The sequence below is a fragment of the Listeria grandensis FSL F6-0971 genome (assembly GCF_000525835.1).
Classification (GTDB): Bacteria; Bacillota; Bacilli; order Lactobacillales; family Listeriaceae; genus Listeria_A; species Listeria_A grandensis.
The window spans coordinates 1-111,478 of sequence record NZ_AODD01000001.1 but is presented as its reverse complement, the minus strand read 5'-3'; the positions used below and the strand labels follow the sequence as shown (position 1 = coordinate 111,478).

The window sequence follows — 111,478 nt, the reverse complement described above, 5'->3', positions numbered from 1 at the left end:
CTCTAACAAGCAATTCCACGACGATAACGGGAACAGGGGAACCGAACGCAACGATCGTTATTAAAAACGGCGACACGCAAATCGCTTCTGGTAGTGTAGCGGGCGATGGCAAATTCTTGTTCAACATCACGAAACAAGCGGGTGGTTCTACCATTACGGCAACCGTGACGAAAGCAAGCAATGGCAAAACATCCACGGCAACACAAACGATACCAATCGCTACTACGACGATCGGTGCCTTAACCACTGATTCGATCCTAGTATCTGGAACAGGCGAACGGAACGGGACGATCGTCATCAAGAATGGCGCGACACAAATCGCTTCTGGTAGCGTATCAAGCACTGGTACCTACTCGCTGAGTATCGCCAAACAAGCCGCAGGCGCTACCATCACAGCAACCGTGACAGCCAATGGCAAAACATCGAGTGCGAGCACCAACGTCGTCGATAACAGCATCAAGGCAACGACGCTTAACGCGCTGAACACGAATTCCACGAGTGTATCTGGAACAGGCGAACCAAACAGCGCCGTCGTTATCACAAAGGGCGCAACAATCCTTGCTTCTGGCACGACGGACGGGAATGGTAAATACCAAATAGCCATCGCGAAACAACTAGCCAATACGACGATAACTGCAACGGTGACCAAAGCAAGCAATAGCAAAACGTCGAGTGCGAGCAAGACCGTCACAGCAGTCGTTCTCGATTATAGTTTGACAGGGCCAGAAACGTATGACCTTGGTAGCAAAGCGAATATCACCGGCACTTACGGCGCCAATGTAACCTATGTTCGTTTACGTGTGACAGGGGCGAGCGGTGATGTGACGATCAAGAAACAAGTGAGCACAACGACGTCAAGCAACGCCTACAATCTGGGTGATATCTCGACGTACGTCGACGCCACGACACAAAAACTTGAAATCATTGCCGTCGATGCGAAATACAACGTAGTCAACACGGTCGTTGTAGCCATCAATAAAGACACGCTCGATAACAAGCTAACAGGTCCAGCAACCTACACGATTGGGGATAAAACAGCGGTCAAGGGTGAATACGGTACAAATATAGCGTATGTCCGCCTCCGCGTCACACCTGCCGGTCAAACAACAGGAACGATTGTCCGTCAAGCAACCCGCTCCGCCGGTAATTATGACCTCGGTGATATTTCCACACTGGTCACAGATGCAACAAGCACCGTCGAAATTTTAGGCGTAGACGCGAAGTATAATATCGTGAAAACCCTCAAAGTCACGGTGAAAGCACCAACCGTCGACAATAAACTCACCGGTCCTGCATCGTACACTGTTGGCGATAAGACAGCGGTCACTGGTACTACGGGTACAGGCGTAGCCTTTGTTCGTTTGCGTACAGGAAGCGATGTGAACAACATGGCGGTTGTGCGCCAAGCAACGCCAAGTGCTGGCACCTATAACCTAGGTGATATCTCTGGTTTAGTCAAAGATACATCCGGCGTCGTACAAATCGTAGCGCTCGACAAAGGCTATAATATCATCAACACGCTCACGGTAACCGTGAAAGCAGCCGCAGCATTGGATAACACGTTAACCGGGCCTGCCTCGTACACGTTTGGCGATACCACCGCGATTACAGGTACAGTTGGTACGAACGTTTCCCATGTGCGTCTACGTGTCACACCAGAAGGTGGCACCGCAGCGATCAAGAAAAATATCAACCTTCTGCCTGGCGCAACTGATTATGACCTCGGCAACATTGCAGGATTAGTCGCCAATGCCACAGATAAAGTCGAAATTCTAGCATTAGACGCTAGTTACCAAGTAGTCAACACGATGGACTTGATGAACTAAGAAAACAGCTAGCAGCTTAACTACAACAGGCTAGCGAACACAAAACAAGACTAGGTTTCCGAACAACTCTTCTGGTTGTATCTCGGAACTAGTCTTGTTTTCTTATTGATGCTCATTTGTCGGTGCTTTTCTCACATTGTTACAATCTCTTTCTTCGTTCGTACATACATTTCCTCCAACTTCTGCTCATGAAAAGCGACCACTTCATCTAACACTGTCGTCGGATGGTGATATAACACTTCCATATTTTGCAACATTTGCTCTAAATCATGTATCAACAAAAGCATCGGCTCCGCATCCCCGATTTTCGGGACAAAACTGCTATCATTGACAATATTCATCCGCTCCTGTTTAAGGCCTTGCAATGCCTTCCATGCAGCAAGCAGGTCCTCGTGAATCTCCTCTTTGTTCTGATACTTCGCCCGAACTTCCTCCATTTGAGCCAAACAAACCTTCGCGTGATCATAAAAAACACGATTCATTTCTGATTTCTTTTTTGGATAAAGCGAATAGACAAGGAAAGCTATAGCAAGACCAATCAGCGTATCGAACATCCGATTGTTCACGTAAACAACTGGCTCTCCCTCCCCTTTTCCGACTAAAATCATGATGGTGATAACCGCGATAACTGGCGTGAATTTCCCAACAAAAAGGTAACCCCAAAGCACAGCAATCACCGCCGCAATCGGTATCATCAAGAAATGATTATCCGGCATAATGAAATAGAATAAAACCCCAGTCGCACCACCAAGAATTGTCCCGAAAATCCGCTCCATGCTCGATTTATACGTCGCGCCTTTCGTTAACTGCGCCGTGATATAAATCGCATTAAATACATACGTAGGATAAATAATATACTTACCAAAAAACGGATACAAACATAAACAAATCAGCAAACTAAGCAGCACCTTAGCGACACGAGGATCTAATGTTAAACGTTCTTTCAAAGTTGTCTTCATGCACGCTCTCCCCCTTCTAGTTCCAGAATGCTGCCCCGAATCGCCTGCATCCCCATCACAAATTCACCAATATGAAAATTCAAAATCGCGTCATGATCCGAACTGGCAACAATGTCATCGATTCCAATGGTCACAAGTGCCTCCTGTGACGCCTGACCCACTGCATAATGGCCCAATCCCGAAATAGTGACTAAACTAAAATACACTCGCACATAAGATGCCAACGTCTCCTTATAAATCTCCGCATGTTTCGGGTCCTTCTTTTTCCCCGATGTATATTCATGAATCAACATCTGCGACTGCACGAAAATACCGTATAGCGGTTTGGGATGACCCGCCTCTTTTTTCGTTAAAATGGTATGCAGTTCCTTCTGGAAAAGCCCCATCGTTTGCTTCATCATCATTTGAATCGTCTTCTCCACTGGAATATGGATAAACCGCACAACGAGCCGAACCACTACAAAAAAGAGCGCAACGTCTACCATCGCGATAATTAACACAACCCAATAAGGAACACTCATACCTGTTGTATCTAAGAAAAAGAGCGCCGTCCCAATCGCCATTGTCATAACCATATATTTTTGAGGCATCACGAAATTTATCACGAGAAGCGCAATGATCATCACTACAAAATAAACATAAACACTATTATCAAAAAAAGCCGAAGATAATCCCACAATAATACATGCAAAAGCAAACATTAAACCTATTTTCGACATTGCTTTTTTTGTGAATCCGCTTGTTGGTTGAATCGAAATAATCCCGACCAGAAGCGCAATTGGCATTAAACCAATGAATTTTGGTATGACCAAGGTATGAAATGCAACGCAAATGATTGCAAATACAAAAACCTGCAACATATGTATTAATCCTTTAACTCCCACTTTTGCCAAAATGACTTTTTTCATTCTATGCTGTCCCCTCTTCTATCCGAATTTCGTATTACTTAGAAAGTTTATCACATAATGATCTATTCTGAAAGCTGTATTTCCTTTACCCTCATTTTCTCAGATTCAGACATCGAGACAAAATAAAAAGGCTAGCATATCAACATACTCCGCCTTCTCATTCCTATTGTATTTGCTCTTGAAGCCGCTCAATATCGTCATCGCTACCAATCACGATCAAAACATCGCTCGACTGCAAGACATCCGTTGCTTCGGGCGTAATAATCATCTGCTTATCGCGCTTAATCCCGACAATATTCACGCCAAACGTATTCCTGAAATCCAGTTCGTGGAGGCTTTTGCCAAGGAAACGACGATTGGAAACAGAAATCTCGACCAAGCTGTACTCATCTGAGAGCTCCAGATAATCCAGCATGTTTTTAGAAACAATGTAATGCGCGATTCTGCGTCCCATATCCCGCTCCGGATGAACCACCCGATCAGCGCCTATTTTGTCGAGCAGCTTCGCATGTTTATCATTCGTCGCCTTCGCCGTTACGTATTTCACGCCCATCTCTTTTAAAATCAGCGTCGTCAAAATGCTAGACTGAATATCCTCACCAATCGAAACAATCACATGTTCAAAATTCCGAATGCCCAGTTGGCGCAAAGCATTCTCATCTGTGGAATTACAAATGACCGCATGCGTCGCAATCGACATGAACTCATTCACACGCTCCTCGCTCGAATCGATCGCCAGCACTTCCATTCCTTGCTCCACAAGCGATTTACAAATGCTACCGCCAAAGCGTCCTAATCCAATAACTGCAAATCCTTCTTTCATCGCAAAAATCCGCCCCTTTACTCTTTCTCCACAAGGTCATGTTTGAACGCATAAATCGCCGCTTGCGTCCGGTCTTGCACGTCTAGTTTCGACAAAATATTACTCACATGTGTCTTCACCGTTTTGAGCGTGATAAATAGTTCGTCCGCGATTTCCTGATTCGACTTACCTTCTGCAATCAATAGCAAAATCTCATTTTCCCGATTCGTCAAATCATCGTGCAGGTTCTTCTCCGGTTTAGCCGTCAGACGCTGCATCATTTTTCCAGTCACTTCTGGCTCCAGCACAGAGTCCCCGCCGTATGTAGCACGAATGGCATCCGCAATCTCGCTTGCCGTCGACGTTTTTAACATATAACTCGACGCACCCGCCTCAAGCGCAGGATACACCTTCTCGTCATCAATAAAGCTCGTCACAATAATAATCTTCGCGGTTTTCCACTGACGCATAATTTCCTGCGTCGCCTCAATACCGTCCATTTCGTCCATCACTAAATCCATCAAAATAATATCCGGGCGCAACTCCATCGCAAGCTTCACGCCTTCGAGGCCGTTCTCCGCTTCCCCAACGACTTCCATGTCATCCTGCACCGAAAGATACGCAGAAACACCGATTCGCACCATCTCATGATCATCAACTAGTAACACTTTTATCATTCGTCGTCCACATCCTTTTTCTTCACCAGTGGTATTTTAATCTCCACACTCGTTCCCTTTTTAGGAAAACTAATGATTTTAATCGAGCCGCCAAATTCAGCTACTCGCTCACGCATATTTTGTAAACCGTATGAACCGGCTCGCATTTTATTCATGTCAAAGCCAATACCATCATCGACCACTTTTAAAACGACCAAATTATCAATCACGATCATCCGAACTTCCAGCAAATTCGCCTTTGAATGGCGCAACGTATTGGAAAGCAGCTCTTGCACGATGCGGAACAAGTGATCCTCGATTCCCTTTTGGAATGAAATATCCTCGATTTGCCATTCGACTTGGATCGGAAGCTTCGTCGTCAATTCTTTCAACAACAGCTCGATTCCCGTTTTAAGCGACTTGCCTTCCAGCTGAATCGGGCGTAAATGAAGTAACAGCGCACGCATTTCGGACTGCGATTCATTGACAATCGACTCGACCATTTTCAGCTGTTTCTGCATCGTTGGCGTCGCGTTCTTCGCGCTTTGTTCATTGAGCGCCGAAAGCAACATCATCGCCGCAAAAAGTTGCTGACTCACCGAATCATGCAACTCGCGCGCAATCCGATGCCGTTCCTCTGCTAAAATCGCTTCTTTTGATTGCCCCGTCGTCTCAGCACGTTCATTCGCGATCTCCTGCGTCATCATCGTCTGCGCCTTCATTTTATCACGTAATCGCTCAATTTGCTTGTAAACCTGCTGAATCTCGGCGTAAATTTCCTCCTCATCCGCAGGCTTTTTCTCAAGCTCACCCTGTTCCAAAAGCCGCAGCGAAAAATCAATCGCTTCGAATTTCCGTTTAATAATATAACCAATCACTGCTCCGACGATAAGTCCGACCGAAATCGCCATCAACACGATAAAAACGATAAATGGCAAGTAAAAAATCTTCTTCCCAATCAAAAGGTCATACCATGAAATATTATCACCAGACTGATAGATCACCGTTGTTCCAAGCGAAGCAAGCAGTAACAGACCAGTTGTTGTCGCCATCGAGGCGCGTGTAAACGTCATAGTCTGATCACCTCTAAATCACCAAGCACAACCGAAGTAATAATTTTCACTTTGCGCGGCGCCTTCTCATAATTATCCGAATAAAGCTTAATCGTATCATTTTGTACGACCGTACTCTCCTTATCATACTGCAAATGCCCAAAAATAGCAGAGTGCTCCAGACAAATCCCCAAATCAAATGGTACTAATAAGCGAATCTTCCCAGAAAAACTCCGGATCAAAACAACGCTCTCACCCGTCGGTAAAACTGTGTTCCCAAGGTCAATAATCGTGTCACCAATGCCCGTCTGAATGTTGATATTATCCCATTCATATACCACATCTAGCACCCGTTGATTACCGAACCACTGATTGCGAATAAACGTATTGCGCGGATTCGTATTTTCCGCCGTTTCCTTCGTCTTCACCATCAATAATTGCGGCGCACGCTTGCGACTCACATAATAATACACCGCAAAAATCCCAGCAATAACTAAACCAATTTTAAAAGTTGCTGTCAAAAGAACCGAGATTAAAATAAACACCGCGGCAATAAAAAGTCTTGTCCGTGCTTTCTTTTTCGGAATCCCATCTTTGCGAGACGTAAATAAAAAACAAATTCCGATCGCGAATAATACGAGCAGTTCCCACCTGAAAAGCATCTCAAATGCGATACCAACCGCGACAAGAATTAGAAATAAGAAAATAAACGAACCTTCTAATTTTTTCATCTGAATACACCCCCTTTGTTGTTAAAATTTTGAGCTCGAAAACTCAAGTAACGGGTAAAAAGAATAGTAACTTCTGTCCCCATTATAAATAGTTTGGCGTAGTGATAACAGCCGCTGTAGCTGGAACTATCTCTCCATCTTAAGACTTAGTTTTTCATGCTTACTCCGCTACGTCCTCGATCAAATAGGTGAATCCATCTTCTTGTTTTATACGGCGTTCCTTCATGAGCGTTCCTAAAGCACGCTTAAATTGCGCTTTACTGACTCCAAATTTCGCACGAATCGCATCTGGATCAGATTTATCAGAAAAGGCCATCTTGCCACCAACACTTCGTAAATAGGTCAAAATCATTTCTGCATCGTCGCCTAGCACTTCATGTACACGTCCACGCAGCGATAAATTCAGCGTGCCATCTGGCTTCACAGCGATCACCCGCGCATCTAATTTTTGACCTAGACGCGGCTCCGATGTCCGTTCTGTCTCGTGGATAAATCCGATATGCCCGTCCTCTGTAATCACGAACGTCCCAACTTTCAATAATCGGTAAACCGTCCCTGTCACATTTTGATTAAACATATCTTGGGTCGCTTTTGTCGAGATTGCTTTGAAATCATGCTCCTCGCCTAGCACGCCCCAAATCCGCTCCTTCTCATCGACGCGCAACATGATCATTAGCCGGTCGTTCTTTTTCGGCCACAGATGATTTAGCGCCGGCATGTCATCCATCGAAACAACGACATCTTTTGGAATTCCAATATCCACAAAGACACCCAGATCTTTGCGTACATCCGTCACCGTTCCCCAAGCAAACTTCCCAACTTGCGCTTTCGGGATAATTGTCGTCGCAACAACCTCATGATCATAATCGCGGTAAATAAACACGATTTCCGTATCCCCGACCGCTAAATTCAAGTTGGACGCATTCGTAAGTGGCAATTTCACTTCCACGCCACGCTTTTCTAACATGTAGTATTCTTCCTCTTTTGCAATAACGGCCATCGTTTGCGCCGTTCCAATCATATTTATCAACATTTCCACCTCATTAGTTATTCTGTTCCTATTATAGCTTAAATCAAGAAGCCGGTACAGCCCAATCCACGAAAAAAGCCGAACCAGCACAAGTCCGACTTCCTAACCTTATTGTATCGCTTGCTGCAATGCTCGAACCTTCGCAATGTCCAGCCCCTTACTAAAATCGCCATCCACGCGCGCGCCACCGCCAACATGATATTGCGAGTTGTGCAGCGTCTCCTGTAACATCCCGATATTATCCACCGTCACACCACTCCCCACCAAAATTTCAAAGGAAGTCGCGTCTGCTTGGCTATCCGCCACCCATTTTTTCAAGCGATCGATCGAATCTGTCGCCTTCGCACCACCACCCGATGTCAAAATTTGCGTAATATTATTGCCGTATTCGCGAAGTACATTGTAGGCACGATCGATGTCCTGCGCGCTCTCGATGGCCCGATGGAACGTCAAATCCATGTCACCCTTCCAATCAATCACATTTTCTAGTAAGTCGCGATCGATTTCACCAGACTTCGTCAAAGCACCAAAAACAATGCCATGCGCTCCCAACTCATTCGCCATCAAAATATCTTCCTGCATAATCGCAATATCATAATCATCATAATGAAACGAATGGCTATGCGGGCGAATCATAATCATCGCTGGAACCTTAATATCTTCTGTAATTTGCTTTATCACACCATAACTCGGCGTCAAACCGCCCTCACTAATAGCCGAAACAACCTCTAAACGGTCCACACCAAAATGTTCCGCCTCCGATGCCTCCCGAATGTTCTCAACAATAACCTCAAGTACCAAGATTCCCAACTCCTTTTCTACTATAGTATGTAGCTATGTATTTTATTTTAGCCTAAATCCCCTCGAAAAGAAACGAAAAGCATTGTCCCATATAAATAAATATACGCAACAATGCTTCGCTTACAAGTCCTTATTTTGTTTTAGCTTCAAATACTACCGTTTCACCAGCAACAACATCCGTTACTGCTTTCCAATCAAAATCAAATTTATTCTCCATGCTGTTTGTAACAACCATTGGAATCACTGTGCTACTCGCGTTCTTCTCGATAAAATCAAGATCTGCTTCCACAATTGGTTGTCCCACCGTTACTTTATCGCCAAGAGATACGAGCACATGAAAGCCCTCACCTTTTAACGCTACTGTCTCCAAACCGATATGGACAAGGATTTCCTGACCAAGTTCTGTACGGATTCCAAAAGCATGCTTCGTATCGGCGACCTGAATAATTTCTCCATTAGCAGGCGCTACAACTGTGCCATTTGTTGGTTTCACCGCAATACCTTCACCCATCATTTTTTGGTTGAAAACCGGATCCGGAACATCTTCTAATTGGACTAATTGCCCGGTTACTGGCGCTACTATCGCCTCTTCCTTGTCTTTTTTTAAACATTTTTTTGAACATCTTGTTTCCTCCTTCAATAACTTCCATCCCTTCCATTGTACCCTAATCACACATAAAAGGCATAGAGAAGCGTTCATTACATAACATTACCATCTTCTTACCTGATACGAGAATGAAAATAATGTTGTAGGTTTGGGCAAAGCAACATTTATTTACTGCCTTTTCTCGACACGCTTTCCTTTTATTTGTTAGAATAGATAAGGAACTTTAATTTTACGAAGGACGTGACATATATTGGCGCATATTACGCAATGGTTTTCAAATATAGACTGGAATCTTTTTTGGGCAAAAACAATCTCTGAGGTAGTAAAGATTATCATTTTATTGGCCCTCTATTTTATCTTGAAATGGCTGGGTCGGAAATTGATACGTAGCTTTTTCCTAAGATATCGAACACAACAATTAGTATCCGAAGGGCGAGCGAAAACGTTAGAAAGTCTGATTTTAAATGTCTTTGGTTATTTAATGTTCTTCACATTTGCTATTCTTATCTTACAAAATTTTATCGACATCACAGCTATTGTTGCAAGCGCTGGTATTGCCGGTTTAGCCATTGCATTCGGAGCGCAAGGATTAGTAAGCGATGTCGTGACAGGATTTTTTATCTTGCTGGAGCGGCAACTAGATGTTGGAGATAGCATCACGCTCGATCAAGTGAACGGGAATGTGGAGGCACTGGGGCTCCGAACAACGCAGGTTCGCGATTTCGATGGTACACTACATTTTATTCCTAATCGCCAAATTATCGTTGTTAGTAACCATTCTCGTGGGAACATGAGGATTTTAGTAGATGTTAGAATCGCGCCAACTGCCGATGCCGAGCAAGCTATAGCCATCATTAAACGTGTCTGTGAGCTAGAAAAAGCAAACAACAAAAACATTGTGGATGGCCCGGTAGTTCTTGGTGTTCAAGAGGTTAGCGCCGTAGCTACCGTCATTCGAGTCATCGGGAAAGCAGTAAATGGCGAGCAGTTTGAAGTACAGCGAAACCTTTTAAAAGATATTCGCGAAGAGTTGGTGATTCATCAAATTGAACTACCGATGTCCTACCTAGCACCGTTAGAACCCGGCAAATAAAAGAGGCAGCCTCATCTCATGTGAGCAGGATTCACGTCTTACCCATAAAAGTGGGAATCGTGATATCCTGCTTATTTTATGTCTCCTCTCAAATTTCCGATAGACTTTCTAAATAGCCTGTTAAAACGTCGATGGCAAAAGGGATGGCAGCCTCATTTGGATTTAATTTAGCGTGATGCAGGCTATATTCAGAATCCACACCTAGCCAGAACATAAAACCAGGAATCTTTTCGAGAAAGTAGCCGAAATCTTCGCCAGTCATCGCTTCTTTACAGGCAACATAACTTTCAGGATGCTGTTTTTGCAGGTAGTTGATGAACTTGGAAGTCTCCTTCTCATCGTTGTCGACCTCTATGTAATCAGATCCAGCGTGAAAATTCACTTCACATTGATAAGCTTCCTCCCAGCCTTTTGCTAGTTGCTTCAAGCGTGTCCAAACCGTATTCATCGTTTCTTTGGAAAGCGTACGAATAGTGCCGTCTAAATACGCTTCTTCCGCAATAACATTCTGCGCCTCTCCGCCACGGATCTGACCAATCGTAATAACTGCGGAATCAAGCGGGTCAATATTACGGCTGATGATTGTTTGCATCTGCCCGACAAAAGCACTCGCAGCAACAACCATGTCATTTGCCAAATGAGGATATGCCGCATGCCCTCCTTTTCCTTTGAATGAAATAAATAACTCCGATGTATTCGCAAAAAGGAGTCCCGGTTTAACAGCAATCTGGCCGACTTTATATTCCGGTGCAATATGCAAACCGAGCATCAAGTCTGGCCACCACTCCTTAAACTCTGCACTCTCCATGATTGGCTTAGCACCACCCGGACCTTCTTCAGCGGGCTGAAACACAAACAATAGATTATCTGATAACGGCTTTGCAGCAAAGTTTGTTAATAGACCCAGCGCAATACTCATATGGCAATCGTGGCCACATGCATGCATCTTGCCTTTGTGTAAACTAGTAAAGGGCAATTCCGTTTCTTCTGTAATCGGCAAAGCGTCTATATCCGTTCGATATCCAATTGTTTTTTTCGGCGCCAAGCCTGTTACTCGAACTAAAATACCAGTACGCCATGTTTTCACTTCTAGATTTGCTTGTGGCAATGTTGCTATGTAATCCAATAAAAACTGCTGTGTCTGCGTTTCTTCATAACCCAATTCAGGAATTAAATGTAGTTCCCTACGCAATTTTATAAACGTGTTTAATTCTGTCATCCTCATTTCTCCTCCTAAAAAGGCGCTTATCCCTAGCACAAGCTCTCACTTAAACTAAGAATAACCGCCGATAATTTTTATAACTCGCGAAGTTCTTGCATAATTTCTGTTTTTGATTTTGTTTTTGCATCAATTTTTTTGATTTCTTTTGCCGGAATTCCTGCGACTACGGTGTAAGCTTCGACGTCTTTCGTTACGATTGCACCAGCGGCAACAACAGCCCCTTTTCCAACGCGTACGCCTTCTAAGACAACAACGTTTGCGCCAATCACAACGTCATCTTCTATAATAACTGGTTGCGCGGAAGGTGGCTCTACAACGCCTGCAAGAACAGAGCCTGCACCAACATGGCAGTTCTTCCCTACAGTTGCACGCCCGCCAAGCACAACGTTCATATCGATCATAGTACCTTCACCAATGACAGCGCCAATATTAATACTCGCGCCCATCATGATAACCGCATTATCCCCAATCTCTACTTGATCGCGAATCACAGTTCCTGGCTCAATCCGTGCGTTAATATTTTTCATATCTAGCAATGGAATGGCCGAGTTGCGACGATCGTTTTCCACGACAAAATCTACTAATTTAGCTTTGTTTGCCTCCAAAAGTTCACTAATGACAGCCCACTCGCCGAAAATCGTTCCTGCTTCACCAGTGATAAATGTTTTCACATCTTCTGGAAATGCGATATTAGCAAGGTCTCCTTTTAGATAAACCTTCACGGGCGTTGCTTTTTTGCTATTTTGAATGAATGAAATAATTTGATGCGCGTCCATTTGTTTCATGAATTAATAACCCCTCTCAAATATGTGCTCACCACTAATGATGCCACAGCTAGTAATGAGTTTCAAGATATTGATCTACAATTTCTAAAAACGCCTTCACCTGTGGGAGCGCGAGCGACTGCTCATAGCCAATCAACGACGTATCTCGACTTAATATTTCACCTGACTTATCGACGAGCGGAATTTTATGAATATCCTCGCTAGCACCGATCAGCGTCACTTCTGGCAAAATGGCAAAACCGATACCATTGAAAGCCATTTGACGACATGTCTCAATCTGATCCATCACCATTGCTTGACGCGGCATCTTACCAAAATTGCGTTGCCAGTAGTCTTGAATAACCTGATAATAATTCGAATCACTTTGGAACTGAATAAATGGTCGTTCCGATTCTAATACCTCATCAAGTCGCGTTATTTCTTTGTCTACAAGAAAAAGTTTATCTTGAAAAAGTGGTTTTTGGATACTTTTCCAAGCGACGTTTCCCCTGACAATGCCAACATGTGCAGAACCATCGACGAGCGCTTGATGAATCTCGCTACTCCAGCCAGTTACAACCGAGATATGCACATCTGGATAGGCTTGGATAAGCTGCTTTAGCACGCGTGGAAGCCACATTTGAGCAACAATACTCGCACAAGCAATTTTTAGCGTTCCGCGAACGATGCCGTCTTGCGCTTCTAAACGCTCTTGAATCTGGCGTTCTCGCTCAATCACACGCTCCGCATGTTGCACAATCGCTTCCCCTTCTGGCGTCAGCAGTAGTCCTTTTTGTGTCCGTAAAAAAATCTTGGTCTCCCATCTGCTTTCAATGGTTTGAAGTCGTTGTGAGAGCGCTGGTTGCGATAGGAACAGTTTCTCTGCACTTTTGCGCATATTTAATTCTGCAGCTAGGCATACTAGCAATTCATATTCTGTGACGATCAATCTGGCTCTCTCCTATCTATTCGTGAATATAGCGTTGCACTTGCTTTAAAATGACATGACGAGTGACGATACCTTCAAAAACTCCCTCCCCATCCACGATACAAATAAATGGATTGTCCACAAGTAATTTCACAATTTTTTCGATATCATGCGAATTGGTCAAGACCGGAATTTTGGTTTGCATAACGTCCTCTACTTTAAGTTGTTCTAGACGCTCATACTCAATGCGTTCCATACCCAGAATCGAATCAGTTATCATCGCTGAGCTGATCAGTCCGTGCAATTTGAATTCAAAATCCAGTACCGGAATAACGGAATAGCCGCACTTCGTCAGTACCAGTAATGCATGTTCTAAATTATTTCCCATTTGGACATGCGCTACTTTTTCGGCGGATATAATATAATTTTCTAATTTGTCGTTTAAAAAATTTCCTAATTTACTAGAGATCATACAATCTCCCTCATCTCTGTTCTTTATTGGCCTGTTTGAAATTAGCTCCGAACCATTAGTTATAAGTCCCTGCTACTCTAAGTCCTTAGTATATTTAACCCGAATGAGACAAGTTCAAACCTGCTCACGTCTATTTTACCATAAAGAAAGCCGTTTCAAAAGGATTGGAGGCTGCAAAAAGGATATATGGGTGATTTTGTTGGCGCATTCACTTGCTGGATTAGAGCCCGAATATACATAAGAACAAAGTGAGCATGTCATCCATCAGTGGCTCTTACGATATCCAACGATGAATTAATGCCAAAACAAACAAGAAACAGTAAATTCAGAAGAGCCTAATATGCAATGAAGCAAAGCGAGACTAACAGGCATCTTGGGAATTTCGGGGCCTTCGCTAAATCAAAAATGAGTTGTTTCCTCTCCTAGCATTGCTGTAAATCATATGTAGGCGATTTTGTGACTAATACTTTGTCTGCGCTTGTTCGTGCGCAGTAATCTTGCATGCGGGAATGGTTTGCTTCATTACTTATCCGTGTTATCCGTGCTTCGCGATCTAGCTACAACAGCCTGCCTCTCGAAAATTTCGGGGCCTCCGCAAAAACCAAATGAGGGTTTTCACTGCGTCCCCTAACAATTTCTGTCGAGGCTAAACGGGCTGTTTTCGCTTTTCTTCCACAAAAAGATTACCAAAAGCAACAGAGTTTGTCGTCTTTGGTAATCTTTCCGTTACTATGCTTTTTTTGGAGATTGTTTTACCCTCACAGCTTATTGCAGGATATCGTAGATTTCTAGTGTTGTCATGTCAATATCATCAAACTGATATTTATTGTTGTCTCCATAAATTTCGATTTCATACGAATTTGAAGCGTGGAAATACCTTACTTCACACAACGGTTCACCATCTCTTTCGAACCTTCTTGATTGCGTATCCGCTGATTCGTCCTCTTGCATTGCTTGTAAACGTTGAATAATTCCCAATAACTGAGACATTGTACATTCTCCTCTCTATTCAACCATTGTTTGTCATTTGTTTAAACCATACTAACAGATTTTATCGCACCTTACACCTATTTAGCAAGCGTTCTGTTAAATTTATAATAAACAAATTATTTAAATCTCACTATTACTCGTTTCCTCCTATCCCATCATTTCAAACCTACTTCTCATCCAAAACGCAAAAAAACCACAAAACCAAGTCCAAAACCCGATTTCGCAGCCCCAAATCTATATATCCAAAAAACATGCCCGGCTACAAACGCACTTCATTCCTTTGCATATGGAGGCTCTAATTCGCACTGCTTCAAAGAGCCACAACAAAATGAGCATTTGCCGCCCGCGCTGACCCTAGCCTTGTTTTTTGTTGGTGGTAGAATCTAGCATCATCTTCACAGAACGCATGATTGTTTTGTGGCGGTGAAATCCCTTCACACACACCGTTTGTTCGTTCAAGGTTGTGTATACCTCGCCCCATGAACCTACTGGATTAAAGCCATATACGTGCAATTTCAACATCCCGTCTTTTGTCGGGAAATAAAATGATTCAACTTTACCTGTTTTATTCAATTTCCATCAATCCCTTCCAAAACGCTATCATTAAACTCTAATTGAAAATGATTATCATTATTGATAGTATACTTGAAATTTTTCTAGAACACAAGTCTTCTTGTAAAAAAATTGTCCGATAATTCAAGAAATGTTGCATAATTGCACAAAATCACCAAAATCACCGACACATTTAGGATTTATTTCATTTTTTTCTGTAATTTCCCTTTTTTCTCCACTGATTTTCCGTTATAATTACTATAGCTAAGAAAGGAGGGATACAATGTCTGATGCAAGCAAAAAAATTGCCGAAGCGATCTTTATTGTGAATCGCCATAGCAAGGCCGCAATCGATCCACGCTATCTTTATCAATTAAAGAAAGCTGCGATTGAGAAATTAATCCAAGAAGGCTTTGCGAAAAAGCTAGGTCTACAATTTTCAAATAATCCAAAAAAGTCTTACCAACATTCCAATCTCCTTATTGATTGCCACGGTTTCCTGTTTCATCTTCCACCGCAAAAACAAGATATGAAAAATCTACCACACCTTGGCATGATGCGACCGATTAAAACAACGAACCAAGTTAGGATGTCTTTGTCACATGCAAAGGCAACACTCGAGAATTACACCGGCGTAAAGCCTGATCCTCTCAAAAAATCCGCGTTTTATGAGAATGCCTCCCCCTATTTCCGCTAAAAAGTGCTATGATAGAACTAACTTTAAGAATTGGAAGGGAAGTTTGTCCATGCAAAAAAATTTAAGAACAGCTGTTCAGGAAATTGAGATTAGTGGTATTCGCACATTTAATAATCGTGTTGCGGGTATTCCGGATATGATTCGATTGACGCTTGGTGAACCTGATTTCCCAACGCCTGATCATGTCAAAGTGGCTGCTATCGATGCTATCAATGACGATTTTACAAACTACACGCCAAATGCCGGCACTCCAGAGCTCCTGCAAGCAGCCTCTCATTATTTCTACGATAAATACGACCTTTCGTATAGCACGAAGGAGATCATTGTGACAGTTGGTGCCACAGAAGCGATCAGCACTGCGTTACAAACAATTTTGGAAGCAGGCGACGAGGTTTTGCTACCCGACCCTATCTATCCAGCTACGAGCCGCTCATCCATTTAATGGGCGCAGCGCCTATCAAAATAGACACCACTGAAACAGCCTTCAAATTGACTGCTGAACAGTTACGGGCGGCGATTACACCAAAGACTAAAGCGCTGATTTTACCTTATCCATCGAATCCTACCGGCGTGACGTTGACTGCAGCAGAATTAGGGGAAATCGCGGATGTAGTTCGTGAAACTGATATCTTTGTGATTGCGGATGAAATTTACAGTGAATTAACTTTTTTCGGAGCGCACACTTCTATTGCAACCATGATTCGCGACCAAACAATCGTGATTAATGGCTTATCTAAATCACATGCAATGATTGGCTGGCGTATTGGCTTTTTAATGGCTCCTGAAGCGATTACAAGTCAAATGCTGAAAGTCCACCAATACTCGGTTACTTGTGCATCCTCGATCTCTCAGAAAGCCGCAGAAGAGGCCTTAATTAACGGTAAGGATGACGCGGTTCAAATGCGTACGGAATACAACACACGCGCTGGTTTTGTCCAAGAGCGCCTGAGTAAAATGGGTTTTTCGATCATCGAACCTGATGGTGCCTTTTATTTCTTCGCCAAACTACCAGATCAAATTACCCAGAATTCTTTTGATTGGGCAATCGAGCTAGCGGAAAATGCTAAAGTCGCCGTCGTACCGGGATCTGCTTTTTCAGAAAAAGGAGACCGCTACTTCCGACTATCGTTTGCGGCTTCGTTCAGTCAACTCGCTGAAGCGATGGACCGAATGGCTACATTCATGGAAAAATACGCATAAAAAACGCTGTGCATGGCACCTTTTGGTATCATACGCAGCGCTTTTTTTCATTATTTTTCGTAATACTTAATCAGTGTTTGTGTTCCATTATCAGCATATCCCGCTTCGGCTAGTTGCTGATACATCTGTTCCGCCATCGCGAGCCTGGTAAATCAAGTCCCATTTGCTTCGCCTCATCCAGCGCAATTCGCATATCTTTAATGAAATGCTTTATAAAGAATCCTGGTGAAAAATCCTCTTGCAATACGCGTGGAATCAAGTTTGAGAGCGACCAACTTCCCGCCGCACCTCCCGATATCGACGCCAATACTTTTTCAGGATCCAGTCCTGCTTTTTTCGCATAGCAAATCGCCTCGGTGACGCCAATCATGTTGGAAGCAATCGCGATTTGGTTGACCATCTTCGTATGCTGCCCAGCCCCGCCGAACCTTGCAAAATAACACTTTGTCCCATTGCTTTTAAAATCGGTTCCACAGTAAGAAACGCGCGCTCTTCACCGCCAACCATAATCGTTAGCGTGCCATTTTTAGCACCGATATCCCCACCAGAAACAGGCGCATCAATTACCGCAATCCCCGCTTCCTTCGCATCTTCTGCGATCTGCTTCGCAAGGTTTGGAGAAGATGTCGTCATATCTATCGCAAAACTCCCTGAGCGAAGCGTGGTTAAAAGCCCGTCTTCAGCCAAGTAAAGCTGCTCCACATCTGTTGGATATCCAACCATCGTAATTAGTGCGTCCACATGCGGCGCTAGCTCTTGCGGCGTATCATGCCAGATTGCACCAGCTTCGATAACAGCACCCGCCTTCGATTTCGTCCGCGTATAAATATGTACTTCGAAACCCGCCTTCATCAAATTCTGCACCATACTCGCACCCATCACACCAACACCGATAAATCCAATTTTATTCATTCCAAAACTCCTCCTTCGACTGGTCACTTGTCTATAGAACAAAGTTTACCCGTGGTTACAAGAAAATGCAAATTGGAGTAGTTGTGGATTTTGAAGGCGCATTTATTTTCTGGATTCATTGGATGAAAATTCTATATATTCCAGATAATTATTTGAAGCATCCTCTTACATTTCACATTACTTAGATAAAACAGGTTCAACAGTAGTTTACAAAGGTCAAGTAATTTAATTTACATTACACAATACTTAGATAAAACTGTATCCGCCATCTGAGCAGTAGAACCAAGTCGGATTTACATTACACAATACTTAGATAAAACTTATTAGGGATGCGCGAGGGCGCAGGTGCCCGCCTGATTTACATTACACAATACTTAGATAAAACACAATAAAGTTTAAGTTGTCTCATCGTATTTGGAGGCAATTTACATTACACAATACTTAGATAAAACAGGCGCGGGCGTGAAATTGATGGATAAAAGTCCAGTATTTACATTACACAATACTTAGATAAAACGCAAAAACATTGAGGTGGAAAAAATCAAGCTCATATATTTACATTACACAATACTTAGATAAAACTGCCGCATTATCATCATGCCCCTTGATAGTTCCTAAATTTACATTACACAATACTTAGATAAAACAAGAGGATTAATGGCCCGTGTTCCTGGCACTGCCGCATTTACATTACACAATACTTAGATAAAACCCGTACCCATTTCAGCCCCACTCCCATCATACCTCAAAGGGGCTAATCTGTCGACCGATGACAAAATCGGGATTTCTAGCGCTTGATTTTACAAAAATATTTTATGAAAAGAGCCTAATCGCTGTTGTACCAGTCATTAACAAAAATCTGTCGATCTCCTGTAATTTTTACGCTACTGGAGGTCGACAGATTTTCTCAACAGGTCTTATACTAAAAAGAAAAACCTGAGGAATCTCCCAGGTTTTTCTTCACTCATTCTATTACTCTGATTACTCAGCAGTATATTTGTTAACTAGCGCTACAACTTCTTCTTCTGTTGCTTGTTGTAATGCTTCGTCTGCTAATTTCGCCATCTCTGTACGATCTAAGCGTTTGATTAGAGAACGTGATTTCAGGATGCTTGACGCGCTCATAGAGAACTCATCTAAGCCCATTCCAAGCAACAACGGTACAGCTGTTTGATCGCCAGCCATCTCGCCACACATACCAGCCCATTTACCTTCTTTATGCGCTGCGTCGATAACCATCTTCACAAGGCGTAAAATAGAAGGATTGTACGGTTGATACAAGTAGGATACCTGTTCGTTCATACGGTCTGCTGCCATTGTATATTGGATTAAATCATTTGTTCCGATACTGAAGAAATCAACTTCCTTTGCAAACTGATCCGCTAGAATCGCTGCTGCTGGAATTTCAATCATAATACCAAGTTCGATCTTGTCAGATACGGCTATGCCTTCTGCTGCTAACTCTTTCTTCGCGCCTTCCAAAAGTGCTTTGGCTTGGCGGAATTCATTAACAGTTGCAATCATTGGAAACATGATTTTTAGATTGCCGTGAACACTTGCGCGCAATAAAGCACGTAATTGCGTACGGAATAACTCTTCATTTGCAAAACATAAACGAATCGCACGGAAACCAAGGAATGGATTCATCTCATGTGGTAAATCAAGGTACGGTAACGTTTTATCGCCACCGATGTCTAGCGTACGAACCACTACAGGTTTCCCGTCCATGCCGGAAAGTACTGCTTTATATGCTTCGTATTGCTCTTCTTCGGTTGGGAAGTTATCGCGACCCATGTACAAGAATTCTGTACGGTAAAGTCCGACTGCTTCTCCACCATTCGCGATTACACCTGTCAAATCTTCTGGCGTACCAATGTTGGCGCCAAGTTCCACGTGATGACCGTCTTTTGAAACCGTTGCTTCGTTTTTAAGTTTATTCCATTCTGCTTGTTGTGCCGCAAAATCAGATTTCACTTTTTCATAATGAGCGATTTGGTCAGCTGTTGGGTCAATGATAACATTTCCTTCCAAGCCATCCACGATAATCATTTGGTCCTCTTTCGTATCATGCGTAATTTCGCCAGTTCCTACAACCGCAGGGATTTCTAGCGAGCGCGCCATGATTGCCGAGTGAGATGTACGTCCACCGATATCTGTTACGAAACCTTTAACGAAATTACGATTCAATTGTGCTGTATCAGAAGGCGTCAAATCTTTAGCGACGACAACAACTTCCTCATCAATAAGCGCAGGATTTGGAATTGTCACATTCAAAAGGTGCGATAACACACGCTTACGAACATCACGAATATCCGCCGCACGCTCACGCATGTACTCGTTATCCATTGATTCAAACATGCCAATAAACATGTCTGTCGTTTCTTGTAAAGCAGATTCTGCGTTCACTTTGTTGTTTGTAATATTTTCAGAGATTGGTGTAATAAGTTCTGGATCATTCAAAACTAAAAGATGCGCATCAAAAATTTGAGCTTTATCTTCGCCTAAGCTTTCCTTCGCGATGTCGCGAATCTTTCCAAGCTCCGAACCAGAAACTGCAACTGCATCTTGAAAACGTTTAACCTCGGCTTCTGTATCAGCAACTTCCGTTTTATCAAAAGATAAGTCTGGTTCCACTAATAAATAAGCTTTTGCGATAGCGATACCATCGGATGCTGCGATACCTTTTAATTCCTTAACCATTACTCAGCCAAGCCTTCTTTTTTAAGCACTTCTGTTAGGCCAACGATTGCATCTTTCTCGTCGCTACCTTCAGCGTAAATTGTGATGTCAGCGCCTTTACCAATACCTAAAGACATAACGCCCATGATTGATTTCAGGTTAACTTTTTTGCCAGTGTACTCAATTTGTACGTCTGAGCTGTATTTGCTTGCCGCTTGAACTAATAAAGTAGCCGGGCGGGCGTGAATACCTGTTTCATCGATTACTACAAAGCTTGCTTGTTCCATAATTTACATTCTCCTTCGTATAAGAAATTTTATTGTGACTTTCCTCACTAAAAAAAAATTCAGCAAAAAAAGACTATCCCTCAATTAAAAAGATTACCATGTTTTCGCACCCGACACAACTATTTGGTGCAAATTTCTCGTGAATTTCATGATTTTTTTTTTTAAATCATCGTTTTATGGTAAACCTGTCCATTTACAGACATTTTCACCCGTCCTTTCAAGGGCTTTCATTTGCATTCCCACTGACTTTCAGGCAAAATGGAGTCAAAGTTCTATCTTCAGCGAATTGCTTTATTAACGTTTCTATGAATTGGGAGTGATAAACATGGCAAAAGCACAAGTAGGAGACATTATCGAGTTCAAAGACGGCCTGACAGGAGTCGTTGAAAAAATAAATGAAAACTCTGTCATTGTAGATTTAACACTAATGGAAAATTTCAAAAACCTAGCCATTGAAGAAAAAACAGTGGTGAATCATAAAAATTATAAGATCATACATTCCGAAGAGAAAAGCTGAATGGGCTTAAGTGAGAGCCGAAACAATCCGTTCAAAATGGAGGCTCTAACCTAGCAAAGCACGCTTTCACAAAAACCTCAACCAAAGGGGAGTTTTCAAAAATGGAAAAGAAAAAAATCGTTATCATCGGTGCTGGGCCGGGCGGTTTAGCCGTTGCTATGCAGCTCTCCCAGCAAGGTCATGACGTACATATTTATGAAAAAGCTGCCCAAATAGGCGGTAGGACAGCCATGCTCAAACAGGATGGTTTTTCTTTTGACCTCGGTCCTACTGCGCTGAACATGCCGAATGTCATTACGGGCTTATTTGCCGACTGTGGGCGCAACATTCAAGACTATATTAAACTCGTCTCGCTCGATCCTTTGTACAGTTTATACATGGGAGATGTCGTATTTAGCCCCTCTTCTGATCCAGTCAAAACAAAGGCAGAAATTGCTCGCCTCTTCCCAGGTGAAGAAGAACACTACGATCGTTTTATGCGCGATAATGCTAAAAAAATGGTCTACCTTCTCCCCTTGTGGCAAGAGCCGTTTCCTTCGCTCTGGTCTTTATTTCGTCTGCGAACATTGCGCGCACTCCCAAGTCTAACATTAGGTAATCATCTTGTGGATGAACTTGCCAAATATTTCGAAGATCGCAGATTACGACTTGCTTTTTCTTTTGAAACGAAATTTTTAGGGATGTCTCCGTGGGAAACGCCTGGTGCCTTCTCGGTCATTCCATTCGCTGAACATTATTTTGGCATTTTTCATATTATTGGTGGTATTAACCGCCTCACCTTTGCGATGAGCGAAATCGTCCAAGAAAACGGCGGTCAAATTCATTTAAATCAGCATGTGCAGCAAATAAGCACGGCGAACAAAAAAATTACATCGATTACGCTGGATGATGGCGCGGTTATTACAGGCGATTATTTTTTCCTGAATGCCGATTATGCGTACACGATGAGCCATCTTTTTACAGAATCAAAAGCACCGATCAGTCTGAAAAAATTAGCGAAAAAGAAATACTCATGTTCTGCTTTTGTTATATACCTTGGTCTAAATACAAAATTACCATTAAATGTGCATACGGTCCTATTTCCTGATGATTTCCGGATTCATATGGATGAAATTATGCACCAACTGGCGATTCCCGACGACTTATCGATTCATCTCACATATCCTGACGCTGTCGATAAAACCATGGCGCCACAGGGCATGTCCACCTTACGAATTCTCATCCCGGTTCCAAATAATGAAAGTAAGATTGATTGGGAGAAAGAGTCCCACGCCTTACGCAACAAGGTTTTTAAAATAATCGAGCGAAAACTAGCTATCACTGATTTAGAATCCCATATCGTCACCGAAAAAATGATTACACCATACGATTGGGAACATGATTATCATATTTTCAAAGGCGCCATCTTTAGTTTAACGCATCAATGGTCCCAGTTAGGTCCATTTCGTCCAAGCGAAACGCCTGCCATTAAAAATATGAAAATCGTTGGTGGCGCGACGCATCCTGCTAACAGCCTCCCTTTTATATTGGAAAGCGCTAATATCGCCGTTCAAAAATTTAACAAAGAGCACACTTAAAAAAACCTGTCGCAGACCAATCATGCAACAGGTTTTTTCTTTGTATCGTTTTCTAGACTTAAATAATAGCAAATAGTGAACAGTATATTCCCCGTGAGTGTAATCGCAATAATATTCCACAACCCCATATAGTAGCCTAACACTAGAAAGAAGGAAAGCACTATCCAATATACGAGAACTAGTTCTGACTTTAATGTTGGAAAATGGAGTTTGCCCCACTGATCCGTCAGGCTGAGCATGAAATAAATCATAAGATGCAGAATCAACCCTAACATCCACCAGTTTGCCGCATCAGTCATTTGAATAATCGTGATCGTTGGGCTTTCTGTCGCCAACTGTTTCACTTGCATTGCTACCGGTTCAATCAGCATTTCAAAAACCATGACCATCGTGGCTCCAATAACCGCATAAATACCGCCGCGTAGCCAATCAATTTTTATTTTCAGCGTTATTTCCCGAGCAATAACATGCGTCCCCACAATCAGTACCAGCCAAATGAAACCGAATGCCACCGGGATCCCGTTGATCACCAGTCCAAAATCCGTGGTCACACCGCTTCCATCCCCGCCACTTGTTAAGCTCGTTTGCATCCATTCGATACACGTACTTACCATAAATATTAAGATCGTAATCGCAGACCCTAGCCCTTTTCCGTACTGTAAAATTAAAAATATAACTGCAAAAATACCAGAGACGATAAAAAATAGTGCATGCACTGCCGTCAAACGTACTGGCAATATGTTTAAAACAATGAGTAGTACGGCTATAAAAAACATCGCCATATATAGCCACACAAAAAATCGAAATCTCTTTTCTACCATGAAGGCAATCAACTCCTATCCTCTAATTATATCGGATTTTAGTAAAACTACAATCAATTACAAAAAAATCTGTAATAAAAGAGGTTCCTTGTTGCTAAATATGTGCTTTTCTATTAAAGTATTCATAGATGGTAATGGAGTAAAGAGGTGTAAAACATTGAAAAGCAACAAGATTGATTACCGCCTGTTCATAGGAATTTTACTGGCAGCGGGGTTGATGTATGTCACATTTGAGTATGCATCGGTTTTTTGGTACTTATACGGGGCATCCATGTTATTTCTTATTAGTTGGGTTATTTTAAATGATGAATTAAAGAAACGATATTCTGTCCTAAAAAACATAATTCCAGGTATTTTTAGCGGTATTATCCTTTATATCTTATTTTACATAGGTGCACTTCTATTGAAATTCATTCCTGGAAATTTCGATGCACTCGTTGCAAAAGGATATAACAAATATGAGCCTGAATCACTGCTCATCTGGTTACTACTCGTTGTCGCGATCGTCCCGGGGGAAGAAATTTTCTGGCGCGGCTTCGTTTTAAAACGTCTAGAAAACGATTTAGTCCCCTGGGTGGCAGTCCTCATTATGGCTGCTTTAAACGGGGCATTGATGTTGTTTAGCGGTAATTTTGTTATCGCGTTGGCGGCAGCTCTCGCATCCGTTTTCTGGGGCTTTATGTATGTGCGGCGTCCAAGTTTGTCTCTCGTGATTATTTCACACTGGACATTTAATTTACTATTACTACTAATTTTACCAATCTACTAAATACGAAGAAGAACTAGCAAATCATCACGTTGGTTCTTTTTTTTTGAGCAAAACAGTTGAAAGTCAGTAAAGGTCAGAGTATACTATAATCATAAGGTCAAATAAAGTCAAAGTCAGACCTAATCTCAAATTTTTCAGGAGGTTATGATATGAAATGTCAAAATTGTAATCAAAATGAAGCTACGATTCAACTATATATGAACATGAACGGTCAAAAAATGGAGATGCCGCTTTGTGCGGATTGTTATGCCCAACTTCGCGCATCCAGTGGAGCACGAGGTCAAAACGGTTTTTACTCCCCAATGGACGACTTTTTCGCGAATATCGCTGGACAACAACAACGAAACGCACAGCCTGAACAGAAAACTGCTGTAAAAACACAAGTAGCTGGCGGCGGACGTGGCGGTTTCCTTGGAGAATATGGGACGAACTTAACAGCTCTGGCGCGAGATCGGAAACTAGATCCTGTAATTGGCCGAGACGATGAGATTCGTCGTGTTATCGAAATTTTAAACCGGCGCAATAAAAATAATCCTGTCTTGATCGGTGAACCTGGTGTTGGTAAAACCGCTGTCGTGGAAGGGTTGGCAAACGCCATTATCGCTGGCACAGTCCCTTCTAAACTACAAAATAAAGAAGTGATTCTACTCGATGTAGCCTCCCTTGTTTCGAACACAGGTATTCGCGGTCAATTTGAGGAACGGATGAAACAGTTGATCACGGAACTACAAGCCGATGAAAACACGATTTTATTTATCGATGAAGTTCACACGATTGTCGGAGCGGGATCTGCCGAAGGTTCGATGGACGCAGGGAACATCCTGAAGCCAGCACTTGCTCGCGGGGATCTGCAAATGATTGGGGCAACCACGCTAAAAGAATATCGCAAAATTGAAAAAGACGCCGCGTTAGAACGTCGTTTCCAACCAGTTATCGTGGATGAGCCTACGACGGATGAAGCACTGACGATTTTGCAAGGCTTACAAAGCAAATATGAAGCATTCCATCACGTTCATTTTGCAGAAGATGCGATTGAGGCTGCGGTGACGTTGAGTGATCGCTATATTCAAGATCGTCATTTGCCAGATAAAGCGATCGACTTGATGGATGAGATTGGTTCCAAATACAATTTAACATTGACACATATTGATCCAAATACAATCAATGAGCGGATTATTAAGCTAGAGGAGCAAAAAGATGCCGCCCTGCGCAATGAGAATTACGAAGAAGCAGCTTCCGTTCGCGATGAAATTACGAAATTAAAAGAAGTGAAGTCAGAAGGTTCCACAAGCGATATACCCACGATTCATGCCGCTGATATCCAAGCGCTAATCAGAGGAAAAAACAGGAATTCCAGTTGGACGCTTACAAGCTGATGAGCAGTCTAAAATGAAAAATTTAGAAAGCAATCTACAAGCGAAAGTCATCGGTCAAGAAGAAGCCGTGACGAAAGTTGCCAAAGCGATTCGTCGCAGCCGTGTTGGTTTGAAACAAAAGGACCGCCCTATTGGTTCATTCTTGTTTGTTGGGCCGACCGGGGTTGGTAAAACCGAACTTGGCCGCACACTTGCTTCCGAAATGTTTGGTTCTGAGGATGCGATGATTCGTCTAGATATGAGTGAGTACATGGAAAAACACAGCGTCTCGAAGCTGATTGGCTCCCCTCCTGGCTATGTTGGTCATGAAGAAGCCGGTCAACTAACTGAGAAAGTACGCCGCAACCCATACAGCATTATTTTACTAGACGAAATGGAAAAAGCACATCCTGACGTGCAGCATATGTTCTTGCAAATTTTAGAGGACGGTCGGCTTACTGATAGTCAAGGACGGACAGTGAGCTTTAAGGATACCGTGATTATTATGACAAGTAACGCTGGCGCTGGCATTTCTGAAGCCTCCGTCGGTTTCGCGACCACCGCTAGGGAAGCCATGAAAAAAGAATCACAAATTCTGGACAAACTTGGCGATTACTTCAAGCCTGAGTTTCTCAACCGTCTAGATGCGATTGTTACATTCCAAAGCTTAGCCCAAGAACATCTACTTGTTATCGTCGACTTGATGCTAGCAGATTTGAATAACATGTTGGCAGCGCAAGAAATCGAATTAACTGTCGACGACGATGTAAAAGTAAAACTTGCTGAGATTGGTTATGATCCTAATTTTGGAGCAAGGCCGTTACGTCGAACCATTCAATCACATTTAGAAGATGCGATTGCTGATTTTATGATTGAACAACCTGATACAAATGCACTTGTTGCTGTTTTGGATAGGGACAAAATTACCGTTCAAGCGGCAGAATAACAAAATAAAAGCATGTCGTGACGCTCCTTTACAAGAGCAGCACGACATGCTTTTTTGTTGAATCGTTTAGAACCCAATAATATGATAACCGCTGTCTACGTGAATCATTTCGCCAGTCACGCCGCGAGATAAACCACTGAATAAGAACAAGGCTGTGTCTCCCACTTCTTCGGCTTGCGTGGCCCGTTTTAAAGGAGCCTTCTCTTCTACTAAAGCTAGAGATTCACTGAAACTTCCAACACCGCGCGCGGAAACCGTACGGATTGGCCCAGCCGAAATCGCATTAACACGAACGCCATCTTTTCCTAAATCCATTGCCAAGTACTTCACGCTAGCATCAAGTGCTGCTTTTGCTACGCCCATGATATTGTAATTTTTCACGACGCGTTCGCCACCGAGATATGTCAATGTTACTAGGCTTGCATCGTCTGTTAACATCTCTAAATGCTTAGCTGTACGTGCAATGGCTGTGAAGGAGTAAGCACTAACTTCATGTGCTTGCAAAAAGCTTTCGCGATTTACTTCCAAGTAATCACCAGCAAGGAAATCTTTGTTAGCAAACGCGATACAATGCGCAATACCAGAGATTTTGCCGACTTTCGTTTTGATTGCTTCAAAAGCTGCAACGATCGCTTCTTCTTTATTTACGTCACATTCGATAACGAGTGGATGCTTGTTATTTTCATTCAGCGAGCCCACAAGTTCATCAATGCTACGCTTCGAACGATCATCTGCATATGTAAAAACCAGATTTGCTCCAGCCTCATTCAATGAACGAGCGATTGCCCAGGCGATGCTTCTTTTGTTTGCTACACCCATCACGACATAGTTTTTTCCCTCTAAAGATAAATTCATATGTTCCATTTCCTCCTTAAAATTACACGCTTTTCTTCATTTTACACGAACGATCGCGATTTTAAAACCTTATTACTCATTTTCTCGCAAAATTTGCGCAAGGTCTGCTGCCATTTCACTATCCCAAGCCATTTTCTCCTCGGTAAAGGGGTGGATTAATTCTAGATGACTGGAATGAAGCGCGTGGCGTTGCAACAATTCCACTGGGCCCCCATACATGCTATCACCAAGCAGCGGGTGTCCGATATGCGCAAAATGAACCCGAATTTGGTGTGTCCGCCCTGTTTCCAGTTGAATTTTAACGTGGTCAAACGTGGCATAACTTGCGACAACTTCATAATTTGTCTTGGCATATTTGCCATCAGGAACGACGGCGCGCTCAATGAGGCTCTCTGGATTCCGACCAATTGGGGCCACGATACTATCAGATTTCGCCTTCATATTTCCAGAAACGAGCGCCTGATATTTCCGTGTAACATGCCCATTTTGATGCAAAGTGCTAAGCCTTCCATGTGAAAATCGTGTTTTGGCAATCAGCATCAAGCCCGATGTTTCCTTATCCAGCCGAGTAACGATATGAATCGCTGAATCAATGCCGTTGTTCAGATAATGCCCTTTTAAATGATTGGCGACAGAACCACTAGGATGATACTGCGACGGAATACTCGTCATTCCAGCCGGCTTATCTAAAACAAGGATAAAGTCATCCTCAAACACGATATCAAGCGCTCCGAATTCCGCAAGCAACCGTTCATTCTCCTGCTCTTTCGGAAAAGTAATCCGCACATGCTCCCCCGTTTTCACACGATAAAGCACATTCTCTTCGTTTCCATTCACCTCAATCTTTCCATCCTCCGAAAATTTCACAGAAGTAAGAAGAAGCTTAGAAACATGTTTATTTCGTAAAAAAGTGCGCAGCATCAGATTATCATCCTCCGCCACGACATGCCATTCTAAATACATGATTATACCTCTTTTGTTTATGTTTATATTTATTTAGATCTTAGCTCTACCGAGTAAGATCTAAATTCTGCTACCAACAAATTGAGCGAAAGCGTTTGTATTCAGGAGATTCGGTGGAAGCCGGAAGCGGAGCGTACTTGTGTACATGAGAATCGGAAGTCCGCCGAATCTCCTGAATGCGAACGCTTGCCGCCGATTTACATCACATATACACCTATTCCTCAATAAACGAGTCGTGTACCCTTTTCCAAAATGGGAACGATCGGAATCGCGCAAACATCACTTTTTGCTGGGCGACGTCATATCTAATCTCGTGAACATCGCGATGCAGAATACTCAAGTGATCCATCGATACTTGAAAATCTTTATCATTTACCGGCTTTAACGTCACGGAATGGTGTTTTGGTAAAATAAGTGGTGAACCTATCGTCCGGTATACGCGATTATTGATCGATGCCATCTCGGTCAACTGCATGGCTTCAATGGATGGATGCATCAATGCACCACCCAGAGCTTTATTATACGCCGTTGTTCCAGAAGGCGTCGACATGCATAAGCCATCACCACGAAAACGCTCAAAGTGAGAACCATTGATTTCAACATCCACAACGAACGGCCCGCCGGAACTTTTCACGGTAGATTCGTTAAGCGCTAAATAGACTTTCTCTTTACTACCGCCATATTTAATCGTCGTTTTTAAAAGTGGATAAGCCGCTGTATCATATTTTCCTTCGACAATCGCAAAAACTAATTTTTCCGCCTCGGATGGGCGCCAGTCTGCATAGAATCCCAAATGACCGGTATGAATGCCGACAAAAGTTACTTTATCCAAACGATGTTGGTACTCATGGAAAGCCGCGAGCAGCGTTCCATCCCCACCGATAGAAATCACAATCTCGGGTTCTGCCTCATCATATTCCATGTCAAAATCATCGAAATAACCGATCATTTTGAGGCGTAACAGATCCGACTTTTCATCACCTCTTGACGTGACTACATACTTCATCATTACTTCTCCCCTATTCTTTACACAGACGAATCATTCCATTAATTTTTTGGCAATGTATGATGGTTCGCATTTTTGTCTTTTGGCACTTCTTTATTTTTTGTGAAGTAGACCTGCGCTTCTTGCACTTCTTCACGAATTTCGCTCATTTCTTCGTCCAATCGAAACGCGGCTTCGGCTGCACGCTTTAACCGTAGATTGATGTCTTCTGGAAATTCACCTTGATATTTATAGTTCAGCGAGTGCTCAATTGTCGCCCAAAAATTCATTGCCAACGTTCGGATTTGAATCTCAGCTAAAATTTTCTTCTCACCTTGTACCGTCTCAACTGGGTACTCAATCACCACATGATAGGAGCGATAACCACTCGGCTTTTTATTTGTAATGTAATCGCGTTCTTCAATAATTCGAAAATCATTGCGCTGGCGTAGTAAAGAAACAACGACATTAATGTCATCCACAAACTGGCACATCATTCGAAGTCCTGCGATATCTTGCATCTCCTCCACTAGACGATCCAGCGGAATATCCTTCTTGTTCGCTTTATCCAAAATACTTGAAACAGGCTTCACGCGGCCGGTCACAAACTCGATTGGCGAATGATTATTTGCTAATTGAAACTGTGAACGCATTCCCTTTAGTTTAATTTTCAGTTCTTCCACTGCTTGTTTATATGGCGCTAAAAAATCTTCCCAATGATTCAAAACACTCACCTCATATGTCGATTTTCATTATGTGATAAACTTGCTCGCCTTCTATTTTAGCATATTCGCACGCCTTTCTCTCCTATTTACATCTAGCTTTTTTGATTTCATTTATTCTACCAACTTGTGTTAAAATGAAAGCATACATAATCCAGGGGGGAAAACGATGATGAAAACACCAGAAATTCTTGCATTACTTGAAAACGGGAACTATCAAAATGCCAAAGAATCTGCCAAAAGTGCCCTACTAAAAGAACCAGACAATGCCCTCTTACACTACTATGTTGCCTGGAGTTACGATGGTTTAAGCGAAGAGACTGAAGCAATTTCCTACTATGAAAAAGCGCTCGAAATGGGCCTCCCAAAAGATGACTTAGCTGATGCTTACATTGGTCTTGCCAGCACGTATTGAGCCATTGGTAATTACGCAAAAGCCAGCGAAACTTTTCAGAAGGCTCGCGTTGCCTTTCCAGAAAACCAGGCACTTACCGTGTTCGCAAGCATGGCGCTCTACAACAAGCAGAATTATAAAGAAGCCATGCAGCTCGCCATCAAAATTATCGGAGAAACATCAAGCGATCCGACAGTAATGGCTTACAAAAAAGCCATTATCAATTACTCAGAAGACTTAGATGCTGTCTGGGATTAATAAAAAGGAGTTCCTGCCCATGAGTCAAGAATTAGAAATTGAATTTAAAAATATGTTGACCGCAAGCGAATATGATCTATTGATTAATGAATTCCGTTTGGTGGAGGCTGATTTTTTCACGCAAACGAATTATTATTTTGATACCGCTGATTTTCAGTTAAAAGATCGCTTAGCCGCCTTAAGAATTCGAAAACGGGAACTACACTACGAACTTACCTTAAAAACACCGGAACAAATCGGCTTATTGGAAACGACACAAATCTTAGCGGAAGAACAAGTTACAGCGATTTTAGACGGCGCTAATATCCCTGTTGGTCAAGTCCGTGACGCACTATATACGCTTGGTATCAACCACCAAGATCTGGTCATGTTCGGTTCGCTGACAACAACCCGTGCCGAAAAAACCTACAAAAAAGGATTGCTTGTTTTCGATAAAAGCTTCTATAGCGATACACACGATTTCGAATTAGAATACGAAGTCGCTGATTTTGAAAAAGGAAAACTCCTTTTTCATCGCTTTTTAGAGGACCGACAAATTCCACAGCGTCCAACAAAGAATAAAATATTACGTTTTTATGAAGCTGTTTACAAAGAGAAATAAACCCATTGCTATCACGTGATGTTAGCGCACTCATCGACGGATGCGAAAATAAAGGTTCATCTAAAATGTTACGATTCCGTCAAATTTAGGTAAGGAAGTTTTTTATTTTTGATTGCAATCATTTGTGAATTTACCTTTCCACTGCTAAAATATAATTATGGTAGTATGAATGATGTCATGACATATTCAGCAAACAGCCTTGTCAGAAAATAGGCCATTCGCATATACTTTGTCTAATCAAGAGAGATTAGAATCTGAAAAACAGGTGATAGCAATGATAAACCAAAATTTATATCTTCAATCGGTCTGTAATAGCAAGCCTATTGAGATTTATCTATTTTTCGACCCGGCTTGTACGGATTGCTGGAATATGGAACATACGATACGGAGGTTGCAGATGGAATATGGCAACTACTTTAAGTTGCGCTATGTCCTCCATAATAACCTGCAAACGGTGATGAATCGGCAGAAACGAAATGCCTGTACGATTCCACAACCTGAAATGGCTCACATGTCTTATATTTCCTGTTTAGCCGTGAAAGCTGCTGAACTTCAAGGGAAGAAACTAGGCATTGATTTCTTGCGCAAACTACAAGAATCCCATTTTATCGATGAAAAAGATATTTCTGAAGCCGATGTTCTATACGAAACCGCTCGAATGGTTGGACTTGATTTGATTGAGTTCAAAAGCGATCTACAGTCTAATCTCGCTAAACGTGCCTACATTGGTGATCAAAAAGTGGCGCATGAAATGGAGATCGACGAAAACCCAACAGTTGTCTTCTTCAATCGAAATATTGAAGATGAGGGGTTAAAGATCAGCGGCTTGCATCGTTATGATGTATATGTGCATATCCTTTCCGAGTTGCTCAATCACTTCCCAGAACCAAAAGCAACACCAACGCTTGAGGAATACATGGAAGAAGTCCAGATTTCTACAACGAAAGAGATAGCTAGTTTATATGCTTTACCTGAGAAACAAGTAGAACGTCAAATGAAGAAGTGGCGTTTGCAACAAAAAGTTACAATGGTCGACTCTAAAGATGGTCAAACGCTTTGGAAATACGTCGCTCTATAAAAAATCAAAAAAGATGAACCTTTACCTGTCTCCTTGTGTGGAACTGGCGAAGATTCATCTTTTTTGATTGCGCTATACTGTTTTCTCCCTAATTGGAACAATATGATTATTTCCCCAATTGTTCTCGTACTCCCATCCTGTCAACTCTTCTACTACTTCTTTTGTATGTTGGTCCACAGTTTCCATAGACCCACCTTCTTGGAGACGTGCAATTTCATTTAACAAAACTTTGTGATTCGCTCTCGTTAATTTAAACTTGCTTGAGATAAATAGACCAAATAGCGCGAAGACAATTGTACCAATACCGAACACAATGATGATACCTCCAATCGCACTACTCGATTGAACCGCTTGCTTCGAAACAAAACCAAAACTTTCTAAAAAAGCACCAACTAAAAGAATCGCCACAGATTGCACGAACTTCCGCGTAAATGTCATCATACCTGCAAATATACCTTCTCGTCTTTTACCTGTCAGCATTTGATCGACATCGGCCACAAAACTATAAATATTCCAAGGTACATAGAAAGTCCCGCTTCGGCCAACCCCCATGATAATCGAAACCACATAAAGCATCAGCAAAATTTGGGCGACGGCAAAATAGTAAATCGCAATGAATCCTAATATCCCACCAATAACTGTTGTTAAAGCAATTTTATAAGCCGCTCCATTTCCAAACTTAATACAGAACCATGCGAAAATCGGTACAAATATAATTTGAACGACAGCCATTGTACTCAAAAGCTTAGACGCCAACACCGCATCTTGACCAATAGCGAACGCAATGAAAAAGGCAAACGTGGCGCCGAAAATATCTTGCGCGAGAAAGGCACCTGTATACATAAGCACGTGTAAGCGGAATGTTTTCACTTTAAACGTGGAAATCAGTTCTTTAAACAGATATCTCATGTCATTTCTAAAGGAATCCTGCTCCTGCTCACTCTCTACAACTGGCTGTTCCCAAGTAAATTTGTATAAGCAAAACATAATAATCGCGTAAATAATAGAAAAACAGATCCCCATCAATAGGAATGACGTGGGAGAATCTTCCCCATAAATTTGGATTAATACGCCCGGCAACCATGAAGCTAGGAAAGTCGCTCCTTGTGAAAATAGCAAACGAACTGTCGTTAACTTAGAACGCGTATTGAAGTCTCTCGTCATCTCAGCTGGCAACGTCTCGTATGGAACTGTGATTAGTGAAAATACAAATCCAAACATAACGTAAGTAAGTAAATAATACCAATAACCACCGAATCCAACGGTCCACATCAATGCGTAAGTTAAAGATAGTGGCATACCGATTAGGAAGAAAAAGCCCCGTCTACCGAAACGTTTTCCTAATTTCGTTTTATAAAAATTATCTGTAACGTAGCCCATCAATGGATCAAAGAAAGCATCGACAAAACGACCAATTGCTACAATCGATGTCGCTTGCACAGGCGTCAAGCCAGCAATATTCGTATAAAAAAAGAATTAACCATAAACCTGCGATGGCAAACGCTCCGCCACCAAATACATCACCCGCACCATAGGACAAAATTGTCTTAAAGCCTATTTTTGGATTTGCCGTTCTATTTATCATGTTCATAACTCCCCTTTATTTTGATGTGTCCGTTAAACACCGGAATATGCTGAAAATCCACCATCAACTGGTATAACAATGCCCGTTATAAAACCAGATGCTTCCTCATTCGCTAAAAACTCAAGCGTTCCTAGAAGTTCCTCTGGTTCACCAAAGCGCTCAAGCGGCGTATGGCTAATAATTTTTTCCGCCCGATCCGTTAGCTGACCATCCTCCGCAATGAGCATTTTTTCATTTTGCGTGGTTAGAAAGAAACCTGGGGCAATGGCGTTGACACGAATACCGACCTTTGACATATGCACCGCTAACCATTTCGTAAAATTACTAATCGCTGCTTTTGCGCCGCTGTATGCAGGAATTTTCGTTAACGGTGTATCAGCATTCATGGAAGAAATATTGATGATCGAACAACCGGCTCTCCCAATCATGTCTTTGGCAAATACTTGTGTCGGCAACAATGTCCCCATATAATTCAAATGAAAGACGGATTCAACCCCTATTTCCTTCAAGTCAAAAAACGTTTTTAGCGTTGCATCGTGCAAATCTTCTGCAGCAAAATATTCTTTAGAAGTCGTACCATCTGGGTGATTGCCACCAGCCCCGTTAATTAAAATATCGCAAGGTCCGAATGCTTCCAACACTTGTTTATGGGCCTCCTCCAAACTCGCTCGTTCGAGTACGTCAGCTGCTAAACACATGGCTTGTCCACCAGATGCTTGTATTTCTTTTGTCACAGCATCACCCTTCACTAAATCGCGACAGAGAATCACAACTTTTGCCCCACGCGCTGCCATTCGCTTTGAAAAAGAAACACCTAGAACACCCGATCCACCAGTAATGACAACCACTTTATTTTTTAAATTTGCTTGGCTCATTTTATGCCTCCATATATGTTGAAATTTTGGAATTTGCATCGTTCTTTTTTTCTAACAGCCTCCCAAAGCCCTCCGAGGTAAACGGCTCCTAGTGCGCGGTCATATAGCCCGTATCCTGGTTTCCCAGTTTCTCCCCAAATCATTCTGCCGTGGTCTGGCCGAATCGGACCTGCAAAGTCGATATCTGATAGTGCCTTAATAATTTCATACATATCAATCGATCCATAAGCAGACATGTGCGCGGATTCCTGAAAATCTTGGTCACCAGTGCGCTTAATATTACGTGCATGCATAAAATGAATTCTCTGCTTCTTCCCAAAATAGCGAATCATTTCTGGTAAGTCGTTTGTCGGACTCGCTCCCAGAGAACCCGTACAAAAGCAAAGCCCATTGTGAGCGCTATCCACGATATTTATGAAGCGCGTTAAATTTTCTTTATTCGTGATAATACGAGGTAGCCCAAAAATCGACCATGGTGGATCATCCGGATGAATCGCCATTTTTACGTCTACTTCTTCCGCAACAGGAATGATTTTCTTAATAAAGTACGTGAGATTTTCCCATAATTGCTCCTCATCCACGGAACGATACTGATCAAACAGTATTTCCAAATCTTCTGTGCGATAGCTTTCATCCCAACCTGGTAGACTCAGCTCGCCTTGAAGTGGGTCCATTTTTTCAACGATTGCTTTTTCATAGCTAAGACAAGTTGATCCGTCCGGTAATGGATGCTCTAAAGAAGATCTTGTCCAATCAAATACTGGCATAAAATTATAACAAATGGTTTTAATACCACAGCTTGCCAGATTGCGAATCGTTTGTTGATAGTTTTCAATATAGCGCTCTCTTGTTGGCAAACCTAGTTTAATATGCTCGTGCACTGGTACACTTTCAATCACCGATAACACAAGGCCTTTACTTGTTATTTTATCCACTAGCGCTTGAATTTTTTCGACGGACCAAACTTCACCAACTGGCACATCGTAAATCGCAGACACAATTCCTTTCATTCCTGGAATCTGTCGAATATAATCTAGTGAAATTGGGTCACTATCCCCATACCATCTAAATGACATTTCCATCTTGTCTACTTCACTCCTGTTCCTCTTTCAATTCCACAGCCATTACAGTTCTATTTGAAAATAATTTTTCGCGTTATAAAACGAGATATCTTGTACCATTTGACCGACAAACTCGTAATCTCGAGGGACTTCACCAGCTTCCATCCAGCCGCCAATGAGCTGACAGAGAATGCGCCTGAAATACTCATGTCGCGTATAGGATAAGAAACTTCGTGAATCCGTCAACATCCCAACGAACGTACTAATTAATCCAGCTTCCGCCAAGGCTGTCATCTGCTGCATCATGCCTGTTTTTTTATCGTTATACCACCAACCAGAACCGAACTGTATTTTGCCTTTTTGCCCGCTTGCTTGAAAGTTTCCAATTGTGCTGGCAATTAAATCGTTGTGATTCGGATTTAACGTATAAATAATCGTTTTCGGTAAGCAATCCTTCCTTTCTAAACTATTTAAAAGCTGATTCAACGGTTTCGCTAATGGAAAATCATTGATCGAATCGAACCCACTATCTGGGCCCAATTCGTTAAAACGTTTCGTGTTGTTATTACGAATCGCGCCAATATGCCATTGCATCACCCAGCCTAACTCGCTATATTGCGCTGCTAAAAATTGTAGTAAGAACGTCTTATACTGCTTTTCTTCCACGATGTTCAATACCTTTCCATCACAAGCTTTTGCAAATAGCGTACTCGCCTCCGTCAAAGTGACCGTTTCGTAAAAGAGAAACTCAAAACCATGATCAGCAACGCGGCAACCAACTTCATGAAAATATTGGACACGGTTCTCTAATGCCTGTAGAAAATCTGGAAGTTCCGTTATCTCCCTGTTTGATACCGCACCAAGTTCTTCCACGAACAATTGGAATCTCGGTTTGTTAATTTCCAAAGCCCGATCCGGACGGAATGTTGGTAGTACTTTTGCTTCGATCGCTTTATTATCCGCCATTTGCTTATGGTATTGGAGGGAATCAACGGGATCATCCGTTGTACAAATTACTTTCACTTGGCTGCGCTGAATAATGCTTTGCGGGCGAAGATCCTCAGATTGCAATTGCTCTTGACAGTGATTCCATAAAAACTCCCAATCAGCCGCCTGAACAACACCGTCAAAATTAAAATAGCGTTTCAATTCCATATGTGACCAGTGATACAGCGGATTCCCTATCGTATACGGTAATGTTTCTATCCAAGCTCGGAATTTTTCCTTATCGCTCGCATCACCTGTAATCAATCGTTCGTCGACACCGAAACTACGCATCGCTCGCCACTTATAATGGTCACCTGCTAACCAAATTTGAGTGATGGTATCAAAGGGCTTATTCTCTGCAATTTCCTTTGGGCTCAAATGACAGTGGTAATCATAGATTGGCATCTTTTTCGCATAGTCATGATATAAGATTTTGGCGCTATCTGAATCTAATAAAAATTGCTCATCCATAAAATGCATCATGCGCCTTCCTCACATTCGGATACAAGAAAACAAAAACGGCCATCTCGTGACTCCAATTTTTGCCCATTAACAAAGAGTGGTCTTTTTTCATTCGCCGGTAAATAAAAATTCATTTGCTCGTACGGCAGTTGATAGCCGCCTGTTTTCGTCACACGCACATCGATTTGATTCGTCGCAACTGTGAGCACAAAATGAATTTTCGCACAACTTGTATCAGAAATAACAGAGACACCATCGTCTTCAAATAACGTATACTCACTTTGACCCTCAAGCGTGTGAGGAAACAGCTTCATCCCTCTCGTTTCTTTTCTTGTCGCAAACGTCACTTGATCATCGTTCATCGGAATCATACTGCCAGCTTTTACAAGTAAAGGTGGCTTATCAAAAGGCGCTGGTAATAGGACTGTTTGACCGCCTTCATACCAATTTTCAGTATGATAGTCATACCAGCCATCTACACATTCTGGTAAATAGACTTGCCTTGTCGTCGCACCTTTGTCTACAACGGAAGCCACTAACATCGCGTCACCTAATAGAAAGTCATCACTTGGCTCAAATGTTTTTTCATCTCCACCAAATTCATAGAAGACTGGACGAATAATCGGGCGATAATACGCGTGTGCTTCATAAAGGGCATTATATAAATACGGTGTCAACTGGTAGCGAAACTTGATTAAATGTTTAATATCTTCCGCGACTTCTGGATACATCCACGGCACATTGACAGTTTGATCCGAATTCCAAGAATGAATCGTGAAACGTGGATGGAATATCCCATTTTGCACCCAGCGAACTAATAATTCTGGTTCCGGTGCAGGACCAGCGAAGCCACCAACATCATGACCAATATTATAAATACCAGATAAACTTAAGCCTAATCCCATTTTGATATTGTATTTAAGGGCTTTCCACTCGGTATAATTATCTCCTGACCAAGTTTGTACATAGCGTTGCATACCAGGACATCCCGAACGAGAGATGAGATAAGGGCGCAAATGAGGCGCATACTCCTTCTGTGCTTCATACGATGCTTCATCATTAATAACGGCTGAATAGCTCGAACCAGTTCAAAATCAATCCCCGCGCCAAAACCGTTACACTTAGCGTCTTTCGTCCAAATCTCGAACTCGTTATTATCATTCCAAGTAGAATCAATATTTAATTTTAAAAGCTGTTCTGTTACTTGCTCTTTCCACCATGCAATCGTCTTTTCATTCGTAAAATCTAAGTAGGCACCAGTTTCATCCCAAAATTGGGCTTTCTCCTCCGCTTTTCCTGTGGCATCTTGGATAAACATATTTGCTTCAGCTAACGCTTGATACTGTGGGTGATCCGTTAACAAACACGGTTTAATGTTCGCACAGAGTCGAACGCCTTTGTCATGGAACGTTTGAAAAAGCTGCTCTGGTTCTGGGAATTTATCTTTATTCCAGTGGAAGACATAACGCTTATCTTCAATCGATGTATAGCCCGATGATAGTTGGAAAGAATCACAAATGATATCGTGTTCTTCGCATAACGCAAGAAACTTATGTAACTGTACTTGCGCATCTGGTGCATCCGTATACGTCATCGTTGAGCCCGAATAACCGAGACTCCATCTTGGCGCAAAAATCGTTTGACCTGTGAGCCATGAAAATTTCTCAACCACTTGTTTCATCTCTGGTCCAAGGATAATATAATAATCTAAATCACCATCAACGGCCTGATAATAGCGATACAAACCATGATAATTATCCATTTCATTCCCCATATCAAAAGTAGACTGTGACATGTTGTCATAGAAAATCCCAAAGGAAATTTTTGTTTCGGGCTGGTAAGTCAAATAATACGGGATATGCTTATACAAAGGATCCGTCGTTTCTGCATCATAGCCCATTGGATCTAAACTATGCATCCGATAGCGCCTTCCGTGACGATTCATTTCCCCACTTTTCTCTCCAAGACCGTAATACTGCTCCCGGCGATCTCTTGCCAAATAATGATAGACGCCTTCACCTAGCGATCCATCAAAATTGTAGGCCTGTGTCGCCCGATCCTGAGCAAATTTTATGAATTCACCACTTTGCTCATCACGCGCATACCAAGTGATTTGGAAACCCTCTAAACGAATCGCTACTTTCATCCTCGCCGTTTCGATGTAAAAATGGTCGGTCCCTTGCTCCGTTTTATACGCTGGTAAAGAAAATAAGCTTGTATCTAGCGATCTCGTCCGTTAAATGGGACGTCCTCTAAGCCTGGTGCGACTAGCCACGTTTTATCTATTTTCGGCTGCTCGCCTTTTGTGACAAACACCCGCACGATATCCTCTTCTAAAACATAACAACGTGCATCTATATTTTCTTCAGGTAGCTTAAATACGAGACAATTATCCTTCTCCTCTGTTAACTGAAATAAATAACTATTTTTTATAGACAAATTATTCACATCCCTCTTTATTTATTCATGCGTGGCGCTAGCTAAAATTTCTTGAAGTTGCTGACCGTATGCTTTCAAGCCGGTTACACCATCTTTTCGATAAATACGCACTAAATCACTACCAATACCTACGCAATCTGCTCCAGCCTGAAACCAATCCAGTATATTTTTCTCATTCACGCCTCCTGTTGGCATTAACTGCACAGTAGGGATGACAGATTTAACCGCTTTCAAAAATGGTGCTCCAACGATGTTAGCAGGGAATATTTTCACTAAACTGCTCTGATATTTTTGTGTAGCTGCCACTTCTTTCATCGACATTGCCCCTGAAAAAACCGCAATTCCGAGCGTTTGCCCCACTTCTGCGACTTCTTCAATCAAGTATGGCGAGACAAGAAAATCTGCCTGATGATTAAAACAATCTGTTGCTTCCTCTTTCGTAATAATCGTCCCAGCGCCCACGAGTACATCTGCCTGATATTTATTTTTCAACATATCAATAAGTGTCGGTGCTTCTGGTACTGTCATCGTAATTTCAATCATTTTGATGCCAACTTCAATCATTGTCTCACTAATCTGCTTTGCTTCTTCAAAACTATCCGTCCTAACAACGACAACAATTTTTTCACGTACTAAACGTTCCTGTACATCTAGCATACAAATTCCCCCTATACTTTATGTCTATCATTCACTTGCTCATTTTTGAGGATAGATTAGCGATCTACCATTTCTAACTCACCTAAAACAGCTTGTACTTCCTCATAATAAGGCAAACCTTCGTTGTCTCCTTTTACACTAACAACCATCGAACCCACCGCATTGGCAAAGTTTAACGCCTGTTCGAAAGACTGACCTTTTAATAATGACGAAATAAATCCGGCATCAAATCCATCTCCAGCGCCAACCGTATCAACCACCGCCCTTGGCTGAACCGCTGCTACGTCAAAAATCGTTTGCTGATCAGAACCAATCGCACCTTCTGCGCCCCTTTTGATAACCACTTGCTTCACACCATACTGGTGAAACTCTGCTAAATAATCGTGTAGTGGCATCTTACCAAGTAGCATCTCCGCCTCTTCTTCACCTGTCAGTAAAATATCAACATCAGGCAAAATCGATTCAATAAAAGCCTTTGCTTCCTTCATCGTCCACATTTTCAAACGAATATTTGGATCGAATGAAATGAGCAGACCGTGCTTTTTCGCTAATTTAACCGCATATTGGACCATTTCTTGATTATGCTGATGAATCGATGGAAAAACGCCTGTAATATGCAAAACCTTTGCCCCACGAAAATAAGCGCTTTCAAAATCGGACTCTGACAAGGCTTCTGTAGGAGAGTTCTCCCGATAGTAAAATGATTTGCTGGAACCATCAGAGAGCACTTCACGAAAATAGACAGAAGTCGAATAACCATTAACGAACTCGACATGCGTCACATCCACACCTTCTCCTCTAGCAAACGAAAAGATATAGCGACCAAAATCATCATTGCCTAGCTTGCTAATCCAACCTGGTTTCACACCTAAACGGGCGCAACCGATAGCAAAATTTAACTCCGCACCGCCAGCCTTTCTTTCAAATTGAGGACAAAGACGTAAAGCTCCTTCCTTCATTGGATACATCGAAATTAATGCATCCCCTAATGTGATAACATCCAAAATAACAAACACCTACTTTTCTACAATTACTAAACCGGTTTATGAAGTGATTTTACCAGATTATATGCGTTAGTGCAACAGAAATAGTAAATATTTTTCAATTTCTCACATGTATCACTTTTCCGTAACGAACAGCAGTTCAATGGCACTTTACTGAAAAACAAAGTATACTAATGGGTAGTGAGCTTTATTAGGAGAGGAGTAGATGCTATGAAAAAAAAGAGCATAACAATTGACGATGTGGCGAAAAAAGCTGGCGTTTCTAAAAGCACCGTCTCGCAATACTTAAATAAGCGCTACGAATATATGAGTCAAAGTACCCGCGAAAATATTGAACAAATCATTCATGAGCTTAATTTCCATCCAAACGAATCTGCCCGCAATTTAAAAAAATAAAAAAGACAACTATCGTCGGTATTGTGGTGGCAAACATTCGCCATGCCTTCTCAACAGAAATGATTCGAATTATTGAAAACGCGCTAGAAGCCCAAGACATATACGTCATTATTTGCAATGCCGATGATAATCCACAAAAAGAAGAGCATCATATTCGTGCCCTACTTTCTCGTAAAGTAGACGGTCTCATCATTTTTCCAACTGAAACGAATGCAACTATTTACCGCCAAATACTGAAAGAAGAAATACCTGTTGTATTCATTGATCGGATTGTCGACGGTCTTTCTGTTGATACGATTCTGCTAGATAACCAAATGGCGGCATCACTTGCTGTTTCGACACTTGCTGCTAGCGGTCATAACAAAATTGCCATGCTAACACTACCAACAAGATCTGCTATTTCTCCTCGGATTGAACGAATTGAAGGATATAAGACTGCCTTAACTGCTTGCAAAATCCCTTTCAATCCGGACTATATTTACTCAGATGAATTACATACATTGCCGGCTGGCTTAACAAAAATATTCCAATTAGCAGATAGACCAAATGCGCTTATTGCAGGGAATGATCTTATTTTACGTGAGATTTTGCATTTTTTTAAAAGTTCAAAAACTAACAATCCCCTCAGACGTAGCGGTAATTGGCATTGATGATGTTTCCTATGCAGATATTTATCAACCTAGCTTAACAACAATTGCGCAACCAACAGAAAAAATGGGACTAAAGGTAGCCGAAATTATTTTGAATCGCCTACAAAACAAAGAAAAAAAAAGACCCTCAGCTCTATCGTTTCGCGCCTGAATTAAAGAAAAGAGATTCTTCTTAAACCAGTTCTGATGCAGAGTATTTGCATAACTCCTTTTTCTTTCGTACTAATTCTAATCAAACTTTCATCGGAATGACGTTGGAATTTCATGCATTTGCTTTATTATAGAGAATGTAAAGCAAGGACAGCAATTAGTTTTATCCCCCCTTTTTCTAATTGTGGTGTCCCTTCACAAACTCCTTTTTTCGACCAGCTCCCCCTAGCTGGTCGTTTTTTTATGCCCAAATGACAGATCGATAATAATATTCATTCTCAATTATAATATTTTTTATCAATTAGATTGTTTCAATCATATATTAGTAGTATACTGAGGTTAAATAAAATATCAATTTACGATCTGTTCTCAGTCTATGAGGGCAGATTTTCGTGTTTTTAAGCTTATCGATAATTATTATCAATTAAAAGGAGGTTTATCATGATTTATTTTCTAAAACGTAATATCGAACTAGTTGCAGCTATCACCAGTGGTCTCTTTCTTTTAATAGGCTGGTTATTACCTGAGAATTCCGTAACACCAATCATTTTCCTTATCGCTTTTGTTGTCGGTGGTTTTGCGAAGGCCAGAGAAGGTATCACGAATACCATCCAAACGAAGAAGTTGAATGTCGAGCTTCTCATGGTGATTGCTGCTATCGGGGCGTCCATCATAGGCTACTGGCTAGAGGGAGCTGTTCTAATCTTTATCTTCTCGCTTAGTGGCGCTTTAGAAACGTATACGATGAACAAGAGTAAACGCGAAATATCTAATTTGCTAGAAATGCAACCGATGATGGCATCCCTTCTTCAAGCAGACAATACCACGACAGCGGTTCCAATTGAGGAGGTTTTGGAAGGCCAATTTATTCTTATTCGTCCAGGCGAGACCGTACCCCTCGACGGTTTTATCATCAACGGCGTATCCACACTTGATGAAGCTACGATTTCAGGCGAACCAATTCCCATTGAGAAAAAAGAAAACGATCATATATTTGCAGGTAGCATTAATTTGAGCGGTGCCTTAACTGTAAAAGTGACACAAACATCTGAGAATACGCTATTTAGCAAAATTATCGAGCTTGTCCAACATGCACAAAGTAAGCCCTCTAGAACAGCTCGTTTTATCGAACGCTTTGAAGATACGTACGTCAAAATTATTTTAGTCACTGTTGGCATCATGCTATTTCTACCCCATTTCATTTTTGGCTGGGACTGGACAGAAACTTTTTATCGCGCGATGGTTTTGCTCGTAGTCGCCTCTCCTTGTGCGCTTGTTGCTTCCGTTACACCGACGACACTTGCTGCGATTTCAAACGGCGCGCGCCATGGTATTTTATTTAAAGGTGGCGTTTACCTAGAAAATCTACACAGCATCCCTGCTATCGCTTTTGATAAAACAGGAACTTTGACACAAGGGAAACCAGTATTAACGGATATATACTTGGAAAAAAAACGTTTCCCCGGCCTTTATTGCTTCCATCGAGAGCAAGTCCACACATCCACTTGCACAAAGTATTGTTCGCGCATTAGACACTGATATACTGCCTGATATCACTGTAACAGACGTGCCAGGCTGGGGCGTTAAATCGACTATAATGAATCAAGAATGGCGTATTGGAAAAGGCGGTTTTGTTGGCAAAGATGCCGCATTGGCGTACGCCGATAGTTACAATCCCACACTCGTATCCGAGGGCAAAACGCTGGTCTTCATTTCTTGCAACGAGGAAATCGTTGGTGTTCTTGCTTTAACAGATATCGTCCAAAAAGAAGCCCAGAAAACCATCGAATCGCTTCATGCTCTAACTATAAAAACCATTATGATAACGGGGGACAGTCAACACACTGCGGATACCATTGGCAAAGAACTTGGAATAGATAGTGTAATTGCTGAATGCCTGCCTGAAAATAAAGTCACACATCTACTAGCTCTCCAGCAAAAATATGGTGCGATTGCAATGATTGGCGACGGCATTAACGATGCTCCTGCACTGGCAAATGCCGATGTCGGGATTGCAATGGGCGAAGGTACCGATATCGCTATTGAAATAGCCGATGTGATTCTAATGAAAAATGATCTCTCCAAGCTTATATTCGCACTTAAGTTGTCGAAAAAACTCCATCGCATCACTTGGCAAAATATTATTTTCTCATTTTGCGTGATTGGATTTCTCATCTTATCGAATTTTTTCCAAATAATAAACTTGCCTTTTGGCGTTATTGGCCATGAAGGTAGCACGATTTTAGTTATTCTAAATGGGTTGCGCATGTTACAAATCAAGGCTTGAACTATTTTCTCATCACAAAAAAAGAGTATGGAAATAAAATCAGATGTCAATGAAAACTGACATCTGATTTTATTTCCATACTCTTTATGATTATCCATTGTTTACATATGTTCTAAACGCTCAATTCTGCTTGCAATCGGAGGATGGGAATCAAACATCCCAGCTTTCTCTTTTTTCTTCTTTTCGCCTTTTGACGGGGTCGTGAAGTAGATGGACTCAGAAGCCGCGCTCGGTTGTTTCATCTTCGTCGTATCCCCACCAATTTTACGAAGGGCATCTGCCAAACCTTGAGGGTTACGCGTCAGTTCAATCGCTGTGGCATCCGCCAAATACTCACGGTTACGGCTAAGCGCGAATTGAATCGCCGTCGCAATAATTGGCGCCAAGATAACAAAGACAAGGGCAACAATATAGATAATAGCTTGTGCACCACCACCACCATTGTTATCGTTACTTTTCCGATTATTGTTCCCACCAGTGATGCTACCCCAGAAGAGCATGCGCATCGCTAAATCGGATAGAATCGCAACGACAGCAACGAGGGCAATCGCAATTGTAGAAAGTCGAATATCGTAGTTACGAATATGTGCCACTTCATGAGCGATAACACCTTCTAGCTCATAGCGCTCCAACTTATTCAGCAGACCTCGTGTCACCGCAACAGCACCTTTTTCAGGCGAAATTCCCGTAGCAAAAGCATTGGGACTCGGATCTTCGACAATGTAGACTTTCGGCATCGGAATACCTGCTACCATCGCCATACTTTCCACTGTATCCCAAAGTACTGGTTCCTGATCTTTAGATGTGACTTCCTTCGCCCGATTCATCGTCATAACGACCTTCGAACTGGAAAAAATCATGATCGCAATATAAATAGCACCGATGACAGCTGCCATAATCAAGCCGTTCAGGTAATTATTATAGACCAAAATCCCAATCGCACAACCGACTAGCATCACAAAAATGAAGAATCCTAAAACAATGAACACTGTCTTACGCTTATTAGCCGCTATTTGTTCAAATAACATGGCGCATTCTTCCTTTCAGTGTTTTAGAATTGAACTTTTGGAACCACTTTTTCTTCTTCTGGTGTCGCAAGCATGTCGCGTTTCGTGAACCCGCCCATTTTTGCAACGATGTTAGAAGGTACAGATTCAATTTTTGTGTTATACGTCATCACTGTTGTGTTGTAAAGTTGGCGTGAATAAGCCACTTTGTTTTCTGTTGTTGCGAGTTCATGTTGCAACTCGATAAATGACGTGTTCGCTTTTAAATCTGGGTAAGACTCTGCCAACGCAAAAACGGATTTCAGCGCGCCTGTTAGCATATTATCTGCTTCCATTTGTTCGCCGCGACCGTCTGCTGGGGCTTGCGTCATCATATTACGAGCTTCCACCACTTTTGCGAGTGTTTCTTTCTCGTGTGCAGCGTAACCCTTGACCGTTTCGATTAAATTGGGAATTAAATCAAAGCGACGTTTCAGTTGCACGTCGATCTGTGCCCACGTTTCTTCTACTCTGTTGCGATATTTGACAAGGCTGTTATACAGTCCGAAATAAATCAAGACGAGTATGACAACAACCGCGATAGCAATAATCCATCCTATCATGTTCATACAACTCCTTTTCTCGTTTGTTTTCATTATAACAGCGTTTCTAAGGAATCACAATCATTCAGCGGGCCGGCAAACGCTCACCTCCGTCGTTAAAAGCTCCGTTCCAGTGTTCACATACTCTAGTATGCTCCGCCCTGGTACTCGCGTTTGCCGGTCCGCTGATGTTTAGTGGTATCGGGCGCCTTGCGTAAAAACATAATTTTTTTAGGCTTTGACTCGTTTTTTGGCTACCCGTTCTTCTTTTTTCTTGCGCATGAAATAAAATGCTTCTACTGGATGGTCCACCGTCATTTTTACTGTCATCATCGCGTTTGGTGCGCGCTCAATTGGCTCGTCATGTTCATCCCAAAGATCGTTCACGATTTGTTTAAACCCTACTTCTCCTGGACCGTAAAATTCAATTTCTTCGCCGATGCCAAAATTGTTTCGCTGTTGAAGCGTCGCGATTTTTGTTGTTGGATCATAATCTAATACTTGTGCTGCGAACGCGTATTGCGGAATTTTGCGAGTTTTTCCAAATAATTGCTCGTCTTCGGTAGGCTCTTGATAGAAGAAACCAGTCGATAACTCGCGCTGTGCTACTTTCCAAAGTTCCGCTTCCCATGCCGGATCAAAAACGAAATTATCAGGATCGGCACAATAGGCATCCACGACTTTCCGATACACGCTTGCCACCGTCGAAACATAATGAATCGACTTCATCCGGCCTTCAATTTTGAGGCTATCAACACCCGCTTCCACCATGTCAGGAATAAAGCGAATCATCGAAAGATCTACTGCGCTCATTGAAAACGGCTCTTCATCCTCCTCCACCAAGTTACGCGGCACGCCATTATCGATTTCAAAAAGGTCATACTTCCATCGGCAGCTTTGTGCACAACCGCCACGATTCGCGTCACGATTCGCCATATGGTTCGACAGCGTACAACGACCAGAATACGAAATACACATCGCGCCATGAATGAATGCTTCCATCTCGACATCTGTATGTTGACCGATTTCCTGAATCTCACTCATGCTGACTTCACGCGCCAAAACCACGCGCTCCAAGCCCTGTTGCTTCCAGAATTCAAGCGTCTTATAATTCGTTGCCGAAGCCTGCGTCGACAAATGAACCGGCAAACCTGGCGCATCCGCAAAACAAATACTAATTAGCGCTGGATCCGACACGATCACTGCATCAATCCCAATGTCACGAAGTTTCCGGAAAAATTCACCGGCACCTTCTGTGTCCCCGTCATGCGCGACCATATTCGCCGCCACATACACTTTCGCATCGCGCGCGTGCGCAAATGCCACACCTTCTTGCATTTCTTCATACGAGAAATTCCCTGCACGCGAGCGAAGTCCAAAAGCCTGTCCACCAATATATACAGCGTCCGCACCGTAGCGAATCGCAATTTTTAACTTCTCTAAATTTCCCGCCGGTGCTAAAACTTCCGGCTTCTTCACTATTTTTCTTCCGGTCATTGATATGCCCTCCTCATTTTACCTCGTCTGGTTGTTTCAAAAAGAATCCGGTTCCAAGTACACGCATCTCCGGCTGCAACTTTGCTAAACGGTTCACAAATGTTTCCGCCACAAAATCCCCGGCAATCAGCGCCTCTTTCGCCTTCACAAATAGTGCCACAATCGCGACAAAATCCGCGCCTGGCAACAAGACACCGTCCAATTTCCAAGTTCGGAGCCCCGCATTATACACCCGTTCCAAATAAGGCATCAGCGACAAATCTTCCGTCGAAAAAATATGCGTCCCATTCTCATCCTCATAGATTGGCAACTGGCTATCCGCGTCGTTCGGCTCACGCAAATAAAGTCCGCGATCCTTCGACGTATCATCTTCTATCTCTACAATGTTTTGGTAATTCGTCACGAGTTTGCGCTTCGACTGGTGGATACACGTTGGGCCATACACTTGCACCTCAATCGGCACATCCATTTTCTCCGTAATCGCTTCAAGCTCGATCAGCGTCAGTTCGCGCGCCATGACAGCACCCACAGCACCCTGTTTCACCCAAAAATCTACCTGTTCCGCGCTCGTTACAAACGTCTGCGCATCATAGATAAACGGTAAATCGAGTTCCATTTCATGCAACATAAAAACAACACCCGGATCCCCTACCGTAATCGCGTCGACCTTCATGCTAGATAGTTCACGTAAATAATCAGGTAAATCGTGCAGATGCTCATTATGCATCAATGCATTCACGGCCACTAAGACCTTTTTCCCTGCTTCGTGCGCTTTGTTCGTAGTTTCACTAATATCGGCGAGCGACAATGATTGCGGCATGCGCAGTCCAAATCGACTTCCCCCAACGTATAACGTGTCTACCCCTGCGCCCAACAACAATTCAGCTTGCAAAACCGACTCTGCCGTGGCAATAATATTCATGTTTATCTCTCCTTTGATATGTTTAAAACCTACTTGAATAGATTAACATAGATATAGCAAGGCATCAAGCGCATTTTAAAACGAAACAATGACAACCCGTGAACATGCTCTGACTCATCGTCGCTATTTGATTTAAAAGTAGTGACGCAAGAATATTTTTTTAAACCCTATACAAAAAAAGAAAGCGTTCACTTTATGAAAGCCAAGATCCCCATAGTAGCTTTCATACAAAAATAGCACACCAAGTATCCAGAACTTAAAGGTGTGCTATTTTGCATAAAAAGGAATATAACCCCATCATTATTCCTGCTCCTCTTCCCGCTCAATCCGCTCCAACCTTAAAAGCCGCATTATCGGCCTATAATTCTGGCTCACAAGTCCTAATACCTCGACGAAAAACTCGACAATCACGAGCAATACCAAGATCAGCAAGAACGAACCCCAAAACGTCGACATTGTAAAAATAAGAGCAAACAGCGAGAACAACGCCGAAATCGCATAGATCAAAATAACCGTTTGACGATGTGTAAAGCCAAGTTTCATCAGACTATGATGCAAATGTGATTTATCCGCCATCGCAATCGGTGTCCGATGCACAATCCGTCTAATGATTGCCAAAATCGTATCAAAAATCGGCACACCTAGAATCAGCACTGGCACAATGAGAGAAATAAACGTGACATTTTTGAATCCCATGAGCGACAGAATCGCGATCACGAATCCAAGGAACAGCGCGCCTGTATCCCCCATGAAAATTTTAGCTGGGTAGAAATTATACGGTAAGAATCCCAGCGTCGCAGCTGCAAGTACCGCCGTAATCATAATAACGAGCGGGTCTCCCATCACAAATGCCATTCCCATAATCGTTAGTAGCGCAATCGTTGAAACCCCAGCAGCAAGACCATCGAGACCATCAATTAAATTAATCGCATTCGTGATCGCTACAATCCAAACAATTGTAAGCGGAATCGCAAGGTAGCCAAAGTACCACTCACCACCGAATGGTAGATTAATAAACGTAATATTGATCCCGCCCCAGAACACAATAATTCCCGCAGCAACAACTTGGCCAAAACAATTTATATCTTGCCTTTAATTCCAAAATGTCATCTAACATGCCGGTAATCGCAATCACACTCGCCCCGATGACAAGTGGCCAAAGCAACGTCTTATCGATTGGCAACAAGAACATACCAATTAAAAACGCCACAAAAATTGCAACTCCACCAAGGCTAGGTATCGGTACAACATTAATTCTTCTCTTATCTGGTTTATCCGTAATATCAAATCTAAGTACAATTCGTCTCACAATAGGAGTTAACAGAAGCGAGGCTAAAAAACATATTAAAACAATGGTCAACATAATCCTCGTACTCCCCTCATGTATAAAGATACATGGTTTTTATTTATGTATCAAGATAACTATTTTTATGCTACGATTGGGTGTAGCTTCGATAGAATCGCGCTTATATAGGTAACGCAATTTTATATCATAACGCTACCAACAATTATACCCACAAATCTGAAAAAAAACAATGAAAACCCTGAAGACCATATTTACCCATGGTACACGTGATGATAAACGAGCATCAGAATATAACTTTTAACAATAATCCCTGTCCTCCCAATAATAATAAAATTCTAATGGAAAACTAATGCAACTGACAGTGACTTATCTGCCAGTTTGTAGTAAAATAGGAAGTGAGAGAAATTATTCAAGAGAGGTTGAGTCGCACATGCGCGCAGAGAAACGCACGAACACGAAGAAGAAAAAACGTACAGGTTTAAAAATATTTCTATGGTCTATTTTAGGTATTTTCTTAGTTTTAGGAGGAATTGTCGGCTATGCCGTGTTCCAAACTAAATCCACCATGGATAAAATATATGAGCCTGTAGAAGGCAGAACTGCAAATCCCGTAAAACTTGATGGAGGAAATCCATTCTCCGTTCTTATTCTCGGTATTGACCAACGCGAAGGCGATGTCGGACGTTCCGATACAACAATGGTCGCAACTGTGAATGGAACAACGAACAAAGCACAAATCTTGAGTATCCCTCGTGATACACGAACTGAAATTATTGGACATGATTCCACAAACAAAATCAATGCTGCCTATGCTTACGGTGGCGTAAAAATGGCGGAAGACACCGTTACTAACTTTTTAAAAGGTATTCCGATTAACTACTATATCAAAATCAACATGGAAGGCCTGAAAGATTTGGTTGACGCTGTTGGTGGTGTAGAAGTTTACAACGATATGGATATCAGCTTAAAGGGTAAAGAATTCAAAAAAAGGTAACATCAAACTAAATGGTACCGATGCGCTTGTCTACGTCCGTATTCGTAAAACAGATCCACGTGGTGACTTCGGTCGGCAAATGCGTCAACAAGAAGTCATTCAAGCCGTTGTAGAGAAAGTTGCAACGACACAAACACTGTGGAACTTCGATGAAATCTTGTCCGCAGTCGGCAAAAACATGCAAACCGATTTAACGATGACAGATATTACACGTATCGCCAAAAACTACATTTCTGCACGTAATAACGTAGAGAATATGACAGTTGCTGGTGAAGGCGGTAAGATGGATGGTATTTGGTATTACAATGTATCCGATGCGGAACGTCAAAAATTACACGACAGCCTAGCAAAAAACCTAGAATTGAAATAAAACGAAGAGACTCTCTACATTGGGAGTCTTTTTTATTGTGGGTTGATAAACTCCCTTAGTACAGTTTATAACAAAAAGGAGCGTGTCGGATAACTTTCCAGTCCACTCGCTCCTTCTTTATTTAACTAAAAATAATACTGATGACCACAATAATACCAATCATCGCGATAAATGTCAGCCATGCGGCAGGTCTTGCCATATTGATCGTCCAGCCAACACCGAAACGCTTCTCCACAAAAACCGCCGGATCGTGGCGATTAACATAAAACACACCCATTTTCCAATATGCATCATCATCGCGAACTGGTCTCGCGGACGCATCATCATCTTCTTTGAGTTTCAATCTGCTACCACCTTGCCCGACACGAACCATCAAGAAAATCAGTCCGCCAAAGATAATCACCAAAACCGCAATCGTCATCGTCATTATAGCTATCTGCGAAATCGCAAAGATAAACGACATTTGAATGACCATAAACAGCAAAATTAACAACGTTCCCATCACAAAATTAAATTTGCTATAAATCCGGCGGAACATCACATTTCGTTTCATTGAAAGCGATGGATTATCATTATCAATGACCTGTTTACTGCGCGTCATCATGAAATTAATAAAGATAAACAAGCCAAGCATCGCGAGTTGCATCATTGGCATCATCATCACCGTCCGATAACTTTTTGTAGCCATCCGTGTGATTTCGTTATCAAAATTATACTGCATCGGAATCATGCTAGGAATTTGATCATAATAAATCACCGTCAAACCAACCGTCATACATATCAGAACAAGCGGAATCAAGTACCAAGCATAGGAAATCGTCAATTTCTGGCGATGGAATGTCGTATCCACCATCACGATATCAACCTTATTCACCTCATGCAAATTCTCCCGTTTCCACACAAGCGACTCCTTATGGAACCGTAAATAAACTAGAAACGATGCAATCAACACCGCAAAAATACCGGCGATTAAAACCACTGCTTGGGTATTCTCACTTTCGGTTGTGAACGCCAAAATAACCGTCATCATTACTGTCACAATAGCACCAATAACCAAATTCCACTGCATAAACTGTCGCTTCATTCGCCGTATCGCAGGATCTTCTGCTGACTTCTCCCCAATCATCACACCAAAACTCTCACCCCTGCGAATCACATAAGGCGTCATCGCTTGCAAAACAACAATTACAACCATCATTACGATAAAAAATAGCATCTCCATCATTGCTCCTCCTCCGGCTCAATTTCCTCATAGATTGTCGCACAAATCCGTTCCCATTCCGCTTTTGTCACCGACTTACAAATCGATTCCGCAATGAGCGGCCTTACTTTCTTCCTCAATTTCGCATAAAAAGCCTCGGTCGCACGCTCCACTCCATCAGGATGAATCACAACCCCTTTTTGGCGATGAATCAAAATATAACCCTCCTGCTTCAAAAGCTGATACGCCTTATTCACTGTATGGAAATTGATACCGATATCACTTGCCAAACTGCGAACCGATGGCAAATCATCGCCCGGCTTTAACTCCTGTTTCGCAATTGCTTCAATTACTTGATGCATAATTTGCGTGTAAATTGGTTCTTCTGCCTGTAAATCTATTTGAAGTAGCATACGCTTCCCTTCTCTCTACAACTGTTATATGTATAGTATAACAACTATACTAAATAAGTCAAGTATGATTTTAGAGTAGTATTTTTAGCCAGTTGATGGTACTATTAATAATAGTCTTACATATGAAAAATGCTGGGCTTAGTGGCTATTGTACGCCAAGAAGCCTCAGCTACGAAAGGGGACCTATATGAAAATATCACGCTTCAAAGAGTCCAAATTATTTTTTTGGACATTAGAAATTTTGGCCTTGGTGATTATCTTATTCGTACTGAACAAGATGAGCTTCCTATTTGCGCCGATTGGAACCATTGTTTCCACACTTTTTTTACCAATTATGATCGCTGGATTTTTATTTTATTTGTTCAATCCGATTGTTCTATTTTTGGAGAAGAGAAAAGTACCGCGTTTAGTAAGTGTATTAAGTATTTTCATTGCGTTCATCCTGATATTAGTGCTAGCCGTCGTTCAACTCGGGCCAATTCTTGCCGATCAAGTGGCTTCGCTCGTACAAGCAGCGCCAAAATACTGGGAGCAATTCCAACATTGGTGGGATAACTTAGTGCAGAACAGTAGCATCAAAAATGTGGATATAAAAGCCGAGATGGAGAAGCTAAACATCTCTATACCGAAGCTTTTAAATACGGTTATCGGTAGCTTATCAGGAAGCCTTGGCCTAATTTTTGGCTTCGTTTCTGGTTTTGTGATGATTCTTGTCACCGTGCCATTTATTCTCTTCTACATGTTTAAAGATGGCCATAAATTCCTTGATTCAAGCGGAAAATTTTTCCCACAAGGTATTCGTACAGAAGCCCGTGAAATGATTCAAGCGATGAATAAAACGATTTCCACTTACATTTCAAGCCAAGCAATTGACTGTATGTTCGTTGGTATTTTTACAATGATTGGTTATTTTATCATCGGTGAACCGTATGCGTTATTGTTCGGCTTAATTGCCGGAGTGACCAACATTATTCCTTACCTAGGACCATTTATTGGGGCGGCACCGGCGGTTATCGTTGCTCTATTTGATTCGCCGCTGCAAGCCGTACTCGTTATCGTTGTCGTAACTATCGTTCAACAAATCGATTCGAACTTGTTATCGCCTTACATCATGGGTAAATCACTATCCATCCATCCGCTAACGATTATCATCATCCTGATTGTTGCTGGTAACTTAGCCGGAATCCTTGGTATGATCCTCGGTGTACCGACTTACGCCGTTGTAAAAACATTAATCGTCAACTTATCACGACTCATAAAACTGAGGCGAGAAGGTATTGCTGCTGAGAATAGCGAGAAACCGGTCGTCTAAAAAGCGCCGACATGAGAGATTAGAATAACCCTCTCGTGTCGGCGCTTTTTAGCTATTTAAATATAACCGTAAACGTCAATACTTCCTCTTCAAAATCGACCGTAAAAGCTGCTCCCGACTTGTGTGCTAACAGATCAATAATCGCCAGGCCAAGCCCCGTATTACTCCCACTGCGCACTCGATCTGCCGTATAAAAGCGTTCAATCAATCGCGGTATATCAGCTTGAGTTAACTGACTCGCCTGATTAGAGAATCGCAAAACTGCTTTGCGGCCTTGCTTGGCAAGTTCAATCTTCATCGGCCCCTCGCCGTGTTTGAGCATATTCGAAATAAAATTATCTACCATTCGTTGCAGCGCCTTACGATCCGCATTAATTGTAACACCGGGCTCCACCAAAAGCTTCGGTGTAATGCCTCGCTTGGAAAAATCCTCATAATAAGAGGCAACTGTCCCCGTCACAAAATCAGATAATTGAATCGGCTCTGGTTGTAATTTCCCCTCATCATTCGATAGTTTCGACAAGACAAAGAAGTTCTCCACGAGTTCCGTCAAAGTTTGAATCTTATTTTTGATAATAAGGCTATATTTTTCGCGTTCTTCTGGTGTTAAGGTGTCTCGCTCCATCAGTTGTAAATAACCTGAAAGCGAGGTTAATGGCGTTCTCAAATCATGCGAAACGTTTTCGATTGTCTCGCGTAACTCTTTGTTGAGCGTCATAAACTTCCGCTCCGTTTTTGACTTTGCCTCTAATAACTCATTGACAGTAAGGAGTAGTTGCCTGATTTCTGGCGAAGCGATATCCATGGTTAGTTGCTCGTTCGAACCGCGTCTTGTTGCAATATCTTTTATTTTCGCTGAAGTCGTTTGGAGTTGCTTTTTTATTAAAATTATCCAAACGAGCAACACTACAATGATTCCGCCTAACAGATAAATCATGCCATCCCACTCCTTTCATTCATTTCTATTCTATCATACTTATTTGATTTCTTTAAACCGGAATACAAGCCAGCCAAGAATCGCGAAAACAGCCATGTAAGCAAAACCGGTTAAAATATTCGTTGTAATCGCATTCTGACTTATTACCGATAAGTTTGACATCGCGCTAATTTTGCTGAAAAGATACATGTCTTTAATAATCGTCCATTTTGGCAGGAAGACATTCACCAAGTTTGTAATCATTGGCTCGATGAATAAAAATGTAAGAATGTACGTCACAATCGCGATGCTTTCTTTCGGGATAATGATGAACAGGAAGAACCCGACCGATATTAAACCTAAGTATAATGGTAATTGTGCAAGCATTCCTAGAAATAGCGTTCCAAAATCGACTTGTCCCATAAACAATTGCGCGGAAATCCCAATGGATACGGTATACACAACGAGCATCAGTGTAGCAACTGCCCAGCCCGTGAAAAGTTTCGAGAAGTAAAAGGTCGTGCGTGAAACACCAGATACAAGTACATTTTTGGCTACACCCGCTGAAAATTCAATGCTCCAAAGGTTCGAAAATATCGCAATGAAAGCCATTGCTAAGACGATACTAAACGATAAAACCAGTTGGGCGACCTGCGTCCCCGTTAGTGTTTGGCTAAGTAAGGCCTTGTCGCTTGCCGACAATGTTTCCCCGCCTTGTGACAACGAAATCCAATCTACATTTAGCGCGAGATATATCAAACCAGCAACAGCCACTGCAATAACAATCAATGTTACGAACGGCATCCACATTTTCCCCTTCGTCAATCGGTAACCATCTGCTCGAATCAATCCAATCATTTATCTTCCCCTCCAATTAAATCAATAAAGTACTCTTCCAAATTCGCTTCTACGACCTTCAGTTCTGTAATAATAATACCCGCGTCAAACATCACTTGGCTGATTTTCTCCGGTTGATCAATATAGTCAAAAATCCGGATACTGCCATCGCTGTGCACCTCATATTGATGCAATTCTAAAAAGCTCTCCAAGTGCATCACCGCTGCTTCTTTATTCACCGTTTTCAAAACGAGATAGCGTCTACTCTCTGACTCCAACTCTTCTTTTGAAAGCTCCTTCACAAGGCGACCGTTGTTAATGATGCCATACCGGTTGGCAACGAGCGCGAGTTCAGTCAAAATGTGACTCGATATAAAAACAGTCGTGCCAAATGTTTCATTCAATTTCAAAATAATATTCCGAATCTCAATAATCCCCATCGGATCAAGCCCATTGATCGGCTCATCCAAAATCAGAAAATCCGGATGATGTAAGATTGCTAGCGCGATACCAAGTCGTTGCTTCATACCCATCGAAAAATTACGATATTTTTTGCGTCCTGTATTTTCTAGCCCGACAAACTCTAACACTTCATCAATACGCTTTTTGTCTGGAATTCCTTTTTGAAGGATGTAGTAGTTCAAATTTTGTTGTGCCGTTAAGTTCGGGTATAAAGATGGCCCTTCAATTACTGCTCCGATTCGTTTCCGTGCTTGGTGGATATCTTTCGGATGGCTGGAGCCAAATAATGATAGATCCCCACCATTCGTATACATTAAGTCCGTTACCAAACGAATAAAAGTCGTCTTCCCAGCACCATTTTTACCAATAAAGCCATAAATATCCCCCTTTTGTACCGTCATATTCACATGATCTACAGCATAATTATTACCAAATTTTTTCGAAAGCGCCGCCGTTTCCAAAATAGTCTCTCGCATGCCTGTTCATTCCCTTCTCTTTTCGATAACCCAACTATAACGCGGATATCTCAATTATGTATGAATGAAAACTTAAGAAAGTATTAAGAGAAGTGCAGAAACAGCCCGTTAGCTTCGACAGAATTTGTTAGGAGCTGCAATAACCCCCCCCCCCTTGGTTTTTGTGGAAGCCCCGAAAATTCCGAGAAGCTGGCTGTTGACACCAGATCCAAAGGCACTGTCCCGACACAAAACATTCTTTTCAAACGTGAATCAATTGCAAACATATCCACAATAAAAAAATGAGCAAGCCAAGACTACTCATTTTTCATTCGTTATTTAATTGCCCATTCGTATAACCTATCCTCACGGGAATGCTGTGTTTTTTACGGATCATTTAGGGCTTTTCCTGCCCCGAACAAATTCTATCGAGGCTAGCACAGGTTATTTCAGCTTTTCATTTTAAACCCAATCCCCCATACGGTCTCTATAAACTCTTCGTCTGGTGCGACTTTGGTCAGTTTGCCACGAATATTACTCATATGTACATTCACTGTATTTTCATCAATAAATTCGGTTTCACCCCACACGGATGCGAAAATGTTCTCTTTTGTAAACACTTTGCTCGGATTGCTAATCAATAATTTTAAAATCCCAAATTCGCGTGCTGTTAACCGGATATCTGTTTCGCCGATTTGTACACTGTATCGGTCTTCTGATAAGGATAAACCGTTCCATTCTCGTGCTTCTCTGGCTACAGCCGCCGCACTTTCTTTACGCAGCTGCACTTCGACGCGTGCCACTAGTTCTTCAATATCGAATGGCTTAGTCATGTAATCACTAGCGCCCAGTTTCAGCAAGTCTACTTTATCCATGACCGTATTTTTTGCAGATATGACGATGATAGATGCCTTTTGTTTGGCTGTAATTTCGGCAATAAGCGCTTCTCCTGTCATTCCTGGTAACATTAAATCACAAAGCAGTAAGTCAAATGTCTCGTTGTTCCAATGCAATTTGGCCTCAGTTCCGGAAAACGCCTGTGTAACGGTGTACCCTTCTCGCGTCAACACTTCGGAAATAAGGTTATTAATATCATTATCATCTTCTGCAATCAATATTTTTCCTAAACTCATGATCTCACGCCACCTCCCCATTTATCTTCTCATAATTCCGCAAAAAAAGACAGTGACAACATCATCACCGTCTCCTTTTAAATTATAACTTCTCTTGTAAAAATTCATTGATCAATTCAAAGGTCTCATCCGTTGCCGCAGAAGGCGTATTCATGAAATCATGCATTACTTTTTCTAGGCGTTTGGCGTAGACTGGAACGCCAGCATCTTTAAGTTTCTCAGCATACGCCTCGCCTTGGTCACGCAATGGATCATATTCTGCGGTGGCGATAAATGCAGCTGGTAAACCTGCCACATCTCTACTACGAACAGGTGCTACTAGTGGATCATATTTTCGATCGCCAGCACCAGATAAGTATAATTTGAAATATTTATCGAGCGATTCCTTCGTCAATACGTAACCTTCTGCAAATTCATCCATCGAAGGATAAAGAACAGACGCGTCACGTGAGAAAATATCAACCGGTGGATATAGCAGAATTTGTTTTGTCACGTTCGGTGTCCCTTTAGATTTCGCTAATTGAGCCACAACAGCGGCAATATTTCCGCCAGCGCTATCTCCTGCTACAACGATTTCGTTTGACTTCGCACGTAAACTTGTTAAATGTTTCGATATCCAAACCAGTGTAGCATACGCATCTTCAATCGCTGCTGGAAATGGATTTTCTGGTGCTAGACGGTAATCTACAGAAACAACACGGTACCCCGTCGTTTGGACTAGTTTGCGGGCGATACCATCTGTTGATTGAACACTCCCTGTAACAAATCCACCACCATGGAAATAAACCATCAATGGATATGGTCCCTCTTCTTCTGGTGAATAAATACGAAGGGCAATTTTTCCTCCGGGACCATCAATTTTTTTATTTTCGATTTCGCCAACTTCGATTTCTTTGGCTGCTGGAAGTGCTTTTTCGGCCAAGCGGATGTATTTATAACGCGAATCCACATCCGATAATGGTGCTGTTTTTTTCACATAATCTTGTGCTGCTTCCTCCAGATTGTCGAGTACCTTTGGATCGTATTCCCGCTTGCCGACTGCCTTCTTGTAGATGAAGAAAACAACAACTAGTGGTAATAACACGATACTTACTAAAATAATGCCAACCCATTTTAATGTCTGTTTCAATTAAGCTCACTCCTCATACATAATCTCAAATAATTCACCCTTTAAGTATAGCAGTTTTGAAAAATTTTAACCAATTTATAGGTCGATAAAAATCGCATTTCTTCGCGGTTCTTGTTTGTTTTTTATGGATATTTAATCATTTTTGTGAATAAAAATAAATAAAATAGTTGAAATATCATTCGTATGGTGGTATTATTAATTTTATCGAAATGTATATTTATTAATAAAAGGGGATGTAGAGATGACAAAAGAAAAAATCGTTCTTGCTTATTCTGGTGGTTTAGATACCTCCGTTGCAATTAAGTGGTTGACAGAGGAAAATTATGATGTCATTGCGTGTTGTTTAGACGTAGGGGAAGGCAAAGATTTAGAGTTCATTAAAAATAAAGCGATTCAAGTCGGGGCTTCTGCTTCGTACACCATTGATGCACGTGAAGAATTTGCGGAAGATTTCGCCTTAATCGCTCTGCAAGCTCATGCCTACTATGAAGGGAAATATCCGCTCATTTCAGCGCTATCACGCCCACTAATCGCTAAAAAATTAGTCGAAGTTGCCAGACAAGAAGGTGCTTCAGCAATTGCCCACGGGTGTACTGGAAAAGGAAACGATCAAGTGCGGTTTGAAGTGGCTATCAATGCTTTAGCCCCAGATCTGAAAGTTGTGGCACCCGTACGTGATTGGAAATGGTCGAGAGAAGAAGAAATCGAATACGCTCAAAAACATCATATTCCGGTACCGATTAATCTAGATAACCCGTTTTCCATCGATCAGAATTTATGGGGACGTTCTAATGAATGTGGTGTACTAGAAAACCCATGGATTGCGCCTCCTGAAGAAGCGTATGATCTGACCGTAGCTTTAGAAAATACACCAGACACACCTGAAATCATCGAAATCGAATTTTTGGCAGGTGTGCCGGTCGCTTTAAATGGAGAACCATTAAGTCTCGCTCTTTTAATTCAAAAATTGAACAAGATCGCAGGTGCACATGGCGTTGGTCGGATTGATCACATTGAAAACCGCCTTGTTGGTATTAAATCTCGGGAAGTCTACGAATGTCCGGCAGCTGTTGCCTTGATTACAGCGCATAAAGAACTGGAAGATTTGACTTTTGTGCGTGAAGTCGCGCATTTCAAACCTGTAATCGAACAGAAGATCAGCGAAGTTATCTACAACGCGCTTTGGTTCTCGCCACTTACGAGCTCTCTTGTAGCCTTCTTGAAAGACACGCAAAAATATGTCAATGGCACCATCCGGATGAAACTTTTTAAAGGACATGCGATTGTCGAAGGACGGAAATCACCGAATTCGCTATATGACGAGAATTTGGCGACTTATACATCGGCGGATACGTTTGATCAAGATGCAGCGGTTGGCTTCATCAAGCTTTGGGGGCTACCTACGAAAGTAAGCGCAGAAGTCAACGCAAAAACAATTGCGAAAACCGAGGTGTAACACATGGAAAAATTATGGGGCGGTCGTTTTCAAGGGAAAAGTGAGGCGTGGATCGATGCATTCGGCGCCTCGATTTCCTTCGATGCAAAACTCGCAAAACAAGATATTACGGGAAGTTTGGCACATGTTGCGATGCTTGGAAAATGCGGCATTATTTCGGCAGATGAAGCAGCACAAATCAAAGCCGGACTTGAGGTACTCGCTTTAAAATTGGAGGCTGGTGAGCTCGAATTTAGCGTCGTGAATGAGGATATTCATCTCAATATTGAAAAGTTGCTTTATGAGGAGATTGGGCCTGTCGCTGGGAAATTACATACGGCGCGGAGTCGGAATGACCAAGTCGCAACGGATATGCATTTGTATTTGAAGGAAGCGGTCGCGGAGATCCTTACTTCTCTTGCACATTTGCGACACGTGCTTGTCGTGAAGGCGGAGGCCCATGTGGAAACGATTATGCCAGGCTATACACATCTGCAGCACGCGCAACCGATTTCTTTTGCACATCATTTGTTGGCGTATTATGGGATGTTTAGCCGTGACTTGGAACGTCTGACGGAGAGTGTCAAGCGGATTGACATTTCCCCACTTGGCTGTGCCGCGCTTGCTGGGACGACTTTTCCGATCGATCGAGCCTACAGCGCCGAACAACTTGGGTTTAGCGCCATTTACGATAATAGTCTAGACGGTGTGAGTGATCGTGATTTTATTATCGAGTTTTTGAGCAATAGTGCGCTGTTGATGACCCATTTATCGCGTTTTTGTGAAGAATTGATTTTGTGGACGAGCCATGAGTTTCAGTTCGTTGAGTTGATCGATGCTTTTGCGACGGGAAGTAGTATTATGCCGCAGAAGAAAAATCCCGATATGGCTGAGTTAATTCGTGGCAAAACGGGACGCGTTTATGGAAACTTGTTCGGTCTCTTGACGGTGCTAAAAGGCTTGCCGCTCGCCTATAATAAGGATTTACAGGAAGATAAGGAAGGGATGTTTGACACCGTGCATACTGTGAAGACAAGCCTTGACATCTTTGCTGGAATGATCGAAACGATGAAAGTGAACGAAGCCGTGATGGAAAATGCGACGCAAAAAGATTTTTCAAACGCGACTGAGCTTGCCGATTATCTCGCTAAAAAAGGGGTGCCGTTCCGCGAGGCGCATGAAATTGTTGGGAAACTTGTGCTTGATTGTACGCAAAAAGGGATTTATTTGCAAGATGTCAAACTCACTGACTATCAAGCGATTCAACCCATTATAGAAGAAGATATTTATGAGGCGCTCGCTTCTTATACCGCCGTTGCAAAACGGAATTCTTATGGTGGAACTGGATTTGACCAAATCAGAGCCATGATCGAAAAAGCGAAAAAAGAGCTGTAAAAAATACGATTGGCCGACCAAAACATGATTTTGGTAGCCAATCGTATTTTTTTATTTGATAACGAGTTTATTCGCAGTCTGGCTTGCTTGCGCCATCATTTCTTGTATCAACTCCGCGACAGGTTTAATCTCCGTGATCATACCTGTAATTTGGCCAGCCATCACAGAACCATTTTCCGTATCGCCTTCTTGAACCGCCTTGCGCAATGAACCGAGCGTCAATTCTTCCAATACATCACGATCTACATTCTCATCTTCCAAACGTTGATATTCTTTAATCATCTTGTTTTTAATGCTGCGAACAGGCGCCCCATTGCGACGCCCAGTCACAACCGTATCACGATCTTTTGCCTTCAAACAAGCAAGCTTGAAATTCTCATGAACGGGGCATTCGTCGGTGGCTAGGAAACGCGTCCCAATCTGAACACCTTGAGATCCGAGTGCAAAAGCAGCTGCAATCCCGCGTCCGTCACCAATACCGCCGGCTGCAATCACCGGTATCGACACAGCATCCACCACTTGCGGTAAAAGTGCCATCGTCGTCGTTTCCCCGACATGACCGCCAGCCTCCGTCCCTTCTGCCACGACGGCATCAGCACCAAGCTGCTCCATTTTGCGCGCAATCATCACAGATGGCACAACAGGGATCACGATAATCCCAGCTTCTTTCCAAATTGGCATGTAGGTTTTTGGTGTCCCAGCCCCAGTTGTCACCACTTGAACGCCTTCTTCGATGATCACTTCCGTCAATTCTTCCATATTCGTCATCATCAGCATTAAGTTCACACCAAACGGTTTGTCTGTCAACGCTTTCGTTTTTTGAATCTCTGCGCGTAATTCTTCCCCACTCATACCTCCTGAAGCGATGATTCCAAGCCCGCCAGCATTTGACACAGCTGCAACAAGAGGAGCTTTTGCGATTTGAGCCATCGCGCCTTGCATGATAGGGTACTCAATGTGTAGCAATTCTGTTATTGACATATTTTTTTCCTCCGATACCTTCCGTATTTCATGTATATTTTCTCACAATATCAATCGGAAAACAACCACTTGCCTTCAAATGGTTGTCGTATCACTTCGTTTGTTCTCGTCTTTTGTCTGTGCTGCTAGTAAAATACAGCCTGTAATCCCTGCGCCATCTTCCAATTTCGGCGGCACAATGTAGCTTTCTAAATCCGGTAATTGAATGTAACCCGCGATCAAGGCTTTTAGTTTTTGGCGGACGAGTGGGAAAACTTGGCGCTGTTTCATGACACCTCCGCCAATGACAATGCGCTCTGGCGACAAAATCAAGCTGTAATTCATCAAGGCTTGCGCGATGTAATGCGCCTCAAGATTCCAGACTTCCTCATTTTCCGCAAGTTCTACACCTTTTTTACCCCAGCGTTTTTCAATCGCACCACCTGCTGCTAACCCCTCTAAGCAGTCACTGTGATACGGGCAATTTCCTTGATAGCGATCATGTTTGTGACGGCGTACCATGATATGCCCCATTTCTGGATGAGAATACCCTTCTAACATTTTGCCATTCACAACGGCGCCTGCACCAATCCCAGTCCCAATCGTAATATACATGCAACTCGAGAGCCCCTCTGCTGCACCAAGTGTCACTTCACCAAGCGCCGCTGCATTCACATCTGTCGTAAATCCAACAGGCACCGAGAAACTTTTTTTTAAGCGCTCCAACAATATCATAATTGCGCCAAGCTAATTTCGGCGTCGATGTAATATAACCATACGTAGGACTCGATTTCCGCACATCGATCGGCCCAAATGATCCAACACCAATGGCTTCAAGCGCTCCCTCATACTGTTTAAAAAAAGTGCTCCACGTATTTCATCGTCTCTGCTGGCTCCGTCGTCGGATACGTTTCCCGCTTCAAGACCTTACCTGACGCATCCCCAACCGCCACTACAAATTTCGTACCACCAGCCTCAATCGCACCAAAAACCATTTTATCCACTCCTCATCGTTTATGTATTCGTTTTCATTCTACATCATATAAACACTATTGAGAAGCTTATTTTCTAACAATTATTCTTTTAGATTATATATACCTATTTTATCAGATTATTCAGTACAAAGATGCCTCTTATTTTCTAAAAATCCAACGGCACAACCGCTCATACTGTTCAAAATAAGCCGGAATTTCCGAATCCTCAAGCCCCTCATACATATTGGCAACGATGCTCTCATTATACCATTTTTGCTGTTTATACCCACGATTAAAATAGCTCCAGACCTTGTCTCCTTCCGAGCTCCATGCATACTTGATTGACTGCAAATTATCCAATTTATCAGCCACAATAATTGCTTTTTGCTCCAAAGAAGCCGTGCGTAAAAACTCGATTGTATGACTTTTCCGATCTTCCCACGATAATGTTTTATCCTCCGTATGCGATGCAACCAAGTCTGCCACATCCTCACCAAATAACGCTCGAACTTCATCCAACGTCACTGGCGTATCCTCCACGACATCATGCAAAAATCCAGCGGCTACAACTTCCTCTCGAAATCCCGCACCCCGCAACAAATTAGCCACATTCCGCGGATGCGAAAAATACGGCTCTCCTGTTATTTTGCGACGCTGCGTCTGGTGCGCCTCTTCTGCAAAATCACTGGCTCGCTGGTACATTCGAATTCTCCTTCCTACCCTAAAAAATCAGGGCTTTGAAATGAATCAAAGCCCCATATTGAGTGTAAATAACGACTTTTACAACTTCTGTCGTCACGCGCTGTGATGAATGGACCTATCACCAAGCTCTTGAAGCGGCCGATTGGTGTCCTGGATAATATCCTGGAATGCTGTAAAATCTTCGTGTGCTATGCTCGTGGCCTCTCTCAAGACAATCCAAGTCACCCCTTCAAATGTCGGCGGCGTCGTTAATGATCCTTGATATTTAAAATATGCCCGTTTCTCAGGTAAAAATCCTGAAACATCCAATGAAATTTCCATTTCGATGCCAAAATCCTCAAATACTTGCGGAAAAATCGTCGCTAGCTCACCAAAATCGCTACCCGATAACTCCTGATCCATCCAAACTGCTAATACAAGGCGTTCGCCCTCTTCATTCATATGAACCAAGTGCCACTCGATCGCAAAGTACTGCTCGTTTAATGTATGCTCACTTGGGATATGCCCATGAAAAGCGATCAAATTATAGTGCTTTCCATTAAAAATCAAACCTTGCTCTTTATTCTGTGGAAAAAGATGTACCGAATTCTCCACGCGCCGTACTGTATATTTTGTCTGTTTATAATTCAGTTCTAGTGGCAAAGCCTCGTGTACTTCCATCACTTTCTCCATGTGGATATCAACCGGTGACTGGTTCTTCCCTGTATTTGCGATCTCATATTCCTCACAAATATGTCCCCAATAATGTGGTCCCTTGTCCCCTTTATAAGACCATTTCACAAGTGGCTCTGTCATGCATCATTCCTCTTTTCATAAAAAATTGCGCGCTGTTTCGTAATTCATACTATGCGAATATTTCGTGAATAGTTTTTCAAGTTATTTTTTTGTGTTCTTTTTATTATACTTAAAATCTGTAAAAATACCAGTATCTTTTCTCGAAAAAATAAAAATACCCACAAAATTGCAGGTATCTCATGTCTTAACTTATTTTAAACAACCTATCTGCCAACTCCTCGAGTGTTGTCATTTGCTCCAGGTTCAGTAACTTTGGTAAACGGATTCCAACTGTTCACGAAATGCTTCCAGGGACTCAAAAACTGGTTTTTCTACTGTTTCCTTCATTATTCGCTCAACCTCGCTTAGAAGTAATCCGAAAAATAGGGTGTCTCATTCGGAATCATTTTTTCCAGTTGCTTTATGACGCTATTACTCGCCGACAATCGCCCGTTTTTAAGCAAGTATTTCGGCCGTTTGTAGCCGAAAAACATCGTTGTCAACGTCTGGATATCAATCGCAACGGCCTCACCTTGCGCCTCTTTCGATAGTTCTAGCTCGCCACCCTCGTTCCAGCGAAAGGCAAAGACGCCCTGATTCCATTCTAGCAACGCATCCGTCACCACAAAATGAAAATCACATTTTTTCTCAGCAAACGGATATTTCTTAAAAAAGCCCTCTACATCAACGATCCGCGCCATATAATATGGATGAATCGTCTCTGTAATATCGCTATCTTCCATTAAAAATGCGATCGGTTCATTGGTATACATTTTACCTTTAACATGCGTAACCATTGAAAAATGTGCGCTGATGAAGTTCCACAACCCATGCCTTGCTTCCTGCGTTAAATAAACCATTTCTTTCATATGAAAAATATCGTCCGCAATCCAATAGTACATGAAACCTTGTGGCTCGTTCGCCTCGTCATAATAAACCGCTGCAATCATTTCTTCTCGTTCCCAGCGCCAGTATTCTTCCCAGGCAAGCGAATCCCGAATCATCGCTACATGTTGATTTTTCGCAAAGCGATCGTAGGTTTTCAGCACATCTTCATGCTCGATATCGAGGCGCTCCACCATTCCGCGAACTGGGACGTTCTCTGGTAATTGCGTATCTTTAATCGAAAACGTCATCACGTCCGATATAATCTCCCAGCCTTTGCGGCGATAATAAGGGACCGAATAGGGATATAAATAAGAAATCGTCTGCTCCCGGTCGCGCATTTCCTTCAAACTTTGTCGCATGAGTCGATGCATGAGGCCAAAGTTCGCATACTCAGGATACGTCCCAACGCCAGTCACGCCACCCATTTTATAGATCTCGCCAAAGATGTTGACATTCATCGGATACACAGCCATTTGTGAAATCAGCTTATCTCCATCGAACCAACCGATAACATCTGCTTTCCGCAAAACTGGACGCTTTGCTTGTTCGATCTCATCTTCCGCCCAGCCGACTTCATGCAACTCCTGGTTTGTCACTTGAAACACGTAACGCAACAACTCATTAAACTGCGACAAGTGCTCCATTTCTAATTTTTTCATCTCTAAACGATCTTGGACATTTTGCTGCCCCATATTTTCTACCTCTCTCCTAAAGCCTTTTTCACGCTCTACGCTTCTATTGTACATGGAAATCATCCCATTCTGCAATCCCTTTACTTGCGTTTGGCAACAATTTCTTGATAGCGTTGTTCAAGCTCAGCTTTTTCAGAAGCCGTTAGTCGTGGTTCCATTAATTTCGCGGCAATAGCCGACATTTCCATCTCGATCAGCAGATTGTCCTCTTCTCCTCTTGAAATCGAGGCCTTCTTGCTATTTTCCCAATCCGCATAACTTCCCTCAAAAAGTGTGATCTCCTCGTTTTCCAATGCTAAAATATGCGTCGCAACCCGCCTTACAAATGTCCGATCATGCGATACAAATAAAACCGTTCCTGAATAACCAGCAATCAGCTCCTCCAGTGCCTTCATCGCGTTAATATCCAGATAATTCGTCGGCTCATCTAAAATCAAAACGTTCGCATCACTAAGCAAAATCATCGCTAATGCCAACTTCACGCGTTCCCCACCAGACAAAACCGTCGTACTTTTCGGTAAATCATCTGGAACAAACTGCAAACTGCCGAGACAATCACGGTTCATTTGATCATCATGAATGCTCACCTCTTTGATGTTCTCCCATAATGTTTTTGTCAAATCGACCTGCTTTAACTGCTGATCAAAATAACCAATTTTAACCTTATCTCCGCGTGTGATTGCCTCATTCGCATGCATAATTTGTCGTAAAAAGGTGGTTTTCCCGCTCGCATTTTTGCCAATCAATGCTATTTTCCCACCGCTCTTCAAGCTAAATGTCACATCAGAAAACAGCGTTCTTTTTCCGACTTGTGCGCTTAATTTATTAGCACGAATCACCGTGTTGCCTTGCTTCATTTGACTTGACTCTGGCAGTGTAATCTTGATCGCCTTTTGCTGATATGGCTTGTCGACCTTATCCAAGCGATCGATCCGTTGCTCAATCGCTTTCACCGCCTTGTGTTGCTTCTTCTCCTGAACACCTTTTCCTGGTTTCGCGCTTCGTATTTCCTTCGCGGTAAATCGCTTATTAGGCGTTCTAAGCCATGTGCCGTTTTCTCATGATGGCTTTTCGCATCCTCTAGTTGTCGTTTCTTCGTTTGATAGCATTCATATCCAGCTTCAGCGCTTTCTCGTTCATGCACTTTTTGGGTCTCGTAAGCACTGTAATTCCCCGGATATGCCGTAATTTGAGCCTGATCCAATTCCCAAATCGTCGTACATATCGCATCCAAAAACATCCGATCATGAGAGATGACGAACAGCGTCCCGGCATATCGCTTCCACTGACGTTCCAAATGTTTGACGCTATCCACATCCAAATTAGACGTTGGTTCATCCGCAAAAAGTAAGTTCGGTTGCTCCGCTAAAATACGTTGCACCGCCTTCCTTGTTTTTTCACCACCAGAAAGTTTCGCATCCTCTGGCAAAATTTGTGGCAAGTAACCCGCTGTACCATTTCGCGTAACAAATCCTTGGTCTGGTGTCGTAACTCCAGCCATGATCTCGAGCAACGTCGTCTTACCTAATCCGTTGCGCCCAACAATTCCAATCCGCTCTCCACGATTCACCGTCACATGTGGAATTTCAAATAAAACGCGATCCGCTATCTCTTTTTTTATATCATTAATTTCTATGGCAAACATAAAAAAACCTCCTATTCATTCTAGAAATAGGAAGTCAAAACCAGAATTGTAAGCATCAACAAACAAGCCTGTTTTTATTCGCTCTGCGTCATTTTGAACACAGCAATCCCATTCTAGAAAATTTCGTTCGTCAAAAAACCAGACATCCGTCCGCTTTATCTAACGTCCATATCGAATTCTCTTAAAAAATAGGATTACATTTTCATCGGCTCAAAAGACACCCCTTTGCATTTGTTGGCTCCATCATAACGCATTTCTTAAAAAAGGTCAACCCTCATTCTTCCACTGATAATTTCGCCTCGTATTCCTTTTCTTTCGGCGCTTTTTTCTTATAAGCTAAGTAATAAAAGAGAGAAACAAATACTGCGCCCCCAACGACGTTTCCTAAATACACTGGAATCACGTTGGCGATAAAGTCTGCCCATGAGTAACTTCCCGCAAAAATAGCTGCTGGAATGATAAACATATTGGCAACAACGTGCTGGAAACCGATCGCAACAAACGCCATAACCGGAAACCAAATCCCGAGAATTTTTCCAGTGAAATCTTTTGCTGCGTAACATAGCCAAACCGCAATGCTAACAAACCAGTTACAGCCAATTCCCGAGACAAAAGCAACCCAGAATGGATCTTTTATTTTAGCACCGGCCGTGGCAATCGTTTTCGCCAAAAAATCGCCTTCCGTCAAGCCTACAAAATGCCCGAAGAAAAAGGCAATCGCGATCGCTCCCACAAAATTCATAATCGTGACAATAGCCCAGTTTCGGATCAGTTGCGCAACTGAAATTTTCCGATTAAACCATGCCAATGCAACGACCATCATGTTCCCTGTAATCAGCTCACCGCCACCAAGTAAAATACAAACAAGCCCAACAGGAAACAAGCTAGCTCCGATAAATGTCGCAAAACTTCCCCACTCATGCGGCATCGTTCCAACAGCGCGAATATAGAGCAAATACCCCAAGGAAATAAAAGCCCCACCTAGAAATCCTAAAATCACAAGCGTTAATGTGGAAGACTCTGCCTTTGCTATCCCCTTCTTAATTGTCTCATCTACCGTTTCTTGTGGAGTATAATATGCGCCCACAAAAATCCCCTCTTTCGTCCTAGTTTGTCTATCTCATCTATCTTCTAACTTGCCATAACACAAAATGCTCAATACATCACAAAAAGTTCCATATAGATCATTTTTTGCAACAACAAGGTGTTTCTCACAAAAAACCAAATAAACAACTTCGTTCACAAGCTGCTTACTTGGTTTCTATGGTCATTCTAAATGTTTTACTACAGGAATCATAATATGGAATCCTTGTTCCGTTCGTGGTGCGTCAATTTTATCGTATACCTCAATTTTGAAAGGTAATTCATCGAAAACAGGATACTCTACCGTAATATATGGTCGATAGTCGCGTGCTTTAATACGCTCGGCGACTTCTTTATAAGTCTCATTGATGTCCGTACCGGCAATATGATCGCACACAAAATACGTATGAGCAGGAACTTCAATCCACTCCATATCTGCTGGGACGTTCTCAGGTTTCCAGTTCGCTTTCACCGCAGAATAATACGAAAAGCCATCCTCTAAATTATGCACAGATAAACCGAGCAATGCGTTGTCTTGCTTCAAGCTTTCCTGTTCCTTCGCCCAAGTCTGCATTTTCTTGATTGTTTTATGGACTTCTCCGTGAAACGCTTCCTCAAAAGTGCCTTGCCAAACAAAAGCAACAGCAGTAAATCCTTCATGTTCTTCAAACCGTGCAGCTGATAAAGCCATTTTAATCAACTCCTTCATGGGATTTCGTTGCTTCCTTCTAACCATGTAAATCATACCACAAATCGTAAAAATAATCTCACAATAAGTATGAATAAAATGACAATTTGTAAAAAAAATGATTTTACCAGACAATTGGCGTTTTTTCAGCTACCTCGAGATATTCATTGATTTGACTATACGGCTTACTACCAAAGAAGCCATTGTAGGCCGATAACGGACTCGGATGCACAGCTGTAATCACTTGATGTTGCGGATTCGTAATCAAAGCTTGTTTTTTCTTTGCGTCCCCACCCCAAAGTACAAAAATGACCTGCTCCTCTTTCTCATTCAGCAAACGAATAATCGCATCTGTAAACAGTTCCCAGCCTTTTTTGCGGTGAGATGCCGCTTTTCCTGCCTGTGCCGTTAATACCGTATTCAGCATCAGAACCCCTTGTTTCGCCCAGTCCGTCAAATTAATATCGGTCCGCGTCACACCCAAATCTGCTTCGAGTTCCTTAAACATATTGCGAACAGACGGTGGAAACTTCGCCTCACTCGATGCCACCGAAAAACTAAGGCCATGCGCTTGATTCGGGCCATGATACGGATCTTGTCCTAAAATAACAACCGACGTATCCGCATAACTCGTCAGATCCAATGCCTTATAAATTGATTCACGCGGCGGATAAATCGTCGTCGTCGCGTATTCCCCCTCAATAAAGCGTTGCAACTCCTTGAAATATGCCTTCTCTTGCTCTTCTTTCAAAAGTTCCTGCCAATCGCTTTGCATCTAAGCACTCCTCTTTTCTATGAATTACTGGTAAGGACTGATGATAAACCACTCCTTTTCTTTTTAGTATAACTTTTTTCTTCAAGGGAAGCCAGACTTTCAATAAAATGACAGAAAACCTAGAGAGAAGAAAATAATAAAGTAGAAATTCCATTAAAAAATCTGGTAAGATATCATATCTCACCAGAAGTTCTAAAGCATTAATTCGCATGTAGATAGCGCTAAAGGCAACCAAACGCCCAAATAAATGTTTAAAATAATCCGTTATTATAATCCGCTACTTTACCATTGAAATTAATGATTTCGCTATTGTGATTTTTCCCATCAAAAATAATGTCGGCGATTAATTTTCCTGCCTCAGGAGCCGTCTTCATGAAATCAGCTTTCATGTTATCATTCAAATCTGTTGTTGTTCCGCCTGGCATAATGGCAAAAATCTCAAGCGGTTTTTCTGCCTTTGAGAAATTCTGGGCAAGGCTTTGTGTCATCGCATTCAGCGCCGCCTTACTCATTTTATAGGCGAATGGGTTAAAGAAATCTGACATCCCAATTGGTATCGAGATATTTAGGATTCGTCCACTATTTTCTTCAAGTATCGGTAACAATTGTTGTGTAAGTTCAAATGTGCCAAAAACATTCGTTTCCATGACTTCTCTTAGCTCATCTAAAGTGAAATCGTAGCCGGGTTTTCCCATGTCACCTGGAATCGCCGCATTATTGATTAACATCGTAAGGTCTGGATGTTGTGATTTAATCGTATCTGCTGCTGTCAAAATCGTTTCATGGCGCTGCAAATCAATGTTTACGTAAATCGCATCAATGCCCTCAGTTTTAAGCTCATTCGCAGCTGTAAGTCCACGGCTCTCGTCACGTGCCCCTAACAAAACAGTCCACCCGTTGTTTCCCATCTGATGCGCGATTTGCTTGCCAATCCCCTTATTTGCCCCGGTAATAAACACTTTTTTTGTCATAGCTTAAGTCTCCTCCTATTCGTTATATCGCTTCCACTATAAACCATAAGTAAAATGTTGGCAAATTTAAACCTTACTATAAAAAAATCCCGAACCAGCAAGGTGAATATGCCAATTCGGAATTTTTGTATCGTTTCTTATATCCTTAACAAGTCGAAACTTGTCTTACATCATGCCGCCCATACCGCCCATTCCCATATCAGGAACGCCGCCACCAGCATTTTCGTCTGGATGGTCTGCAACGACTGCTTCTGTTGTAAGAAGGAGTGCTGCGACAGATGATGCATTTTGTAATGCGGAACGGGTTACTTTAGTTGGATCGACAATGCCGGCCTCGATCATGTTTACCCATTCGCCGTTTGCTGCGTTAAAGCCTACGCCGATTTTTTCGTTTTTCAAGCGTTCTACGATAACGGAGCCTTCTAAGCCTGCATTATGCGCGATTTGGCGGACTGGTTCTTCTAATGAGCGAAGAACGATTTTCACGCCTGTTGCTTCGTCTCCTGTTGCTTCGATGGCTGCCACTTTGTTGTACACGTTGACAAGGGCTGTACCACCACCGGATACGATTCCTTCTTCAACGGCTGCACGTGTGGAGTTCAGCGCGTCTTCAATGCGTAATTTGCGCTCTTGCAATTCGGTTTCTGTTGCTGCGCCGACTTTAACGACCGCAACGCCACCTGCTAATTTCGCAAGACGTTCTTGTAGTTTCTCTTTGTCAAACTCGGATGTTGTTTCTTCCATTTGTGCACGTAATTGATTCACACGAGTCGAGATTTGCGCGCTGATTCCGGAACCTTCTACGATCGTTGTTGCTTCTTTTGTGACCATAACTTTGGCCGCGTTACCGAGTTGCTCCATGGTTGTTGATTTCAGCTCTAGGCCTAGCTCTTCCGTGATTACCTGGCCGCCAGTTAGGACACTGATATCTTCTAGCATCGCTTTACGACGATCACCGAACCCTGGTGCTTTGACTGCGACAACATTAAATGTACCGCGTAATTTATTTAAAACGAGCGTTTGTTGCGCTTCGCCTTCTACGTCTTCTGCGATAATGAGCAGTGGGCGGTTTTGCTGAACCACTTGCTCTAAAATTGGCAGGATTTCTTGCGTATTGTTGATTTTTTTGTCGGTGATTTAAAATATATGGATTTTCTAGAACGGCTTCCATTTTGTCTGGATCTGTAACCATGTAAGGGCTTGAGTAGCCACGGTCGAATTGCATACCTTCTACTACGTCCAGCTCTGTTGCGAAACCTTTAGATTCTTCAATCGTGATAACACCATCGTTACCAACGCGTTCCATTGCTTCTGCGATTAGTTGACCAACTTCTTCGTCGCCTGATGAGATGGCAGCAACTTGGGCGATCGACTCTTTACCTTCAATTGGTTTAGAAATCGCTTTTAGTTCTGTAATCGCTGTGGCTACGGCGCGCTCGATTCCACGACGAATCCCAACTGGGTTAGCGCCAGCTGTAACGTTTTTTTAAACCTTCTTGAATCATTGCTTGCGCTAGAACTGTCGCTGTTGTTGTTCCGTCACCGGCAACGTCATTTGTTTTACTCGCAACTTCAGATACTAATTTAGCACCCATATTTTCAAAACGATCTTCTAGTTCGATTTCTTTTGCGATTGTTACGCCATCATTTGTGATAAGCGGCGAACCAAATTTCTTTTCCAGTACGACGTTACGTCCTTTAGGTCCTAAAGTTACTTTTACAGCGTTTGCTAATTGATCGACACCACGAAGCATTGCGCGGCGTGCGTCTTCACTAAATTTAATATCTTTTGCCATAATTTTATAGCCTCCTATATATTTGTTGTGGCTCTTACGAAGCGTCCTTTGCTGAGTTAGAGCCTCAATATGCATGAGAACGCAGTGAGCATGTAATCCACCAGTGGCCTGCTTACGCCTATTCTCAGCTTAGCTTCCTTATCCCAGTCCAGCCTCCATCGGCTAACCTCTCGAAAACTTCACGCCCTTCACAAAAATCAAGTTCAGGTTTTCATTGCGGCCGCCCCAGTTTTTTTCGGAGCTGAACGAGCCGATTCTGCTTCCTTATCCCAGTCCAGCCTCAAGAGCCAACCTCTCGAAATTTTCGGTGCCTCCGCAAAAACCAAGTTCCGATTTTCACTGCGCCCCCTAACAAATTTTTTCGAGGATAACGAGCTCTTTCTGCTTCCTTATTTCACTACTGCAAGTATGTCCGATTCGCGTACAATCAAGTAATCTTTTCCGTCATATGTTACTTCTGTACCTGAGTATTTGGAGAAAATAATGTGATCTTGTTCTGCAACTTCTAGTGGCGCGATGTCGCCGTTATCTAGCACGCGGCCGCTTCCGACTGCTACGACTTTACCTTCTTGTGGCTTTTCTTGCGCCGAATCTGGTAGTACGATACCACTTGCCGTTTTCTCTTCTGCTTCCAAAACTTCGATAATAACGCGATCTCCTAATGGTTTTAACAATTAAAACAACCTCCTCAAGTCTATGTTTATGATTTTTAGCACTCTTAACATCAGAGTGCTAACCCACTTCTTATATTATAAAAAATGTAGCTAAAATGCAAGTATTTGCACCTAATTTTTTTCTCCTTTGCGTGCCCTTTGTTGATTGTTGCGCGGATAATTAGTACAATGGAAAAGTATTTAATGAAAGTAGTGTTACCTATAATGGAAAGGTCGTGTTAGTTTTGAATAGACGTTATTGGTATGTACTACTTACATACTTTGCCGCGTATTTTTCGTCTTTAATTGGTGCTCCAATTGTGATGGGAATCCTGCGCGCGACGACAGAATTATCGGATAAACAAGTATTGACATACGCCTCTGTCTACTGGAGCGTATTTAGTAATCTAGTGGCGGTTATTATTATTTGGTCGCTACTTCGGAAGCAGCCACGGACAACTAAAATCGAAAAAGGGGAACCGACGTCGATCGGAAAAAGTACCGCTTATGCCATACTAGGCTTTATCGCCCTATTGTTTGGTCAGTCAATCTGTGTATTTGTCATGAGCCAGTTTGGTATTACTGGTGAATCCCCGAACACGGAAATGCTTGGAGAACTCGCTCGGGCTGTCCCGCTCATGATTGTGTTTACGTCGATCTTAGCGCCTATTTTAGAGGAGATTGTTTTCCGTAAAATTATTTTCGGTGGACTTGCTTCCCGTATGAATATTCATGTTGCTGCTGTGATTAGTTCGGTCTTCTTTGGTTTAATGCACATGGACCTGTCCTTTTTACTCGTGTACGTCGTAATCGCGCTGATTCTGTGCTATATTTATACGAAAACAAAACGAATTGCTGTACCAATTGCAGCGCATATGTTGATGAATGGTATCGCGATGCTTGGTCAGTTCTTAATCGGAGGCGGATCATGAAAAACCCATTAGCAATGCAAGGCCTTATTTATTTAGTGCTCACTATTGTTTTTACCTACTTTGCGATAAGTCAGGTGAACATGAGCGGTTGGACATTTATGACATTTTTGATGATTGCGATGGCGACCGTGAATTTAGTGACTGGGATAAAATTTGTTCTAGTTGGCTTGACGAAAAAAAAAAGAGTAGGATAATTCCTGCTCTTTTTATATGCCTACATATTTAATTTCTGCTGGGATCGGTTCGATTCGTGATGCGAAACGCTCAAGCTCCTGCTTTATTTCCGCTTGAAAACTTGCTTCTTCAAAATACGAAACGGTAAACTGTAAGATGTCTTTTTTCCATTCATATTTCCAAAGCCCCACTGCCCGGTTTCCAGCTATGATAATCGCTGAGCAGTGACCATTGACCGTCCAAGCGGATTTTCGCTGTGCGTCTGTCATAATCCATGTCGGATCTTTATAAGCGATGATCGACTGGTCAAACTTCCCTGTTAAAAATACTCGAGTTGCTTCTGTCGGAACTTTCTCGCCTTCTAGAGCAACGTAGGATTCACCCTCTATTTCAAAAGTATCTAGCTCATCTGCTAAACAAAGTGTCGCCGCTTTGATTTCACCAGCGTTCAAACCACTCCAATGCCTGAAATCCTTCCATGTTGCTGGACCGTAACCACTCAAATAACGGCGGATTAAATGCTTCATCGCTTCCTGATTACGCACTGGATCGGATTCCCATTCTTCATAATTTCCCAACCTCATTCTATGACTATAATTTCTAATCCCATCGCTTGACGGCAATAAGTATAAACTTCCCTGTATCGCAGCCTGTGCAATAATTCCTGAGGTGACTTGTGAGGAATAATCCCCAATTATAGCTTCTAATTCTTTGCGACTGATGATTTCCTGCCGCCTTCCAAGCCCGTCCATCTCCGCTAAAATCGCCTCTAAATCAGCGCCTTCTTTTTGGCAAAGTCGGTGGACAATATTCGTTCTCGTGCCAAAAACACGATAGACCATTTCCCAGTCCTCTGCTAGAAATGTATGTAGCGTCAGTCGGTTTGCCCAGATTTTTATCACGCTTTTCTCTTCAAAAAATCGGCCCGCCTCTTCCCATGTCATAGCCACATGCTGTAACAAGTTCACAAGTGCTGGCTGATGATTTTGCGACTGCAAGGCGATAGTTTGGTGCATGAAGCGGCTCGGGTCATCAAATTTTTCTACCATTCCGAGCTTATGAAGCCTGATTTGTGTTATTTCGTTTTGTGTAAACATGCTTATCCCTCCTGAATTCCGCGAAGTAAATTTTTCATTCTTTCTATTTTAACTTGAGGAAGGGCAAAATGGTACTGTAAGGCGATAAAATTCGATATCTCCTCAAATAAAGCGATCTCTTCCCACATCGCCTGCCAATTGGAAGCTAATGAGTAATCTGCAAAAATGGCTGCTAAACGTGTTGTGTCTGTCCAATTTTCGATTTTCCGACCTGAAAAAGATAGCTTCTGTCCCTTCAAACGTGCGCTTTCTTCCAGTAAAGGTAGCAAGTAATTCTCTCTAATACCAGCTTGGATTCCTTGCACAAACCAAATTTCTCCTCGTTTTAAGAACTTCGCAACGTAGTGTAATTCGAACCAAAATTCATTGATGATCCGGTCAAATTCGGCTTTTTCCATCCTTGCTCCGTTTTTTTCAGATATGCATTGTTTGATTTGTCCCGCCTGTGAATCTTTATCCAGCAAGATTTCGAGTTTTTCATAGTAAGGAAACGCTTTTTCAAGCAGTGAAACCGGCCAAAAGGAGAAATCTACTTTCACGCCGTTCCCAAAAATAACGAGCTGCGTGTTTATCATCCTGCTGGCGTTTCCATCTGTAGTCGGTTTTCGATCAGCACATCGCCGATGTCGGCAAGCCAAGGGATTGTTTTTCCAAATGAAATTTCGCCTTCATACCAAACGTTGATATCTACATCTGATAATTCGTCAATGCCTTGTTGTTTCGCAAGTGATCCTTCCAGCACCAATGCTCGAACCTGCGCCTGTTCTTCGCCCCACGCTACAATCCTTTCCAACAGCTTATTTCGCATCATAACGCCTCTCCAATCAAAAAAGCCAAACGCAATTGTCTGGCCAAGGTTTTCATTATTTATTTGGATAGTTTTCCAAGAAGTAAATCAGTGTTTGTAATTCAGTTGTCAAATCGATGTGATGCACGCGCACATGTTTTGGTACACTGATACGTGCTGGAGTAAAGTTTAAGATTCCTTTCACATCAGCTTCTAGCAAACGGTCGACCGTTGTTTGCGCCTCATCAGACGGTACTGTCAATATCACGACTTCGACTTTGTTTTCTTTTAGCAAATCTTGCATGTCATTTAAGTGATAAATTGGAATATCCTGCTGTACTGTTCCAACTTTATTCGCATCGACATCAAATGCCGCGACAATTTTTATATTATTATTTTTCATGAAATTGTAGTGTAATAGTGCAGTCCCTAAGTTACCGACCCCGATAATAGCTACATTGGTTTGCTTGTCTTGACTCAGTGTTTTACTAAAGAAATCCAAAATATAGGACACATTGTAACCGTAACCTTTCTTACCAAGCGCTCCAAAATAGGAGAAATCACGGCGAATCGTTGCTGAGTCCACTTTCACGGCCTCGCTTAATTCTGCGGATGATACTCGCTCCTTACCTGATTCGTGTAGATACTTTAAATAACGGTGGTACAGCGGCAAACGCTTTGCTGTGGCTTGTGGAATCTTGCCCGTTTCCTCGATCATGTTTGTTTCCCTTCTTCCTTTTGATTTTAAGTGGATAAAAAAGCAACTGGTGCTCCTTCTTCCTTGTGCTACTAAACATGCATTTACAACAAAAACGATTGCGCTAATTCTATCGTTGTTCATTTCACATGCTTGCTTATTCACTATAAACATTTCACATAAATTTCACAATGTTTTTGCTCAAAAAGTTTGTTACTATTTTGTTACAAATCTTCTTATCTTCTATTATACAGCAAAATATACCAAATTGCTAACATTTTCACAATATAAAGTTTGTGAATTTTATTATCGTAAGCGTTTCCTTTCTCAGACCATTGCTTCTACGCTTGCTTTGCGATAAACTAGGAGGATATAGATATTTAAAGTTGAAGGGGTAAACAATATGATACTTTTACAAGTACAACAGATTGTCAAGAATTTTGGCGCTGAAACGATATTAGAAAATATAAAATTAGAAGTACAAACGAATGACCGCATTGCGCTTGTGGGACGAAATGGTGCTGGGAAATCAACACTTTTGAAGATTATTGCTGGGCAGATTAGCTACGATGGTGGGACGATTTCCAAGCCTAAACATGTTCAAATTGGCTATTTAGCGCAGAACACAGGTCTTGAATCGACGAAAACAATATGGGCGGAGATGTTAACTGTTTTTACCGGCTTGCAAGCGATGGAACAGGAATTACGTGGGCTAGAAGAACGGCTTGGTGATCCCGCAATTTACGAGAACAAAGACCAATATGAGCAGACGTTGCAAGAATATGATCAGCTACAACACACGTTTAAGGAACAAGGCGGTTACCAATACGAAGCCGACATCCGCTCTGTTTTGCATGGATTGCGTTTCTTCGAGGCGGATTATGAGAAATTGATTGAATCACTAAGTGGTGGTCAGAAAACGCGGCTCGCATTGGCGAAATTACTTTTGGCGCGCCACGATATTTTAATTCTCGATGAGCCGACCAACCATTTGGATATTGCAACGCTTTCGTGGCTAGAGACCTATTTGCAAAATTACAAAGGCGCCTTATTGATTGTATCGCATGACCGCTATTTTCTTGATAAAGTGGTAAATCAGGTGTATGAAATTAGCCGTACGCAGATTGATCGCTATGTCGGCAATTACTCCCGTTACCTCATTCAAAAACAGGCGAAGTTGGAACAACAGTGGAAAGAATTCGATAAACAACAAGATAAAATCGCAAAATTAGAAGATTTTGTAGCGCGAAATATCGTGCGTGCGTCGACAACTAAACGGGCACAAAGCAGGCGGAAACAGCTAGAAAAATTGGATCGTTTGGATCGACCGCAAGGCAGTGAAAAAACGGCACATTTTGGTTTTCAATTTGAGCGTGCTAGCGGTAAAGATGTCCTTTTTGTAGAGGATTTAGCAATTGGATATGCTGTCGATAAGCGGGTCTCTGAGAAGTTGACGTTCGACATGAAGCGTCATGAGAGTATCGCGCTTGTTGGGCCGAACGGGATTGGGAAATCGACTTTACTGAAAACGTTAATTGGCGACATTCCTGCTCTTTCTGGCGACTTCCGTTTCGGTACAAATGTTCAGATTGGTTATTATGATCAGGAGCAGGCGAAACTAAATTCGAATAAGTCCATTTTGCACGAGCTGTGGGATGATTATCCAGAATTAGATGAGCAGACCATTCGTACGACGCTTGGTAATTTCTTATTCTCAGATGATGATGTTTTGAAAGTCGTTAATACGCTGAGCGGTGGCGAAAAGGCGCGTGTAGCGTTGGCTAAGCTGACCTTGATCGGCGCGAATCTACTGATTTTGGATGAACCGACGAACCATTTGGACATCGAGAGTAAGGAAGTTTTGGAGGCCGCCTTAATTGATTTTGAAGGGACGATTTTGTTCGTATCGCATGATCGGTATTTTATTAATCGGATTGCTTCTAAAATCGTGGAGATGTATCCCAATCACGCCCAGATTTATCTTGGGGATTACGATTATTATCAAGATAAATTAGCGGAACAAAAAGAACATGCTAGGCTTGATGCGGAACGAAAACAGCAAGAGAGCCCAGATGAAAAATCGCTAGCAACGAATAAACAGGCCTATCATTTGGATAAGGAACAGCAAAAAGTGATGCGTCAGAAGAAGCGAAAACTCGAGGAAATCGAAGCGAAAATGGAAGAATCAGAGCTGAAGATTGGCGAAATAGAGCAAGAATTATTGGATCCCACAGTATATCAAGATCATGAGGCGGCTTACACTAGAACAGAGCAACTGGGTTTGTTGAAGCAACTGAGCGAAGATTTAATGGAAGAATGGGCACAACTTAGTGAGGAATTAGAAGAATAATCGACGAGAATCATTCGTGTGCAACAAAAAATACGTACCCAGAATCTGAAACAGATTTTTGATACGTATTTTTTGCCTTATTAACTTCTTAAACCGCGTCCTTTTTCAATCAGATACCAGCATAGGGCATATAGTACTACAATGAAAAGAACAAGGATTGCCACAGACCACATAACAGAGATGTCTGTTGTTCCAAGAAAACCATATCGGAATCCTGAAACCATATAAACAATAGGATTCACTTTTGAAACAGCTTGCCAAAATGGTGGTAACATCGAAATCGCATAAAAGACGCCGCCAAGATATGTTAATGGTTGCAAAACAAAGGTCGGTATTATCGATACATCATCAAAAGATTGAGCGAAAATACCATTCAATAAACCTGCTAACGAAAATAAAATAGCTGTCATGAAAAGAGTAATAATAACAAGCAACCATGAATGAACATGAAGTGGTACAAAAAATAGCGAAACCATCGTGACAAGTCCACCAACTAGAATACTCCTACCTAGCCCACCGAGGACAAAGCCCCAAATAATAACATGTGTCGGTACTGGAGCAATCAGTAATTCTTCAATATTTTTCTGAAACTTCTGCGAGAAAAAGGAAGAGGAGACATTGGAATAAGAACTGGTGATGACAGACATCATAATAAGTCCAGGTACGATAAATTCCATGTAGGAGAACCCCCTACTTGCCCGATTCGTCCCCCAATCAGGTTCCCAAAGATGACGAAGTATAGCGATGTGGTAATCACCGGTGGTACTAAGGTTTGTATCCAAATACGCATATAGCGGTTTGTTTCTTTTGCGGCCAAACTTTTTAAGGCTGTGAAATACAGATTAAACATTTTTCCCCTCCACTTGATGTGTGTCTTCTGTGATTTTCAGAAATAGCTCTTCCAATCTATTAGATTTGTTGCGCATGGAAAGCACTTTTATTCCTTGATCGGTAAGCTGCTCAAATACCTCATTGATCCCCTGGTTGCGCTCGACTTCAACAGCTAGTGTTAGGTCATCTTCCATAACACTCGTATAACCTGTAATCTCAGGTGCTTTATCGAAAGGCGCTAAATCAAAAATAAAGGTTTCAAACTGCAGCTTCCCTAAAAGAGTTTTCATACTGGTATTTTCAATTAACTCGCCTGACTGGATGATTCCGATATTACGACAGAGCATTTCTGCTTCTTCTAGATAATGCGTAGTCAAAATAATGGTTGTGCCACCTTGATTGAGTTCTCTTAGATAAGTCCACATCTCGCGTCTTAGCTCGATGTCCACTCCTGCGGTTGGTTCATCTAAAATAAGTAGACGCGGTTCATGCATCAGTGCGCGTGCAATCATGAGTCGGCGTTTCATCCCGCCAGAAAGCATTCGTGCGCGCACATCACGTTTTTCCCACAGACCTGATTGTTTTAAATATTTTTCACTGCGTTTTAGTGCCTCTTTACGAGAAACGCCGTAATAGCCAGCTTGATTGACGACAATTTGTTGGACTGTTTCAAATGGGTTAAAGTTGAACTCTTGCGGTACCAAACCAATTTGCTGTTTTGCACGGACCAAATCTGTATCAAGATCGTAGTCAAAAACCTTCACTTTCCCTGATGTTTTATTAACCAGTGATGTGATAATTCCAATTGTCGTTGATTTTCCGGCACCATTTGGACCTAACAGTGCATAGAAATCTCCCTCTTCTACCGTTAGATTGATGCCACGCAATGCTTCCACACCCGTCGCATATATTTTTTTTTAAGTCTGTTATTTCCAGTGCATATGTCATTTAATAATTATCTCCTTACTCAAGGTATGATTCTGTAATTTATCATTTTTTTCTATTCTCGTTTTTCCCTTCATGACTTTGGTAAGCATCCTCCTACACGCTTGGAAAGTAGTTGCACCATGGAGCTCATAAAGTCTCTTACAAAGTCCTCTCTCAAAGTATAGTAGTGCCATTGACTTTGTTTTGTCACCGAAATAATTCCCGCCTTTTCCAATGCTTTCATATGATGAGAAAGCGTCGGTTGCGTAAAATGAAAATGCGCCAATACATCGCAGCCACACAAACTACCATACGAAAGAAGATCAATGATTTTCATTCTATTAGGATCTGCCATCGCTTTTAGCACCAATGAAGTTCTTTCATAGTTCATTTCTATTCCTCCTGTATATACATGGTTACCTATGTTGAATATAGATTAACATAAATGTAATGTCAAGTAGGACTATTATTGAAAAAGCCGTTATGCTTCACAACTACTTACAACAAGAACTAGTAGGCAAAACCATTGTGAGGTTTTACCTACTAATATTAATATGCTTCGACTATTCTCTTTCACGTATCTTGATCATTTTTTTATTCGATAAGTAAAGCGGGACATTTTCAATTTGGACGTCGCTGTATTCTAAACCAAACCAGTTTTCTGGTGATGTTGTGAAGCGCTTGATGAATAGTTTGCTCCTCATGATCGTCCGCTGCCAATTCGTTAGATCGGCCTCTGTGCTCAGCTCATCTTGGATAATGACAAAGCAGAAATCACCGAGGGATCTGCCAGGTTTTGCAGTATATTGGCGTTTTTGCTGGGCGAGTTTGCCCTTACTAATCAAATCTTTTGCAATTTGGTGTAAGAAGACGTTGATGTCTTGTTCGACGCGGAAACCGAGTTTTAATTGGACGCGAACAACATGATCGGTATCAAAATCTTGGACGGTGTAGTAAGCGGCGTATGGAGCATCTACGACTTGGACATTCACGAACCAGTAGACATCCGCCCGCTTTGGTCGCTTATCAAGGATCGAAGCAACCACTTCATGCTCGACACGCGCCGGATTGCGACTGCTCGTTAGATATACTAGATTATGTGCAAATTTCGGGTAGGATAGGTCGCCTTTTAATTTGGTAAATGTCGGAATGTATTTTTTTAATGGCGCGCTTTTCACCAGTTTGGCTTTGATTTGGTAGCCGGTAAACCAGATGTACATGAGCGCCATGATTGCGACGGCCATGATGACAGCGACGAAGCTCCGTGCATGAATTTCGCAGCGCTTGAGACGAAGAAAGCGAATTCTAAAACGCCAAATGTCAGTAAAATCCCTGTTGTCATGAGAACAGAACGCCCTTTCATGCGTAGGAATTGGAAAAGTAGAATGGTTGTCATCAGCATCGTCACTGTGATCGATAGTCCGTACGCGGCTTCCATGTGACTCGAGTCTTGGAAATAAAGCACAACACCGATACAGGCAATCCACAGAACCGTCGTGACTGTTGGGATATAGACTTGTCCTTTCGTTTCGGACGGATAGCGAATACCAAGTCGTGGCAATAAGTTAAGCGCAATAGCTTCGGAAACGAGCGTAAATGCACCTGATATAAGAGACTGCGAGGCAATAATCGCCGCGAGTGTTGCAATTAATACGCCGTACAAAATGAACTGCTCTGGCATACTTTGAAAAAATGGATTCACGAATGGGTCGTCAACGTTTTTCAAAGATAAGATCCAAGCGCCTTGTCCAAAGTAGTTGAGCAAGAGGCATATTTTGACGAATGGCCACGTGATGTAGATATTTTTGCGTCCGACGTGTCCTAAATCCGAATAGAGCGCTTCAGCCCCAGTGGTGGCCAGGAAAACGCTACCGAGGATGAGGAACCCAGCCTTATTTTGATCGCTAAAAAGGAGCTCCACTGCGTAATACGGCGAAAAAGCTCGGAAAATCGAGGGTTCGCCAAGTATATTAATAATGCCAAGGATTCCTAGAATCGAGAACCAAAGGAACATCGTAGGGCCAAAGATGCGACCAATAAACATCGTTCCGTAGCGCTGAATAAAGAAAATACCGCTAAGAATGATGATAACAATGGTAATGATTAGCGTCGTATTTCCAGTGAATAGGGCCTCAAAAGCAGGAATTTCTTCTAGTCCTTCAATCGCCGAGGTAACGGTAACCGCGGGGGTCAAGACGCCATCAGCAAGTAGCGCCGCACCACCAATCATCGCAGGAATCACCAGCCATTTTCCGCGTTTTCGTACTAAGGCATAGAGTGAAAATATGCCACCTTCGCCGTGATTATCGGCACGCAATGCAATGATTACATATTTGATTGTCGTCAATAGAGTAAGCGTCCAGAAAATAAGTGATAAAGATCCGATGATGTAGTCTTCGGATACGTGGTTTAAGCCGCCATTGCTCGCGACGATGGATTTCATCACGTAAAGTGGTGACGTCCCAATATCCCCGTAAACGATGCCGAGAGTCCCAATCGCCAGGCCAATCCTTATTTTATCCTTCTTTTCCATAATATGTATCTCCCTTCAAAACAGGATTCAGCGTTGAACGTATTATACCACCATTTCTTCCAAAAAACGAATATAAAAACAGCGTGGCGACAAGGTCTTACTTTCGTCACCACACTGCGGTTTGTCGTATCTTTTTTAATACGTATCTTCAAAAAGTAGGCCTGGATTTGCGTTCATCATCAAGTCACTTCGGCTTCCTTTTTCGTACATGATCGTTCCAGCGGCTGCTATCATCGCTGCGTTATCGCCACATAGGGACAGCGGCGGGATAATAAGTCTGATGTCTGGAAGCTCCGTAGCTACTTCTTGTATCAAACGCGCGCGAAGTCCTTGATTAGCCGCGACGCCGCCTGCTAATAAGAGTTGTTTCACGCCAAATTCTTTAGCAGCACGAATCGTTTTGGCAACAAGCACGTCCACCACACTCGCCTGAAAACTTGCTGCAAGGTCTGCCTCATTTAGCGGCTGCTCTTTTTGACGCAAATTATGAACGGTGTTGATAAAAGAGGATTTAAGTCCACTAAAACTAAAATCATAACTCGCATCGTCCATCATCGCACGCGGAAAATGGAAACTATCTTCACCAGTCGCTGCCAACTTGTCAATTTGGACACCGCCTGGATAGGTTAGCCCTAAGGTTCGCGCTACTTTATCATAGGCTTCTCCTGCTGCGTCATCTCGCGTTTCACCGATGATTTCAAACTTGCCGTGTTCGCGCATGATGACGAGCTCCGTATGACCGCCACTTACGACGAGCGACAAGAGCGGAAATTGCATTTCTCTGTCAAAACGGTTTGCATAGATGTGTCCTGCGATATGATGCACACCGATGAGCGGCTTATTATGAATAAACGCTAATGTTTTGGCTGCATTGACGCCGATTAGGAGTGCGCCAACAAGTCCTGGGCCTTCCGTTACGGCAATCGCGTCTATTTGCTTCATCGTGACGCCGGCCTGTGTTAATGCTTCTTCCAATACGATCGTGATTTGCTCGACGTGATGACGTGATGCAATTTCTGGTACAACACCACCGAAACGTTTATGACTTTCGATTTGTGACGCCACCACATTGGATAACATTTCGGTTCCTCCGCGCACAACAGACACTGCTGTTTCATCACAGCTTGATTCAATTCCAAGTATTAAAGTTTCTTTTTTCATTCTAATTCCACCCACATAACCAGCGCATCTTCTCCATTATCCGGATAGTATTTTTTCCGAATCGCGCCATCTTTAAATCCAAATTTTTTATACAAATTCTGTGCTCTCGTGTTCGTCACCCGAACTTCAAGCGTCAAGCATACCATCTGTTTCGCTTTCGCTATCTGCACTAATTCTTGCAAAATTGCCTCACCGTATCCGCGCCCTTGCTGATCTGGATAAATGGCAACGTTCGTAATATGCCCCTCGTCGATAATCATCCAAATCCCTGCGTAACCGATGACTTTCCCAGCTTTTTCGGCAACGATGTAGTACGCGTAATCATTCATATGAAATTCATTGCGAAACGCGTCCTCACTCCAAGGAGATGTAAAAACGGCTCGTTCAATTCGTAGCAAATGCTTGATATCTGCGGCACTTGCCTCTCTAAATGTGAGCTCACACATCTTGATTCGCCTCAAGCCACTTGCTTTCTGCCTCCGCGAGTTTCAAATATGTCGGCACAAATGTATGTGCTGGAACACCCGTGTCCAAATGCGCCAGTTCTCCGAGGAAAGCCGGGCGCGGATAGCAGAGTGCTTCTCCTGCCAAAACAGCTCTTTCACCAAGCGCCATCTTGATTTCTGTTTTGAAATTCGCGATGGAATCTCCGATGAATAATACATCCTGTGCGTCTTTTTCCGCCAAGTTCATTAGTAGTTCCGCAAAGCTAAGATGTACATCTGCCTGTTTCACTATTACCGTCTCGCCGTTCGCTTCATAAATCCCAGCGTAGACATTCCCGCGACGCGCATCCATCACTGGCACCACAAGTCCATCAAAAAAACGGCCATTTTGCGCCATCAAAGCCAAACTAGAAACGCCTACCAGCGGAATTTTCAAATCCCAAGCCATTGTTTTTGCTACTGTCACACCGATTCGCAAACCCGTATACGAACCCGGACCTTGCGCCACTGCAATTTTATCCAAGTCTTGCGGCGCCAAATCGCACGCCTCCATCAAATCAGCAATCGCTGGCAGTAAACGGATGCTGTGATTTTTTTTCAAATTAGTCACGATTTCGCCGATTACCGACTGATCACGCCATAAACTAACGCCTAACGTATCATTAGACGTATCCATACCTAATATAATCATCCTTTTAAAACCTCCGAACAAAGTGTCTCATATCGCGCTCCAACAGGCTCCATCACGATTTCGCGTTCATGCTCTGATCGATGTTGCAACGTGATCCGTAAAAATGACTCCGGCAAATCTTCGGTGATAAAATGTGCCCATTCAACGACCGATACGCCACTTCCTTGGAAATATTCATCCAAACCAAGATCATCCTGAGCATCCTCTAACCTGTATACATCCATATGGTAAAGCGGTAACCGCCCTTTCGTATACTCCCGAACAATCGTGAACGTCGGGCTCTTCACCATTTGCGGGATCTCCAAACCTTCCGCGAGTCCCTTCGTAAACGTGGTTTTGCCAGCGCCAAGATCCCCTTCTAAAAGAATCACATCACCGGCTTGCAAACGTTCACCGATCTGCTTAGCGATTTCACGTGTCTTAGCCTCATTATTCGTTTCTATTTTATAAGTCATAGCGTCACCTTTTTTATCATTTTCTGTACATATCATACCATAAATGCCGTTCGATGGTTAGTAGGAGTTTTTCAAGTAGCTTTTGAATTGTGTCTAAAAAGACATAATAATTTGTCCAAAACGTAAAGTATTGCAATTTTTTTTAAAAGTCGCAAAATGATATGATTTAAATGTAAGCAAAATTTCTTGCTTACCGAGATATACTATCCCTAAGGAGGAAAACAAAACAATGATGATCAAAAAAATTGGGGTTGCGACTGCCACACTAGTGATGTGCGCAAGTTTGCCAGTACAAACATATGTGATGGCTGCTGAAAATTCACAAAGTTACATAACAAAAGCAGAAAACAAATTAAAAGGACTACAAACAACAAGTAATAATAAAGTATTCTCTGACTTAACAGACTACTTCTCTGTTGTCCCTGGAAAATCCTCAACCATTGATAAAAACGTTGTAACATTAACAACAAATAAAGCTAATCAAGTCGGAGGTTTATGGTCGGATGCAAATAACAAGGTCGAATTGACTAAAAATTTCCATTTAGAGGCAGAACTGTACATGGGGGATAACTCCAATGGCGCAGACGGTATGGCCTTTGTTATGCAAAATGATCCAAGAGGGAGTAATGCGATCGCTGCTTCTGGTGGAGCTTTGGGGCTCTATACTAACTCTTACATCAAAAATGCATTGGCGATAGAATTCGATACGTATATTAACGATGATACAGCATCCGCAGCGGCATGGGATAAAGGTATTAATCCTAGAAACGAGCACATGGCTATTACAGTTCCTAGTGCAGACTCAGTCATTCAGCACAATGCACTAAACGTTTTACCGAATGGTACGTATTTTGAAGATGGGCAAAAACATCCACTTATCATCGATTGGGATGCAAGAACGAAGACCTTGAGCTACAGCTATATTGGTTACACCGGTAGCTATCAAGTCGATGATTTACAAGCTACATTTGGTGGCAATGAAGTGCAATTTGGCTTTGTAGGCTCAACCGGAGAAAAAAGTAACCTCCAAGAGCTAACGATTACACAACTTCAAGTAAACGGCATCTCCCCTGAAATAAACTTAGAAATCGATGACAAAAAAGGCAATAATAACGGGAAAGCAGAACCCTCTGAAACCGTAAGCGTGCAAAATACGATTTCCAACACAACAACAGATGCCACAGATTTTACCATGCAATATGGTGTTGATATGGATGCTTTCTTTGACGCTAATACCGTTTCGAACATCGAATTAAAACGAAATGATGGCCAGACCTACACGGTAACAAAAGAGCAACTGCTGAGCCATCAAGTAGCATTGCCGTTTGCTGATCCATCGAATACGTTTACATTGACTTATGATGTGCAAGTGAAGTCAGATGCCGCGCCAAAAGGAACGGCTATGAAAATTAGCGGTACCGGAAAAATCAACGGCGTGAAATATATATCAGAGGGCTCCATTTTATTAGCGATCCCAGGACAATCTCCGGTTATCACAGCCACCGATCAGTCCTTAAAAAAAAGGCAAAACCTTCGATGTCATGGCAGACGTTTCGGCGACAGACTATGAAGATGGGGACGTAAGCAGCAAGATTCAAGTGACCGAGAATAATGTGGACACGTCGAAAGTAGGCACATATCACGTGACGTATAGTGTGACGGATAACGATGATAACACCACGACGAAAACCATCACAGTGACCGTTACCGGTGGCCCAGCACCAGTCATTACCGCCACGGATACAATGCTTAAAAAAGGCGGGATCTTTGATGTCATGGCTGGAGTTTCGGCGACGAGTCAAGAAGATGGCAATTTAACAAGTCAAATCACGATCACGGCGAATGATGTGGATACGTCGAAAGTCGGCACGTATCATGTGACGTATAGCGTAACGGATAGTGATGATAATGTGGTAACGAAGACGGTGACCGTGACCGTGACGAGTAATGATGCGCCGGTCATTTCAGCGGCGAATAAGACCGTGAAAAAAGGTGGTACGCTTGATCTGGAAGCTGGTGTGAACGCGACGGATACAGAGGATGGTAATCTGACAAGCCAAATCACGATCACAGCCAATGATGTGGATACGTCGAAAGTGGGAACATACCATGTGACGTATAGCGTGACGGATTCCGATGGCAACACGACGACCAAAACGATTACGGTGACAGTGACGAGTAATGATGCACCAGTGATTTCAGCGGCAAATAAGACCGTGAAAAAAGGTGGGACGCTTGATCTGGAAGCTGGTGTGAGCGCGACGGATACAGAGGATGGTAATCTGACAAGCCGAATCACGATCACGGCCAATGATGTGGATACGTCGAAAGTTGGGACGTACCATGTGACATATAGCGTGACGGATTCCGACGGCAACACGACGACCAAAACAATCACCGTGACGGTGACAAGTAATGATGCACCGGTGATTTCAGCAACAGATCAGACGTTGAAAAAGGGAGGCACGTTTAGCCCATACGCAGATGTGACGGCAAGTGACACGGAAGATGGTGATATGACACTGGCTGTCGAGGTAACCGCGAATGATGTGGATACGACACAAGTCGGCACGTACCATGTGACATACAGCGTGACGGATTCCGACGGCAACACCACAACGAAGACAATTACCGTGACGGTGACCAGCAACGATGCACCAGTTATCCAAGCGTCCAACATCACGATGCGTGTCAATAAAGCCTTCGACGTGAACAATGCTGTGACAGCGAGCGATACGGAAGATGGCGATATCACTAGCAAAATCCAAGTCACAGCGAACGATGTCAATGTGGACAAGGCTGGCGTGTATCACGTGACGTACAGTGTGACAGATTCGGACAATAACACAACGACGAAAACGATTACCGTGACCGTGTTAACGGATGATGCGCCGATTTTGACAACGAATGATGTGTATTTGAAAGTGGGCGACACGTTTGAACCACTGGCAGGTATTACCGCAAATGACACCGAAGATGGCAACATCACGGATAAGATCAAGGTAGAGAGTAACACGGTAGACATGACGCAAGCGGGTACGTATGCTGTTTCTTATAGCGTGACGGATTCCGATGGCAATAAAACCACAATCCAACGCCACGTCTATGTCCGTACGAACGACAAACCGGTGATCCACGCGATAGACCAAACATTCAAGGCTGGACGCACGTTTGATCCGATGGCCAGCATGTCCGCAAGCGACACAGAAGACGGCGATGTGACAGGAGATGTGACGATTACAGCGAATGACGTCGATGCGACGCAAGCAGGCACTTACCACGTGACTTATAGCGTGAAGGACAGCGACAACAACGTGACGACGAAAACGATCACGGTGACCGTTTTAACCAATGAGAAACCAGTCATCACGGCAAGCGATATCACGCAAAAAGCCCATCGTTCATTAGATCCACTGGCAGGTGTGAGCGCCGAGGACCTCGAAGATGGCGATCTTACTTCGAATATCCAAGTGGTGGCGAATGATGTGAACATCGATGTGCCCGGCGAGTACCATATCACATACAGTGTCCTCGATACCGACGGTAATACTACGGAAAAAACGATTACCGTGACGATTCTCAGCAATGACAAGCCAGTGATTACGGGGCATGATACAAGCTTCAAAGCAGGCCGCACGTTTGACCCGATGGCCGGAATCACAGCAAGCGACACCGAAGACGGTGACGTAACAAGCGCGATCCAAATCCTGGCGAACGACGTGAATCCAGACGTACCTGGCGTGTATCACGTGACGTATAGCATTACTGATTCTGACGGCAACACAACGGAAGCGACCTATACCGTGACCGTATTGACCAACGAAAAACCAGTGATTCACGCAAGCGATCAAACACTCGCATACGGTCAAGCCTTTGATCCAATGGCAGGCGTGAATGCTACTGATCTCGAAGATGGCGATTTGACAGGCAAAATTACGATTGTATCAAATGATGTGAACCCAGAGCAAGCAGGTATCTATCATGTGACTTACAGCGTGATCGATTCGGACGGCAACGAAACACAATTTACCATCACGGTTATTGTTGGTGCACAGCCAATAGTACCAGTCACACCAGTTGCCCCAACAAATTCAATCGTGAAACCAGTAACACCTGTTCAACCTATTGTTGTAATGCCAACAGCAAAGCCAACACCAGAGAAAGAAATAGAACCTGCGCAAATAGCAAAAGAATTACCAAACACAGGGGACACATCAGGAATAAGCACAACCCTATTCGGAGGACTTTTCGTCGCATTAGGCGCATGGTTCCTACGCAGAAAGAAATAAGCACTTGCGAAAAGATGGCTTCTGTATTGTACAGGAGTCATCTTTTTGAGATTCCACCGATGAGGCAAGTCTTTGAATCCATTGAAAATTCCTATCCGCCGATTTCTTCTAGTAGGTCTGTTTCCAACGGCTTGTGCATTGTTCTACACGTTTCATGCCGAGGACGTAGACGTCAAAATGAATCTGTTTTTATGCGAAAGAAAACCGCTTGCAAGTACGAAGCCTGCAAGCGGTTTGGTTTTATTTTTTAGAAGTTAGCTACGCGACCATATCCTACGAGATAATTAGCCCAGTAACCTGATGTGATGTTGTCGATTTTAACGCCGTTGTTTTGTGCGTCGATCATTTGACCGCCGCCGATATAGATACCAACATGCGCAATACCGCTACCGTAATCAAAGAATACTAGATCGCCAGGTTTTGCTTGGCTAGCGCTGATCTTTGTAGATGCGGCATATTGTGATCCCGATGTACGTGGAATCGAAATGCCAAGTTTTGCGAAGACATATTTTGTATAGCCGGAACAATCGAATGTAGATGGTCCGTTACCGCCCCAAGAATAAGGTTTTCCAAGATGCTTTTGCGCTTCGTTCATTAGTGCGCTGAAACTTGCATCGGAAGAAGATGAGTTATTGTTGCTACTACCCGAATTGTTATTCGTGTTGGAACTTGAATTCGAATTGCTGTTGTTATTGCCTGTATTTGATGGTTTGTTTACATTTGAGTTGTTGTTGGAGCTAGATGCTGTTCCTTTTACTTTCAAAACATCGCCAATTTGTAGATTGTTACTTGTTGCATTGTTTAATGCTTTTAGGTTATCTACGGTTGTGCCAAATTTTTGCGCGATTGTGTAGTAAGAATCACCGCTTTGGACAGTATAGTTCGATGTGTTGGAAGTGTTAACAGCTGGTTTACTTGGCTTGCTTGGTTTGTTGACATTAGTCGTTGGAGCTGTATCAGGTTTTGATACGGCTGGTTTTTCAGTTTCAGGTTTCTCTACCGTTTCCTTTACCGGTGCAGAGCCTTCTACTTTTAGAACGTCGCCAACAACGATATTGTCATTGCTTAAACTGTTGATTGCTTTTAAATTTGCTACGCTTGTGCTAAACAGCGTTGCGATTTTGGAAAGCGAGTCGCCAGCTTGAACGGTGTATGTAGATGCATTTGTGTCTACTTGAACGACTGGAGCCTCATTTTGTTCCACTTTTGGAGGTGTAACTGGTTCTGGTGTTTCTTCCTTCACTTCTTCTTTTGCTGGTGGCGTAGCTGTTTCTGGTGCTTCTTCTTTTGCAACAGGAGCGGTTACTTCTTTTTCAGGTGCAGGGGTTTGTGCTTCGCTTTGATTCACTGCGAGCGTTTGTCCTACGTAAATTGAAGAGGAAGATAGATTATTCCAAGAGATCAAGTCTTGCACGGATACGCCATACTTGGTTGATAATGCCCAAAGTGTGTCGCCGTTTTTTACTTTATGTGTTGTCGCGTTAACGGATACTTCTTGTTCTGCGGCAGGTTGTTCAACTTGCGGCGCTGCAGGTGTTTCTGCTTGTGGTTCTGTTACTTCTTCTTGAACTGGTGCGCTCGGTGCTTCCGGTTGAACGACAGGAGTTGCAGCAGTTACGTCAGATAGGTATTTACCATTGACATAACCTGATTTACCGTCTGCATAGACGACTTTGTTCCAGCCGTTTGCTTCTGTAGTTTCAACCGTGACTTGTGTGCCACCTTTAATGGAAGTAATGATGCTGTTTTCAACACTAGGACCTTGACGAACATTTAGCCATGTCGCATTGACAGATTTTTTAGCTTCTTCGGCTAATTTAGCTACTTCTAATTTTTGACCTGGGTAGATCGTGTCGGAAGCTAACTTGTTAGCTTTTTTAATAGTATCAACGTCGGTACCTGCTTTTTGAGCGATCCCCCATAGTGTGTCGCCCGCTTGTACAATGACAGTATTTGCTGATGCAATGGTTGGTGCTGCGAAGGCTGTGACTGCGATTCCAGCCGTTGCCGTTGCTATTGCCGCCTTTTTCATATTTTTAAAACTCCTCTCTAACTTTTAATGCTAGGTTTTTTCTTTTTATACATACTCATGTAATACCCATTCTACGGGGATTTAAGATAAATTACAAATGGAGGAATAAGGATTTAAGGTGATTCTATAAACACGCGGGCACTTTTGTAACATGGCTGTAAAGGTAGATAATAGGAACGTGTGTTTCATTATGCTGTGGAACGCGAGAGGTTGGGAATCGTGAGCGTTAATCTGTATACAATATTACATTATGATTTTCGTATGACGAAACCTGTTGGCAAAAATCAATAGAAAAAATTTAATCAAACTGTAATAATTGAATCTGGCGTTTTTTTTGTAAGGGGGCATGCATAAAGAAATTTTATCTAGAGATTCCTTGGTTTTGCAAGGCTTTCTAGGTTATAATAGAAGATGATTAGGAGGCTTTAAAAATGGTACAAACACATGATGATCGAAAAATAGTGAAGGTATACCGAAATATGGCCCGTGAGGTTGTCAAGCGGGAGGATTTATATAGATTGATGGATCAATCCGCGCTGAAGGAACAAACGCAGCACTGGATACACAAGTTTCAGGAGCGGGAAATCACGGAGCGCGACCGGATTTATATCTTTACGCTAGTGAGAGAGGCGGCACGGCGGACTGTTGGGCTGGAGGCTGTGATGGTTCAGTTGATTGGCGCTTTCGTTCTCGGCGATGGGAAAATTGCGGAAATGAAAACAGGTGAGGGGAAGACGCTCGTTTCTTTGTTTGTGATGTACATAGAGGTGTTGCGAGGAAATAAGGTACATTTGGTAACGGCGAATGAGTACTTGGCGAAGCGTGACCGTGAGGAAATCGGACAGGTGTTGGAATACCTTGGTTTGTCGGTTGGCTTAAATGTTTCGGGGCTTGATAAGGAGCAGAAACAAGCGATTTATAAGGCGGATGTTATCTACGGAACCGCATCGGAATTTGGTTTTGATTATTTGCGCGACAACATGGTTCGGCAAACAGAGGATAAGGTGCAGTCGGGACTTGATTTTGTGCTGATCGATGAGGCGGATTCCATTCTGATTGATGAGGCTAGGACGCCACTTCTGATTTCGGATCGTAAGGAAGAGGACTTGACGCTTTACACGGTAGCCGACGAATTGGTGCGGACGATGTTGACGGACGATTACGAAGTCGAGGAAAAGAAACGATTTGTTTGGCTGCACGACGCGGGAATTGAGAAGGCGGAACGCTTCTGGAAAATTGATTCGTTATATGCCGAGGCACATCAGCCGCTTCATCGGATCACAATGCTACTTTTGCGGGCGCATTTTTTGATGCAAAAGGATAGGGATTATGTGGTGTTAGATGGAGAGGTATTGATCATTGATCCGCATACTGGGCGGGCGCTTCCGGGGCGGCGTTTCAATGACGGTTTGCACCAAGCCATTGAGGCGAAGGAAGGCGTGGAGGTTCGGGAGGAATCTCGGACGCTGGCGACGATTACGGTTCAGAATTATTTCCGGATGTACAAGAAGCTTTCGGGCATGACGGGAACGGCAAAAACTGAGGAAGAGGAATTCCGTCATATTTATAATATGGATGTGGTTGTGATTCCGACGCATCTGCGGGTAAATCGGGTGGATAATGAGGACGAGGTTTTCTATACGAAGGAACAAAAAGGAGAGGCCATTGTGTATGAGGTGTCTTGGCGCTATGAACGTGGGCAACCTATTTTGATTGGGACGTCTTCGATTAAGAGTAATGAATGGGTCAGCGAGCTGCTAACAAAAGCCGAAATCCCGCACCAAGTGCTGAACGCGAAAAATCATGAACAAGAGGCTGAAATCATTGCTCGCGCTGGGAAAAGAGGTATGGTGACGCTCGCGACGAATATGGCGGGACGTGGAACGGATATCAAGCTTGATAAAGGCGTGTATACACTCGGAGGTTTAGCTGTGATTGGAACGGAACGCCATGAAAGCCGGCGAATCGATTTGCAGTTGATGGGACGCTCTGGACGTCGTGGGGACCCTGGTTTTAGTAAGTTTATCTTGTCGCTAGATGATGAGCTGATCGACCATTTTGATAATAAGCGTTGGGAAGCCTATGTTCGCCGTATGCAACGCAAATATAATTTTGATGATAAACCGGTGCAGTCGAGGAAAGTCCATCAGATGGTTTTGGAGGCGCAGAAGCGTTTAGAAGGTTCGAACTACGATATTCGCAAAGACTTGCTGGCTTACGATGAGGTCATCGATATTCAACGCAAAAAGGTGTACGAAGAGCGGGATCGCCTGCTTAGCATTGATCAATTGGGCGCTTTTTCGGAGCGGATTTTGCGGGAAGTGGCGGAGGACGTATTCTCAGAACGCGAGCCGGATCTTGACGCGCGCTATGCCAAAATGGGGGAACTGCTCGGTGGTACGAAATTTCCACATTCGTTTGACCAAGTCACGTTGATGTCGCAAGCAGAGGCCGTAGAAGCACTGATTTTCTGGCATCGCAAACAACGAACGAAATTTCCAACAGGAACGATTAACCAGATCGAAAAAGAGGTCTATTTGAATTTGCTGGATCAAATGTGGGTGGTGCACTTGGATCAGATGGTGCAACTTCGCGAGGGAATCCATTTGCGCGCTTACGGGCAACAAGATCCGCTAATCATGTATCAAAAAGAAGGTGCCGAGTTGTTCACCAGTTTTCAGGATCGGTATCATTTCTATTTTGCGCATGCGTTGTTGGAACTTGACCCAGAAGGTCTTGTGCTTGGTTAGATATAAATGCGTGAGTTTGTTAGGAATAACTTGTATAATGGTTCTGAAACTTAGATTTAGGGAATCTAAAAATAAAGAGGGGTGGAGTGAATGAAAGAATCGTTTTCGAAGTTCAAGAAATTTTTTATTGAAAACAAATTTGTGCTTAGTCTACTAATTTTCCTATTGGTGGCGCTAGATATTTACGTTTTGACGAAGATCTCGTTCATTTTTGATCCGATTATGGTGATTATATCCACGATTGCGGCGCCGATTATCTTGGCGGGAATTGCTTATTATTTATGTAATCCGCTCATTGATTGGCTGGAAAAGAAGGGCTGGCATCGTGGCTGGTCCATCGGTTTGCTGTATCTTGTGATTATTGGGTTATTGGTATTGGTATTTAGCTTTATCGTGCCAGCTGTGAAAGATCAGATTGTGAGTTTAGTGAAAACATTCCCGTCATACTGGGATAAAGTCGTTGCGAAGTTCAATGAATTTTCGGAGTCACCGTTATTTGATCAGGTGAAGGGGAAAGTGCAGGAGAATTTTAGCAGCATCACAAAAACGATTTCTGAGCAAGGGGCAGGTGTTGTGAGTGGCGCTGTTAACAGTATTGGTAGCGTGCTTGGAACGGTGACTGAGGTTATACTCGCGATCGTAACAACCCCACTTGTCCTGTTCTATCTACTAAAAGACGGCAAGAAGTTACCAGATTATCTTTTAAAAATGTTACCAGTGAATTCACGCGCACATACACGCCAAGTTTTGCATGAATCCAATGGCCAAATTAGTTCGTATATTCGTGGTCAGATTATCGTTAGTTTTTGTATCGGGATTTTACTGTTTATCGGTTATCTCATTATCGGTTTACCGTATGCGCTGACGCTTGCTATCATTGCCGCGTGTACGAGTATTGTGCCGTATTTGGGGCCAGTTATTGCGATTACACCAGCGATTATCATTGCGATTGTGACATCTCCTTGGTTACTTATAAAACTCATCATCGTTTGGATCGTCGTACAATTACTAGAAGGAAAATTTATCTCCCCGCAAGTCATGGGGAAAACGCTCAAAGTGCATCCAATTACAATTCTTTTCGTGATTTTAGTTTCAGGGAAATTGTTTGGTATTCTAGGCGTCATTTTTGCGGTGCCAGGATATGCCGTACTTAAAGTCATCGTGACGCATATGTTCATCTGGTTTAAACGAATCTCAGGGCTTTACGGGGAGCAGCCAGAGAGCGATTATGCAGAGGACGCAACAGCAACAAAAGAAAAATAAGGTTTGAAATGGGAGGATCAGTTAGTGATAACTGGTTCTTTTTTTTCGCAGCCATCATCAAATATTAATTTTAAAAGTTTTTTTGGCTCGTGTATACTGATGGAGTAGAAGTTTTTTTGTATAGGGGGATTTAGAGTGAGCGTTGCAAAAATCATGGTAGGTATTGTCATCGTTGTTTATGGGGTGATCTTAGCCAACCTTATTTATTATATGTTTCAAACAAAAACGGGGCTTGGATTTCCAGTCTGGATTCAAGTGATACTGGGCCTTTGTTTCCTGGCGGTTTCGATCTCTAATTTGAAACATAGACATTATATTTTTGGGAGTCTTTTTGCCAGTGCCGTTGTATTGATTGTGGGAAGTGTAGTTGTGAATATGATGTATAGTTGAGGGGTGGCACGATGGAATGGTATGAAATAGAACATGTGCGAGCAGTTGATGATAAATTTCGCGCGAAGTACGCGTTTAAGCCGTCTTCTTCCATTTTTGCGAAGCCGATTATACCGAACGATGCGAATGTAGTTTTTAAGGAGTATAAGATTTTGAGTCATCGGACGTATGAGGAGGAGGCGGAGCGGGAGTATTTTGCGGGCGAAGCTTGGACGAAGCGATTGTTCTTACGGTTTTTCGGTGAGGAGATGTATGCGTTGGATTGGTATCATGAAGCGTATCGATTTTTGGTGGATTCGGAATATCCGCGTGGTGAATTTGGTGACTGGTATGTGCCTTATTTGCCGGATGGGGATTATTATTTCTTCTTAAACATGGAGATGGATTTGGCGTGGCTCAGTCATCCTTGGCGAAAAACGGTGACGGTTGTGGGGGCAGAGTTGGTAGATTATATTGAAACGAACGGTTGTCCTTTCTTGAAATGAAAAATACGATGCTAGGCATAAACAGCGCTGGCATCGTATTTTTTGCATGTTAGAAGAAGCGGCGGATGATGGTTTTCAGTGGCGGCATTTTGCTAAAGCGACGGTCTTCTAAAACGGAACGGATTTCGAATTTAGTGTAACCGAGCGCTTCGTCCATCACGATTTTTCCGGGAAGTGGTGCGGCATCGCTGTCTACTAGGACATCGATAATTACAGGGCGTGTAGCGGTGCGGGCGGCTTCAAAAGCCAGTTCGAGATCGTCAAATTTTTCGACACGGAAACCAAGACCGCCACAACTTTCGGCAAATTCGGCGTAGTTGATGTCTGGGAGGTCGATCGCGTAATTTAATTCGCCGGCGGATTGTTGTTCGTATTTGATGAAGGACAGTTCTTTGTTGTTTAGCACGACGATAATCATTGGCAATTTATAGTGTACGGCGGTCACGAAATCTTGCATGACCATTGAGAAGCCACCATCACCAGCTATAGCGATGACTTGGCGATCTGGGAATGCGTACTTAGCCGCGATGGCTCCTGGAAGCGCGCAACCCATTGTTCCAAGCCAAGCGGAGATGAGGAAATCATTTTGATGGCCAAGGTGGAGATAGCGGGTACTCCAAACCGTAGCTGTACCAACATCGATGGAGAAAATAGCATCTTTGTCGGCAATTTTTTGGATATTGGCCATGACAGCTTCGGGAGCGATGGGCTCGCCTGTTTTTGCTTCATCTTCGCGGAGCCATTTCCACCAATTGGTCATGTTTTCTTGGCAGGCATCTAGGAATTCGCGTTTCGCTATGTAATCCGTTGCATTGATTAGAGCGGTTAGCGCTTCGTCTGCGCCGCCAACGATGCCGACTGTAGCGGGAAAGCGGTGACCTATTTTGGCTGGGTCGATATCGATTTGGATACATGTCACGTCATGTTGCGGTAAGTAGTCCGTATAAGGATAATCATTGCCAATCATAAGTAGTAAATCGGCTTCCTGCATCGCTTCATAGGCTGGTTTTGTACCGATTTTTCCAAGGTTTCCGAGGAAGTTTGGATGGTCATCTGGCATGATGCCTTTGGCTGGAAGTGAGATGATAACTGGTGTTTTTGTATGTTCGGAAAATTGGACAAGTGTCGCTTTGGCATGTTTGGTGCCGACGCCAGCTAGGATGATCGGATTTTTGGCTTTTTGGAGGAGGGCAGCTGCGCGCGCGATGGTTTCTGTCGCCATTTCTGGTTTTATTTGCTGGTAAGCCTCTTGTTTTGGTTTGTTATTCATTTTGATTTCAGTTAGTGGTATATTATTTGGAATCGTTAGGACGGCGACACCTTTTTTCTCGTAAGCTGTACGAATGGCTTCGTCGACAATGTCGGGAAGTGTTTCTGCGCTTTCGATTTGTTTATTGAAAACCGCGACATCGGCAAATAGGTTTGGTAAGTCGACTTCTTGGAAATAGTTCGTGTTGGCGACATCGGTTGGGACTTGGCCAGCTAGAACGAGCATCGGCACGTTGTCCATTTTGGCGTCGTACATTCCGTTTAGCATGTGAATAGCGCCGGGACCTCCTATGGATAGAGCGACCGCGATTTTGCTAGTGAGCTTTGTGTAGGATGAAGCGGCGAGTGTGGCGACTTCTTCGTGGCGGACGTGGATGAACTGGATAGATTCTTGTTCGGCACGGAGCGCATCAACAATGGTATCGATCGAATCGCCGGGAATCCCGTATACGTGATCGATATCCCAGTTTTTTAAGACGTTAACTAGCGCTGTACTTGCTTTCATTTTTGACATAATTAGTCCTCCTCATTTTAGTGAATGTATCTACATTCTATTTTTACCCTACTCGCATGCAGGGAAAACTTTTTTTTACTTATTGAAGATAGTTTGAAAACTAGGTATGATAGAAGTATCAGATTAGTAAAGGGAGAGACGTATGGGCAAAAACGATTGCCTTGATTATTGTTTTCGCAGTTGTGTATATTGGGAGGAATTTATTTGTGATGAAACAGATTTAGAGGGGAGAGATCGTGATGAAGCATTGGCGTCACTGGGAAGAAATGCAGGAAGCGATGCCCGGTTTTGACGGGACTTATTTGGAGGAGATGTCGACATTTTCATATGAGGTCTTGGAATTACCACCTTATTATGACAAAAAGCCTTGTTTGACGTCGGTATTTTTGCAGTTAATGGATGGCAAAATGTATGATGTGTCGTTGCGGTTTATTGGGGTTAGTAGCTTGAAACTGGATATGCATGGGGATTGGCTAGTCGGCGATATTAAGATTAGCCGGGAACCGATAGAGGAAATCCAGTTTTATGTGAATGATTATGAGCATGGCACGATGTCGTTTTATTGTGAGGAAGTGGAGTTTCTTGGTGTGCAGGAAAGTGTGGAGGAGAACTTGAAGCGGGCGTTGACTGATTTTCGGATACTGGCGGGGATGGTGGAGCCGGATTGTGAGGAAATCGTGGAGGCGCTTGAGGTATTGAAGGAGTTTGGGGAACGGCCAGTTGTTGCGGAGCTTTTGTTGCAGCATGTAACGCATGAAAATCAGGATATCCGAGACGCTGTATATGAGTATTTGTGGTATGTTGATGATCCGCGAACGGTAGACATTGCGTGTGAAGGGCTGCAAAGTGAGGATGCGTTGCAGCGTATTAAATGTTTAGAAATTTTGGGGAAATGGGGAGACGGTGAGGTTGTCCCGCAACTTTTGGCTGTTTTGGAAAAGGATGGGGATGCGCTAGTGCGTTGTTATGCGGCCGAGGCGATTGGTGCTACGGCGAACGAGGCAACGGTATCGATTTTGCAGCGTTTGTTGCTTGAAGAACAGGACGATGTTGCGAAAATGGGCATTGTTTACGGATTAGAGCGTTTAGGACACCGCGATTTAGATCTGTTCTTTGAAAATTTAGCGAATGATTACTACATTGTCAGAATTCGCATCGTGCTCTATTTGACGGAAATAGCGTTGGAAGACCCTAGAGTTTTGGCTGCAATCGTGCGGGTTTTAAAGGAATATCGCGATGAAGAGAAAACAGTTGCGGCTCGAGAAGCCTTTGATCGTGCGCTAGAAGAGTTGGGCAAATGATTTTATACAAAACGCGGTTGAAGAATTCCGAAAATTATGCTAAAATTCGTATATAGATCGGAGGAGTTTGATGGGAAACAATAATTCATTTTTCAGAAAAAAGAAGTTTCACTTGGATACGAGTGGCGCGCATCATTTGAATAAGACATTAGGGGCTTTTGATTTAACAATGCTTGGTGTAGGAGCAGTAGTTGGAGCTGGTATTTTTATTTTGCCGGGACAGGTTGCTTCCGTCATTGCAGGACCAGGAATTATTTTTTCGTTTATTATTGCAGGATTAGCTTGTTGTTTGGCGGCGCTTTGTTATTCGGAGTTTGCCTCTAAATTGCCGATTGCGGGTAGTGCGTATACATATAGTTACCACGTTTTCGGCGAAGGAATTGCGTGGATACTAGGGTGGTCGTTACTACTAGAATATGGTTTGGCAGTTGCAGCGGTTGCGAGCGGTTGGGCATCTTATGTAAAGAGCCTATTAGCCGGATTCAGCCTTCATATTCCTGAAGCGATTTCGGGTTCGTATAACCCAGACAAAGGTACCTATTTTGACTTGTTGGCCTTTATTATCATTATTGTTATTGGTATTTTGCTGAGTTTGGGTATTAAGGAATCTACACGGGTGAACAATGTGATGGTACTCCTAAAAGTTGCGGTTGTTATATTATTCATCGTTGTTGGTGTCTTCTATGTGAAGCCAGATAATTGGACGCCGTTCTTGCCGTTTGGATTTAGTGGTGTTATCACTGGGGCGTCGATGGTATTCTTTGCTTATATCGGGTTTGACGCAGTTTCAACAGCATCCGAAGAAGTAAAAAATCCGCAACGGAACATGCCGATTGGAATTATTTCATCGCTTGCGATTTGTACACTGCTTTACATCGTGCTATCCGCTGTTTTGACGGGAATCGTTCCTTATGCGGATCTAGAAGGAATCAGTGCACCAGTTGCTTTTGCATTACAAGCGATCGGACAGAATTGGTTCGCAGGCCTGCTATCACTTGGCGCGATCGTTGGGATGACAACGGTTATTCTCGTTATGTCCTACGGCGGCACTCGTTTGCTGTTCGCTATGGGTCGTGATGGATTGCTACCAGAGAGTTTTGCGAAGCTTGGAAAACGTAATACACCAGTACGTAACACGCTTATTTTCGCAATCGCAATGGGGCTTGTTGCAGGTGTGATACCACTCGCGCAGTTAGCCGAGCTGATTAATATCGGAACATTGTTCGCTTTCTCGATGGTATCGCTTGGAATTTTCTTCTTGCGTAGAAACAAAGATTTACCACAAACAGGTTTCAAAACACCGCTGTATCCTTTTGTACCAGCGTTGTCGTTCTTGTTATGTGTGTATTTGATCTTGAATTTATCCGCGATTACATGGATTTCATTTGCGATCTGGTTCGTGGTCGGACTAGCCGTTTACTTCGTGTATGGAAGAAGACATTCTGTACTGAACAAATAAAGAAGCATGTAAAAAAGGCGTTGAAAGTCCATTTCAGCGTCTTTTTTGTATGCTCAAGCAAGCATGATTAATAAAAGCAACGAGCGTTCAGGATCAATTTTCATACGTTTAGGACAAAATCGGTTTTTGGCATACATTTTATGATAAGCTTAATGTAAAAATGGTGAGGGAGCTTCGTGTTATGAAGAAATTTATTGTAGCGGGCCTGGTTGTCATAGCTATTCTTCTTGTTGGGATTGCCTGTTATAGTTATACTAAGAATGAGGAGTTGAAGGAGCGCGGAAATCGAGTAAGGCAGGAATTTTATCGTGCGGTGGACGGGGAGCGATTATTTAAGTGTTTTCCAGTAAGTCGATGGAATAGGAGTGAGTGAGGGGGGCGTACGAATGGATATTTTGAAATTGATATTTTATCTTATGTTGGCTACGATCACAGCGGGGTTGGCTGATTACGTGTATCACCGAGATCGGTGGCGAAAATGGATCCGCTATTTTGTGGCGATTGTCCTGTTTATAATCGGACTAGAGTTGCTTCAAGCGGCTGGAGGGGTTCTTTTTAATGAACTGGGTGTACCGTTGCCGTCGTGGTTGGAATGGTTGCGCGAGTGAGAATTTTAGGGAGTGGAGAAAATGTTTTTTCATGTAGTGAGGAAGAAGGCGGTGTTGCTCGATCGATACCTGCGTGTTTACATAGACGACGGGAGGCTTTATTTCGTTCAAGTAGGCGGTGATTTCTACAATCAAAAAGCCTTTGAAGCAGCTACAGGAGATACTATTGTTGGGATGTTATTGTTTTATTTTCCATATCGGCTAGCACAGAAAATGCAGGAAAAACGATGTCAACAATGTGATGAACAGGTTGCCAAAAAAGCATTTATGACGCTTTTACAAAAGTCCGCTAACTTCAAGATAGAATTCAAAGAAGTTACTAAACTAGAATTCCGATCAAAAGGAAGCTGGAATCGATTTTGGTCCAATCACGGGGAAATTGTTCGTATACATACGTTGAACGGTAAGATTTATCGATTCGAAATCCCATTTGGTGAGTCAGTAGAGAACATCATTTCCCACTTAGAAAAAACGCATTTAAAAATAGAAAATAAGATCGCGCGCTAAAAACACCGTATCTCAGACTAGGGATGCGGTGTTTTCGTTTGCATATAATCAGATCTTATCAAACGCGGTATGATACAAATCCTCAGCCCAGTCACACCATTCTAGCTCCTGTGTGCAAATATCATCACGGCGTTTGACGATTAGATAGCGGCCAAAGGAATTGCGCCATTCTTCTTTTCTAGTCGGGTCGTTCTGCAAGATTTCTAGCTCTTCCAGTTTTGGTTTATTAATCGCAGCTCTTTTTTTGTAATGTCTACGGCGATCATTGAAAAGTTGGATCACGGTGCTTTTATCCATTAGGGCAATTACGTAAATTTTAGCAAGAAATTCATCGCGGCGAATGGGCTCTGGTGTGTCTTCTAGCACCCATTCGCTGACGGCTTGCACGCCTTTTTCTGTGAGCGAGTAGATTTTTTTTTGTCGTATCAGGATCGGCCTCGAAATGGACATAGCCTTCTGTTTCCATTTTGCCGAGGACGGTGTAGATCTGACTGTGATGGGCTTGCCAAAAAAGTTCCATATATTGCTTTAGTTCATAGCCAGTACAGGACTTTCGGGCGAGCATGCAAAGTAGGACGTAACTCAGTGTATTCAATTTAAACCCCTCCAACGCAGCATATATTCATTTTAGTATAGCACATCTTTGTTCTAAAATACATATAAAAATAAACATGTCAATATTGACATTGTAGTGATGGGAGGCGTATACTCTAAAATAAGCAATAAAAAGAAACAGGAGTGGTAGTTGTGGTAGAACAGAAAGTAACATTAAACAAAGAAGACGGTATTTTGAAAAGTTTGCTGCATCAGCCTAAATCGGCATTAGCGGTAGCTTTTTCATGTGTCGTGGCTTTTATGGGGATCGGGTTAGTGGATCCGATTTTAAAATCGATTTCGGAACAATTACACGCGACACCCGCGCAAACTTCGCTATTATTTACGAGCTATATGTTGGTGACGGGTGTTGTGATGCTGTTTACAGGATTTATATCGAGCCGAATTGGAGCCAAAATGACGTTGTTGATCGGACTCGTTATCATTATTATTTTTGCATCGCTTGGTGGATTATCGCAATCGGTGGGGCAGTTAGTTGGCTTGCGGGCGGGCTGGGGACTTGGTAACGCACTTTTTATTTCCACGGCACTTGCAACGATTATCGCGGTTAGTTCGGGCGCGACGGAAAAAGCGATTATTATGTATGAAGCGGCGATGGGACTCGGCATGTCGGTCGGACCGCTTGTCGGAGGGCTTCTTGGTAGCATCACGTGGCGCGCCCCATTTTTTGGAGTAGCGACGCTGATGGCCATTGGATTTGTGGCAATTATCATGCTACTTGATCCGATACCAAAACCGAAAGTGAAGTCGAAATTCTGGGGTTCACTTGTAGCTTTACGCCATAAAGGTTTACTCGTCACTGGTTTAACGGCCTTATTTTATAATTTTGGATTTTTTACATTGCTGGCTTATTCGCCGTTTTTGATGGAGGGATATAGCGCGATTCAAGTTGGTTTGGTGTTTTTTGGCTGGGGCTTGATGCTTGCTATTTCGTCCGTTTTTGTAGCGCCACGACTAGAAGAAATGTGGGGCACGAAGCTTGTCATGATTGGAGCTTTGGCACTTTTTGCGCTTGTTTTGGTCGTCATGGGGATCGGTGCGAATGACAGTACAATCATTTCGGTTTGCATCGTGATCGCCGGATTTTTTCAAGGTATTAACAATACGCTTATTACCTCAGCGGTGATGGTTGTTTCGCCAGTAGAGCGCTCCACGGCTTCTTCTGCTTATAGCTTCATTCGCTTTACTGGTGGTGCGATTGCGCCTTGGCTTGCCGGAAGTTTGGCCGTATGGTTCAACCCGCACGTGACATTTTACGTGGCTGGATTTGCTGTTGTTATCGGGATTATTATTTTGCTCGTAGGAAGGAAATCACTGGTAGCACTTGATTAATGGAGGGATTCGAATGAAAATCGGAGTATTAATTGCAGACGACCAACTATCAAAAAAGATCATGGAAAAAACGATTGGGCTGTGTCGGGAATTCGCGGTGCCACCTGAGATTACGTTGATTCATGTCGTCAATATGAAAGGGATTGCGGAGGATATCGAAGTTGGCGTGGATCTAGAAGGTGACTTGATAACGGATGCACAAAAAATGCTAGCGGAAAAAGGCACGGTACTTGAAGCGGCTAGATTTGGGTATAAAACAGCGATCTTGAACGGTTTCCCTGCAAAAGAAGTCACGAAATACGCAAACGATGGCAAGCTTGATATGATCATTATGGGGCATCACGACTTGTCTCTCATGCAGAAAGTAACGATTGGTAGCGTTGCGAAAAAGATAATAGAGGATGCAACCTTTCCTGTGTTGTTGATCAAATAAAGAGTAGTGGGGAAACACGATGTTGTATCGTATTTCTCCCACTACTCTTTATTTATATGCTTCTAAAAAGCGCAATGCCTGTTGATAGGCCGGCAAGCCGTCATCGATATTTTTATCAAAATCATGCTCCAAATCGCGTACTGTGAAAAGTTCATTTTGGAAGGTTGTCTGGGCAATTTTTTCGGCTTCGCTGTATGGGACATCTTGATCCGCAGTACTGTGCGCAATGAATACAGGAGGCAAGAAACTAAAGTCGCGCATCTCCTCCAAGCAAAAGGCATCCAAGTCGCTATCTTGATGCAATCCAAATACTTCATCGAGCCAGGTCCCCGTTTGCCGACAGTATATGTAGAGCGCATAGCGTTTTTCGATGAAGCCTTCTGCCAGTTCATGACGCTGAACCAATGCCTTTTTTAAATCGACCGGAATCGCTGGTAGTTTAGCATAATGCGCGCTCGGTTTTTGATACCAAGAGCCAGCAATCGACGCATAGCCATAAAAAGACAATACAGCGTCGGCGTTTGGAAGCGTAGCATCAGCCGCTGCTTGAAGTGCTAGATAGGCGCCAGCAGAACGACCGAACAAAATAAAAGCGTTCGAGACACCAAACGCCGCGCGGGCATTGGCTTCAAACCACAAAATCGCATCTTGCACATCCTCATAAAGTGCAGGTAGTTTCGTTTCTGGTGCCAAACGATAATCGACGGCGAAAAAATGATAGCCAGCTTCGAGAAAAAGATTGCGATACGTCTCGGGCAAATCATTGCGAAGCCCCCAAATCAAGCCCCCACCATGAAAATAAATAATCGTTTTCGATGCGTCAGAACGCGGACTTGGATAGAAGTCGCCCTTTAGTTCGACGTTATTTTTTTTGCGCGAAAATAATGGTTTGCAATGGGGTCATCTCCTTTAGTATGGATAGAAAAAGCGTAGCATAGCTTGAAGAAATTCTCAATGAAAACCTGCCGATTCATATTTCTAGGCGATGAATAGGGAAATAAAAAATTAACAAAGTAGTCACAAAAAAAGCTTCGTGGAGCGGAAGAAATGTATTTTTTAAGTTTGGAAAGCTGATAGAGTAGAAGAGTGGTATGAAAGTGATGGTAACTAATATTTCCAAAACCAGCGTAATAGACTAGGGTGGAAAAGGAGGTTGCAGCAGAAACTTAAGAAGAAAATAACGGGGGCGCAAGGATGGAAAATAAGAGGAGCCAAATACCAACAGTAAACAAAAATGGAGGAATTACACTAATGAAGAAGAATATGAAAAAAATAGCGATCGCGTTACTCGCAACAAATGTAATCGCGAGCACCGTATTAACAGCATTACCACCAGTGGAAACACATGCCGCGGAGAATAAGTTATCGGCTAACTTGAAGGCAACACAAGCGAGTGTCATGAATTTACTGAAGTGGAATCTTGATCAAGTTAGTGGCACGATCCCAGGCGGTGGGAACCAACAGGTGAGATTGACTGTCACTGACTACACTAGTAGTAATCCCGTAACTAAGTCTACTAAATTTACCACAGCAGATGCATCCGGTAATTATTCGTTTGGGACCGGTGCAGGTAGTATGCAACCTAATGGTCTATGGGCAAATGGCATGGGCTTTCTCGTGGCAACGGTTGAAGGGGCGAATGGCGTTACCGCAAGCCGCGTTTTAGATGCTGAGGCAGTAGAAGGGCATCTGGATACGTATAGAACGGATGATACCAAGATTAGTGGTAAAATTGATGACCCTACGTATTATAATACATGGGTGTCTGTGCAGTTTATTAACATTGACTCTCAAGATAGATATGCTGTAAAGAGTCAAACAGGGACTGTTCTTGCAGATGCGCAAGGTAATTTTAGTGTACCTGTCAACAAATCAGCAATAAATGAAACAAGGATAGTCCGAGTAATCGCAGGTCTCAGCGGTAATATTCTGTTAAAAGGTTTTAAAAATGTAGTAGTAGCGCCTGTTGTTTCGTATACGCCTACCGCATTAAATCTAGGTCAAACACAGATCGACGCGGTGGAAGGCGCGACTGGCACTATAACCAGCTCTATTACTCCTGCACAGGCGGTTCAACAAGTGACGTATGCCTCTAGTAATACCAATGTGATCACAGTAGATGCCACAGGCAAATGGACAGCTGTTGCCTCAGGTTCGGCATCGATTACAGTTACACCAGTAGGTAATACTTCTCTTGCGAAAACAATCCCTGTAACAGTCACCAGTTCCGCGGTAGTGATCGCCCGTACTTCTGTCAATGACCTGTTTATTGGTGACAACCCAGCGAATCACATCAAAGATACGACGACACAAGCCAAAATAGACGCGGCACAAACGAAAGTCGATGCCGTGACAGATACGACGAAGAAAGCGGAGCTCCAAACATACGTGGATAAAGCACAAACAGAGCTCGATGCAAAAAACACGGCGAAAGCAAGTGTCGATGCGCTCTTTAGCGATGCACCAACGAATACCAAATTAAAACCGAGCACCACGCAAGCGATGATCAACGATGCCAGTGCGGAAGTCAATGCGCTACCAGCAAGTGCTGATAAAACAGCGATGCAAGCGGATATCACGAAAGCTAACACCTTATTCGAAGCGATCACTCCAACGACGTTGAGCGACCTGACGACAGAGAGCACTACTCTCTCTGGTTTCGGCGAACCAAACAGCGCGATTGTGATCAAAAACGGCGACACGCAAATTGCTTCTGGCAGCGTATCAAGTAATGGCACGTACCTGTTTAACATCACGAAACTAGCGGCTGGCTCGACGATCACCGCGACCGTGACCAAAGCAAGCAATGGCAAAACATCGTCCGCCAGCAAAACTGTCCAAGATACGAGTATTGTCACGACAAAAATCGATGCAATGACCGTGGCCTCGACGACAGTGAGCGGCACCGGCGAACCGAACGCCACGATTGTCATCAAAAATGGCAGCACGCAAATTGCTTCTGGCTCCACAGCAGGCGATGGCAAATTCTTGTTCTTCGTGACGCCACAAGCGGGTGGCTCGACGATTACCGCGACCGTAACCAAAACAAGCAACGGTAAAATCTCGAGTGCGAGCACGACCGTTGTGGATGACGCGATTGTCTCAACGACGATGGGCGCCCTGACAACAGATAGCACCAGTGTGACGGGTGTCGGCGAACCGAACAGCGCGATTGTCATCAAAAATGGCAGCACACAAATTGCTTCCGGCTCCACAGCGGGCGATGGCAAGTACTTGTTCTACGTGACGCCACAAGCGGCCGGCTCAACGATTACCGCGACCGTAACCAAAGCAAGCAATGGTAAAACATCGAGCGCAAGCCAAGTGGTCGCTGATAGTGGCATCGCGCCCACGAAGATGGATGCCCTAACAAGCAATTCCACGACGATAACGGGAACAGGGGAACCGAACGCAACGATCGTTATTAAAAAACGGCGACACGCAAATCGCTTCTGGTAGCGTAGCGGGCGATGGCAAATTCTTGTTCAACATCACGAAACAAGCGGGTGGTTCTACCATTACGGCAACCGTGACGAAAGCAAGCAATGGCAAAACATCCACGGCAACACAAACGATACCAATCGCTACTACGACGATCGGTGCCTTAACCACTGATTCGATC

Annotated in this window: 100 protein-coding genes, 14 pseudogenes and 1 CRISPR repeat array; of the genes and pseudogenes, 40 read left to right on the top strand and 74 right to left on the bottom strand. The window is 42.8% G+C overall.

The annotated features are described in order from the left end of the window. Positions 1 to 1,826, top strand: a 1,826-nt coding sequence (locus PGRAN_RS16695; RefSeq protein ID WP_036064126.1) for an Ig-like domain-containing protein, incomplete at its 5' end; no start/stop codon positions are given. Between the two features lie 131 nt (positions 1,827 to 1,957). On the opposite strand, the gene PGRAN_RS00515 is transcribed toward PGRAN_RS16695, so the two are convergent. The 9 genes from PGRAN_RS00515 to PGRAN_RS00475 all read right to left on the bottom strand — a co-directional run bounded on the left by PGRAN_RS00515 (position 1,958) and on the right by PGRAN_RS00475 (position 9,405). Continuing rightward, positions 1,958 to 2,785 (bottom strand): FUSC family protein, encoded by an 828-nt coding sequence (locus PGRAN_RS00515; protein WP_036064123.1) that lies wholly within the window; start codon positions 2,783 to 2,785, stop codon positions 1,958 to 1,960. Then, positions 2,782 to 3,693 carry a hypothetical protein gene (locus PGRAN_RS00510; protein WP_036064122.1) on the bottom strand — a complete coding sequence of 304 codons (912 nt, stop codon included), beginning with the start codon at positions 3,691 to 3,693 and terminating at the stop codon, positions 2,782 to 2,784. The genes PGRAN_RS00515 and PGRAN_RS00510 overlap by 4 nt, the downstream gene beginning before the upstream one ends. Positions 3,694 to 3,856: 163 nt before the next feature. Beyond that, entirely contained in the window at positions 3,857 to 4,516 is a 660-nt protein-coding gene (locus PGRAN_RS00505) for a potassium channel family protein (protein WP_036064120.1), read from the bottom strand. Between the two features lie 17 nt (positions 4,517 to 4,533). Then, entirely contained in the window at positions 4,534 to 5,172 is a 639-nt protein-coding gene (locus PGRAN_RS00500) for a response regulator (protein WP_036064118.1), read from the bottom strand. Continuing rightward, a complete protein-coding gene (locus PGRAN_RS00495; protein ID WP_036064117.1) occupies positions 5,169 to 6,224 on the bottom strand; it encodes a sensor histidine kinase in 1,056 nt (351 codons plus the stop codon). The genes PGRAN_RS00500 and PGRAN_RS00495 overlap by 4 nt, the downstream gene beginning before the upstream one ends. After that, positions 6,221 to 6,934, bottom strand: a complete 714-nt coding sequence (gene liaF / locus PGRAN_RS00490) for a cell wall-active antibiotics response protein LiaF (protein WP_036064115.1) — start codon at positions 6,932 to 6,934, stop codon at positions 6,221 to 6,223. Before liaF ends, PGRAN_RS00495 begins: the two co-directional genes overlap by 4 nt. A gap of 160 nt (positions 6,935 to 7,094) precedes the next feature. Beyond that, on the bottom strand, positions 7,095 to 7,964 hold the full coding sequence (locus tag PGRAN_RS00485) for a CvfB family protein (protein ID WP_051998360.1): 870 nt from the start codon (positions 7,962 to 7,964) through the stop codon (positions 7,095 to 7,097). Positions 7,965 to 8,072: 108 nt separating this feature from the next. Beyond that, a complete protein-coding gene (locus tag PGRAN_RS00480) occupies positions 8,073 to 8,765 on the bottom strand; it encodes a copper homeostasis protein CutC (protein WP_036064111.1) in 693 nt (230 codons plus the stop codon). Positions 8,766 to 8,895: 130 nt separating this feature from the next. Beyond that, complete coding sequence (locus tag PGRAN_RS00475) at positions 8,896 to 9,405, bottom strand: PTS sugar transporter subunit IIA (protein ID WP_036064109.1); 510 nt, start codon at positions 9,403 to 9,405, stop codon at positions 8,896 to 8,898. A gap of 217 nt (positions 9,406 to 9,622) precedes the next feature. Between PGRAN_RS00475 and PGRAN_RS00470 the strand changes: the two genes are divergently transcribed. Beyond that, a complete protein-coding gene (locus tag PGRAN_RS00470; RefSeq protein ID WP_051998358.1) occupies positions 9,623 to 10,465 on the top strand; it encodes a mechanosensitive ion channel family protein in 843 nt (280 codons plus the stop codon). Positions 10,466 to 10,553: 88 nt separating this feature from the next. Here PGRAN_RS00470 and PGRAN_RS00465 read toward each other — a convergent pair whose 3' ends face one another. From PGRAN_RS00465 to PGRAN_RS00440, 6 genes are all read right to left on the bottom strand, one after another. Next, positions 10,554 to 11,684 (bottom strand): N-acetyldiaminopimelate deacetylase, encoded by a 1,131-nt coding sequence (locus PGRAN_RS00465; RefSeq protein WP_036064105.1) that lies wholly within the window; start codon positions 11,682 to 11,684, stop codon positions 10,554 to 10,556. A 77-nt stretch (positions 11,685 to 11,761) separates the two neighbouring features. Then, the gene (dapD, locus tag PGRAN_RS00460; RefSeq protein WP_036064102.1) at positions 11,762 to 12,472 is read right to left on the bottom strand and encodes a 2,3,4,5-tetrahydropyridine-2,6-dicarboxylate N-acetyltransferase; all 711 of its coding nucleotides are present in this window, start codon (positions 12,470 to 12,472) and stop codon (positions 11,762 to 11,764) included. Between the two features lie 49 nt (positions 12,473 to 12,521). Next, on the bottom strand, positions 12,522 to 13,400 hold the full coding sequence (locus PGRAN_RS00455) for a LysR family transcriptional regulator (protein ID WP_036064100.1): 879 nt from the start codon (positions 13,398 to 13,400) through the stop codon (positions 12,522 to 12,524). Positions 13,401 to 13,416: 16 nt separating this feature from the next. After that, a complete protein-coding gene (cbpB, locus tag PGRAN_RS00450) occupies positions 13,417 to 13,851 on the bottom strand; it encodes a cyclic-di-AMP-binding protein CbpB (protein ID WP_036064099.1) in 435 nt (144 codons plus the stop codon). 765 nt (positions 13,852 to 14,616) lie between these two features. After that, complete coding sequence (locus PGRAN_RS00445) at positions 14,617 to 14,841, bottom strand: YkuJ family protein (RefSeq protein WP_036064096.1); 225 nt, start codon at positions 14,839 to 14,841, stop codon at positions 14,617 to 14,619. 354 nt (positions 14,842 to 15,195) lie between these two features. Next, positions 15,196 to 15,414 (bottom strand): hypothetical protein, encoded by a 219-nt coding sequence (locus tag PGRAN_RS00440; protein WP_036064094.1) that lies wholly within the window; start codon positions 15,412 to 15,414, stop codon positions 15,196 to 15,198. Positions 15,415 to 15,676: 262 nt separating this feature from the next. On the opposite strand from PGRAN_RS00440, the gene PGRAN_RS00435 reads away from it, so the two are divergent. Together PGRAN_RS00435 and PGRAN_RS00430 are read left to right on the top strand one after the other, a co-directional pair. Continuing rightward, positions 15,677 to 16,090, top strand: a complete 414-nt coding sequence (locus tag PGRAN_RS00435) for a YkyB family protein (RefSeq protein ID WP_036064091.1) — start codon at positions 15,677 to 15,679, stop codon at positions 16,088 to 16,090. Between the two features lie 49 nt (positions 16,091 to 16,139). After that, positions 16,140 to 17,290 (top strand): annotated as a pseudogene (locus PGRAN_RS00430) (aminotransferase class I/II-fold pyridoxal phosphate-dependent enzyme). Between the two features lie 50 nt (positions 17,291 to 17,340). Here the strand turns inward: PGRAN_RS00430 and PGRAN_RS00425 are convergent. The 3 genes and pseudogenes from PGRAN_RS00425 to PGRAN_RS00415 form a co-directional block, all read right to left on the bottom strand. Next, a pseudogene (locus PGRAN_RS00425) lies at positions 17,341 to 18,202 on the bottom strand (NAD(P)-dependent oxidoreductase). Between the two features lie 163 nt (positions 18,203 to 18,365). After that, positions 18,366 to 18,914: direct repeats of the CRISPR family, unit length 29 nt; unit sequence ATTTACATTACACAATACTTAGATAAAAC. Between the two features lie 269 nt (positions 18,915 to 19,183). After that, positions 19,184 to 20,902, bottom strand: coding sequence for a phosphoenolpyruvate--protein phosphotransferase (gene ptsP / locus PGRAN_RS00420; protein ID WP_036064090.1), 1,719 nt, complete (start codon positions 20,900 to 20,902; stop codon positions 19,184 to 19,186). After that, positions 20,902 to 21,168 (bottom strand): phosphocarrier protein HPr, encoded by a 267-nt coding sequence (locus tag PGRAN_RS00415; RefSeq protein ID WP_036058844.1) that lies wholly within the window; start codon positions 21,166 to 21,168, stop codon positions 20,902 to 20,904. The genes ptsP and PGRAN_RS00415 overlap by 1 nt, the downstream gene beginning before the upstream one ends. Before the next feature lie 325 nt (positions 21,169 to 21,493). Between PGRAN_RS00415 and PGRAN_RS00410 the strand changes: the two genes are divergently transcribed. Next, positions 21,494 to 21,685: a YkvS family protein gene (locus PGRAN_RS00410; RefSeq protein WP_036064088.1), complete on the top strand. Its 192-nt coding sequence runs from the start codon at positions 21,494 to 21,496 to the stop codon at positions 21,683 to 21,685. Positions 21,686 to 21,786: 101 nt separating this feature from the next. Continuing rightward, positions 21,787 to 23,262, top strand: coding sequence for a phytoene desaturase family protein (locus tag PGRAN_RS00405; RefSeq protein ID WP_036064086.1), 1,476 nt, complete (start codon positions 21,787 to 21,789; stop codon positions 23,260 to 23,262). Between the two features lie 20 nt (positions 23,263 to 23,282). Here PGRAN_RS00405 and PGRAN_RS00400 read toward each other — a convergent pair whose 3' ends face one another. Continuing rightward, positions 23,283 to 24,083, bottom strand: coding sequence for a hypothetical protein (locus PGRAN_RS00400; RefSeq protein WP_036064085.1), 801 nt, complete (start codon positions 24,081 to 24,083; stop codon positions 23,283 to 23,285). A 157-nt stretch (positions 24,084 to 24,240) separates the two neighbouring features. Between PGRAN_RS00400 and PGRAN_RS00395 the strand changes: the two genes are divergently transcribed. Next, complete coding sequence (locus PGRAN_RS00395) at positions 24,241 to 24,852, top strand: CPBP family intramembrane glutamic endopeptidase (protein ID WP_036064083.1); 612 nt, start codon at positions 24,241 to 24,243, stop codon at positions 24,850 to 24,852. A gap of 149 nt (positions 24,853 to 25,001) precedes the next feature. After that, a pseudogene (locus tag PGRAN_RS00390) lies at positions 25,002 to 27,153 on the top strand (ATP-dependent Clp protease ATP-binding subunit). Between the two features lie 66 nt (positions 27,154 to 27,219). On the opposite strand, the gene fabI reads toward PGRAN_RS00390, so the two are convergent. From fabI to yjbM, 4 genes are all read right to left on the bottom strand, one after another. After that, positions 27,220 to 28,008 (bottom strand): enoyl-ACP reductase FabI, encoded by a 789-nt coding sequence (fabI, locus tag PGRAN_RS00385; RefSeq protein WP_036064082.1) that lies wholly within the window; start codon positions 28,006 to 28,008, stop codon positions 27,220 to 27,222. 72 nt (positions 28,009 to 28,080) lie between these two features. Further along, positions 28,081 to 28,971 carry an RluA family pseudouridine synthase gene (locus PGRAN_RS00380; RefSeq protein WP_036064081.1) on the bottom strand — a complete coding sequence of 297 codons (891 nt, stop codon included), beginning with the start codon at positions 28,969 to 28,971 and terminating at the stop codon, positions 28,081 to 28,083. Positions 28,972 to 29,185: 214 nt separating this feature from the next. Then, positions 29,186 to 29,977, bottom strand: coding sequence for an NAD kinase (locus tag PGRAN_RS00375; protein WP_036064079.1), 792 nt, complete (start codon positions 29,975 to 29,977; stop codon positions 29,186 to 29,188). Positions 29,978 to 30,018: 41 nt separating this feature from the next. Further along, positions 30,019 to 30,681, bottom strand: a complete 663-nt coding sequence (yjbM, locus tag PGRAN_RS00370) for a GTP diphosphokinase (protein ID WP_036064077.1) — start codon at positions 30,679 to 30,681, stop codon at positions 30,019 to 30,021. A gap of 166 nt (positions 30,682 to 30,847) precedes the next feature. On the opposite strand from yjbM, the gene PGRAN_RS16085 reads away from it, so the two are divergent. The 4 genes from PGRAN_RS16085 (at position 30,848) to yjbH (ending at position 33,009) form a co-directional block, all read left to right on the top strand. Next, positions 30,848 to 31,093 (top strand): tetratricopeptide repeat protein, encoded by a 246-nt coding sequence (locus tag PGRAN_RS16085; RefSeq protein ID WP_051998357.1) that lies wholly within the window; start codon positions 30,848 to 30,850, stop codon positions 31,091 to 31,093. A gap of 78 nt (positions 31,094 to 31,171) precedes the next feature. Continuing rightward, positions 31,172 to 31,330 (top strand): hypothetical protein, encoded by a 159-nt coding sequence (locus PGRAN_RS16690; RefSeq protein ID WP_159101096.1) that lies wholly within the window; start codon positions 31,172 to 31,174, stop codon positions 31,328 to 31,330. A gap of 19 nt (positions 31,331 to 31,349) precedes the next feature. Next, the gene (locus PGRAN_RS00360) at positions 31,350 to 31,931 is read left to right on the top strand and encodes a CYTH domain-containing protein (RefSeq protein ID WP_036064074.1); all 582 of its coding nucleotides are present in this window, start codon (positions 31,350 to 31,352) and stop codon (positions 31,929 to 31,931) included. 274 nt (positions 31,932 to 32,205) lie between these two features. Further along, on the top strand, positions 32,206 to 33,009 hold the full coding sequence (gene yjbH, locus PGRAN_RS00355; RefSeq protein ID WP_036064072.1) for a protease adaptor protein YjbH: 804 nt from the start codon (positions 32,206 to 32,208) through the stop codon (positions 33,007 to 33,009). Positions 33,010 to 33,081: 72 nt separating this feature from the next. Here yjbH and PGRAN_RS00350 read toward each other — a convergent pair. The 9 genes and pseudogenes from PGRAN_RS00350 to PGRAN_RS00320 form a co-directional block, all read right to left on the bottom strand. After that, positions 33,082 to 34,470, bottom strand: a pseudogene (locus tag PGRAN_RS00350) (MFS transporter); the annotation flags it as partial. Between the two features lie 156 nt (positions 34,471 to 34,626). Next, positions 34,627 to 35,469, bottom strand: coding sequence for an SDR family oxidoreductase (locus PGRAN_RS00345; RefSeq protein WP_036064070.1), 843 nt, complete (start codon positions 35,467 to 35,469; stop codon positions 34,627 to 34,629). Further along, entirely contained in the window at positions 35,466 to 36,551 is a 1,086-nt protein-coding gene (gene uxuA, locus PGRAN_RS00340) for a mannonate dehydratase (RefSeq protein WP_051998356.1), read from the bottom strand. Before uxuA ends, PGRAN_RS00345 begins: the two co-directional genes overlap by 4 nt. 42 nt (positions 36,552 to 36,593) lie before the next feature. Next, the gene (gene uxaC, locus PGRAN_RS00335; RefSeq protein ID WP_036064069.1) at positions 36,594 to 38,000 is read right to left on the bottom strand and encodes a glucuronate isomerase; all 1,407 of its coding nucleotides are present in this window, start codon (positions 37,998 to 38,000) and stop codon (positions 36,594 to 36,596) included. Then, positions 37,997 to 38,710, bottom strand: a complete 714-nt coding sequence (locus PGRAN_RS17545; protein ID WP_338151694.1) for a hypothetical protein — start codon at positions 38,708 to 38,710, stop codon at positions 37,997 to 37,999. The genes uxaC and PGRAN_RS17545 overlap by 4 nt, the downstream gene beginning before the upstream one ends. Then, a pseudogene (locus PGRAN_RS17540) lies at positions 38,696 to 40,125 on the bottom strand (glycoside hydrolase family 31 protein); the annotation flags it as partial. The pseudogene PGRAN_RS17540 and the gene PGRAN_RS17545, both read right to left, overlap by 15 nt. 74 nt (positions 40,126 to 40,199) lie before the next feature. Beyond that, entirely contained in the window at positions 40,200 to 40,418 is a 219-nt protein-coding gene (locus PGRAN_RS17535; protein ID WP_241433251.1) for a hypothetical protein, read from the bottom strand. Positions 40,419 to 40,439: 21 nt separating this feature from the next. Further along, positions 40,440 to 41,075: a bifunctional 4-hydroxy-2-oxoglutarate aldolase/2-dehydro-3-deoxy-phosphogluconate aldolase gene (locus tag PGRAN_RS00325; protein ID WP_036064068.1), complete on the bottom strand. Its 636-nt coding sequence runs from the start codon at positions 41,073 to 41,075 to the stop codon at positions 40,440 to 40,442. Positions 41,076 to 41,131: 56 nt separating this feature from the next. Further along, complete coding sequence (locus tag PGRAN_RS00320; RefSeq protein ID WP_036064066.1) at positions 41,132 to 42,079, bottom strand: sugar kinase; 948 nt, start codon at positions 42,077 to 42,079, stop codon at positions 41,132 to 41,134. Between the two features lie 210 nt (positions 42,080 to 42,289). Between PGRAN_RS00320 and PGRAN_RS17060 the strand changes: the two genes are divergently transcribed. The 4 genes and pseudogenes from PGRAN_RS17060 (at position 42,290) to PGRAN_RS00310 (ending at position 45,562) form a co-directional block, all read left to right on the top strand. After that, positions 42,290 to 42,475 (top strand): LacI family DNA-binding transcriptional regulator, encoded by a 186-nt coding sequence (locus PGRAN_RS17060; protein WP_241433250.1) that lies wholly within the window; start codon positions 42,290 to 42,292, stop codon positions 42,473 to 42,475. A gap of 26 nt (positions 42,476 to 42,501) precedes the next feature. Beyond that, on the top strand, positions 42,502 to 43,125 hold the full coding sequence (locus tag PGRAN_RS00315; RefSeq protein WP_277619688.1) for a substrate-binding domain-containing protein: 624 nt from the start codon (positions 42,502 to 42,504) through the stop codon (positions 43,123 to 43,125). Continuing rightward, positions 43,022 to 43,276, top strand: a complete 255-nt coding sequence (locus PGRAN_RS17425; RefSeq protein WP_338151693.1) for a substrate-binding domain-containing protein — start codon at positions 43,022 to 43,024, stop codon at positions 43,274 to 43,276. Before PGRAN_RS00315 ends, PGRAN_RS17425 begins: the two co-directional genes overlap by 104 nt. A 440-nt stretch (positions 43,277 to 43,716) precedes the next feature. Next, positions 43,717 to 45,562, top strand: a pseudogene (locus PGRAN_RS00310) (heavy metal translocating P-type ATPase). Positions 45,563 to 45,663: 101 nt separating this feature from the next. Here PGRAN_RS00310 and htpX read toward each other — a convergent pair. The 5 genes and pseudogenes from htpX to PGRAN_RS00285 form a co-directional block, all read right to left on the bottom strand. Beyond that, positions 45,664 to 46,590, bottom strand: a complete 927-nt coding sequence (gene htpX, locus PGRAN_RS00305) for a zinc metalloprotease HtpX (protein ID WP_036064063.1) — start codon at positions 46,588 to 46,590, stop codon at positions 45,664 to 45,666. A 23-nt stretch (positions 46,591 to 46,613) separates the two neighbouring features. Continuing rightward, positions 46,614 to 47,171 carry a LemA family protein gene (locus PGRAN_RS00300; protein WP_036064060.1) on the bottom strand — a complete coding sequence of 186 codons (558 nt, stop codon included), beginning with the start codon at positions 47,169 to 47,171 and terminating at the stop codon, positions 46,614 to 46,616. A gap of 210 nt (positions 47,172 to 47,381) precedes the next feature. Beyond that, positions 47,382 to 48,647, bottom strand: a complete 1,266-nt coding sequence (locus tag PGRAN_RS00295; protein ID WP_051998355.1) for a peptidase U32 family protein — start codon at positions 48,645 to 48,647, stop codon at positions 47,382 to 47,384. Between the two features lie 13 nt (positions 48,648 to 48,660). Further along, positions 48,661 to 49,569 (bottom strand): peptidase U32 family protein, encoded by a 909-nt coding sequence (locus PGRAN_RS00290; RefSeq protein WP_036064058.1) that lies wholly within the window; start codon positions 49,567 to 49,569, stop codon positions 48,661 to 48,663. A gap of 300 nt (positions 49,570 to 49,869) precedes the next feature. Continuing rightward, positions 49,870 to 50,932, bottom strand: a pseudogene (locus PGRAN_RS00285) (glycosyltransferase family 4 protein). 373 nt (positions 50,933 to 51,305) lie between these two features. Here PGRAN_RS00285 and PGRAN_RS17530 point away from each other — a divergent pair. From PGRAN_RS17530 to PGRAN_RS17520, 3 genes and pseudogenes are all read left to right on the top strand, one after another. Continuing rightward, the gene (locus tag PGRAN_RS17530; RefSeq protein ID WP_338151692.1) at positions 51,306 to 51,869 is read left to right on the top strand and encodes an LCP family glycopolymer transferase; all 564 of its coding nucleotides are present in this window, start codon (positions 51,306 to 51,308) and stop codon (positions 51,867 to 51,869) included. Between the two features lies 1 nt (position 51,870). Next, positions 51,871 to 51,933, top strand: a pseudogene (locus tag PGRAN_RS17525) (hypothetical protein); the annotation flags it as partial. Between the two features lie 15 nt (positions 51,934 to 51,948). Beyond that, entirely contained in the window at positions 51,949 to 52,239 is a 291-nt protein-coding gene (locus PGRAN_RS17520; RefSeq protein ID WP_338151691.1) for an LCP family protein, read from the top strand. A gap of 121 nt (positions 52,240 to 52,360) precedes the next feature. On the opposite strand, the gene PGRAN_RS00275 is transcribed toward PGRAN_RS17520, so the two are convergent. Beyond that, complete coding sequence (locus PGRAN_RS00275; protein ID WP_077914541.1) at positions 52,361 to 53,464, bottom strand: DUF1648 domain-containing protein; 1,104 nt, start codon at positions 53,462 to 53,464, stop codon at positions 52,361 to 52,363. Beyond that, positions 53,461 to 53,853 carry a GntR family transcriptional regulator gene (locus tag PGRAN_RS00270; RefSeq protein WP_036064055.1) on the bottom strand — a complete coding sequence of 131 codons (393 nt, stop codon included), beginning with the start codon at positions 53,851 to 53,853 and terminating at the stop codon, positions 53,461 to 53,463. Before PGRAN_RS00270 ends, PGRAN_RS00275 begins: the two co-directional genes overlap by 4 nt. A gap of 187 nt (positions 53,854 to 54,040) precedes the next feature. Here PGRAN_RS00270 and PGRAN_RS00265 point away from each other — a divergent pair, with 187 nt between their 5' ends. Further along, positions 54,041 to 55,165 (top strand): AI-2E family transporter, encoded by a 1,125-nt coding sequence (locus PGRAN_RS00265; RefSeq protein WP_036064054.1) that lies wholly within the window; start codon positions 54,041 to 54,043, stop codon positions 55,163 to 55,165. 52 nt (positions 55,166 to 55,217) lie between these two features. On the opposite strand, the gene PGRAN_RS00260 is transcribed toward PGRAN_RS00265, so the two are convergent. The 5 genes from PGRAN_RS00260 to PGRAN_RS00240 all read right to left on the bottom strand — a co-directional run bounded on the left by PGRAN_RS00260 (position 55,218) and on the right by PGRAN_RS00240 (position 60,097). After that, on the bottom strand, positions 55,218 to 56,102 hold the full coding sequence (locus tag PGRAN_RS00260; protein WP_036064052.1) for a sensor histidine kinase: 885 nt from the start codon (positions 56,100 to 56,102) through the stop codon (positions 55,218 to 55,220). Positions 56,103 to 56,141: 39 nt separating this feature from the next. Continuing rightward, positions 56,142 to 56,939 carry an ABC transporter permease gene (locus PGRAN_RS00255; protein WP_036064050.1) on the bottom strand — a complete coding sequence of 266 codons (798 nt, stop codon included), beginning with the start codon at positions 56,937 to 56,939 and terminating at the stop codon, positions 56,142 to 56,144. Next, positions 56,936 to 57,856, bottom strand: a complete 921-nt coding sequence (locus PGRAN_RS00250; protein WP_036064048.1) for an ATP-binding cassette domain-containing protein — start codon at positions 57,854 to 57,856, stop codon at positions 56,936 to 56,938. The genes PGRAN_RS00255 and PGRAN_RS00250 overlap by 4 nt, the downstream gene beginning before the upstream one ends. A gap of 428 nt (positions 57,857 to 58,284) precedes the next feature. Beyond that, entirely contained in the window at positions 58,285 to 58,968 is a 684-nt protein-coding gene (locus PGRAN_RS00245) for a response regulator transcription factor (RefSeq protein ID WP_036064046.1), read from the bottom strand. Between the two features lie 82 nt (positions 58,969 to 59,050). Beyond that, positions 59,051 to 60,097: an alpha/beta hydrolase gene (locus PGRAN_RS00240; RefSeq protein WP_036064044.1), complete on the bottom strand. Its 1,047-nt coding sequence runs from the start codon at positions 60,095 to 60,097 to the stop codon at positions 59,051 to 59,053. Between the two features lie 241 nt (positions 60,098 to 60,338). On the opposite strand from PGRAN_RS00240, the gene PGRAN_RS00235 reads away from it, so the two are divergent. Then, on the top strand, positions 60,339 to 61,553 hold the full coding sequence (locus PGRAN_RS00235; RefSeq protein ID WP_036064043.1) for an argininosuccinate synthase: 1,215 nt from the start codon (positions 60,339 to 60,341) through the stop codon (positions 61,551 to 61,553). A gap of 3 nt (positions 61,554 to 61,556) precedes the next feature. Next, positions 61,557 to 62,927, top strand: a complete 1,371-nt coding sequence (argH, locus tag PGRAN_RS00230; protein ID WP_036064041.1) for an argininosuccinate lyase — start codon at positions 61,557 to 61,559, stop codon at positions 62,925 to 62,927. Between the two features lie 51 nt (positions 62,928 to 62,978). On the opposite strand, the gene PGRAN_RS00225 is transcribed toward argH, so the two are convergent. From PGRAN_RS00225 to groES, 12 genes and pseudogenes are all read right to left on the bottom strand, one after another. After that, the gene (locus tag PGRAN_RS00225) at positions 62,979 to 63,908 is read right to left on the bottom strand and encodes a nitronate monooxygenase (RefSeq protein WP_036064039.1); all 930 of its coding nucleotides are present in this window, start codon (positions 63,906 to 63,908) and stop codon (positions 62,979 to 62,981) included. A gap of 75 nt (positions 63,909 to 63,983) precedes the next feature. Next, positions 63,984 to 64,882, bottom strand: a pseudogene (locus PGRAN_RS00220) (ROK family protein). 138 nt (positions 64,883 to 65,020) lie between these two features. Continuing rightward, the gene (locus PGRAN_RS00215) at positions 65,021 to 65,563 is read right to left on the bottom strand and encodes an HD domain-containing protein (protein WP_036064036.1); all 543 of its coding nucleotides are present in this window, start codon (positions 65,561 to 65,563) and stop codon (positions 65,021 to 65,023) included. A gap of 93 nt (positions 65,564 to 65,656) precedes the next feature. After that, positions 65,657 to 66,358, bottom strand: coding sequence for a carbonic anhydrase family protein (locus tag PGRAN_RS00210; protein ID WP_036064034.1), 702 nt, complete (start codon positions 66,356 to 66,358; stop codon positions 65,657 to 65,659). 344 nt (positions 66,359 to 66,702) lie between these two features. Continuing rightward, positions 66,703 to 67,917, bottom strand: a complete 1,215-nt coding sequence (locus PGRAN_RS00205) for a GNAT family N-acetyltransferase (RefSeq protein WP_036064031.1) — start codon at positions 67,915 to 67,917, stop codon at positions 66,703 to 66,705. 80 nt (positions 67,918 to 67,997) lie between these two features. Continuing rightward, positions 67,998 to 69,562: pseudogene (gene abc-f, locus PGRAN_RS00200) on the bottom strand (ribosomal protection-like ABC-F family protein). A gap of 274 nt (positions 69,563 to 69,836) precedes the next feature. Continuing rightward, a complete protein-coding gene (locus PGRAN_RS00195; RefSeq protein WP_036064029.1) occupies positions 69,837 to 70,649 on the bottom strand; it encodes a formate/nitrite transporter family protein in 813 nt (270 codons plus the stop codon). Positions 70,650 to 70,829: 180 nt separating this feature from the next. Continuing rightward, positions 70,830 to 71,336, bottom strand: a complete 507-nt coding sequence (locus PGRAN_RS00190; RefSeq protein WP_036064027.1) for a GyrI-like domain-containing protein — start codon at positions 71,334 to 71,336, stop codon at positions 70,830 to 70,832. 121 nt (positions 71,337 to 71,457) lie between these two features. Continuing rightward, positions 71,458 to 72,108: a uracil-DNA glycosylase gene (locus PGRAN_RS00185; RefSeq protein WP_036064024.1), complete on the bottom strand. Its 651-nt coding sequence runs from the start codon at positions 72,106 to 72,108 to the stop codon at positions 71,458 to 71,460. Positions 72,109 to 72,359: 251 nt separating this feature from the next. Beyond that, positions 72,360 to 73,079 (bottom strand): SDR family NAD(P)-dependent oxidoreductase, encoded by a 720-nt coding sequence (locus tag PGRAN_RS00180; RefSeq protein ID WP_036064022.1) that lies wholly within the window; start codon positions 73,077 to 73,079, stop codon positions 72,360 to 72,362. Positions 73,080 to 73,244: 165 nt separating this feature from the next. Continuing rightward, a pseudogene (gene groL / locus PGRAN_RS00175) lies at positions 73,245 to 74,875 on the bottom strand (chaperonin GroEL). 389 nt (positions 74,876 to 75,264) lie between these two features. After that, the gene (gene groES, locus PGRAN_RS00170; protein ID WP_036064020.1) at positions 75,265 to 75,549 is read right to left on the bottom strand and encodes a co-chaperone GroES; all 285 of its coding nucleotides are present in this window, start codon (positions 75,547 to 75,549) and stop codon (positions 75,265 to 75,267) included. Positions 75,550 to 75,773: 224 nt separating this feature from the next. On the opposite strand from groES, the gene PGRAN_RS00165 reads away from it, so the two are divergent. Continuing rightward, complete coding sequence (locus tag PGRAN_RS00165; RefSeq protein WP_036064018.1) at positions 75,774 to 76,460, top strand: CPBP family intramembrane glutamic endopeptidase; 687 nt, start codon at positions 75,774 to 75,776, stop codon at positions 76,458 to 76,460. After that, positions 76,457 to 76,654 carry a YdiK family protein gene (locus PGRAN_RS00160; RefSeq protein ID WP_036064016.1) on the top strand — a complete coding sequence of 66 codons (198 nt, stop codon included), beginning with the start codon at positions 76,457 to 76,459 and terminating at the stop codon, positions 76,652 to 76,654. Before PGRAN_RS00165 ends, PGRAN_RS00160 begins: the two co-directional genes overlap by 4 nt. 12 nt (positions 76,655 to 76,666) lie before the next feature. Here PGRAN_RS00160 and PGRAN_RS00155 read toward each other — a convergent pair whose 3' ends face one another. The 4 genes from PGRAN_RS00155 to PGRAN_RS00140 are packed head-to-tail and all read right to left on the bottom strand — an operon-like array spanning position 76,667 to position 79,236. Continuing rightward, entirely contained in the window at positions 76,667 to 77,731 is a 1,065-nt protein-coding gene (locus tag PGRAN_RS00155) for a DNA glycosylase AlkZ-like family protein (protein WP_036064014.1), read from the bottom strand. A 2-nt stretch (positions 77,732 to 77,733) separates the two neighbouring features. Then, positions 77,734 to 78,306, bottom strand: a complete 573-nt coding sequence (locus PGRAN_RS00150; RefSeq protein ID WP_036064012.1) for an aminoglycoside 6-adenylyltransferase — start codon at positions 78,304 to 78,306, stop codon at positions 77,734 to 77,736. Further along, positions 78,303 to 78,542 carry an aminoglycoside 6-adenylyltransferase gene (locus PGRAN_RS17420; RefSeq protein WP_077914539.1) on the bottom strand — a complete coding sequence of 80 codons (240 nt, stop codon included), beginning with the start codon at positions 78,540 to 78,542 and terminating at the stop codon, positions 78,303 to 78,305. The genes PGRAN_RS00150 and PGRAN_RS17420 overlap by 4 nt, the downstream gene beginning before the upstream one ends. Before the next feature lie 52 nt (positions 78,543 to 78,594). Further along, entirely contained in the window at positions 78,595 to 79,236 is a 642-nt protein-coding gene (locus PGRAN_RS00140; protein ID WP_036064009.1) for a redox-sensing transcriptional repressor Rex, read from the bottom strand. Between the two features lie 382 nt (positions 79,237 to 79,618). Between PGRAN_RS00140 and PGRAN_RS00135 the strand changes: the two genes are divergently transcribed. Then, positions 79,619 to 81,565: an ABC-F family ATP-binding cassette domain-containing protein gene (locus tag PGRAN_RS00135; protein ID WP_036064007.1), complete on the top strand. Its 1,947-nt coding sequence runs from the start codon at positions 79,619 to 79,621 to the stop codon at positions 81,563 to 81,565. 80 nt (positions 81,566 to 81,645) lie between these two features. On the opposite strand, the pseudogene PGRAN_RS00130 reads toward PGRAN_RS00135, so the two are convergent. From PGRAN_RS00130 to tsaE, 9 genes and pseudogenes are all read right to left on the bottom strand, one after another. Next, positions 81,646 to 82,415, bottom strand: a pseudogene (locus tag PGRAN_RS00130) (ABC transporter permease). Further along, positions 82,408 to 83,344: pseudogene (locus PGRAN_RS00125) on the bottom strand (ABC transporter ATP-binding protein). The pseudogenes PGRAN_RS00130 and PGRAN_RS00125 overlap by 8 nt, the downstream one beginning before the upstream one ends. A gap of 70 nt (positions 83,345 to 83,414) precedes the next feature. Next, positions 83,415 to 83,714 carry an ArsR/SmtB family transcription factor gene (locus PGRAN_RS00120; RefSeq protein WP_036064005.1) on the bottom strand — a complete coding sequence of 100 codons (300 nt, stop codon included), beginning with the start codon at positions 83,712 to 83,714 and terminating at the stop codon, positions 83,415 to 83,417. Between the two features lie 172 nt (positions 83,715 to 83,886). Next, entirely contained in the window at positions 83,887 to 84,552 is a 666-nt protein-coding gene (locus tag PGRAN_RS17660; RefSeq protein ID WP_420911957.1) for a KUP/HAK/KT family potassium transporter, read from the bottom strand. Continuing rightward, positions 84,498 to 85,856: a KUP/HAK/KT family potassium transporter gene (locus PGRAN_RS17655; protein WP_420911956.1), complete on the bottom strand. Its 1,359-nt coding sequence runs from the start codon at positions 85,854 to 85,856 to the stop codon at positions 84,498 to 84,500. The genes PGRAN_RS17660 and PGRAN_RS17655 overlap by 55 nt, the downstream gene beginning before the upstream one ends. Positions 85,857 to 85,991: 135 nt before the next feature. Next, entirely contained in the window at positions 85,992 to 87,017 is a 1,026-nt protein-coding gene (gene tsaD, locus PGRAN_RS00110) for a tRNA (adenosine(37)-N6)-threonylcarbamoyltransferase complex transferase subunit TsaD (RefSeq protein WP_036064002.1), read from the bottom strand. Continuing rightward, positions 87,014 to 87,463: a ribosomal protein S18-alanine N-acetyltransferase gene (rimI, locus tag PGRAN_RS00105; protein WP_036064000.1), complete on the bottom strand. Its 450-nt coding sequence runs from the start codon at positions 87,461 to 87,463 to the stop codon at positions 87,014 to 87,016. The genes tsaD and rimI overlap by 4 nt, the downstream gene beginning before the upstream one ends. Continuing rightward, the gene (tsaB, locus tag PGRAN_RS00100; protein WP_051998359.1) at positions 87,456 to 88,151 is read right to left on the bottom strand and encodes a tRNA (adenosine(37)-N6)-threonylcarbamoyltransferase complex dimerization subunit type 1 TsaB; all 696 of its coding nucleotides are present in this window, start codon (positions 88,149 to 88,151) and stop codon (positions 87,456 to 87,458) included. The genes rimI and tsaB overlap by 8 nt, the downstream gene beginning before the upstream one ends. Then, a complete protein-coding gene (tsaE, locus tag PGRAN_RS00095) occupies positions 88,151 to 88,609 on the bottom strand; it encodes a tRNA (adenosine(37)-N6)-threonylcarbamoyltransferase complex ATPase subunit type 1 TsaE (protein ID WP_036063996.1) in 459 nt (152 codons plus the stop codon). The genes tsaB and tsaE overlap by 1 nt, the downstream gene beginning before the upstream one ends. Positions 88,610 to 88,838: 229 nt before the next feature. On the opposite strand from tsaE, the gene PGRAN_RS00090 reads away from it, so the two are divergent. The 3 genes from PGRAN_RS00090 to PGRAN_RS17010 all read left to right on the top strand — a co-directional run bounded on the left by PGRAN_RS00090 (position 88,839) and on the right by PGRAN_RS17010 (position 93,156). Continuing rightward, positions 88,839 to 90,179: a lectin-like domain-containing protein gene (locus PGRAN_RS00090; RefSeq protein WP_036063994.1), complete on the top strand. Its 1,341-nt coding sequence runs from the start codon at positions 88,839 to 88,841 to the stop codon at positions 90,177 to 90,179. Continuing rightward, positions 90,151 to 92,898, top strand: a complete 2,748-nt coding sequence (locus tag PGRAN_RS15375; protein ID WP_051998354.1) for an immunoglobulin-like domain-containing protein — start codon at positions 90,151 to 90,153, stop codon at positions 92,896 to 92,898. Before PGRAN_RS00090 ends, PGRAN_RS15375 begins: the two co-directional genes overlap by 29 nt. Positions 92,899 to 92,970: 72 nt before the next feature. Next, a complete protein-coding gene (locus PGRAN_RS17010; RefSeq protein ID WP_206537347.1) occupies positions 92,971 to 93,156 on the top strand; it encodes a hypothetical protein in 186 nt (61 codons plus the stop codon). Here PGRAN_RS17010 and PGRAN_RS00080 read toward each other — a convergent pair. After that, a complete protein-coding gene (locus PGRAN_RS00080; RefSeq protein ID WP_036063992.1) occupies positions 93,146 to 94,930 on the bottom strand; it encodes a LysM peptidoglycan-binding domain-containing protein in 1,785 nt (594 codons plus the stop codon). The two genes, PGRAN_RS17010 and PGRAN_RS00080, sit on opposite strands and share 11 nt — an antisense overlap. 431 nt (positions 94,931 to 95,361) lie before the next feature. Here PGRAN_RS00080 and secA2 point away from each other — a divergent pair, with 431 nt between their 5' ends. The 4 genes from secA2 to PGRAN_RS15370 all read left to right on the top strand — a co-directional run bounded on the left by secA2 (position 95,362) and on the right by PGRAN_RS15370 (position 99,818). Further along, positions 95,362 to 97,680 (top strand): accessory Sec system translocase SecA2, encoded by a 2,319-nt coding sequence (gene secA2, locus PGRAN_RS00075; RefSeq protein WP_036063990.1) that lies wholly within the window; start codon positions 95,362 to 95,364, stop codon positions 97,678 to 97,680. Between the two features lie 90 nt (positions 97,681 to 97,770). Further along, complete coding sequence (locus PGRAN_RS00070; protein ID WP_036063988.1) at positions 97,771 to 98,943, top strand: AI-2E family transporter; 1,173 nt, start codon at positions 97,771 to 97,773, stop codon at positions 98,941 to 98,943. A 135-nt stretch (positions 98,944 to 99,078) separates the two neighbouring features. Further along, entirely contained in the window at positions 99,079 to 99,333 is a 255-nt protein-coding gene (locus PGRAN_RS00065) for a hypothetical protein (protein ID WP_036063986.1), read from the top strand. An 11-nt stretch (positions 99,334 to 99,344) separates the two neighbouring features. Then, on the top strand, positions 99,345 to 99,818 hold the full coding sequence (locus tag PGRAN_RS15370) for a DUF2716 domain-containing protein (RefSeq protein WP_051998353.1): 474 nt from the start codon (positions 99,345 to 99,347) through the stop codon (positions 99,816 to 99,818). A 49-nt stretch (positions 99,819 to 99,867) separates the two neighbouring features. On the opposite strand, the gene PGRAN_RS00055 is transcribed toward PGRAN_RS15370, so the two are convergent. After that, a complete protein-coding gene (locus PGRAN_RS00055) occupies positions 99,868 to 101,601 on the bottom strand; it encodes a pyruvate oxidase (protein WP_036063985.1) in 1,734 nt (577 codons plus the stop codon). A 239-nt stretch (positions 101,602 to 101,840) separates the two neighbouring features. Here PGRAN_RS00055 and PGRAN_RS00050 point away from each other — a divergent pair, with 239 nt between their 5' ends. The 5 genes from PGRAN_RS00050 to PGRAN_RS00030 all read left to right on the top strand — a co-directional run bounded on the left by PGRAN_RS00050 (position 101,841) and on the right by PGRAN_RS00030 (position 105,476). Further along, complete coding sequence (locus PGRAN_RS00050) at positions 101,841 to 102,902, top strand: HEAT repeat domain-containing protein (protein WP_036063984.1); 1,062 nt, start codon at positions 101,841 to 101,843, stop codon at positions 102,900 to 102,902. A gap of 70 nt (positions 102,903 to 102,972) precedes the next feature. Further along, positions 102,973 to 104,361: a branched-chain amino acid transporter BcaP gene (locus PGRAN_RS00045; protein ID WP_036063983.1), complete on the top strand. Its 1,389-nt coding sequence runs from the start codon at positions 102,973 to 102,975 to the stop codon at positions 104,359 to 104,361. Positions 104,362 to 104,542: 181 nt separating this feature from the next. Continuing rightward, entirely contained in the window at positions 104,543 to 104,734 is a 192-nt protein-coding gene (locus tag PGRAN_RS00040) for a hypothetical protein (RefSeq protein ID WP_036063982.1), read from the top strand. Between the two features lie 13 nt (positions 104,735 to 104,747). After that, positions 104,748 to 104,969, top strand: coding sequence for a hypothetical protein (locus PGRAN_RS00035; RefSeq protein WP_036063979.1), 222 nt, complete (start codon positions 104,748 to 104,750; stop codon positions 104,967 to 104,969). Positions 104,970 to 104,990: 21 nt separating this feature from the next. Further along, the gene (locus tag PGRAN_RS00030) at positions 104,991 to 105,476 is read left to right on the top strand and encodes a hypothetical protein (RefSeq protein WP_036063977.1); all 486 of its coding nucleotides are present in this window, start codon (positions 104,991 to 104,993) and stop codon (positions 105,474 to 105,476) included. Positions 105,477 to 105,524: 48 nt separating this feature from the next. On the opposite strand, the gene PGRAN_RS17005 is transcribed toward PGRAN_RS00030, so the two are convergent. After that, a complete protein-coding gene (locus tag PGRAN_RS17005; protein WP_420911959.1) occupies positions 105,525 to 105,920 on the bottom strand; it encodes a virulence activator alpha C-terminal domain-containing protein in 396 nt (131 codons plus the stop codon). After that, a complete protein-coding gene (locus PGRAN_RS17650; RefSeq protein ID WP_420911958.1) occupies positions 105,805 to 106,041 on the bottom strand; it encodes a hypothetical protein in 237 nt (78 codons plus the stop codon). The genes PGRAN_RS17005 and PGRAN_RS17650 overlap by 116 nt, the downstream gene beginning before the upstream one ends. A 182-nt stretch (positions 106,042 to 106,223) precedes the next feature. On the opposite strand from PGRAN_RS17650, the gene PGRAN_RS00020 reads away from it, so the two are divergent. Next, positions 106,224 to 107,423 carry an MFS transporter gene (locus tag PGRAN_RS00020; protein ID WP_036063975.1) on the top strand — a complete coding sequence of 400 codons (1,200 nt, stop codon included), beginning with the start codon at positions 106,224 to 106,226 and terminating at the stop codon, positions 107,421 to 107,423. Positions 107,424 to 107,436: 13 nt separating this feature from the next. Next, complete coding sequence (locus PGRAN_RS00015; protein WP_036063973.1) at positions 107,437 to 107,856, top strand: universal stress protein; 420 nt, start codon at positions 107,437 to 107,439, stop codon at positions 107,854 to 107,856. Positions 107,857 to 107,904: 48 nt separating this feature from the next. Here PGRAN_RS00015 and PGRAN_RS00010 read toward each other — a convergent pair. Then, positions 107,905 to 108,684, bottom strand: a pseudogene (locus PGRAN_RS00010) (alpha/beta hydrolase); the annotation flags it as partial. Between the two features lie 423 nt (positions 108,685 to 109,107). Here PGRAN_RS00010 and PGRAN_RS00005 point away from each other — a divergent pair. Further along, positions 109,108 to 111,315 carry an Ig-like domain-containing protein gene (locus PGRAN_RS00005; RefSeq protein WP_036063970.1) on the top strand — a complete coding sequence of 736 codons (2,208 nt, stop codon included), beginning with the start codon at positions 109,108 to 109,110 and terminating at the stop codon, positions 111,313 to 111,315. The last annotated feature ends 163 nt before the right edge of the window (positions 111,316 to 111,478 follow it).

What these genes read in the sequence shown, in the direction of transcription:
- PGRAN_RS00050 (WP_036063984.1), top strand. Translation starts at nt 101,841, where the DNA reads ATGAAGCATTGGCGTCACTGGGAAGAAATGCAGGAAGCGATGCCCGGT.
- PGRAN_RS17520 (WP_338151691.1), top strand. Translation starts at nt 51,949, where the DNA reads ATGCGTCAACAAGAAGTCATTCAAGCCGTTGTAGAGAAAGTTGCAACG.
- PGRAN_RS00160 (WP_036064016.1), top strand. Translation starts at nt 76,457, where the DNA reads ATGAAAAACCCATTAGCAATGCAAGGCCTTATTTATTTAGTGCTCACT.
- PGRAN_RS00255 (WP_036064050.1), bottom strand. Translation starts at nt 56,939, where the DNA reads ATGATTGGATTGATTCGAGCAGATGGTTACCGATTGACGAAGGGGAAA.
- tsaD (WP_036064002.1), bottom strand. Translation starts at nt 87,017, where the DNA reads ATGAAAAAAGAAACTTTAATACTTGGAATTGAATCAAGCTGTGATGAA.
- PGRAN_RS00250 (WP_036064048.1), bottom strand. Translation starts at nt 57,856, where the DNA reads ATGCGAGAGACTATTTTGGAAACGGCGGCGCTTTCGAAAAAATTTGGT.
- PGRAN_RS00275 (WP_077914541.1), bottom strand. Translation starts at nt 53,464, where the DNA reads ATGATGGAGATGCTATTTTTTATCGTAATGATGGTTGTAATTGTTGTT.
- PGRAN_RS00210 (WP_036064034.1), bottom strand. Translation starts at nt 66,358, where the DNA reads ATGACAGAGCCACTTGTGAAATGGTCTTATAAAGGGGACAAGGGACCA.
- liaF (WP_036064115.1), bottom strand. Translation starts at nt 6,934, where the DNA reads ATGAAAAAATTAGAAGGTTCGTTTATTTTCTTATTTCTAATTCTTGTC.
- PGRAN_RS00445 (WP_036064096.1), bottom strand. Translation starts at nt 14,841, where the DNA reads ATGTCTCAGTTATTGGGAATTATTCAACGTTTACAAGCAATGCAAGAG.
- PGRAN_RS00055 (WP_036063985.1), bottom strand. Translation starts at nt 101,601, where the DNA reads ATGTCAAAAATGAAAGCAAGTACAGCGCTAGTTAACGTCTTAAAAAAC.
- PGRAN_RS00030 (WP_036063977.1), top strand. Translation starts at nt 104,991, where the DNA reads ATGTTTTTTCATGTAGTGAGGAAGAAGGCGGTGTTGCTCGATCGATAC.
- rimI (WP_036064000.1), bottom strand. Translation starts at nt 87,463, where the DNA reads ATGTGTGAGCTCACATTTAGAGAGGCAAGTGCCGCAGATATCAAGCAT.
- PGRAN_RS00120 (WP_036064005.1), bottom strand. Translation starts at nt 83,714, where the DNA reads ATGAACTATGAAAGAACTTCATTGGTGCTAAAAGCGATGGCAGATCCT.
- PGRAN_RS00465 (WP_036064105.1), bottom strand. Translation starts at nt 11,684, where the DNA reads ATGACAGAATTAAACACGTTTATAAAATTGCGTAGGGAACTACATTTA.
- PGRAN_RS00495 (WP_036064117.1), bottom strand. Translation starts at nt 6,224, where the DNA reads ATGACGTTTACACGCGCCTCGATGGCGACAACAACTGGTCTGTTACTG.
- PGRAN_RS00295 (WP_051998355.1), bottom strand. Translation starts at nt 48,647, where the DNA reads ATGACCGGAAGAAAAATAGTGAAGAAGCCGGAAGTTTTAGCACCGGCG.
- PGRAN_RS00035 (WP_036063979.1), top strand. Translation starts at nt 104,748, where the DNA reads ATGGATATTTTGAAATTGATATTTTATCTTATGTTGGCTACGATCACA.
- PGRAN_RS00045 (WP_036063983.1), top strand. Translation starts at nt 102,973, where the DNA reads ATGGGAAACAATAATTCATTTTTCAGAAAAAAGAAGTTTCACTTGGAT.
- fabI (WP_036064082.1), bottom strand. Translation starts at nt 28,008, where the DNA reads ATGAATTTATCTTTAGAGGGAAAAAACTATGTCGTGATGGGTGTAGCA.
- PGRAN_RS00225 (WP_036064039.1), bottom strand. Translation starts at nt 63,908, where the DNA reads ATGTCAATAACAGAATTGCTACACATTGAGTACCCTATCATGCAAGGC.
- PGRAN_RS00360 (WP_036064074.1), top strand. Translation starts at nt 31,350, where the DNA reads ATGAGTCAAGAATTAGAAATTGAATTTAAAAATATGTTGACCGCAAGC.
- PGRAN_RS00190 (WP_036064027.1), bottom strand. Translation starts at nt 71,336, where the DNA reads ATGGCTTTATCAGCTGCACGGTTTGAAGAACATGAAGGATTTACTGCT.
- PGRAN_RS16085 (WP_051998357.1), top strand. Translation starts at nt 30,848, where the DNA reads ATGATGAAAACACCAGAAATTCTTGCATTACTTGAAAACGGGAACTAT.
- PGRAN_RS15370 (WP_051998353.1), top strand. Translation starts at nt 99,345, where the DNA reads ATGGAATGGTATGAAATAGAACATGTGCGAGCAGTTGATGATAAATTT.
- PGRAN_RS17425 (WP_338151693.1), top strand. Translation starts at nt 43,022, where the DNA reads ATGCGCTTATTGCAGGGAATGATCTTATTTTACGTGAGATTTTGCATT.
- PGRAN_RS17660 (WP_420911957.1), bottom strand. Translation starts at nt 84,552, where the DNA reads ATGGCGCTCATGTACATCTGGTTTACCGGCTACCAAATCAAAGCCAAA.
- PGRAN_RS17060 (WP_241433250.1), top strand. Translation starts at nt 42,290, where the DNA reads ATGAAAAAAAAGAGCATAACAATTGACGATGTGGCGAAAAAAGCTGGC.
- PGRAN_RS00135 (WP_036064007.1), top strand. Translation starts at nt 79,619, where the DNA reads ATGATACTTTTACAAGTACAACAGATTGTCAAGAATTTTGGCGCTGAA.
- htpX (WP_036064063.1), bottom strand. Translation starts at nt 46,590, where the DNA reads ATGTTATTTGAACAAATAGCGGCTAATAAGCGTAAGACAGTGTTCATT.
- PGRAN_RS00415 (WP_036058844.1), bottom strand. Translation starts at nt 21,168, where the DNA reads ATGGAACAAGCAAGCTTTGTAGTAATCGATGAAACAGGTATTCACGCC.
- PGRAN_RS00435 (WP_036064091.1), top strand. Translation starts at nt 15,677, where the DNA reads ATGTCTGATGCAAGCAAAAAAATTGCCGAAGCGATCTTTATTGTGAAT.
- PGRAN_RS00235 (WP_036064043.1), top strand. Translation starts at nt 60,339, where the DNA reads ATGACAAAAGAAAAAATCGTTCTTGCTTATTCTGGTGGTTTAGATACC.
- argH (WP_036064041.1), top strand. Translation starts at nt 61,557, where the DNA reads ATGGAAAAATTATGGGGCGGTCGTTTTCAAGGGAAAAGTGAGGCGTGG.
- PGRAN_RS00515 (WP_036064123.1), bottom strand. Translation starts at nt 2,785, where the DNA reads ATGAAGACAACTTTGAAAGAACGTTTAACATTAGATCCTCGTGTCGCT.
- PGRAN_RS00505 (WP_036064120.1), bottom strand. Translation starts at nt 4,516, where the DNA reads ATGAAAGAAGGATTTGCAGTTATTGGATTAGGACGCTTTGGCGGTAGC.
- PGRAN_RS00205 (WP_036064031.1), bottom strand. Translation starts at nt 67,917, where the DNA reads ATGGGGCAGCAAAATGTCCAAGATCGTTTAGAGATGAAAAAATTAGAA.
- tsaE (WP_036063996.1), bottom strand. Translation starts at nt 88,609, where the DNA reads ATGACTTATAAAATAGAAACGAATAATGAGGCTAAGACACGTGAAATC.
- PGRAN_RS00005 (WP_036063970.1), top strand. Translation starts at nt 109,108, where the DNA reads ATGAAGAAGAATATGAAAAAAATAGCGATCGCGTTACTCGCAACAAAT.
- PGRAN_RS00400 (WP_036064085.1), bottom strand. Translation starts at nt 24,083, where the DNA reads ATGGTAGAAAAGAGATTTCGATTTTTTGTGTGGCTATATATGGCGATG.
- PGRAN_RS00015 (WP_036063973.1), top strand. Translation starts at nt 107,437, where the DNA reads ATGAAAATCGGAGTATTAATTGCAGACGACCAACTATCAAAAAAGATC.
- uxaC (WP_036064069.1), bottom strand. Translation starts at nt 38,000, where the DNA reads ATGATGCATTTTATGGATGAGCAATTTTTATTAGATTCAGATAGCGCC.
- PGRAN_RS00345 (WP_036064070.1), bottom strand. Translation starts at nt 35,469, where the DNA reads ATGAGCCAAGCAAATTTAAAAAATAAAGTGGTTGTCATTACTGGTGGA.
- PGRAN_RS00270 (WP_036064055.1), bottom strand. Translation starts at nt 53,853, where the DNA reads ATGCTACTTCAAATAGATTTACAGGCAGAAGAACCAATTTACACGCAA.
- PGRAN_RS17530 (WP_338151692.1), top strand. Translation starts at nt 51,306, where the DNA reads ATGCGCGCAGAGAAACGCACGAACACGAAGAAGAAAAAACGTACAGGT.
- cbpB (WP_036064099.1), bottom strand. Translation starts at nt 13,851, where the DNA reads ATGATCTCTAGTAAATTAGGAAATTTTTTAAACGACAAATTAGAAAAT.
- dapD (WP_036064102.1), bottom strand. Translation starts at nt 12,472, where the DNA reads ATGAAACAAATGGACGCGCATCAAATTATTTCATTCATTCAAAATAGC.
- PGRAN_RS00080 (WP_036063992.1), bottom strand. Translation starts at nt 94,930, where the DNA reads ATGAAAAAGGCGGCAATAGCAACGGCAACGGCTGGAATCGCAGTCACA.
- PGRAN_RS00510 (WP_036064122.1), bottom strand. Translation starts at nt 3,693, where the DNA reads ATGAAAAAAGTCATTTTGGCAAAAGTGGGAGTTAAAGGATTAATACAT.
- PGRAN_RS00040 (WP_036063982.1), top strand. Translation starts at nt 104,543, where the DNA reads ATGAAGAAATTTATTGTAGCGGGCCTGGTTGTCATAGCTATTCTTCTT.
- PGRAN_RS00090 (WP_036063994.1), top strand. Translation starts at nt 88,839, where the DNA reads ATGATGATCAAAAAAATTGGGGTTGCGACTGCCACACTAGTGATGTGC.
- PGRAN_RS15375 (WP_051998354.1), top strand. Translation starts at nt 90,151, where the DNA reads ATGGCAGACGTTTCGGCGACAGACTATGAAGATGGGGACGTAAGCAGC.
- PGRAN_RS00245 (WP_036064046.1), bottom strand. Translation starts at nt 58,968, where the DNA reads ATGAGTTTAGGAAAAATATTGATTGCAGAAGATGATAATGATATTAAT.
- PGRAN_RS00260 (WP_036064052.1), bottom strand. Translation starts at nt 56,102, where the DNA reads ATGATTTATCTGTTAGGCGGAATCATTGTAGTGTTGCTCGTTTGGATA.
- PGRAN_RS17545 (WP_338151694.1), bottom strand. Translation starts at nt 38,710, where the DNA reads ATGTATCCAGAAGTCGCGGAAGATATTAAACATTTAATCAAGTTTCGC.
- PGRAN_RS00325 (WP_036064068.1), bottom strand. Translation starts at nt 41,075, where the DNA reads ATGCTAGATGTACAGGAACGTTTAGTACGTGAAAAAATTGTTGTCGTT.
- PGRAN_RS00380 (WP_036064081.1), bottom strand. Translation starts at nt 28,971, where the DNA reads ATGTATTTAGAATGGCATGTCGTGGCGGAGGATGATAATCTGATGCTG.
- yjbH (WP_036064072.1), top strand. Translation starts at nt 32,206, where the DNA reads ATGATAAACCAAAATTTATATCTTCAATCGGTCTGTAATAGCAAGCCT.
- PGRAN_RS17655 (WP_420911956.1), bottom strand. Translation starts at nt 85,856, where the DNA reads ATGGAAAAGAAGGATAAAATAAGGATTGGCCTGGCGATTGGGACTCTC.
- PGRAN_RS00155 (WP_036064014.1), bottom strand. Translation starts at nt 77,731, where the DNA reads ATGTTTACACAAAACGAAATAACACAAATCAGGCTTCATAAGCTCGGA.
- PGRAN_RS00405 (WP_036064086.1), top strand. Translation starts at nt 21,787, where the DNA reads ATGGAAAAGAAAAAAATCGTTATCATCGGTGCTGGGCCGGGCGGTTTA.
- PGRAN_RS00140 (WP_036064009.1), bottom strand. Translation starts at nt 79,236, where the DNA reads ATGATCGAGGAAACGGGCAAGATTCCACAAGCCACAGCAAAGCGTTTG.
- PGRAN_RS00265 (WP_036064054.1), top strand. Translation starts at nt 54,041, where the DNA reads ATGAAAATATCACGCTTCAAAGAGTCCAAATTATTTTTTTGGACATTA.
- PGRAN_RS17420 (WP_077914539.1), bottom strand. Translation starts at nt 78,542, where the DNA reads ATGATGCGAAATAAGCTGTTGGAAAGGATTGTAGCGTGGGGCGAAGAA.
- PGRAN_RS00290 (WP_036064058.1), bottom strand. Translation starts at nt 49,569, where the DNA reads ATGAATATTATTGCCACGGCAGAGTCGGTTTTGCAAGCTGAATTGTTG.
- PGRAN_RS00215 (WP_036064036.1), bottom strand. Translation starts at nt 65,563, where the DNA reads ATGTACCAGCGAGCCAGTGATTTTGCAGAAGAGGCGCACCAGACGCAG.
- PGRAN_RS00185 (WP_036064024.1), bottom strand. Translation starts at nt 72,108, where the DNA reads ATGCAAAGCGATTGGCAGGAACTTTTGAAAGAAGAGCAAGAGAAGGCA.
- ptsP (WP_036064090.1), bottom strand. Translation starts at nt 20,902, where the DNA reads ATGGTTAAGGAATTAAAAGGTATCGCAGCATCCGATGGTATCGCTATC.
- secA2 (WP_036063990.1), top strand. Translation starts at nt 95,362, where the DNA reads ATGGTACAAACACATGATGATCGAAAAATAGTGAAGGTATACCGAAAT.
- PGRAN_RS00500 (WP_036064118.1), bottom strand. Translation starts at nt 5,172, where the DNA reads ATGATAAAAGTGTTACTAGTTGATGATCATGAGATGGTGCGAATCGGT.
- PGRAN_RS00410 (WP_036064088.1), top strand. Translation starts at nt 21,494, where the DNA reads ATGGCAAAAGCACAAGTAGGAGACATTATCGAGTTCAAAGACGGCCTG.
- PGRAN_RS00180 (WP_036064022.1), bottom strand. Translation starts at nt 73,079, where the DNA reads ATGACAAAAAAAGTGTTTATTACCGGGGCAAATAAGGGGATTGGCAAG.
- PGRAN_RS00150 (WP_036064012.1), bottom strand. Translation starts at nt 78,306, where the DNA reads ATGATAAACACGCAGCTCGTTATTTTTGGGAACGGCGTGAAAGTAGAT.
- PGRAN_RS17650 (WP_420911958.1), bottom strand. Translation starts at nt 106,041, where the DNA reads ATGCTCGCCCGAAAGTCCTGTACTGGCTATGAACTAAAGCAATATATG.
- PGRAN_RS00070 (WP_036063988.1), top strand. Translation starts at nt 97,771, where the DNA reads ATGAAAGAATCGTTTTCGAAGTTCAAGAAATTTTTTATTGAAAACAAA.
- uxuA (WP_051998356.1), bottom strand. Translation starts at nt 36,551, where the DNA reads ATGGAAATGTCATTTAGATGGTATGGGGATAGTGACCCAATTTCACTA.
- PGRAN_RS00300 (WP_036064060.1), bottom strand. Translation starts at nt 47,171, where the DNA reads ATGATAGGATGGATTATTGCTATCGCGGTTGTTGTCATACTCGTCTTG.
- PGRAN_RS00375 (WP_036064079.1), bottom strand. Translation starts at nt 29,977, where the DNA reads ATGAAGTATGTAGTCACGTCAAGAGGTGATGAAAAGTCGGATCTGTTA.